This is a genomic window from Colwellia sp. MB3u-41, from assembly GCF_014076845.1.
Taxonomy (GTDB): Bacteria; Pseudomonadota; Gammaproteobacteria; order Enterobacterales; family Alteromonadaceae; genus Colwellia_A.
Map to the genome: position 1 here is coordinate 230,687 of NZ_JACGUT010000047.1, position 115,343 is coordinate 346,029.

The following is a 115,343-nucleotide window of genomic DNA, read 5'->3' on the forward strand; positions in this document are numbered from 1 at the left end:
CGGCTATCTTATAATCAAGCGAGTCAGCATTACCTGAAATAGCAAAAGGTAACTCAATAGGATAATAAGGTGCTTCGCCTGATAGAATAACATCTACTCTAGCTGTTGCACCTTCACCTAATATTTGTGTCGCACTAAAATTCACTAATGGATAAACATTAAGGATTTGTCGTATGGTTGAAACATTTCCTGCATCGTCAACCGCGCGCCAGGTAATATTGTATACCCCCGAGGTAATATGCTTTTGCCCCTGTTCAAAGCCAACGGGCGTTAATGAGCAACAATTAGCGCCGTCACGTCCATCTTCAACATAAACTTCCGTTAGCTTAACCAACTGCTCGCGTGTTAGTGCGGTAAAGGTATGGTTAGCATCAAGGTGCACAGCTTCAGGTACCGTGATCACCGGCGCATAATCATCAATTAATGGATTTGTGTTATTACGTTCTTCATCTACGTTTATGGTGCCGTCAGAGTCCGTGTCCATTAAAGCATCAGCAACATTAAATGGGTTAAAGCCATATTTAAGCTCAAACACATCACTCATGCCGTCATTATCGTCATCAGGGTCAGCATTATTACCAACACCGTCAACGTCAAAATCAAGTGATTCTGTCGGATCTAAAGGAAGTGCATCAATATAATCAAGTACGCCATCATTATCGTCATCTATATCGTTAACGTTACCAATACCATCACCGTCAGTATCAACACTTTCTATGGGGTCAAGGGGAAATGCATCATCGACATCACGCACACCATCATTATCATCGTCACTATCACTATTATTACCAATACCATCGTTATCGCTATCAAGTGACTCTAAAGGGTCAAGGGGAAATAAATCAACATTATCTAGAACACCGTCACCGTCATCGTCGGTATCGAGTACATCACCAATACCGTCACCATCAGTATCAGTGATTTCTCCTGGATTAAAGGGAAATGCATCATCAACATCAAGAATATTATCATTATCATCATCAGCGTCTGCATTATCTCCAATACCATCACCATCAGAGTCTTTCCACTCATTAGCATCTAAAGGGTATAAATCATTACTGTCGACATAGGTGTCATTATCATCATCAGTGTCGGTATTATTACCGATACCGTCACTATCTGTATCGAGTCTTTCGTTAAAATCTAATGGAAAAGCATCGAGACTATCAACAAAGCCATCATTGTCATCATCACTGTCAGTATTGTTACCTATAAGGTCTCCATCAGTGTCAACAGATTCTAGAGGATTTAGCGGGAAAGCATCTATTGAATCTTTAATGCCATCACCATCATCATCATCATCGGTATTATTACCTGTGCCGTCACTGTCAGTGTCTAAATACTCATTTACATCGAGTGAAAAAGCATCTGCACTATCGGCAAAGCCGTCATTATCATCATCTGGATCGCTGTTATTACCTATACCGTCTCCGTCGGTATCTATGCTTTCAGCAGCATTTAACGGAAATAAATCAAGGTTGTCTGCAACACCATCATTGTCGTCATCGTTATCATTAGTTTCGTTAGCAAGGCCGTCACCATCAGTATCTGTTCTTGCTGCAGGATCAGTTGGACCAGGGTCAACCCCATTGGCAATACCGTCACCATCTATATCTGGATCGCTATTATCGCCTATAAAATCACCATCGGTGTCTTCCCACTCTGTTGGATCAAATGGAAAAAGATCTGCAGTATTAACGATGCCATCACCAACCCCCGTAAAATCGTGCGTGTCAATATCAAGATCGCTATTATCAGCAACACCATCACCGTCAGTATCTGTGGTTGCTAGGGGTAAAAGTGAGTTTGCCAGTGTCTCATTTATATCTAATATGCCATCATTATCATCATCGATATCTGCATTATTACCAATGCCATCACCGTCAGTATCTACTGACTCAGTTCCGTCTAAAGGAAATCTATCAATGCCGTCAGCTACGCCATCACCATCATCATCTGTATCGGTATTATTACCGATTCCGTCACCATCAGTATCAATATATTCAGTAGGGTCTAATGGAAATACATCATCTAAACCATCAATAATACCGTTACCATTAATGTCATCTAAAACACCGTCATTATCATCATCGCCATCAGCGTTATTACCTATACCGTCAAAATCACTGTCTATCGACTCACTTGCATCAAGCGGAAAAGGGTCACTGCTGTCTAAAACACCATCACCATCGTCGTCTGTATCGGCATTGTTGCCTGTACCATCGGCATCTGTATCAATAAATTCGGCATTATCTAACGGAAAAGCATCGTTAACATTTAAATGACCATCACCATCTGCATCGGTATCGCCATTATCGCCAACACCATCATTATCAGTGTCTAACCATTCACTGGCATCTAGAGGAAAGTCATCACTGATATCAGGAATACCATCGCCAACTCCAGTAACGTCATGGGTGTCGTCATCGGTGTCAGTATTATCACCAACATTGTCACCATCGGTATCAAACCACTCAGATGGGTTATTTGGATAAATATCAATAGCGTTTGCAAAACCGTCACCATCGGTATCGTTATCAGCATTATCACCAAGACCATCATTATCGGTATCAAGTGTCTCCGAGCTATCTAAGGGGAAAGCATCATTAACATCTAAAATGCCGTCGCCGTCATCATCGGTATCGGTATTATTACCGATACCGTCATTATCTGTATCAAGTTGTTCTGAATTATCGAGAGGAAAGGCATCATATAAATCAATAATACCGTCACCATCATCATCGGTATCAGCGTTATTACCGATAGTATCGCTATCAGTATCATCCCACTCTGCAGGGTTAAGTGGGTATACATCAACGACATCAACAACCCCGTCACCGTCATCATCAAGATCAACGGTATTACAAAGCGTATCTCCGTCGGTGTTTAACCATTCAAAGGAGTTTTCGATAGCGGGATCATAAATATCAATAACCGAGTCTCCATCACGGTTATTGTCAGAAATATCAGGTACCCCATCACCGTCATCATCAGGGTCAGCGTTATTACCGACACCATTTAAATCAGTGTCATACCATTCTGTAGCATCACTTGGGAATAAGTCATAAGCACCACCAGTGATAACCGTATCATCGTAGCCATCGCCGTCGGCGTCAAGAAGAGGCGTAGGCAAAAGACATTGTACGGCTGCATGAGCAGAGAAGTTGATCATAATCACTGATATAAGTAACACAGCTTTTAAACGAATTTTTAATGACATAAATATTCCCACCAATAACTGATATTTATAACTTGTCACGACAAGTTATTACGTCTTGAAATTAAAAAAGTGCCAATGTGGCAGCGAATATTCTTAACCTCATACTTCACATAGTAAACTTTACCAAAAAAAAAGGTTGGGCTTTTGTTAAAATAATTTATTAATCAAACTTAATAATCTAAGCCACGACCAAAACGATAACTCACCCCTATATAACCCGAGGTTACAGCACCGAATTCAGAAAAACTAGGTTGATATTTTACCCCAAAGTTTATTGATGTATTACGATCAAGTTTATAATAAGCGCCAACACCTATAATGGCATTAATATCACTTTTTTCAGAAAAGTATCGAACTTCTTCCTCTAAGCCAGGTGTTTCAGGCCAAGTAAATTTATTTTCGGTTAGGGCTGCTGATGCTCCAACTTGATATTCAATAGTGAGGTTTTTAAAAAAAGAGTTATAGCTTTGTATTTTATGACGATAACTAAGCAGCGCATCAATAGTATCTATTTTGAAAAACAACTCATCGTTATTCCATTCAACTTTTACGTCATCTAAACTACTATAAGCAACAGTCCAATATAAATTACTCCCTTTGGTAAACGTGTCTGCTAATGCAAAACTGTAACCTTTACTCGTAGACTCTTGCCCTTTGTGAAAGTTACCGGCTATTTCTAGCGCGTTTACATGGGAAGCAAGAAAACTTGTCGCCATAAAGACACCGCCAACGGCAAAAACATTCCGCAGCTTACTTAAATTTTTAGACATTATAGTTTTTGGAACATGAGTTGTTTGCAACGCTAAATTTTCTTGTTCGTTGTTACTTATATTATTTATCACTATTTATACCACCATCAAAAATTTGACTGTTTACTGCATTCACATTAAATGCGTAATCGATTTTAGAAATATGCAATTTTTAAACCATAAAATTTTAAAAAATATAAACAAAGGTATGTTACTGTTATTTTTTGCTCATCTTTATTTAATCGATAAATTTCTATGTTTAGAATTATTAATAATATTATTGATCGCTGTTTTTTTACCATAACATTTATTTTAGGTGTGCAACTACCTGGATTAATTATTCAATATAAGCTCCGGCTTTCTGGACATTTATCTGAAGCAGAATTGCATTTAGTACAATTTCAAACCCTTGCTGATCGACATTATCAAGGTGATTTATCTGCCATGATAATAAAATACCAAGCTAATTCAGAGCCCTCTATTGTTAACACCGCTGAAATCATTAAGCAATTAATGTTAAGAGTTGACTATTTACAATCACAACTTAGCGGTGTAACAAACAACGCTTATATCGAACAAGTTTATAACTTTATTATTTATGCTGATAGAACCATTGTTAAAGATACCTTAACTGATTTTTCAATCACTATTCCATTGGCGCTAAATGCACTCGTTACCGGTGCTGTAATCGCTATTGTTGGTTTATTAATTAAAGAAATAGTTAGCTCTTTGATCAAAGTGATAAGTAAGAAAATGTCGTCAGAAAAGCAACTTAAAAAACGATAACATCACCTCAATAAACGCGGTTTAATCATAGGCCTTAATTGGTGCCCTCCTAATTACGCCTACGATACCCTATTGTAATGACACAGCAAGGTTATACCTGATGAACACAAGGTATGGATTCACGACTCTGATTGTTCTTGAGCGTGTTACCTACTTAAAAGGATGGTGCACTTAAGAGAGAATTTTGCAAAAGCTTTAAAATAAAAAAGGCTGCCGAAGCAACCTTTAATAAACATATTCTCATGTATCGTAAAATACAAAAAAGAAATACGCTAACTATTATTTTTAACGTTATGGTTTAATTAGCCGTTACCGTTTTCAACGCGACTCTTTAATTTTTGTCCTGGACGGAAAGTAACAACTTTACGAGCAGAAATTGGAATATCTTCACCCGTTTTGGGGTTACGGCCTGGGCGTTCGCTTTTTACACGAAGGTCAAAGTTACCAAAACCAGAAAGCTTTACTTGCTCGCCACTTTCTAAAGTTTCGCGTATTTCTTCAAAAAACACCTCAACCATATCCTTTGCGTCGCGTTTGCTCAGCCCAACTTTCTCAAATAAATGTTCTGCTACTTCTGCTTTCGTAAGCGCCATTACCTAATTCCTCAGTGATGCATTTAGCTCAGTTTCTAATGTGTCTACGACACGTTCAACGACTTCATTAATGTCTTTTTCTTCAAGGGTTTTATCACAATCCTGTAAAGTCATCGCTATCGCTAAGCTCTTAAACCCTTCATCGATACCATTTCCTCGGTATACGTCAAACAAGTTTAGATCAACTAAATAATTTCCGCCAACCTTTTCAATAAGTTGTAAGACATTTTTTGCATTAATTTTCTCTTCAACGATCACTGCAATGTCACGTCTATTCGCAGGAAAGCGAGATATATCACCAGCTTCAGGGATTTTTTGTGTTGAAATTTCAGACAATAAAAGCTCAAAAATAAATGTCCGACCATTTAAGCCTAATTTTCTTTCTAATTCAGGATGTAAGGTACCAACATGGCCTACTAACACGCCATTCTTATGAATAGCGGCTGTTTGACCCGGATGAAGTGCGGCTATTTCATCTTGTGAAAACTCATATGACGAAGCGTCTGCCGTTAATGCAAGGAGTGCTTCAACGTCTGATTTCACATCAAAAAAATCAATGGCTGACTTTTCCATATCCCAATGTTCTTCATTACGCTGTCCGGTGACTACCCCTGCAAACATTTGTTCTTGGCGAACACCATTTTCTGCAGTGTCGTCCGGCACAAAACGTAAACCTGTTTCAAATAAACGTAGTCGTGATTGCTGACGGTTTTGATTATAAATAACTGATTGCAATAATCCGGTCCACATACTTAAACGCATAACTGACATTTCAGAAGAAATAGGATGCGGTAAAGTCATTACTTCTTGTTCAGGATGAATTAACGATTGAACTTTTGGATCGACAAAACTATAGGTTATCGCTTCTTGGTAACCACGATTAACCATTACGTTGCGTAGGCGTTTTAATGGCAGAGACTTTTCTTTTTGTTCTCGCATCGCCAACGTTGCTTTTGGCGAAACATTTGGAATATTGTTATAACCAAAAATACGCGCAACTTCTTCGATTAAATCAACTTCTACTTTAATATCAAAGCGGTATGCCGGAACAACAACTGTCCAAATATTGCTTTCAAAAGTAACATTAAAGCCTAAACGTGTTAGGATTTCAGTGACTTTAGTATCATCAATATGATGACCAATACGGCCATCAAGTTTTTCTCTACGCAAAGTAACTATTTTTTCTTTAGGTAAATGTTCATCACTGAGTGCTTCAACGATAGGACCCGCTTTACCACCAACGATTTCCAATAATAAGGTCGTTGCACGTTCCATAGCATTTCGTTGTAATTCAGGGTCGATACCACGTTCATAACGATGCGATGAATCAGTATGTAATCCGTATTGACGTGCTTTACCCAAAATAGCTAACGGAGCAAAAAAAGCACTCTCTAAGAAGATGTCAGTTGACTTGTTTTCTTCATCCGATTTAACACCCGATTCTTTTCCGCCAAAAATACCCGCCATGGCTAATGCTTTATTGTCATCAGCGATCACTAAAGTTTCAGTTGAAAGTGTGACTTCATTACCGTCAAGTAAAACCAGTTTTTCACCTGGTGTTGCATAACGAACGTTAATTCCACCGTCGAGTGCAGACAAATCAAAAGCATGCATTGGATGCCCTTGTTCAAGCAACACATAGTTCGTTACATCGACAACAGGGTCGATTGAGCGTGTACCGCAACGACGTAATTTTTCCACCATCCATAACGGTGTTTTCGCCGTTACATCAATATCTTTAATGACTCGGCCTAAATAGCGTGGACAAGCTTTAGCTGCTGATAACGTAATTTCTCGAACATCATCTATTGTAGAAGCTACAGCAACAATTTCTGGTTCAGTAATGTTTAAACTATTTAATACCCCTACTTCGCGTGCTAAGCCTTTAAGGCCAAGACAGTCACCACGGTTAGCGGTTAAATCAACGTCGATAGTAACATCGTTCAAATCTAAGTATTCACGAACACACCTGCCTATAGGAGCATCTTGTGCTAGTTCCATAATACCATCTGAACTGTCAGACAAACCAATCTCTGATTCACTACACAACATGCCGTGAGAAGGTACGCCACGTAATTTTGCTTTTTTAATTTTAAAGTCGCCAGGTAAAACTGCGCCAACAGTAGCAACCGCTACTTTGAGACCTAAACGACAATTTTTAGCGCCACAAACAATATCGACTAATTCGCCATCATTAAATTCGCTACCTAGATTTATTTTTGTCACTTGCAATTTATCAGCATCAGGATGTGGCCCACATTCAACCACTTCACCAATTAATACACCCGTAAATTGACCGGCAACAGCTTCTACAGCATCAACTTCTAAGCCAGCCATAGTAATTTGATGAGCTAATTCACTCGATGAAATAGCAGGATTAACCCACTCACGTAACCACGATTCACTAAATTTCATTATTGGCTTTCCTACTTGAACTGTTTTAAGAAGCGAAGATCATTTTCGAAAAATGAACGTAAGTCATTTACGCCGTAGCGCAACATTGTTAAACGTTCAACGCCCATACCAAAAGCAAAACCGGTATAAACTTCAGGGTCAATACCCACTGACTTCAATACGTTAGGGTGCACCATGCCACAACCTAATACTTCTAACCATTTTCCATTTTTACCCATAATATCAACTTCCGCAGAAGGTTCTGTAAACGGGAAATATGAAGGGCGGAAACGAATTTCAACTTCTTCTTCAAAAAAGTGATGTAAGAAGTCGTGTAAAATACCTTTAAGATGCGTAAAACTAACATCTTTGTCGACCATCAAACCTTCAACTTGGTGGAACATTGGCGTATGTGTTTGATCATAGTCATTACGATAAACCTTACCCGGAGAAATAATACGCAGTGGTGGCTGTTCTTTTTCCATGGTGCGAATTTGTACACCTGAGGTTTGCGTGCGTAACACTAATTTTGGATTAAAGTAAAAAGTATCATGGTCTTGACGTGCTGGATGATGTTCAGGAATATTCAAAGCATCAAAATTATGAAAGTCATCTTCCACTTCTGGACCTTCTTTGACTTCAAAGCCCAAATCACCAAAAAAACTTTCAATACGTTCAATTGTGCGTGTTACAGGATGAAGTCCACCTAAATCATTACTACGTCCAGGTAGCGTCACATCAATAGATTCAGCAGATAATTGTTTAGCAATAACTTCTGCACGTAACAATTCACCACGTTCAGTCAATAATTTTTGTACTTGCTGTTTAGCAATATTGATCACTTGCCCTGCTTTAGGCTTCTCTTCTTTAGGTAATTGACTTAACCCTTTCATTTGCTCAGTGAACAAACCTTTTTTACCTAAAAAGTTAACACGAACTTGGTCAAGTTCGGTAGGATCTGTTGCTGCAGAAATAGCTTCTTCTGCTTGCAATATAATATCGTCTAAATTCATGAGTTCCTCTAAGCGGCTCTAAAACCTTGCTGTAAATTTCAAAGTTTTGGCTAGACTGATTGTATTAATAAAAATTATTGCTAATACTACACAATATCTAAGCATAAATGTAGCGGAATAACGTGATTTAAAAGGGTTTTTAAAACTTTATGACCTTCTATTACTTTTAAGTAGATAAAAGCCTTAAGCGGCTCATTAATTTAAGCCTTTTATCGATATTAACTCGACAGAAATATTTTCAGCGATAACAAAAATTGACTTGTGCTTTGAACACTTCTTTTTTAATGGAAGCGATGAGCCTTTTGTATCAAAACGCCAAAGCATATTATCGTTGCATTTAAAAAATTAGGCTATCGTTTAGAGATCAAGGCATTGCCTAACAAAAAAAGTTTATCATGGGCAAGTCATGGAGTAATTAATAGCAAATTATTTAGAACCAAAGCATTTAACTTAGACAACGCCCCGAGTTTACAACAAGTTAAAGAGCCACTTTTTACTATTGCTTAGCGGGTATTAAGTAAACAAAAAACAAACATAAACGGTTGGAGAAACTCGCCAATAAATTGTCATTGGTGTTAAAAGAAATGAAAGCGTCAGGACAGTTTCAAGATTTACTTAAACCTATTATTAATAAAGCGGCTAAAACAATAAACCCCACTCAAGAGTAGGGTTTATAAAAATCATCAACGATTTACACTCAACTAAAAGTTTTAGTCAATTAACTGGTACTGCTCACGTAAAATATCGATAATTTCAGCTTTAGGATTAGCAGACAAGACAATTTTTTGCCCGGTAATTTTTTCTGCAATTGCTGTATATGTGTTTGACACATCCATTAATACTGATATCGGTAATTCATTGTCGCGAGCTAAGGCTTCACGTTCAGGCATACGGGCTTTATTTAATAAAATGTCTGCATCAGGAAAGTGTGCTAATAATAATTGGCGGAAACCTTCTTTTGAGTTTTCAACGACTTTGCCACCACGGTATTGCTCGCCATCCCAAATACGTGAAGAGTCAGGAGTGCCCACTTCATCCATATAAATTAACTTGTCGTTACCAGCCCTGTCTTTTACATAGCCAAACTCAAACTTAGTATCAACAAAAATTTGGTCAAGCTTTGCGAGCGAATCAGAAATAACGTCAAAACCTTCCGTTAACAACTTTTCGTATAACGTTATATCGTCAAGTGATTTGAAATTGAATGCTTCAAAATTATCTTCAATGTTCTTGCGCGTAATATTTACATCGTCAACAGCGGGTACGCCAGGGATCCCTTCTAAAATACCTTTCGTTGATGGTGTTTGTAATAACTCAGGTAACTTTGAATCTTTAGTTAACCCTTCAGCTAATTCAATACCACAAAATTCACGCTCGCCTTTTACATATGAACGCCACATTGACCCCGTTATATACTGACGACAAATAGCTTCAATCATGACCGGTTTTGCTTTTTGAACGATCCACACAAACGGATGTGGAATATCAAGAATGTGACTGTCGGCTAAGCCTTGATCTTTAAAAAGCTTAAACCAATGATTTGAAATAGCATTAAGTGATGCGCCTTTGCCTGGTACACCTTTCATGCCGCCTTCGCCTTGCCAAATGCAATCAAAGGCAGAGATACGGTCGCTGATCACCATAATAGCTAATGGCGTATCATCGGCAACATCATAACCTTTTTCTTGAATTAACCGTTTACTATCTGCATCAGTTAACCAGTAGACACTACGAACTTTGCCGCTGTGAACAGGTGCATCGGTGCGAATAGGTAAATCATTGTTTACCGCTAAAATTTGATCTGCAAGACTCATCGGATTAAACCTTAATTATCAAGTTAAAATTAATTGTAGCGAATAGTATTTTTAGATATTAACGTCACTCATTGACATCCTGTACATAAAATAATATTCGGTATAATTAATAAAACAATTTTAATACATTTTAACGAAGATATTTAGTTTATTTTCAAGGTTAAAGCACGGAGCTAATGACTATTAGTAAGTACTTTAAAACGCAGAAAGTGAGCTAAAGAACAAGTTAGAATGATTAAAAAAGAAAAGGACGCCTACTGGCGTCCTTGTCTCAAAGATTTTTCAAATTCTATGCAGCTAAAGCAGCTTTCGCTTTTTCAACTAAGAATGTGAATGTCACTTTGTCGTATACTGCAATATCAGCTAGGATCTTACGATCGATCTCAATAGCAGCCTTTTTAAGACCATTAATGAAAACACTGTAAGATAAACCATTTATGCGAGCTGCTGCATTTATACGAGTTATCCAAAGCTGACGGAATTGACGTTTACGTTGACGACGATCGCGGTAAGCGTATTGACCTGCTTTAGTTACTGCTTGATAAGCAACACGGTAAACACGGCTACGTGCTCCGTAATAACCTTTAGCTTGCTTTAGAACCTTCTTGTGACGTGCACGAGCTTGTACACCACGTTTTACTCTAGCCATTCTATATCTCTCCTATTAACCGTGACGTAAAAGTTTTTTAACTGACTTAATGTCAGCTGCCGAAATCATGCACTTAGCACGAAGATGACGTTTAACTTTAGTACGACGCTTAGTCAAGATATGACGAAGGCCAGCTTGTTTGAACTTGTAGCCAGAGGCTGTTTTTTTAAAGCGCTTCGCAGCACCTTTGTTAGTTTTCATTTTAGGCATGAATATTACTCCGCATTCATGTTTGTGTTATTACACAGAAACATTGCCATTGAAATTTAGCAACTTAGGCGAAAAACTTAACTTGCTTATTTAAGGTTAAACAAAAATAAACGTTAGTTTCTACTTTCAGGCCTAAAATTACCCGTTAAAAACAATAAGGGTGAACTTAATTTTAATTTTCATAAAAATAAGTTACTTGAAATACCGGTTATTGATTATTTTTTTGGTGCTAGTACCATCACCATTTGTCTTCCTTCCGCACGACGCGGGAAGAATTCAACTACAGTTAACTCTTCTAAATCTTGCTTAACGCGAGTTAGAAGTTGTAAACCAAGTTCTTGGTGAGCCATTTCACGACCACGGAAACGTAAAGTTACTTTAACTTTATCGCCCCCTTCTAAAAAGCGCTTCAGGTTGCGTAGTTTTACCTGATAGTCGCCTTCATCTGTTCCAGGACGGAATTTAATTTCCTTAACCTGTATCTGTTTCTGGTTTTTGCGCTGTTCTTTTTGTTCTTTAGCTTTTTCATAGATAAACTTACCGTAATCCATAACGCGGAGTACAGGAGGTTTAGCCGTAGGGCTTATTTCAACAAGATCAACACCAGCTTCATCAGCTTGATCCATTGCTTCATCTAATGTGACGATGCCACCAGGCTCTCCGTCAAATCTAATCAAACGAACTTCATTATCAGCAATACCTGTAATTAACTCATTTAAACGATGTGCTGGCTCTTTTTGCCCGCCTCGTTGTCCACCTTTAATAGCCATGTTCCTCCAAAGAACTTTGTTCCAAGTCGCTGGTGTTATTTTTAACTTAACAACTACTCAGATTAATAAAATATTTTTATGCTTGTTTAAACGTTATTATAAGTAATTTATTCGTTAACTACGAGCGTTAACTTCTTCACTTAATTTTGAAATAAAGTCATCAACAGACATTTTTCCTAAATCTTCACCACTTCGCGTTCTAATGGCAATTTCGCCAGCTTCCATTTCTTTGTCACCAACAACTAACAAATAGGGAACACGCTTCAAAGTGTGCTCGCGGATTTTAAAGCCTATCTTCTCATTTCTCAAGTCTAGTTTTACTCTAAATCCACTTTCTTTTAGTTTTTTTACAACTTTTTCACAATATTCGTCTTGTTTGCCCGTAATATTCATCACAGTTGCATGAATTGGCGATAACCACGTTGGAAATTTCCCCGTGAACTCTTCAATTAAAATTCCGATAAAACGTTCAAGTGAACCTAAAATAGCGCGATGAATCATGACAGGAATATATCTTTCGTTGTCTTCACCCACATAAGTTGCGCCTAAACGCTCTGGTAAAGCAAAATCGAGCTGCACTGTACCACATTGCCAAGCACGACCTAAACAGTCCATTAAAGTAAATTCAATCTTAGGACCGTAAAATGCTCCTTCACCCGGTAAATACTCAAATTTGATGTTGCTGTCGGTTAATGCTTGTGCAAGACCCGCTTCAGCTTTATCCCAAATCTCATCACTACCGATACGATTCACAGGGCGAGTAGACAATTTAACAACGACATCTTCAAAACCAAATGAACCGTATACGTCGTATACCATTTCGATACACTTTTTAACTTCTGCTTGAACTTGCGATTCCATACAGAAAATATGGGCGTCATCTTGCGTAAAGCCACGTACACGCATCAAACCATGTAAAGAGCCTGAAGGTTCGTTACGGTGACAACAGCCAAATTCAGCAATACGTAAAGGTAAATCGCGGTATGACTTTAAACCCTGGTTAAATATTTGTACATGACCAGGGCAATTCATTGGTTTTATTGCGTATTCACGCTTTTCAGATTCAGTGGTAAACATGCCATCGGCATATTTTTCCCAGTGACCTGACTTTTCCCAAAGACTTCTGTCCATCATCATTGGCGCTTTAACTTCGTCGTAATCATATTCGTGTAGTTTTTCACGAATAAATTTTTCTAACTCCGTGTAAATCGTCCAACCATCGTTATGCCAGAATACCATTCCTGGTGCTTCTTCTTGCCAATGAAATAAATCTAATGTTTTACCAATTTTACGGTGATCGCGTTTTTCAGCTTCAGCTAAACGAACGATATATGCTTTTAATTGCTTTTTGTCAGCCCATGCTGTGCCGTAAATACGTTGCAACATTTTGTTGTCTGAATTACCGCGCCAGTATGCACCAGCTACTTTCATTAATTTGAACTGATGACAATGACGCATGCTAGGTACGTGTGGACCACGACACATATCAATGTATTCTTGATGATGATATAAAGCCGGTGTATCAGTTTTCTCGATGTTTTCATCAAGAATTTGTAATTTGTAAGTTTCACCACGTTCAGTAAACGCATCGTAAGCGTCTTGCCACGTACCTGTTTTCTTAACAACTTCATATCCCGTACGAGCAAGTTCTGTCATACGCTTTTCAATTTTTGTTAAATCATCTTCTGTAATTGATTCTTCAAGGTCAATATCGTAATAAAAGCCATTCTCAATCGTAGGGCCAATTGCCATTTTCACATCTGGGTATAACTGCTTAATAGCATGCCCTAATAAATGTGCACAAGAATGACGAATTATTTCAAGACCTTCGCTATCTTTATTGGTGATAAGTTGCAAAGCAGCATCTTGGGTAATTAATTCACAAGCATCAACAAGGTTTCCGTCGATACGACCAGCGATGGTTGCTTTAGCAAGACCAGGACCAATATCTAAGGCAACATCCATTACAGATACGGCATTGTCGAATGAGCGTTCTGAACCGTCAGGGAGAGTAATTACAGGCATTAATTTTCCTTTATTTCAGTGGCGGCGCATACGAAGCGTCGCTTGAATTTATTTTTAATGTTTAAAGCTATTTCTTTTGAGAAATATTTGAGGTCGCAAATATAGGGGAAATATCCTTTATTTGCAATATAAAGGCAGACTTATCTTTCTGCTACCATTGTCATTGCCAATGCCATAGCTTCTGCCACTTTAATACCGTCAATACCTGCAGATAATATTCCGCCCGCATAACCCGCACCTTCTCCTGCAGGGTAAAGCCCCTCAACATTCAGGCTTTGCATTGTTTCTCTATCACGCGTTATTTGAATCGGTGAAGATGTTCTTGTTTCAACAGCCGTTAATGTTGCATCAGCCATTGAAAAACCTTTAATCTTGCGTTCAAACGCAGGTAAAGCTTCGCGAATAGCTTCAATGGCGAAAGCAGGTAAGGTTTCACTCAAATCGCAATATTTAACACCCGGCTTATATGAAGGGCTAACTTCGCCATGCTCACCACTTTTACGCCCAGCGAGAAAATCGCCAACTAATTGAACCGGAGCGTCATAATTTTCTCCACCAAGTTTAAACGCTTTTTCTTCTAAACGGCGTTGAAACTCAATACCGGATAATACATCTGAAGCATCATCTTCGTTGGCAAAGTCGCTAGGTTCTATGCCAACAACAATCGCGCTATTTGCATTACGTTCGTGACGTGAATACTGACTCATGCCATTGGTGACTAGGCGCCCTGCTTCTGAAGCTGCTGCAACCACGGTTCCGCCTGGGCACATACAAAAGCTATAAACACTACGACCACTTTTACAATGATGAACAAGTTTATAGTCAGCGGCCCCTAATATCGGATTGCCCGCGTTGTTACCAAAACGAGCATCGTCGATAACTGACTGTTCATGTTCGATGCGAAAGCCAACAGAAAAAGGTTTAGCTTTAACGGATACTTTGTTTTTAATCAACATTTCAAAGGTATCGCGTGCACTATGACCAATAGCTAAGGCAACATAGTTAGTGTCGATACGTTCACCGCTAGCGAGTGTTAAACCCGTGATGCGTTTACTTCCCTCTCCACCTTGGTTTTCATCAAAGTGAAACTCATCAACACGTTGTTCAAAACGAATTTCGCCACCCAACTCAGTAATTTTAGCGCGCATTTGTTCGATCATGGTTACCAATTTGAAGGTACCAATATGCGGTTTACTGACAAATAAAATTTCTTCTGGTGCGCCAGCATCAACAAACTCATGTAATACTTTACGACTGTAATGCTTTTTATCATTAACTTGGCTATATAATTTACCGTCAGAAAAAGTACCTGCCCCACCTTCCCCAAATTGCACATTAGATTCGGTGTTAAGTATTTTCTTTCGCCAAAAACCAAAGGTGTCTTTAGTGCGTTGACGTACTTCTTTGCCACGCTCTAAAATAATGGGATTAAATCCCATTTGCGCCAGCACTAAGCCGATAAATAAGCCACACGGACCAAAACCAATAACAACTGGGCGCTGTGTTGGTTTTTCAGGCGCTTGAGCAACAAAATTGTAGCGCATATCAGGGCTAGCTTTTACTTGATTGTCTTTAACAAACCGTTCAAGTAATTCGTCATTAAGGCAAGTGTTTACATCAAGGGTGTAAATCAAGATTATTTTTGCTTTTTTACGGGCGTCATATCCGCGTTTAAATACGGTAAAGTCAATGAGCTGATCTTCAGAAATGGATAATTTATCAAGAATAGCCTTCTTAATATCGGCTTCTTGGTGATCAAGCGGCAATTGAATATTTGTTAAACGCAACATATTATGGCGGTTCCAAAAAAGGAGAAAGAAAATTTTGGGCATTTTACCTGAACATACCGCTCAGTTAAATCAACAATTGAAATTATTACTAAGCTAGGTATGATCAGCTCAAAATATTTTCTATCAACGAAATTCAAAAAGTAGAGTACCTATGGCGTTTGTAGTCACCGACAATTGTATAAAATGTAAATACACCGATTGTGTCGCAGTATGTCCTGTTGATGCTTTTTATGAAGGCCCTAATTTTTTAGTCATAAGCCCTGATGACTGTATAGATTGTGATTTGTGTCCGGTTGAATGCCCAGCGGGTGCTATTTTTCAAGAAGATGAAGTCCCTGAAAATCAAAAGGAGTTTATTGAACTCAATGCTGAACTCGCTAAAGTGTGGCCAAGAATAACAGAAGTAATTCCAGCCCCTGCCGATGCAAAAGAATGGGATGGTATACCCAATAAAATTGATCACTTAATTATTGAGAATTAAAACGCGCTCTTCAAAATAAACACATTATTCAATTATTAACTATACTCGTACTAGAAGGGTTAATAAATAATTGGTGCATTATGTGGCAATGTATTGAGCAAGCAATCACAGCTAAAACGGGCGAAAAGTTTACTGTTAAAAATAAGCGCCTTATATCAACGAGTGAAAGCAACTTAGCTTTCCAATTAAGTGATGAACATCATAACTACTTCGTCAAAATTAAAGACAAAAATCACTTTAATTATTTTGAATCAGAAGCTTACGCCCTTAATCAAATAGATTCTCTAAAACAAGTTACCTGCCCTAAAGTCATAACGTTAGGAAACACACGCAATAAAAGCTTTATAGTGCTTAATTACATTCCGTTTGCAAAAGCGACTGAAAAACACTGGCATCATTTTGGTGCTAAATTAGCGATGATGCACAAATGTTCGTCTCATGGAAAGTTTGGCTGGCAACACGACAATTATATTGGCGACACCTTACAACCTAATAACTGGAGAAGTAATTGGAAAACATTCTTTGCTGAGCAACGTGTCGCGTGGCAGTTGCAATTACTGAGTGAAAAATCAATAAAACTAGGGGATATTGATCACATTGCTAACATCTGTCATGACAGATTAAATCACCACGATGTTAAACCTTGTCTTGTTCATGGTGATTTGTGGCTAGGAAACCTAGGATTTACTGACTCTGCTTCAGTGATATATGATCCCGCCTGTTATTACGGTGACCGCGAAGTAGACATCGCTATGACTGAGCTTTTTGGCCAACTACCTTACGATTTTTATCAAGGTTACCAAGATGTTTTCCCCCTTGATAAAGGCTACGAACAACGCAAACTTATTTATAACTTTTATCATATTCTCAATCACGCTAATTTATACGGTGGCATATATATTGACCAATCAAGGGCATTATTGTCGCGTATTTTATCATTACATTGATTTAAAAATAATAGTTAAAGAACACAACACGTTAAATAATTTATACCCGTTTATTCTTAATTTAGTTAGCGGTTTTTACGAATGTAAGCATACTTAAGCATTAGTAACAAAACCGTCTAGGAGGCAACATGTCCCAGGAATCAAACTTAAAAGTAACAAAAGACAAACGTATTAGCTGCCCTCATTGTGGTCATCATATGCACTTAACTTTAGATGCCTCAGCCGGCGATCAAGATTATTACGAAGAATGCCCGTCTTGTTGTCGAGATATTCATTTAAATATGCACATTGATGAATACCGCCAAAAAATTCAATTGGTCATTGATAGTGACGACGAACAAGTGTTCTAGTTAGACCATAGATGTCGGTATCCTTTTTCTTTGTTTTACTTGTAAATTAACAAGACAAGCATTGCACAACTGCTTTAAACCTATATCATTCTTATACTGCTCATTTTTACGCTTAAAATGATGATTTTATAAGTATCCTTTCCCAATGAATATTACTGATTTTAGAAAAAACACCAAAAGCCTAATGAAACTGGCTTATCCTATTTTGATCGCTCAACTCGTACAAACACTCATGGGATTTGCAGATACTGTGATGGCCGGTAGAGTGAGTGCGACAGACATGGCGGCCGTAGCTGTTGCCAGCAGTATTTGGCTCCCTTTAATATTAACTATATATGGTTTGGTCATGGCACTTGCTGCCATAGTATCGCAACTTGCTGGAGCAAAAAAATTCCATTACGTTGCCAGGGCGACATATCAAACCGCATGGATAGCATTAACCTTAGGTATTTTATTAATCGCTTTATATTATGTGATCACCCCTTTAGTTATTGAACAAATACCATTAGAGGCACATTTAAAACAATTAATGTTTGATTACTTAGGTTACATCGTTTGGGGTGGACCAGGTTTTTGTTTATATCTTGTATTAAGAAATTATTCTGAAGGCTTATCGCATACCAAGCCAACAATGATTATCAGTATCATTGGCTTATTAATTAATATTCCTGCCAACTATATTTTTATCTATGGTGAATTTGGTATGCCTGCTTTAGGAGGTGCTGGTTGCGGTATTGCCACTGCAATTGTTTACTGGGTTATGTTTATCTCAATGTTTATATATTGTTATGTATCGAAAAAATTAAAGCATGCCTCCTTGTTTGAACGTTTTTACTGGCCGAATTGGCAAGAAATTAAAGAAATATTGGCAATCGGTTTTCCTATTGCAATGTCATTACTCTTTGAGGTCAGTTTATTTGCTGCGGTGGCTATTATTCTAGTACCCTTTGGCGCAGAGGTTGTGGCTAGCCATCAAATAGCCATTAACTTCTCTGGCTTAGTCTTTATGGTGCCATTGAGTTTAGCCATCGCCGTGACCATACAAGTAGGATTTGCTGTTGGTAAGAATGAGTTAGCTAAAGCCAAAGAAATATGTCATTACTCACTGATATTGTCACTTATTATTGCCGTTGGTACAGCGCTACTAACGATTACTTTACGTTATCCCATCGCAGAAATTTATACACTTGACAAAAAAGTGATTGAGTTAGCTGCGAGCTTAATGTTCTTGGCTTCTTTATTTCAGTTCTCTGATGCAATACAAGTTATTTCTGCTGGTGCATTACGTGGATATAAAGATACCAAGTCTATCCTGTATATTACTTTCTTCTCCTATTGGATTATTGGCTTAACTTTAGGTCTGATCTTAGGATTAACCAACTGGATAATTGACCCTATTGGCCCTTATGGTTTTTGGATAGGTATTATTTTTGGGTTAACCACCGCTGCCGTTTTATTAGCATGGCGATTAACTATCATTCAAAAAAGACTCGAAGTGGCGTATTAATAAGCAAAAAGTGAATTATTTAAATTGAAAAGAACAAAACTACTTGCAACTAAGATTTCATATCGATAATATGACGCCCGTTGGTTAAAGCAGCTAACGATTGCTCGCTTAGCTCAGTTGGTTAGAGTACTTGCATGACATGCAAGGTGTCACTGGTTCGAGTCCAGTAGCGAGCACCAAATTAGGGTTTAATAACCCACTAAAAGAACCCGTAAAGCCGATAACCAAAGGTTTTACGGGTTTTTTTATGTTTCAAGCTATTTCATAGCGTTCTTTGAAATCCACGCTTTTTAGTAGTACTTTTAGGAGTACCAGACAAATCTATCAAGTTGCGGTACTCCAAAATGGCAAAATTAACAAAACCACTAACCAACACAGAAGTTAAACAAGCTAAACCAAAAGAAAAACTATATAAGCTTAGTGATGGCGGTGGTTTATTATTAAGAGTAAAACCCAACGGCTTTAAGACTTGGATATTTGATGACTATAAACCCCACACAAAATCCCGTACCAGCATTGGTTTTGGTTCATATCCTGAAACGTAATTATCTGAAGCAAGAAAAAAGCGCGTAGCCGCACGTGAGCTTTTAGCCAAAGGTATTGCTCCTAAAGAATACAAAGATGACCAGCACAGAGAGCAATTGCTTTTAGCTAGCCATACGTTAAAGAGTGTTGCGACAGATTGGTTTGACATCAAGAAGACTACATTGCAGAAAATACCGCTAAAAGCCTATGGCGTAAGTTTGAAAATCATGTTTTTCCTAAGCTAGGCCACAGACCAATTGATAAAATTTTAGCGCCTGAAGCTATTGAAGTATTAAAGCCATTAGCGGAAAAAGGTAACTTAGAAACTACAGGGAAGATCATCGGTCATTTAAACAATGTAATGACTCATGCGGTTAATACGGGGATATTACACCATAACCCTTTATCATGTATTCGTAGCGCGTTTCAAACGGCTAAAGCTACTAATATGGCAACCATTCGCCCACATGAATTAGGTAAGCTAATGAAGGACATCAGTTACGCCAGCATTAAGCTAGTCACCCGATGTTTAATTGAGTGGCAACTTCACACAATGACTCGCCCCAGCGAAAGCGCTAAGGCCGAGTGGTCAGAAATAGATTTAGAGAATAAATTGTGGGTCATTCCTGCCGAACGTATGAAAATGCGCTTAGAGCACAAAGTACCGTTATCACCACAAGCCATTAAAATATTAGCGTGCTTAAAACCGTTCAGCGGTGACAGAACACACCTATTCCCTTCTTATATTAACCATCACAAGCATTGTAACGTTGAATCAGCTAATAAAGCATTGAGTCGTATGGGTTATAAAAATAGGCTCGTTGCCCATGGCTTACGGGCATTAGCGAGTACAACCTTAAACGAACAAGGCCATGATCCAGACGTTATAGAAGCCGCCCTTGCTCATGTTGATAAAAATGAAGTGCGCCGCGCATATAGCCGCGCGGAATATCTTGAACGTAGGCGGGTGTTAATGTGTTGGTAGTCGCAGCATATTGAAAATTCGGCAACGGGTAAGTTATCAATAGTAAGTAATATCAAACAAATAAATACGATGTAAAGTCATCAGTTTTGAAACTTTTTATGATCATGTATAGACTCTAAATGCCCAAACACGACATTTAGCAGTGAAATAAAAGCACAGATTTGGATTACTTTTTGTATTGGTAACGCCTAACTAATGAGTGAGTCGAATACCAGCTGGCGATTTTCTCAGCAAATTTTATAACAGCTTTGTGAATCCCAATTTAGTTACATGTTAAGAAGACTGTTCTAATTTATTTAGCATAAATTCATATAACTTCTTTTCTGGTCGACCCGTTTCTATTCGATAAATCGCTATGGACTCAACATGCATATAGGATTCGAAATCTAGATCAGACAATAAACCGAGTGACACATTTAGGCTTTCATAGCTAGAATCTTTATATGCTAACGAGGATTTTGCAACCCAGTTTTGATCCACCTCATTACATAATTGACATAAGATATCTTGTTGAAGCGATGTTATGTTTGGACAAATATTCCATCTTATATGTATAACAGGTGTGTCCCTTACAAATATCCCTATGCCATTTCCTTTAATTTGACATCGTGGGTGTTCTGAAGCTAGCTCATTCAGTATATTCCTTAATTGGCTTAACCGATCAAATGAAACACCACTGAGTAACATGAAATGGGGGCATGGAGAGTTGTCCGAAATAAATGAAATACTCTGTTTATCCTTTAGCCTTTTCCATGCCTCTAATGCATTTGTTTTCATAGTGCTATTGAATTCAACAATTACAGCAAGAAGTTTCATGAAAGTATCCTAACAATTATGGAACTTCTCACTAATGTCCGTCCCATAAGTTTTATTTAATTAGTATCAATTAACCTATAAAATTTTAGCCATATATTTTCTAATACATTATTTCTATCGTTTAATTAGTAACAGGCAAACTTAACTTTTTTACTTGTTTAGCAACTGTAAAAAAAGAAAGCCGATTTTCATCATGTTACTGCCAAACAAAGTTTTTGATAAGACTTATGAGGATTAAGAAGAAAACCCTCTCCCACTAAAGAAATCATTCGTTCTACTGAAACTTGTGTGTTATCAATTTTCAACAGCATTCTTTCAGGCATATTTGCTTTTAATATATCTGAACAATACTTTTTAAAGAAAAATTGATCAAACTCACCATTGTTTATCAGTCGTAGTAACCCTACTCTAATACGGTCTGCTATCTCGGGGAATAATGGTGAAACATAAAAATAAGTAGCTAACGGAATTTCTAATAAAATATGGTCATCAACTACGAAATCAGGATATAAAGCTAAATGGCTTTCAACCTCTTGGTAGGCTTCGTTAATGCCTCTGCCAAAAGTAATAAAACGCTGCATTGATAACATACTAAATAACGACTCATAACGATTTGCCGTCACAACAAAAAAATCAGCCTGCTCCATCACAAGTCTAGTTGACCATTCACTTCCAGACCCTGTAGACAAAGCAGTTAATGATTGTAAACTATCAACATGGGCAAGCTTTTCACGGTTTTTATCTTTAATAATAAAAACTCTAAAGCCTTGAATACCTTTTCTAATTGGAATAGGTACAGCAATTAAATTACTATCCCACTCCTGTTGAGGAGCTTCAGCAACAACATTAAGTAACTTACCCTTTTTCAATTCATGAAAAATTCGGCTTCTAGTCATATTCATTTCTGTTGTTTTAATTTGGGCATTAGCATATTCAGGAGTTGCTTTAAAAATCAATTCCATTAGTTCATACGTATATGTATATCGTGGGTCAAAAGCTGAAAGAGGCTTGTTAAAAACAACATCTTGACTGGCATGAGTAAGGGTTGGTAAACATAACAAAATCAACAATAAGCCCAATTTATTAACCATATTCATTCCTTTATTTCGTAAAATTTATTATTGAATTTAAGTAACATGCATGTTTTTTCTTAATATCTAAAGTATATCTTACTTCATAATTTAGGTGTTTACTCCTATTCATCAAAACTCGCCTTAATCTTTTGTCTAAGGCATAGGCGGGTGCTTTACTGCCATTTATGTATGCAAGCGTTTTCTATTCATTCTCTGGATTAGTCAATAGTTTTTGACGGAATTCAATAACAGTAACTACGGTACTTACGGCTTAATATCCGGAGCTAGGCCTTTGGGTGTCAATAAATGACTCTATTTACACTGAACATAATTTTTACGATAATAATGGTCGCGCAAATACTGTCAGTACATATATGCTGGTAAGAGATACAGTGCATGTAGTGTCAGAACCATCAACACTTGCCATTTTTGCATTATAAATTATGGGTTTAGCATCACATTGATTTAAGAAAACCCTAAATCTCTTTTTTATTCAATTAGTGGTAGTTTGTTGTTGGGGCAGAGAAGGAATACTGTTAAGTTGTTTGTTGGTTAATGACTTTACAACAAAGCAGTAAAACAAAAATAAAATATTTTTAATTAAAAAATGGTTTAAAACATTAATAGAGTCTAGTGGCAGCAACAAACTCAGCTTCATGAAAGATCTATAAAGCCTGAATAAACAAGCTTTATGAATCTTTATGTCCACGCCTTCAATAACGTAACATCGACACTTTTTAGTCGCACCAGACACATCCACTAAGTTGCGGTACTCCAAAATAGCCAAATTAACAAAACGACTAACCAACACATAGGTTGGAGAAGCTTTATAAGCTTGCAGACGGTAACGGCCAGATAAGGCCCAATTAAGACCTGTGAGACTATATCAAGGATAGTTTTACGGAGTTATTATGAGATAACATTTTTAATACTACCTTTTGAAATTCACAGTAAATTGAAATTTTTACCATTAAATATCACCATTTATTTTAAATTACCGTAAAGTATTAACGAAAAACTAACGTGAAATAGGCTTTCTTTTCGATCGCTTTAACGATGGTTCAGTAACCGTTTCTGATGATATAACCCGTGCTTTACTTTTAGCTCTTTTTTTCTTTTTTGAATTTTTACTCGCTGACACTACGGTACTAATAAATTCTGCTGATTTTTTGGTTGGGTTATAAGCGACCTCAATAATTTTACCGTTACATTCGATAATATCGCCAGGGCTAATTTTCTTACGCTTTTGAATGGTAACTTCATTATTGACTAAAACATGACCTTCACTGATCATGGTTTTAGCTTCGCCACCAACAACCATCTTGGCAATTTTGAGTAATTTACAAAGTTCTATAGGTTTAACACAAATGTCGATAATTGTGTGTTCTGACATGATATACGCCTAATAATGTTAAATAATAAGATTATTTGAATTCTAACATATATAACGGTTATTGAATGAAACTTATATTAAGGATAATTCATAATGCTGGGCTAACCTGTACGTTAAATACGTGATGTAGGAATACCTAAAATGTAAGCTAACTACCTTTATTCTAAATTTTCTAAGAAATGCAATGATAAATTGTGGATATTCATTAACAGCAATCATCTTAAAGTTTCTGACAAGCTCTGATGCTCGATCTAAATTACTAGCACCTTTACAGCAATACCAATGGGGTATTAATTTCGTAAGCAGTAACGCCAACTATGTTAGCCAATGCAGTCAGTTCCTCAAATTCAACCGGTTGGTCTTGTTTCACGTTAAAGACTCAAATACTACAACTAATTTTTTGTTTATTTGGGTTAACTCTAGAGTACGCTATTCTCTTTTTTTTCTAATTCATCTTGAATTTTATTCAGGACGTTCAGAAGTGCGTAACTATACCGTTTTTCATTAGCATTAGTGTGAGTGTGGTAGTTAAGTAGAATAATTTTTCAGTGTCTGCTAAAAGGGAGATTTAAATATATGGCTAACTTTTGACTAACTAAGATAAAAGCCGGTTTCTATTTGTTTAATTATCACACCAGCGATTCTGATCTATTGTAGTAAATAACAGCCATCACTAAAACTCAAAATAGTTATGAATTAATTATTCGTTTTCAACCATTGAATAATTTTTTCTTGTAACAAATTAGGGATAATAGGTTTAGAAATGTAGTCGTTCATACCTGAAGCTAAACATTTTTCTTTATCGCCTTTCATAGTGTTTGCTGTCATGGCAATAATAGGGATAGCCGAGAATAAGGCACTGTCCATATTTTTTCTAATATGTTCTGTTGCTTGATAACCGTCCATTTCTGGCATTTGACAATCCATCAGAATTAGCTGGTAAGGTTGCTCAAAATTTTGTTTCTCTAGAACTTCTATCGCATTTACACCATTGAAAGCAATATCAACAGAGTAACCAAGTTTTTTCAATATACCTACTGCAACTTGTTGATTGATTCTATTATCTTCAACTAACAATATCTTCGAAACAACGACCTGTTCTGCACTTTCCACCTTTACAATGCTATGTCTAGTTACCTGAGTAATTGCATTGTTTAATGTGGGTTCATTGCTAAGAATACTATTTATTGTCTTAAGTAATCCATTAACGACTACGGGTTTTACTAGGTAAGTTGAAAAACCTGATTTTGAAAAAAAATTAGCATCTCCAACCTGTCCCATTGAAGTAAGCATCACTAATTTAAGGTTATCAAGAGCCTTAATTTTTCTGATTTCAGCGCATAGCATGTCACCTGACATTATAGGCATTTGCATATCAATAATAACCATAGAAAAATAATCACTATCGTATTTTTTTAGTATTTTTAAAGCCTTACTGCCACTATTAGCTTGTACCACTGCAATATTAAAAAGATTTAGCTGTTTGCTAAGCATATCTAGGCTAGTCTGATTATCATCAGTGATTAAAATTTTTATTCCATTTAAATTAATATTTGGTTTATTACGTGGTTTTTCCGCGCTTGGTTTTAATTGAATTTTAACACTAAATTCACTCCCCTGACCAAGGACACTGCTAACGGTAATTCCCCCTCCCATTAATTGACACAATTGTTTTACGATAGATAATCCTAATCCTGTGCCACCATACTCTCGTGTTGTCGATACATCAACTTGAGTAAATGCATCAAAGAGTATTGAACACTTATCAGTAGGTATGCCTATACCCGTATCTATAACATTGATATTTAGGGTAATATCACCTGTTTCATTCAAAGTTGTTAGTGCTTTAACAATGATCTCACCGGCTGAGGTAAACTTAATTGCATTACCCACTAAGTTAGTAATGATTTGTCTTAACCTGCCAGGATCGCCAATAACCATTTGATGAGTAACACCGGTGACATCAAGAATAATTTCTAATTTTTTCTTTTTACTACTCATCGATAAAGACTGAATTAAATCGCCTAAATTTATTAAAAGGTCAAAGGTAATTAATTCAACTTCAAGTTTACCCGCTTCTATCTTTGAAAAATCTAAAATATCATTAAGAATATGAAGTAAAGTATCCGCACTTGATTGTGCTAAACGAGTAAAGTGAACCTGTTCTGGGGTTTGATGAGTTGTTGATAATAAATTCAACATACCCAAAACACCGTTCATGGGCGTTCTAATTTCATGACTCATGTTAGCCAAAAACTGTGACTTTGTTCTATTGGCTAATTCAGCCTTTAATTGTTGTTTCTTATTTTCATCGGCTAAACTTTTCAGCATCAATTCTTTTTTAACCGAACTAGAAACATCCTGGATAAGAATTTCACATAAGCGTTCATTGGGGAAAGTGTTGATGCTTTTAATCGATATTTGCTGTTGCACACGATAATCATTATCACCGACATGACTTTTGTGGAATAAAGCTAAAGGTTTAGGATTAAATGTATTAGAGAGTTTAGTGGGCAGCCCTAACGTTAACGCTTCACTACATGCATCACTTAAGCGAGAATCGTTATACCCCTCTAAAATATTACCAAGTTTACAACCAAAACCTTTATTATCAACTATAGCAGAATGATCTTTTATCCACCGATTATAAAAAACAATCTGATGATTTTCATCAATAATGATAATACCAAGAGAAAGATCATTGACGGAACTAAACAAAATATCTTTTGTTAAATTATTCATAACAGAGCTAAGCTTTATTATTTTTAGTAATGCCAAAGACAAATTTTCGCACCGATTCTTGAAAAATCTCTAACGAAGTAATATCCATAATGAAAGAGATAAAACCTTCGATATTATCATCGGGCAAAGTGAACTTAACTTTTATATATAAAGACCAATCATTTTCGCTGCTATAAACATAAACTTTGTTGATGTCTCCTTGTATAAACTCAGGCATTTCGATTTTAATTGAAGATTTAAGAAAATTTATTACTGTTCCAAAACAGGCGTTTAAAATAACATTACCTATTTCTACTAAAGAATCTTGCTCAAGATCAGACAAAGCCTCAGGTGGAAATTTATTACCAAGTAAAGTACTGACCAATTGCAAACCACTTTCTTTACTAAACATGAGTAAAGCTTGGCCTTTAAAATCACCTTCAAAACGTTGAATTACTGCACTAATTTCTGTATCACTAGTAAATTTTAATTTAGATTTTGCTATTTTGTTAGAGACAATTTCGACTTTTGGGATAGTTAAATCAACCGGTTGAGATACCATTTTATTAAGGGCGTTGGCCGCTCGACCAATACCGATATTAAATATCTCGGTGAGAGCATCGATTTCAAGTGGAGATAAATTATCCTTCATATTACTTCCTAACTCATTAAAAAATTGCTAATCAGTTCTTCGGTAATGGGTTTATTTAAAAAAACAACACCCACTTGTTCAGCCTGCTGCTTTATTTCATCTTGGATATTTGCGGTTAGCAAAGCTCGCTTAGGGATTGAAATTAGCTTCTCTAAAGCAGAAATCAATTCAAATCCTGTCATACCAGGCATATTATAATCAAAAATCGCAATATCAATTTTACTTTTTGCTGTTATTTGGCTCAAGCACTGCTCTCCGCCTCCAGCTTCAATGATATTGACCTCAGGTATATAAGACTTAACAATTTCTTTAAGCATCATTCGAGAAACAATACTGTCATCTACAATTAATACAATTTTACTCATTTAAATACCCAATTATTTTTAATCATGTTTCTCATAAAAGCATATAAACGAATGGGTTTATTAGCAAACTAATGTGTTGAAATATAATTAGTAATTTGAGACAGTCAAAATATCATATTTTAACTGTCTACATCCCTTCCTTTCAATTGAGTTCTTTTACGTTAGCGGCAAGATTTAAAGTGATATGTTTTTAAAGCGAAACGCGACAAATGACTGATGCTGATTTCTACTTATACCGCTACTCTTATGGCTATTAACTAATTGATTTCAGATTAAAACCTAAATATATACAACCAATAATCAATTAATAGCTTTGTTTTGCACTTTAATTAGCATCCGTAATAGTTAACTCGACAGCTCTTTATTCAAAATATTAACTATTTTTTCTCTAGAAGAGTCGCCATAGCCGACACTTTGATAGATGAGTTCACCGTTTTTACCAACAATGAATAAATGAGGTATTCCTTCAACACCAAATTTATTCCCCAAATTACCACGTTTATCATGTGTTAACGTTAATGCTAGTGCTGATAATTGCTTTTTGATACTTCGATATTGTTTCCTGCTTTCTTTGAAATTAACGGCGACCACTTGTATTTTATCTTTACCTAATGTTGTTTGAATTTCTTCTAAAATAGGCAGTTCTTTCAAACAAGGAGCACACCACGATGCCCAAAATGAGATAATAACAATTTTCCCTTTATTGTCGGCTAAATTAACTTTTACACCTTCTCTATTTTCACCGAGGTAATTAGGGGGAATATCCCCTATATTTAATTTTGACATCGCATGAGCATTAACTGCCACTAGAGCAAGTAGGAATATAAATAACCTTTTTCGATTGTTCAATATTATTGACTCCATTGAAGTTCCCTCTTTAAGGGCTAAATTACTGACTGTAAACAGGCTAGATAAAGCTACCTAACCGCTATATGTACTTCTATTTGCTCACCATTAGGATAAAACTCAAAGTCTGTTGAGTATTTTCTTTTATATTCAATTTGTTCTAATAGATAAACCATTAATGATTATTTCTGAAAAAAAGCTCAATTCCATTTTGTTACTCTTCACGTTATATTTCTTTTAAGTCACGGCCAATATCTATTGGCTTAAATTTAAACAGGGTATTAAGCGACATAATATTTAAAAACCACTTGCTTCTCATTAACATTAATATTACATAAAAAGTAACAATGATAAACGCAAAATTTTAATTATTTATCAAATTTTAGATTTTTAAAATGGCCTTTTAAAAGCCATAGAAAAAAATAACCCGTTATCAAGTCAAAAACTCAACCTTAATGGTGTATCATCTACAAATGATTCCGTACTCTCTCAAATAACCCTAGTGACTTCATGAATTATATTCCTTTAGATGACCTTAAAAATGCTTGGATCTTTAGACATAAGAGCTTGCCAATAAATGATAAAGATAAAGCAAAAATAAAACCGATGGCACAGGCTCGGGCACAAATTGTTTGGGATACCTTTATTAGCCGCCAAGTTGACCATCCTGACTTCTTTAAAAAAGGTGATTGGCCTTTTGAAGAAACCACATGGCAAAAAGCATTGGCGTGGGAAAGTATTTGGGACAGCGAACAGGCAGAATTACCAGAAGAAGTGATTGCTCATTTAGCATGGGACAACAACACTGTTGTTTATTTTTGTAGTGCTAGAAATAATGTTATTGAAACAACGTGGGCTGTTTTTCAACGTTGTTGGAAAAACTTTCTGTTCATGGATGATGGACCACTTCTCATCGGTAAAAAACGTAAAGAAGCGGTACAATTTTTATCTAACGGTCAATGTAAGCTGGGCCTAAAAAAGTAAATATACTATAAATTTAGGCTTAGCTCTTAACATCAATATGTTCAAGTTCGTTAATATCATCGTCACCTGATAATAAAATAGCAAACCAACGACCTTCTTCTGCGTTTTCTAAGCCAATTTTAATAATCATCGTTAATGGTACTGAAAGTAACATACCTACTGATCCGAGCAACCATCCCCAAAAAATGAGTGAAAGAAAGATAACCAAAGTTGACAAACCTAGTCCTTTTCCTAAGTAACGTGGTTCGACAATATTCCCCATGACCATATTAATGACGACATACCCAAGACCTATAAGACCTGCTTCAGGTAAGCTCAATTGCAACACTGCAAGCGACATAGCAGGAACTGCTGCGATAATAGAACCAATATTAGGAATGTAATTAAGCAGAAAAGCGAGCACTCCCCAAAGTAAGAAAAAGTCTAAACCAAAGGCCCATAGCATCAGCGAGACAATAATGCCCGTTGCAATACTGACTAAGGTTTTTATCGCTAAATAGTTATTGACGGAGGTAAGAAAACGGTCAATTTGTTTTAAACGCATTTCGGGATCAGCTAAAGCAAAATGTAATTTTTTAGGAATAGATGATGCTTCAAAAAGCATAAAAATAACGGTAATGATGATAAGAAATAAATTGGCCATCACGCTGCCTAATCCACTCAGCATATCTGCTGCTAGTCCCATGGCCGCTGCAGGGTCAAAATACTCCATGAGTAATGCCGGTGATATAATAATATTTTTATCGGCTAATTGTGCGGTTAACCAAACAAATTGCACATTTAATTGTTCGCGATATTCAGGTAGCTTTAAAGAAAGTTCCGTGAGCGACTTACCTACTAGCCCAGCGAGTGACAAAGCAATAATAACAAACAAGGCGATCACTAAAAGTACAGCAACAACTTTCGGTATTTTATAGCGACTTGCCCGCGCAATAAGCGGGTTACAAATAATAGCGATAAAAACAGAGAGTAAAAATGGTACTAAAATATTAGCGGCGGTTTTTATACCCGCAAAAACAACAAACAGTGCTGCTGTTACCACCAGCATTTTTACTGCGCCACCTGATTTTTCTATTAATCCCATAGTGTTAACTTTATCTTTTAAAAAACGTTACTGTGGTAACAACTATACCCGAAACTTAAATCTAGTGCTAATAAACTTAAGTTTCGGTCGAGACAAAACGAGTGTGTTTACATAGTACGGCGGATCAATGTCAAACTGGACAGGTTCAATAGTCGCCAACAACTTAGCATTCCCATGACACCAACAAACCCAGCGCCTGCCCCTATACCTATTAACCAGTAACTGAAGTGGAAACTCGGTGACATTTCAAATACTTGAGTTTGTAAGAAAAACACCGCTATTTCCATAGCGATACTTGCCATTAAACCGGCCACAGCACCAAGTGCAACAAACTCGAACAAAACACTATTACGCAGTAATGAACCTTTTGCACCTAATGTACGTAAAATTGCCAATTCTCGTTCTCGCTCTTCCATACTCGCTTGTACTTGTGCGATTAACACTAAGCTTCCCGCTAAAATAACTAACACTAAAATAAGCTCAATAGCGATAGAGACTTGTTCGATCATGCTCGTTAGCTGTTTCATAATCGCACCAAAGTCCATAATTGAAATGGTGGGGTATTCACTGAGAAAACGATAAACTTCATTTTTTTGTGGTTCTGCAATCATCCACGCCGAAATATAGGTGGTGTCGATATCAATAACAGCGGCTTCGTTAAAAATCATAATGAAATTTAACTGTCGACTTTTCCAATTAACATCACGAATACTGGTAACAGGCACAGAAAACTCGTCAGTGCCTATCGTAAAAGTCAGCTCATCACCGAGCTTAACATCTAAGCGCTCTGCCATCCCTTTTTCCATAGAAACTTGTGGCAAGGTATCAGCTTTTTGCCACCACTGCCCTTCCACAACTTCATTGGTCATCGGTAACTCTGCTTGCCATGTTAAGCTTAATTCTCGACCAGCACCTTTGCGTTCTTTCGGCTTTTCTTCATCACTTTCTTTCGCTTTACTTTCTTTTACTGTTGATGAATCCTTACTGCCTTCATCGTCAACACTCACTGTTTTCTCACCATTAATAGCTGACAAACGCCCTCTAAAAATAGGATAAAAACCTTGATTATCAAGACTTAATTCTTCAGAAAAGGCTTTAAGTGGAGCAACTTCTTCGTTCGCAATATTGAGTAAATAGTGATTAGGCGTGTTTTTAGGGAACTGTGCTTGCCATTCATCAATAATTGAACTTTTCATGACCGTAATTAACAGTAATAATTGAATAGCGATAGTAAAACTGACTAATTGCACACTGTTTTCATTGGCTCGACGCTTTAAGTTGGCTAAGGCTAAATGCCAAGCTTTACCCGCTTTAGCGCCTGCACTTCGCCCAGCGCCCATAATTAATCGCCCTAGGAGCAATAAAACACCTGAAACAAGTATGCCTCCAAGTAACAGTGACAGGCTCATTATTAGGTCTTGACTAAACAACATCAGTAACGCGAAAAGTGCCACTAGTGGAATAACTTGATGCCAACCAAAACGCGGTAAAACACTTTGACTAAAACCACGGATAACATCGAGTGGTTTTGTCGAAATTAATTCTGTGATCGGATGGATAGCAAAAGCAACTGCGCAAAGTAGCCCGGTAATAATTGCGGTTATAAAAGGTTTAAAGGTTAACTGACTCTCCTCTAATGACAGATAGCTCTCAATAGCGCTAACACCCGCCATCATCAGCACATAACCAACAATAAGTCCGACTATGATACTAACTAAGCTCAGTATCCCCCAATTAAGCATATATAATTTTTTAACATGTGACGTTGAAGCGCCTAACGCTTTAAAAACAGCAACCATAGGTTGATGGCGTTGTCCGTATCGTCTACTGGCGACTGCAACGGCGACTGCAGCGAGTACAATACCTAACATACTAGCGAGCGATAAAAATTTCTCTGAACTGTCTAAAACTTTTGATAAGCGATTCTTCGCTGATTTAGCATCATACCAATTTTGAGTTTCGTTAAGCTTTGGCTTTACCCAGGTTTCAAATGCTTCAACATCATCTCGTTCACCCGCAAACAGATATTGATAATAAACGCGACTTCCTGGTTTTATTAACTGGGTTTTTTCGATATCTTTAATATTAAAAAATATTGCAGGCCCAGCCACAAACATACGGTATGACCGATCGGGGATCTCAACAATAACCCCCGCAATAGTCAGTGGTAAAACACCCACTTCTATTGTGCCACCAATTTTAACGTCTAATCGACTGAGAATACTTTCTTCGACATAAGCCGTACCTTGCTTTGGCGCGCCAACAGACGTCGGTATGGCTTGATCTAACGACATTTTAACCAGAAATTGCCCCCGCAAAGGATACTTCTCAGAAATGACATCAAGTTCAGATAACAGCATGTTATCGCCTGAAAACACCATAGAGTCGAGTAATATCTTAGATGCCACATTGAGTGATAGACTGTCACTTTTATCTAAATATTCAGTGGGAATTTCTCTACTGGAGCCCAACACACGATCTGCCGCTATGGTATTAGCGCTGTTGGTGATAATGGCTTGTTTAATTTGTTCTGAAAAGCCCGTTAATGAAAACACCGTTCCTACAGCAAGTACAATCGCTAAAAATATAATGGTTAATTCGCCACGTCTAAATTCATGATGTAACAAGCGTAACGATTGTTTAACCCAAGTCTTTGATGGCTTTACGATTAATTCACTCATAGTTAGCCTACTTTCATGTTAGCTGAACGTTCATCTTCAGTGATGTTATTCAAATTAACTTCTTGTAAAACACCACTGTCCATTTCAACTTGACGTTGACAACGTTGCGCTAATTTTCGATCGTGGGTAACTAGCACTAAAGTGGTGCCGTGTTTCTCATTTAATTGAAATAATAGATCAGCAATGTGAATACCGGTTTTAGTATCTAAATTACCCGTGGGTTCATCAGCAAATAGTACATCTGGCTTAGTAATAAAAGCGCGAGCTATAGCGACTCTCTGCTGTTCACCACCTGATAATTGTGACGGGTAGTGCTCTGCACGTTCCCCTAATCCAACAGATGCCAGTAATTCAAGCCCAAGCTCTTTCGCATCAGGTAAATTGGCAAGCTCTGCAGGTAACATGACATTTTCAAGTGCAGTTAAACTGCTAATTAATAAGAATTGTTGAAAGATAAATCCAACATGATCCGCGCGCACTTGGCTACGTTGCTCTTCATTAAACTGGTGTAATGGGTGGTTTTTAAGATAAACTTCACCTGATGTAGGTAAATCTAAGCCCGCTAAGATAGATAACAACGTTGTTTTACCGGAGCCTGATGAACCTACTATCGCTAAAGTTTCGCCTGTATTCACTGTTAAATGAACAGGTTGAAGTAGCTCAAGGGTTTTCTCTTCTAACTGCACAGATTTAGTTAACGCACTTACTTTTAATATGGCTTCGGAATTTGACTTCATGAATAAACATCCCATTTATATTTTATTTTTTAGCTTAATAGCTTTAGCTTCAACATCTTTTTTGGCATTGGCTAACCTTCCAGCCAAGCATTCTATTTTACTACTAGGTGATAGTGTTAGTGCAAGCTATGGAATGAAACAAAACCAAGGCTGGGTTCACCTGTTAAATGAACAATTAACTACGCAAAAAAGCGCTTATAAGATCACAAACGCTAGCATTAGTGGTGAGACTACAACAGGCGGTTTAGCAAGGTTACCGGGGATATTGGCCAAAGAAAAGGTTGACCATTTAGTGATAGAGCTTGGTGGCAATGATGGTCTTAGAGGGTATTCGCCAAAGAAAATAAAAAATAATTTGTTACAAATGATAAAGCTCGCTCAAGATAAAAATATTCCAATAACCCTATATCAAATAAAAATCACTCCAAATTATGGACCCCGATATAACAAAATGTTTGAACAAGTTTTTATGGATGTGGCCGCTGAAACTAACAGTAACTTATTACCTTTTTTTGTTGAGCCTCTAATAACTGACCCAAGCTTAATGCAAGAAGATGGCATTCACCCTAGTATTAAAGCTCAGCCTATTATTGCTGAGTTTGTCGCTAATCAGTTTCAACAAATCATGGCAAAATAAAATGGACTTTATTTGGATTTTATTTGCCTTTGGTTGTGGTATCACAGCAAAGTCATTTTCTCTTCCCCCTTCAATTGGCTATTTATTTGCTGGGTTTTTATTGAATTTCTTAGGCTTCCAAGCAGACGAAAGTATAAATACCCTAGCAAACCTAGGCATAACATTAATGTTATTTACTATTGGTTTAAAACTTAATGTTAAAGATTTATTAAAAAAAGAAGTTTGGTTAGGGAGTTTGTCTCATAGTGTTACTTGGATATTGTTAGGCGCCCTCATACTAAAGTTATTCGCGCTTGCCGCCATTGGTTATTTTACAGATTTATCCTTTTACACCATTGGCTTAATTATTTTTGCCTTAAGTTTTAGTAGTACAGTTTGTGTGGTTAAACTGATGGAAGATCATGGTGAAATGCGAACTCGCCATGGCAAATTAGCAGTAGGGATTTTAGTAATACAAGATATTGTTGCTGTAATTTTCTTAGTCGTAGCTACGGGTAAATCACCCACCTTATGGGCTTTATTACTGTTGAGTGCTTTTTTCATAAAACCGCTCATAAATAAACTTATTGACCAAGTAGGTCATGGTGAGCTTATACCGCTTACTGGCTTCTTTTTAGCTTTTGGTGCTTATGAACTTTTTGAATTAGTGAGTATTAAAGGCGATTTAGGTGCGCTTCTCGTTGGTATGTATTTAGCTTCGCACAGTAAAGCGAGCGAAATTAATAAGTCATTGATGGGCTTTAAAGACCTCTTTTTGATTGGTTTTTTCTTATCTATTGGCTTTACCGCATTACCCACTTTGGAAATGCTTGCTATGGCGAGTCTACTCACCCTTCTTATTCCAATAAAGTTTTGTTTGTTCTTTTTTCTCTTCACACAGTTCAAATTACGTGGCAGAACCTCTTATTTAACCGCGCTAGCGTTAAGTAACTTTAGTGAATTTGGTTTGATCATCGCTTCGCTATCAACAAAGAATAACTGGTTAAGTAATGATTGGCTGGTTATTTTATCATTAGCAGTGTCTTTATCGTTCATTATCACTAATATCATTTACAATTTTGCTCATCAAATTTTTACGCGACATAAATCACTTATTTGTAAATACGAAAGAAAAAGTAAACTTAGTGAAGATAATTTCATACAACCTTGTGACGCCCCCATTGTTGTTATTGGTATGGGGCGTGTCGGTATGGGCGCGTATAAAGCTTTAGATAACCAGGCCAATGGTCAAGTATGGGGATTAGATGCAGACCAAGGTAAAATAGCTTGGTTAAATAACAACGACATACAAGCTTTTTGTGGTGACGCTGAAAACATTGATTTTTGGGAGAACATAAAGATAGATAAATTGGAATTGATCTTACTCGCTCTCCCAAAAATTCAAGACATAAAAAATATAACCCTACAACTAAGGTACGCAAATTATCAAGGAAAAATAGCGGCTATCGCTCGTTTTGACGATGAGCGACAAGAAATTGAAACCTATGGCGTAGATAAAGTGTTTAACTTCTATACCGAAGCCGGTGTTGGTTTTGCTGAAGAAAGTTTAGCGATGATGAAACCCTCTATTAACGATGATAATGATTTATATCAAGTGAAGTAATTAATAGTTACATATTCCAGTAGCTCGATATTAATGGGCGTGGCATTAGACTTTCGTTTGGTACTATTTTGGAAAGCTTATGGGTAAACGGATAATATTAAAAAATTAAAGGTGTATACATCTGCATGCACGCAGAAGCTCAAACGACTCAGAAGGCAAAGCAAAAGATCAACGATGCATTGAGTCACTTTAGTTGTTTTAAGCTCGCTAATCCATGACTAAGTTGCTAATAGCTTATTTCAATGGCAAGAATCTAACAAACAACTCAAGTAACTTAGCATCAGTCGTGATTTATTCTTATATAAGAACCAGCCCCTACAACAAGAAAACGCCCATTAAACACCAGGGGTTATGCTGACTTTTTATCAAATTTTAGGCATAAAAAAACCGACAATAAGTCGGTTTCTCTATTACTTATATCACTGATTATTGAGTAAATATATCAGATAACAAATAAGTGGCATCCCTAAGGGGATTCGAACCCCTGTTACCGCCGTGAAAGGGCGGTGTCCTAGGCCTCTAGACGATAGGGACACTAAAACTATTAAGTAAAAAACATTAAATAACAATGTCTAGTTACTTTAGAAAAGCATCAAACAAGATTTCCATCTTGCTTTTATGATTGAATTAACTCTTCAACCAAAGGAAACAACAAGACCTAGTTTGTTATACCCTTTTACTTACTTTTTAACATTTCATTAATGAAATGTTATGAATAAGTGGCATCCCTAAGGGGATTCGAACCCCTGTTACCGCCGTGAAAGGGCGGTGTCCTAGGCCTCTAGACGATAGGGACACTAAAACTATTAAATAGGCAAACATTGAACTAACAATGTGCAGCTACTTTAGAAAAGTATCAGACAAGATTCACATCTTGTTTTTATGGTCGAATACAAATATTCATCCAAAGGAGATAACAAGACCTAGTTTGTTATACCCTATTTACTTATTTTAGCGACTTTCAATAAAGAAGACAAAAAAATAAGTGGCATCCCTAAGGGGATTCGAACCCCTGTTACCGCCGTGAAAGGGCGGTGTCCTAGGCCTCTAGACGATAGGGACACAAATACTATCGTGAAAAGTAAACTTTTCTATTTTAAGTGATTAAAACTTAAAACCAATATTGCTCAAATAAAAACATCTTATCTAATCAACTTTAAACTTGGTGGAGCTATGCGGGATCGAACCGCAGACCTCTTCGCTGCCAGCGAAGCGCTCTCCCAGCTGAGCTATAGCCCCGCTATAAATATATAACATGGCCTAATATGCTATAAATTCATTGCCAAACAAATGATTAATCACTCGTTGAAAGCGAGGCGCATTCTAAGCACCCGCCCCAAAACTGTCAACTCTTATTTTAGATAAAAAGGTATTTTTTTCAAAGTTTCTTGCCAAGTGTTTACTTAAGCGCCAAGTTGATTATTTTTTGTTTAAATCAGTCGTTTATCCATGTCTACTTTTTAATAACGCTTTTATTTATTCTCTCTTCCCCGATGTTACTAATGTTAAAGGGTATTTATTTACAATGGTGAGTTTCTCATACTCTTTTTGAATAAACAGGTTAGGCAAGATCAAGGTTTATGGTTTATTTATGACAAAATAGGAGGTAAAGTTGTACTAAGATCTGATAATAAGAATTATTCATGCAATTCGAAAAGCTAAATGTTGTAGCAATAGGTGGAGGGCACGGCTTAGGTCGTGTGTTATCTACCCTCTCTTTTTTAAAAAAACAGTTAACCGGTATCGTTACTACAACAGATAATGGAGGCTCTACAGGTCGATTGCGCAAGCGAACGAGTTCTATTGCTTGGGGTGATTTAAGAAATTGCTTAACATTACTCGTTGATGAGGATTCTATTGGCAGTCAGTTATTTAATTTTAGATTTGATGGCCAAGATGAACTTGGTGGCCATAACTTAGGTAACCTTATCTTATATGCGCTTGTTCAATTGCAGTCTCGACCACTTGATTCAATAAAGCTTGTTAGACGTTTATTGGGCGTTAGAACTCCCTTATATCCAATGTCTGAGACACCAACCGACTTAATGGCTTTTTACCCAAAGGGTCGCTGTAAAGTGGGTGAGTTATCTGTTGATAAAATGCCGATAATGCCCGAAAAATTATTATTAGCCCCTTTAGTTAAAACGTTACCCTTGTGTATTGAATCAATCAGATCTGCTGATTTAATTATATTAGGTCCAGGAAGCTTTCTTACCAGCGTTATTCCGCCGTTATTAGTGAGAGATATCACTAAAGCAATTCAAGCGAGTTCTGCTCATTGTGTGTTTATTGATAATTTAGGCCCCGAAGATAGCCCCGCAGCGGCGCTTTCTTTAGATGAAAAACTTAACTGGATAAAAGAAAATATTGGATGTTTGCCCATTGATAGCGTTATTAGTCACGATGAAACCGTCACATCAGAAATTCTACCTATCATTCACTGTGACCTATCAAATAGTTCAGGGAGTCTCTACCATGATAAAGAGAAACTGTTGAATGCATTGAAACTTTGTGTAAGTCATATTGATAAGCAACAAATTATCTCCGCATAACTTTTATAGCAAATAAAAAAACCGTAAAATGATTCGCTCATTTTACAGTTTTTAGTTTTTAGTTTTTAGTTTTTAGACGAATCGTCTTGACTAATACGGCTAGCAACAGCGCCGGTTTGATTTTTATATTTTGCATCTTCACGTTTATTATAGGGACGTAAGGCCCTCGAAGACATCGTTTCAAAATTAAGTGCTGCTATTTTCATTTTAGGACGAAGTGCTAAAGGAAGCTTACCACTGTTATAAAATTCTAAAACAATCTGCCCTGACCAACCTGGATCGATTCGATGCGCAGTTACATGCACCATTAAGCCCAAACGTGCTAATGATGAACGACCATCCAACCAACCGACAATATTGTCTGGTAAAGTGACCGATTCATAAGTAACCGCTAATGCTAATTCACCTGGGTGTAAAAAGAAAGCCTCACCATCAGCGATAACAATTTCATCACTCATCACTGAGTCCATCGCTTTTTGCATTTCAGCTTTTGGACCACTTAAATCAATATAAGGTGCGGTATGATCTTGAAAAACGCGAAATTCATTACCTAAACGAATATCAACACTTACCCCTGAAATCATACTGCTATCGGGTGCAGGTGAGATAATAATTTCACCTCTTTCAAGCGATGTTTCTATGTCTTTGTCGGACAATCTCATGTTAGTTCTTCTTACGTTAATGCTTTAAGGTTAGGGGATTAGCGATAAACGCTAATCTTCAATCAATATACTCGCAGTATTAGGACTGCGTGAGTCCAGCTGCAAATATAACTGAGCGGCAATATTTCGCGCTATCTTACGGTATTGCTGACTAATGTTACTAGTACTATCTGCTAATATCGGCGAAACACCATTATCTGCATCAGAGCGAATACTCACATCAAGCGGTAACTGTCCTAGTAATTGTGTGCCATATTTATCAGCAACACGTTTTCCGCCTCCCTCACCAAATAAGTGTGAATGATGGCCACAGTTTTCGCATTGGTGATAACTCATATTTTCAATAATACCTAAAACAGGTACTTTTACTTGCTCAAACATTGCAATGCCCTTTATTGCATCAGCCAGTGCTATATCTTGTGGTGTTGTTACAACAACTGAAGCCGCAACAGGCACCTGTTGTGATAACGTTAATTGAATATCACCGGTCCCTGGTGGCATATCAACAATTAAATAATCAATGCCTTGCCAATCGGTTTCATTAAGTAGTTGGCTAAAAGCTCGACTTGCCATAGGCCCACGCCAAACTGTTGCATCATTTTCATCGACTAAAAAGCCAAGAGACATTGCACTTAAGCCATTAGCATCTATGGGTGTTAATAACTTACCATCGACGGAACTGGGTTTTTTACCTTTCATACCTAATAATGTAGGGACTGAAGGTCCATATATATCTGCATCTAAAATAGCAACTGAACTTCCTTCAGCTATTAAAGCGTAGGCAACATTTACAGCTGTCGTTGACTTGCCTACCCCCCCTTTACCAGAAGCGATAGCAATAATATTTTTAATACCGGTAATTTCATGAATACGTACTGCATGCACATCAAAACTAATATCAAATCTCACGGTTTGTTGGAGTTGCTTTGTTAGCAGTTCACTTAATAATTCAATCTCACCCATACATGGAAAGGGTAATGTTAATTTAATAACGACATTTTTTTTCTCTAAGGTGATTTCAGGACAAATATCTGGAAATAAAATCCCTTTGGGGAAATTTTCACTACGATAACTATGTAAAGTATCAAGAAGCGCTTGTTTCGTATCACTTGAGAGTGTTTTTGAGGAAAATATCTTTGAGAACATTTTAAAAGGCACTTTATCGCGTTTAGGCAATAATTATTAATGAAAAGTAGTGACAAATTCTGTACCATTCCCAACATAATTACCACCAATAAATGTAAACTTTATATGTCGTTAACTCAGTCATCATCACTCGTTAAAAATAAACGTAAGATTCTCGTAACCTGCGCTCTTCCTTATGCCAATGGGTCTATTCATTTAGGTCATTTACTTGAACATATTCAGACCGATATTTGGGTACGTTTTCAACGTATGCGTGGTCATGAAACTTATTTTGTTTGTGCCGATGATGCCCACGGAACACCTATTATGCTTAAAGCACAAGAATTAGGTGTAACACCAGAAGATATGATCAACGGTGTGCGTGATGAACATATGGCTGACTTTGCTGATTTCCATATCAGTTTCGACAATTATCATTCAACTCATAGTCCTGAGAATGAAGCCTTTGCACACGAAATTTATAATCGTTTACATGCTAAAGGGCATATCAAAACCAGAGTTATTTCTCAGCTTTACGATCCAGAAAAAGGCATGTTTTTACCTGATCGTTTCGTAAAAGGAACATGCCCGAAGTGTAAAGCAGAAGATCAAAATGGTGACAGCTGTGATGAATGTGGTGCAACATACTCTACAACAGAAGTATTGAACCCACGTTCTGTCGTGTCTGGTGCCACGCCTGTTTTCAAAGATTCTGAACATTACTTTTTTGATTTGCCTGCTTTTGGTGAAATGTTAGAAGACTGGACACGCAGTGGCGCATTGCAAGATGAAATGGCTAACAAGTTAGCTGAATGGTTTGAGTCAGGTTTACAACAATGGGATATCAGCCGCGACGCCCCTTATTTTGGCTTTGAAATACCTAACGCGCCGGGCAAATACTTTTATGTGTGGTTAGACGCTCCTATTGGTTACATGGGCAGTTTCAAAAATTTATGTGATAAAAAAGGTATTAACTTTGATGATTTTTGGCAGTTAGATTCAGACGCTGAGCTTTATCATTTTATTGGTAAAGACATTATTTATTTCCACAGTTTATTCTGGCCAGCTATGCTTGAAGGTGCAGGTTTTAGAAAGCCTACCGCGATTCATGCGCACGGTTTTGTTACCGTTAATGGCGCAAAAATGTCTAAATCTAAAGGTACTTTTATCAAAGGCCGTACCTACTTAGAACATTTGAATCCTGAATACTTACGATATTACTATGCCGCTAAGTTGACACATAAAATTGATGATTTAGATTTAAATCTTGAAGATTTTGCGCAACGAGTAAATTCAGATTTAGTCGGTAAAGTGGTTAACATTGCTTCTCGTTGTGCAAGTTTCATCACTAAACGTTTTGACGGTATGCTATCTATTAATATCGACAACCCTGAACTTGCTGATGAAGTCATGGCTGCAGGCGACTCTATTGCCGCTCACTATGAAGCACGTGATTTTGCTCGTGGTATGCGTGAAATAATGGCTTTAGCAGACAACGTTAATGAATATATTGCCATAAAAGAACCATGGCAATTAGTAAAAGACGAAACTAAACAACAAGAAGTACAAGATATTTGTTCACTCGGTATCAACATGTTCCGCACATTAATGATTTATTTAAAACCTGTGTTACCGGTATTAGCAGACAGTACAGCAACATTTTTAAATGATGAGCTAACCTGGGAAGGCCATAAAACCTTATTAACAGGTCATAAAATAAATAAATTTAAAGCCTTGCTACAGCGTGTTGATATGGACAAAGTTAACGCGGTAACAAATGCCTCCAAAGAAAACTTACTCGTGAAAGAGGAGGCTGAGAAACCAGCTAAAAAAGTTAAAGCAGCAAAAGTGGTTGATAACACTGCAGCTCTTAATGACCCTTTAGGTTGTGATCCGATCAGTGAAGAGATTCAATTTGACGATTTTGCTAAAATTGATTTACGTATCGTAAAAATAATTAACGCTGAGCATGTAGAAAAAGCGGATAAATTATTACGCTTGACCCTAGCACTTGATTCAAAAGAAGAAGGTGGTGAAACACGTCAGGTATTTGCCGGTATAAAATCAGCATACCAACCAGAAGATTTAATTGGTAAGCATACCGTTATGGTGGCTAATTTAGCGCCAAGAAAAATGCGCTTTGGTATGTCTGAGGGCATGGTACTCGCCGCAGGACCTGGTGGCAAAGACTTGTGGATATTAAGCCCTGATGACGGCGCACAACCAGGTATGCGGGTAAAATAAAAATAAGTTTACTTTTCGTTAATTAAAGGCAGTGAAAATTCACTGCCTTTTTTATAAAATCATTGCCATTATTTCTAACATTATTCGATAACATGACACCATAATATAATTGCATCACTTTGTTATTTTTATAAATAATTTATAAATAGTTCGTTATAATCGATATTATGGTAAAAAATAGGATTTCAATATTTTATATGTTGTTTGGTAAACCGCCTTTATTAGTACAGATAATCTTAGCGATGGTTTTGGGCTTGCTGTTAGGTTATTTCTTTTCAGTAGAATATTCAGTCATTAATAATACTGCCAATGCATTTGTCACTTCCCTGCAAATGACAGTGCTTCCTTATATTGTGCTTTCACTTATTGTTGGCATCGGAGGACTTTCTCCAAGCAGAGCTAAAAAAGTCTCTAAACAAAGTTTATTCATTATTTTGATGATGATAGTTGTTGTGCTATTTTTTATCTTTGGCACACCATTATCTTTTCCTCAATGGCAGCAGGCTGAGTTCTACTCTATTAATACTGTAAAAACGATACCTGAATTTAGCTTGGTTGATTTATTCATTTCAGCAAACCCTTTTAATGCCCTTGCGAATACGTTAATTCCTGCGGTAGTTTTCTTTAGTATTTGTATGGGCCTTGGCTTAATGCAAATAAAGTCTAAAAGACAAACCTTATTACTACTGACCAACTTACAACAAGCCACTGCGAATATTAATAGCTTTATAATGAAATTTGCACCACTGGGTATTTTTTGTATCGGTTGGCGTGCGACGGTTACCCTTGATGCGAGTCAACTCGATGGCTTAGTTGTCTACATGCTGAGTGCTATTGTCTTGGTTATACTGCTTTGTTTTGTGGTTTTTCCTGCCATTGTTGCAACAATCACACCCTTTGGCTATCGAGAGATAATTCTGGTATCGCGAGAGCCTATGATCACTGCTTTTGCTACAGGCAGTTTCTTTTCAGTACTGCCTATTATCGTTGAGAATACGAAAAAATTACTCAAACAGAAGTATCCCCATGAAAACGAACTTGAGAAAATATCTGAAATAATAGTCCCTATCTCTTTTAGTTTACCGGTGGGTGGCAAACTACTCGCTTTACTTTTCGTGCTATTTGCCGCTTGGTTCTCTGGTGCCTATATTTCTTTTTCTGATCATATCAATTTGATTATCGCTGGTTTGCCGCAGTTGTTTGGTAGCACCACCTTGGCTATGCATAACTTGCTGGAATTATTTAATGTATCGGGCGCCATGTTCGATTTTTACTTAGTCTCCGAAAACCTCATTGGAGCTCGATTAAGTGCTGTTTTCTCAGTAGTATTTTCTAGCTGTTTACCTTTATTAATCGCCACAGCCATGGTGAAACGCTTTACAATAAAGTGGCGTGTCCTCTTGCGTAATTTAGCGATAATCCCACTTATTTCAGTGATTGCTTTTATCTCATTACGTTTCAGTTTTGACTCAATTACCCACCAATATGAAGGTTATACAAAGTTTATTGAACGCGATTTTTTATTTGGTCATGTTGAAAGTACTTACCTTGAAAAAAGCCCAGAACGGTTAAAAAGCGATGCTTCGTTTTCTTCGGTGTTAAAAAGAATTCAACAACGTGGATTTATCCGTGTAGGCTATTTTAGGGATGACTTACCTTACGCTTTTCATAACAATAACGGTAAATTAGTTGGTTTTGATATTGAAATAATGAACCAACTCGCTATTGATCTAGGGGTGAATGTAGAATTTGTTAAGATTTTTCATCACCAAGCTGAAGCACTCCTACAATCAGGCTATTTAGATATAACGACAGGTATACCTGTGATCCCTGACAATATGACTAAATTTACGCTTACGGTACCTTATTCTCAGCAGTCGTTAGCCTTTATTGTTAAAGACAAACGGCGCGTAGAATTCAAACAATGGTCAAATATCATTGCAAATGAAGACTTGATTATCGGCATCCCTGAAACTTTCTTTTATCAAACCGCCGTAGAGCGTAATTTTATTCACAATAAGGCGTGGAAAATTTCGACGCCAAGGTTATTCTTTAAAGAAAAGTATCAACATATTGACGGTATGTTATTTGGTGCTGCTGCCGCCTCTGCTTGGACATTATTACACCCTGAATATACCGTTATTGTGCCTAAACCTTTGCTAGCACCTATATCAATGGCATTTCCAATTAATCATAATGATCAAGCTTTTGAGCTATTTATGCGTAATTGGATCAACATGAAGCAGCAAAGTAATATTATCAATAAATTATTTGATTATTGGATAAGCAATAAAGCCCCTATAAAAGTAATTATAAAGAAGTAGTCCCTAGATATGAATACAGATAATAAGTACAAAAAAAACACAAATATGTTAAGGCTAATGCTTATTGCAGCCTCAATAACATTATCGGCATGCTCTTCTCAATATACGGTTTCAACCAATTTGGATAAAGAAAACTTTCAAACTTACTTTAGTCACACACAAGTCAACGTTATTAAAGATGAGAGCGAGTTACTCGGTAAGTATAAACTTATAGGCATGGTTGAAGGTCAAGACTGTCAAACAAAAATTCATCATGCAGCACCAGACAAAGTAATGGCAAAAACTCAGGCACGCAGACAAGCCTTTAAACAACATGCCAATGCAATAATCTTTACGGGTTGTGCATTAATAAATGACAACCAAGCAGATAAGCAATGTATTGAAACAGTTGTTTGCTATGGTAAGGCTTATCAAATTGAGCAGGCGAGCAGTATTCAATAATGCAAGAGCAGCCAAGTAGCCAGATTACTTTTAATTATATTGGTCGAGTTAACTCTCCTTACAAAGAAAAATTCGCCATTCCTCGCCAACCAGGGTTAGTGAGTGCAGCGAAGGGATCAATTTCTTTAATTGATAATGCCAACAACGAAGAATTGGTACGTGGCATTGAACAATTTAGTCACCTGTGGGTATTATTTATCTTTCATGCTACAGCGCAACAAGGTTGGAAACCGCTCGTTAGACCTCCACGTTTAGGGGGAAATAAAAAATTGGGAGTATTAGCAACTCGCTCTACTTTTAGACCAAACCCCATTGGTATGTCGGTCGTAAAATTAGAGAATATTGAACAAAAAAATAAACAATTAATCATCAATATTGCGGGTTTGGACTTTCTTGACCAAACACCCGTTATTGATATTAAACCTTATATTCCCTACTCTGACAGCATCAGTGGTGCGCAAGCAGGCTTTGCACAGCAGCAACCTTTTCAAGCGTTATCAATAAAATTTTCTAAGCAAGCACAAGAAGAGGCTAGAAAGTATCAGCAAGTGTATGCTGATTTATCACTTTTTATAGAACAAGTGTTAGCTCAAGATCCCCGGCCTGCGTATAAGAAACAACAAGAAGACACTAAAATCTATGGGATGATACTCTATGATTTAAATATTTTATGGCAAGCTCAATCAAGCCTTGAAATAACCGTACTTTCAATCAGTAAAATTGGTAGCTAACTTTACTGCCTGACGCAATATTGTGAAACAGTCAGTGACATAAAAAAGATCAGCAAAACTGACCCTTTTAATGTTCAAATAAATAATAGTGCAACGAAAAAATTAGTGGTGATGACCACCAGCGCCGTGTGCGTGACCATGTTCAATTTCTTCATCAGTCGCAACGCGAACATCAACAACGTCTAAATCAAAGGTTAATACCATACCCGCAAGTGGTGGATTAATATCAACAGTCACCATAAATTTACCGGTTTTAACAACAGTCACTTGACGTTGACCTTGCTCAGTTTCAACAGTTGCAGTCATGCCTGCTTTCCATTTAGTTGTGCCTTGTCCATCTTGTAAGTGCTTTGAAGGTACACGTTGAATCATATCTTCTTTGCGCTCTCCGTAAGTATCTGCAGGTTGTAACGTTACTGAAAATTTATCACCCATTTCTTTATCAGCTAAGGCATTTTCAACACCCACTAACATATTGTTATAACCATGAAGATAGGCTAAAGGATCACTAGCGTATGATGACTCTATTTGATTACCCGCTTCATCTTTTAACGTGTAGTGAAACTGAACAACCGTTTTGTTTGCAATTTTCATTTTAAATCCACTTTATTTAATACAATAATAATTTTCAGCGAGTGTAGCAAAAACTGTGTCTAGCCACTACGCCCAAAGTAATATAATAACCACACTGGCAACAATTAAAAACATGCCTAGACATTAATACGTTATTTAAAAATTCAATAGGTTAAGAATAAAGTCATAAAGAACTCTATTTGCCCTAAGGCTTTAACATAGACTGCATTTTTAAAATTTGTTGTGGTAAACCAGCCAATTGAGCCAATAACACTGGTTATACTAAAAAAACATAAAAACCAAGGTTAAGCATTAGGAAGAGTTACGCTTTATTATCACAACGAACATAAACAATTGAGATAAATGTAATAAAAATAATTCGTTATGCTTTATGTTATTAATTAATATTGGTAATGTTTAAATATTAATATTTAAACTAACCCTAATACTATGACAGAAAAGCTACCTATCGCTATTATGCCCAGCAACGATTTAATGGCAAAATTTAAGCAAATAAAATCAGTCTCTAATAAGCTTGAAGCACAGTTTAATTTTCAAACACTAACAGCAAATTGGTATGGTGATGAGAATAATATTTTGTTGATCAATCTTTATTTAGAAACTAACGAGGTTTTTCAGTGTGAAATAAAAAAAGATCATCAAGGCGACATTAACCACTTCGCTGATGATGTTTTTAGTGTCTATCAAAAAGAAACACCAAAAATAAATTGTTTTATCGCGATAACACCTGCCGAGTTAATATTACTCGAACAACAAAATAAATTATTGCCTCGTTATATTGAAACTAAACTGCATAAAGTTATCAATTTAATTGCCAAGCAGCTTACGCTATTTCCAATTTAATCAAGTCTAAGAAATAGCGTTATAACCTCTAAGAAAATAAGTTGAAGTTACTCTTAAAGTGTATCTACAATATCTTTAATAAGTTCAGGGCCTTGATAAATAAAACCCGTATAAACTTGTACTAATTTAGCTCCGGCAGTCATTTTTTCTTGAGCATCACGGCCACTTGATATACCGCCAACACCAATAATAGGTAAGTTATTGTCTAACGCTATTGCCAATAAACGAATAACTTCGGTACTTTTGTCTTTTACCGGTTTACCACTTAAGCCGCCCTGCTCTTCACCATGCTCAAGACCTTCAACACCTTCACGAGAAAGTGTGGTGTTTGTGGCAATAACACCGTCTATATTATTTCGAATCAAACAGTCAGCAATCGATTCAATTTCTTCTTGAGTTAAATCAGGCGCTATTTTAACAGCTAATGGTACATATTTGCTGTGTTGGTCTGCCAGTACTTTCTGTTCAGCTTTAAGCGCAGCTAGTAATTCATTCAATGCATCACCGTATTGTAATGAACGTAAGCCGGGGGTGTTGGGGGATGAAATATTAATCGTAATGTAGGTGGCGTAGTTATAAACCTTACGCATACAAATAAGATAATCGTCTTTTGCATGCTCATCAGGCGTATCTTTATTTTTACCAATATTAATACCAAGCACACCGGTAAAGTTTGCTTTTCGCACTTGGTCAATTAAGTAGTCAACACCTTTATTGTTAAAGCCCATACGATTTATTACCGCGTTAGCCGATGGTAAACGGAAAATACGAGGCTTTGGATTACCCGGTTGCGGTTTAGGCGTAACAGTGCCAATTTCTACAAAACCAAACCCCATAGCGGCAAAAGCGTTAATACATTCACCATTTTTATCTAAACCTGCTGCTAAGCCTACTGGATTAGGAAAAACAATGCCCATCGCTTCTACGGGTTTATCAGTAATATTTTGTTTATACAAGAGGTTTAGCGGCGAAGAACCTGTCGCTTTAAAACCTTTAATAGTCATCTCGTGAATAGTTTCAGGATCAAACTTGAATAATACTTTGCGTATTGCGGAATAAAACATATTGCCTCTTAAAAAAATCCCCACTTAATAGTAGGGATTTTATCAGTTAAATCAATCTCGTTAAAGTTCGATTATTACACTTCATTTATTTTGTTGGATCACAGTTTAAACTTAAAAGCATAAGCTCTCTTAACGCAACAGAGAATTTAGCGAACTCGTGAGTTCGACCGATTCTAAAGTCAGCTAAAATTTGGTGCCAACGTTCAAGAGGCTGAGCATTTGTCTCGATCCATTGGTCAAGTAATACTTCAATCTCAGGCTCTTCAGCACTACAGTTACATCGTAATACCACTTGAGCTAATGAGCGCTGCTGCCAATCGAGTTCTTCTCTGAATGAAGCCCGAGCAAGTGCTTGCCAATTATTCGCTACCGGCTGACCCGTGATCTGGTCTAAGAACCAATGTAAATGTAAACGCACACCTAATTTGAAGTACAAATGAGCAACAAGTTCGATAGAGCGCCCATCGGCTACTGAAATATCAGCAATGTCCATCACAGGGAATAATGAGCTTAGCTGTGATATGCGTCTCGCAATATTTTCAGGAACGCCTGTTGTAACAAGATCTGTTTCAACACGCTTTAATTGCTCGACTTCAGCCTTAACAAGTAATTGATCTAAATTACTGGCTAAATTTATAAAGGTAGGTCGGTAAAACTCAATCGTTTCAGCAATACCTAATGCTTTATTACGATGACGTAAGAACCAACGAGTAGCGCGTCTTATTGTGCGGCGCATTTGGAATAGCATTTCAGTTTGAATAGACGTTGAAATTTTATTATCTAATTTCGTTATTTCGTTCCAAATCGTAGATAATTCAAAAACCTCACTCGCCATAACATAACAGTTAGCTATTTCAGCGATTGTTGCACCTGTTTCTTCATGCATACGATTAACAAAGTTAAAGCCCATGTCGTTGCCAATATTATTAGCCAACTTAGTCGCAATAATTTCAGCACGCAGAGGATGTAGCTGCATTTGGTCTTGATATTTAACTTGTAACTGAGGAGGAAAAGCTTCAAGTAATAAACGGTCGTGGTATGGATTATCAGTAATTCCAGGACAAACCAAATCTTCTTTTAAGACCATTTTACCATAGGCAAGTAGTACAGAAAGTTCAGGACGGGTGAAACCTTGACCTTTAGATAGACGTTCAGAAATTTCGTCATCAGTTGGAATAAACTCTAAAGCACGATCTAATTTCCCTGCTTTTTCTAAACCATGAATGAAGCGTTCTTGTTCTTTTAATTGTTTAACACCACGCATTGCCGTAATTGACAATGAATGTGTTTGACGGTAACAATCTTCAATAACAATTTCACCAACATCATCGGTCATATCATAAAGTAGCTTATTACGTTGTTTAACGGTTAAATCACCGTTTTGAACTAAACTGTTTAAGAGTATCTTAATGTTTACTTCATTATCAGAACAATCGACACCACCTGCATTATCAACCGCATCGGTATTAATTCTTCCGCCACGTAGACCAAACTCAACACGCCCTAGTTGTGTAAAGCCTAAGTTACCGCCTTCACCGACAACTTTTGCTTGTAATTCGTTGCCATTAATACGCAATGAATCATTCGCTCTATCGCCAACATCAAGATGCGACTCTTTAGAGCTTTTAACGTACGTACCGATACCACCATTCCATAATAAATCGACTTTCATTTTTAAAATGGCTTGCATTAAATCAAGCGGCGACATACTTTGCTTTTGCGTACCCAGCATTTTCTTGATTTGCGGTGTTAGTTTAATAGATTTAACATGGCGGCTGAAAATCGCACCACCTTCAGAAATTAAGGCTTTGTTATAGTCTTCCCAAGTACAACCTGGAGTGTTAAATAAACGTTCACGCTCTACATAAGAGCTTGCTGCATCTGGATTTGGGTCAATGAAGATATTCATGTGGTTAAAGGCAGCTTGTAGACGAATATGCTTTGACAATAACATGCCATTACCAAATACATCACCCGCCATATCACCAATAGCGATACAGGTAAAATCAGTAGACTGACAATCAATGTCCATCTCACGGAAATGACGTTTAACAGATTCCCAAGCGCCTTTCGCCGTAATCCCCATCGCTTTATGATCGTAACCAACGCTACCACCAGAAGCAAACGCATCACCCATCCAGAAGTTGTATTCGTCAGAAATTGCGTTAGCGGTATCTGAGAACGTTGCCGTTCCTTTATCTGCTGCAACCACTAGGTAAGGGTCATCTTCATCGAGACGAACAACATTAAGAGGTGGAACAACGATGCCATCAATAATGTTGTCAGTTATATCTAACAAACCACGAATAAAAGTACGGTAACATTCTTTACCCGCTTCAAATATTTCTTGACGACTACCATTTACTGGCAATTGCTTACAAACAAAACCACCTTTAGCACCAACAGGCACAATGACAGTATTTTTAACTTGTTGTGCTTTTACTAAGCCTAAAACCTCTGTACGGAAATCTTCTTGTCTGTCTGACCAACGCAAACCACCACGAGCGACTTTACCACCACGTAAATGAACACCTTCAAGTTGTGGTGAATAAACAAAGATTTCAAATTCAGGTATTGGTAGCGGAACATCACTAATTTGGCGGGGTAAAATCTTAAATGAGATATAAGATTTTTCACCGGTGACCGCATGAGGTTGAAAATAATTCGTACGAATAGTCGCACTGATCATTTCAACAAAACGGCGGATAATACGGTCATCATCTAAATTCGCCACATTATCGAGAGATTTTTCAATATCAGCACTGACTTTGTTTAACGCTTTCTCTGAAATTTTTGTGGTGGGATCAAAACGGAAATTAAAGAATTTTATCAGTAATTCAGCAATATTGGGGTAGCGAGCAAAGGTATCTTCAATATAACTTTGACTAAAAGTACCACCAATTTGGCGCTCGTATCGAGCATAAGCACGTATAATTGAGACTTCACGACCACCGAGTTCGGCGCCCAAAATTAAACGGTTAAAACCATCATCTTCTAAATCACCCGCCCAAACTTTAGCAAAGGCGTCTTGGAAGAGGTTTTGTACTATTTCAAGAGTGAACTTACCTTGACCGGTAAGCAACATCGAGAAGTCTAAAATCCAACAAGCTTCGCCACTTGAGGTTTTTACTAAATAAGGGCTTTCACCAATAACACGCAAACCAAAGTTTTCGAGAATAGGTAAAATATCGGATAAGTGGATTGGGTCGCCAGTATGAAATAATTTTAATTTTACGTGACGGCTATCTGCACTTTCCTCTTGGGGTTGATAAAATAGCATTTCAAGTGGGTTTTCAGCAGATATTGACTCAAGCTTTTCAATATCAACGATGGCTGTGCCTGGTAAAACTTCGTCTTTGTATGATTGCGGAAAACTGCAATATTTACGACTTAATGTTTTCCCTTTTGCCTCTCCTTTGTGAGAGTTAAGCGATGCTGCGAGTTTGTCATCCCAGCTTCTTGCCGCTTCATTTAAATTCTTTTCAATTTGTTTCACGTTGATATCTGCTTTAGTTGATTTAACACGTACAATATAATGAGTACGTGCTTGTGCTGATTCAGAAAAGTAAGTGGTAAACTCTACTTCTTGATCGCTACCAAATGCTTCTTTCAATAATTTTTGAGTATTAACACGAAGTTCCGTGTTGTAACGCTCTCTTGGCACATAAACCATACAAGAATAAAAACGATCAAAGGCATCACGACGCACAAATAACCCAGAGTAATCTCGTTCTTGCATTTGAAAAATGCCTAAAACATTTTTCAATAACTCGACAGTGCTACTTTGTAATATTTCATCACGTGGATACGTTTCTAAAATATTAATTAAGGCTTTGTAAGCATGTGTACCACGAGCAAAACCAGAGCTTTCACAAACGTTAGTCACTTTTGATTTTATTAACGGTAAATCCAAAGCACTATTAGTGTAATACGCAGAACCAAATAAGCCGACAAAGCGCTCTTCACCAATAACATTACCTTTATCATCAAAACGCTTTACCCCAATATAATCAAGGTGAGCAGGACGATGAACGCGCGAACGAGAGTTGGTCTTGGTTAAAATTAAAGGGTTAACACCTAATGCGAGTTCACGAGCTGAGCTTGATAAAGTTGAAATTAGACGTTCAACGGTTCCATCAGAGCGCTTCATTAGTCCTAAACTTGATTCAACATTGGCAGATAATGCTTTGTCACCCGTTAAGGTTTTTACATCATATGAACGGTAGCCTAACAAGGTGAAGTTATCGTTTAGCATCCATTTTAAAAATTCTAGTGCGTCATCATGTTCATTAATTGAACAAGGTAATTTTGCTTCAGTGGTTTCAGTGATCAATTCGCCTAAACGTGTTCGCATCGCTTGCCAATCATCAACGGTTATCGCGATATCATCAACAACTGAATGAATTTCTTTGGCAATTTTATCTAGTACTTTTTGATCCGTTTGGCGATCGACTTCAATAAAAAAGACAGATTCAACAGATGATGATTTTAATGACTTATTAGCAGCGGCAGCAAACTGGGTAATTTGGTTATTCTTGTCACGTATAATATTTATTGGACTGTTTAACATTAAATGTGGGGATAAACCTAAACGGTTGAGCGCAATTCGTAAAGAATCGACGAGAAAAGGCATATCTTTAATAATAACTTCAATGATTGTATGACTTGATTTCCAACCATGCTTTGAAACTTGAGGATTAAAAACGTTAACCACTGGGTTATTGTCTTGGTGGTCATTTAACGAATTCCATAAACTTAACGTTGCGCCATACATATCACTATCGTTGCGATATTCTAAGTCAAGCGTGGAAATATTACTATAAAGGAGGTCTGCAAACTGCTCGACAAGCGGAGCCGTTTTAGCGGGTACTTTTTGCTGAATTAACTGTGCTACGTTCGAAAGTATCACTGAGGGTAAACCGTCTACTAACGTCATGCCGTTTTCCTTTTTGGATAAAACGCTGTTGTACTAATTGCTTCAAAATCTGATATCAACAACAATTAATGTGTAATTTGTATTATTTATTTTATAAATTTTTATTATTGTCTAAAAGAATAGACTATATGTACGATTTTATTAAGAATTTTAGGCTATTGCGAGGAATATTTTACTATTTTTTGAGAATGATTGTTTCGAAGGAAGGATCTAAATTACTGAGAGTAAGTGTTTATTCACTTGTTATAAATAGAAAATGACCTTACGGCCATTTTCTTGTTTATTTATTCAAGAATAACGATTTAAATTTATTTTTTATTAGGCCATAAAAAAGCGGCTATAGCTGGTAAGACCAGCACTGCAGCAATCATATTCACCAAAAACATGAACGTTAATAATATTCCCATATCAACTTGAAATTTCAAATCAGACCAAAACCACGTTGACACACCAATAGCTAATGTAACGCCCGTGATCAAAACTGCACTGCCTCGTTCTTTTAACGCTAATAAATAAGCTTCTTGAACTTGATAGCCTTCACGTAACTTTATACTCATTGTTGACAGAATATAAATACCATAATCAACACCAATACCTACACCTAAAGCAATAACCGGTAAAGTAGAAACCGTTAAGCCAATATCAAGTGCGGTCATTAACCATTGCGCTAACGTTGACACGACGTAAAGTGGCACGATAACAACAATCGTGGCACGAATACTTCTAAAACTAATAAAACACAGTAAAGTAACCGCTCCATAAACATAGAGCATCATTGGTGTTTGTGCTTCGGCAACCGCTTCATTTGTCGCGGCCATCACACCTACAGGTCCGGATGCGAGTTTAAACTTGACTTCATCTGTAGACAATGACTTGGCCACAACTTTAACTTTATCAACGACGCGATTAATGGTTTCAGCTTTGTGGTCTTCTAAAAACAAGATAACGGGCATAACACTGCAGTCGTTATTTAATAAACCACTTGATGACGGTATCCGCGCGATAGATTGCACTAAGGTTTGTTGGTTACGTGATAAAACACGCCACTTAGCATTACCTTCATTATAACCAGCATTAACAATTTTAGCGACTGACGCTAAGCTAATTGCCGATTGAACACCAACCGTGTTTTCCATCTGCCACTGAAAATCATCAATTAAATTCATTGTCTCATGATACGTACACGAATCGGCAGGGCTTTCTACGATGACTGACATATAATCAACACTAATAGCATAACGGTCAGTAATTAAGAAAGTATCTTGGTTGTAGCGCGAATTTTCGTGTAATGATGGCGCTCCCGCATGCAATTCTCCAATTTTCATGTCTTGAGAATAATAATAGCCAGCCACATATAAAATAGCGGTAATAACAAGGATTATTGTTGCAATACGTTTAGTGGCAAATGAAGACATTACATCCCAAATGGTGACTTTATTCTTGTCTTGCGTTATTGGCTCGACTTTAGGTACATGAATAAAAGAGACAAGTAACGGCAATAAAATTAGATTAGTCAAAATAATCATCGCCACACCTAAAGATGCAGTAATGGCCAGTTCGCGAATAATACCAATATCAATTGAAAGCAGCGTTAAGAAACCTACTGTGTCAGAAAGCAAAGCAACGCCGCCTGGGATCAATAATAAACGAAAACTCATTTGAGCAGCTTCTTTAGAGGTTGCCCCTTTTGTGACCTGTTTTGAAACCGAGTTAATCATTTGTACACCATGGCTAACACCAATGGCAAACACTAAGAATGGCACCAGAATAGACATTGGATCTAAGCCAAAACCCAGTGTTGATAACATACCTAACTGCCATACAACGGCAACAAGAGAACATGCAATAGGTAAAAGAGTCAGTTTAATAGAGCGACAGAACCAGAAAACCATCAAAGTGGTGATGACAATAGCAATAGCAAAAAAAGCAACAACTCCTTTTGCGCCTTCTGCAACATCGCCCACCATTTTACTAAAACCAATGATATGAATGCTGATATTATCTTTTTCAAATTGTCCTCTAATTTGCTGTTCAAGTTGCTCAGCAATAACGAGTGTATCCAATCGTTCACCCGTTTGTGGGTCAGTGTCCATTAATGAAGCTTTTACCATGGCACAACTGTAATCGTCAGCAACAATACTGCCAACAATGCCTGCTTTTTCGATATTTGACTTAACAATGGCTAAACCTTGCGAGTCAGGCTGAAAATTAGCGGGGATCACTGGACCTCCGGCAAATCCATCTTCAACTATTTCAACAAAACGTGTACTCGGTGAATACAGTGATTTTACTTGAATACGATCAACACCAGGGATAAAAAATAATTGATCATGAACACCTTTTAAAGCACCAAAAAAAGGTTCATTAAATATATCTCCTTCTTTATCACAGACAGAGATTAGAACATTATTGGCACCTCCAAAGTTTTCACGGTATTTTAAATAGGTTTTCATGTAAGTATGATTAAGGGGAATATGCTTTTCAAAAGCTGCATCAAGCTTTATTTGACTTGCTTGAAAAACAAGAAAAATACTCGCGAGTACGAAAGCCAGAAGCACAAGAACTCTTTTGCGGAACATCGTGGCTTCAATAACATTAATAAGGGATTCAATTTTCATTTAATTTACTTCATTTGGATTGACGGTAATAACAACAATTTTTTTACTTTACTTTAACTTCATCAGCGGAATGACTTTAATACCCACTTCAGAAACTATCACAAGCTGGTTATTAAACCAAATACCACTAATAAGGGCTTTGCCGTCAGCTTGAATATTTAAAGAAAAACTCATTCCGTCATCATCGCTCTTTAAAATAACGCCATTATTACCTAAAACATAAATGCTACCGTTATCACCAAGAAGGATTGAGTTTAGTAAAGCATTCGTTCCCGTAGGGATCTGCTGCCAGGGTGAGCCACTTTCCAAACGGCGAAAAACGTTACCACGCAAACCAACCACTAATAAATTACCCTGTTGAGTACGAGCAATATCATTAAATGACCCTTGATAAATTTTATCCTGTGGTTGCCATATTTGTGCAAAATCATCACTTTTGGCAATCAGCCCGACTTCGCCAACCATATAAAGGATAAGGCCATCTTTAAAAATACTGTTGAAATGCGCAAGAATACTGCCTTGCTCATCTAAATAAGCTTCTTTATCGTGTTCCTTAAGATCTTCTAGATACTCTAAATCTTCAGGAAATAAAAATTCGCCGTGAAATTCAAAATTCCAAGTTAGACCGCCATCAGTAGTACGGTATAATTGCCCGTATGCACCTATAGCAATCCCCTGATTTTTATCTTTAAATATTATATCAAGTAATGGTTTTTCTTTCTCTGGGAGGTGTTGCTGTATTTCCCAATTCTCTCCGCCATCACTGGAAAATAATATTGTCGCATCATGTCCAACAGCCCAACCGTGCTTTTCATCAACAAAATAGACAGCGGTTAATGTGGTGCGAACAGGTACGTTAGCTTGATGCCAAGTTACTGCATCATCTGAAAGTAGAATATGGCCACGTTCACCTACAGCAACAATCTGCTTATCATTGATTTTGAAAATATCAAGCATAAGTGATTTACTGGCTAGAGGTGCTTGCATAGCAGGTAATTGCTGTGAAGAAGCGCTAAGGAAAAATAAGGTGCTAAAAAGGAAAGCCAACAAACGTTGCATAAGAGAAGGTACTCATTGGTTAAAAATTAAGGTTTTTCTGTTGTTTCATCGTCGATGAAATTGTGAAATCATCATATTTCATAATGTATAACGGCTGACATTCGCCAGCCGTTATAAGTTTTAGGCGCTAAATGCTATCTGCGCCCCTCACGTCGTAATGCAGAAGAAGTAAATGAAATATCTTCTAACTCTGCAGAAAAGTCATACATTTTAGCTTCATTATCTAAGCCCATTGCTATATAGCGACGAGACTGTAAATCATGAAATACTTCAAGTGTAGACCATTGCGTCGGAACCTCGTAATAATTCAAACCATGTGCAACACCAACACGGTACAGCTCATCACGGTTGTCGTAAATATCGGTAACCGCTATTTGCCAGCTATCTTCGTCAATAAAGAAAACACGTTTTTTGTAAGTATGACGTGTATCTGATTTTAAGTTAGCTTCGACAACCCACACACGATGTTTTTCATAACGAACATGCTCGGGGTTAATATGACCTGGCTGTAAAATATCAGCATATTTTAATTTGTCACTATGTAAACGATAGTCATTGTAAGGGATCAACAACTCTTGTTTCCCTTTTAGTGTCCAGTTATAGCGATTTGGCGCACCATTAAACATATCGAAATCATCAGTGGTACGCAAACCATCAGACGCTGTACCTGGCGTGTCATAGGCAACATTAGGTGCACGGCGAACACGACGTTGACCCGTGTTATATGTCCAAGCTTGGCGAGGTGTTTGTATTTGGTTCATTGTTTCATGAACTAATAATGCGGTACCCGCTAAACGTGCAGGCTCAGTAACTTTTTGCTTAAACTTAAACAAAATATTAGTTTCTTTAAGTTTCTCAGCTGAAGCTCCTTTAACACCGTAAGGGATTATTAACTGGTCATCAAAACCTAAATAAGTGTAATCACCTGAAGCTGTTGGTGCGGCTTGACCGCCTTCACGTGAAAGAGATTCACCACGGTAACGTAAAATATGGTTCCAAATAGCTTCAAGACCATCTTTTGGTACAGGAAATGGAATACCAACAGCTGCATTCTCAATGCCGTTACCACCCTCAACTAATTCTGTACGCCCGGCGTTATCAATACTTGCTTGATAGACATGTTCAGGATAAGAAGCTGAACGCCTTGATTGATAGACATTCATTTTATAAGTATCAGGGTAAGTTTCAAAAAGCTTTACCTGGCCCGGTGTTAACATTGCTTTGTGTTCTGCAACATTAGCCGCAGTAATCGTATATTTTACTTTATCTGTGGAAAATGGATCGATGTGATGGTCACCCACGGTATATCCAGCAGGAACCGAAGTAATACCACCGCTCCATGAAGGAATAGAACCGTCTTTATTGCCAGCACGAACCGCGCCAATTGGCGTTAATTCTTTACTTAACTTAGCGACTTCTGTCGGTGAAACTTTAGCGAGAGTTGCCGTTGACACAATAGCCAAACTTACTGCAACTGAGGCTAATGTTAATTTTTTAAGTGAATTTTTTATAATATTGCTCATTAACTTAGCCTTATATTGAATATTTAATACTGAATGAAATGTAATCGCGGTCTTCCATTTTATTGGTTGTTCCTACGCCATCCCAAAAGCCGTTATAGCTTATATCTGCTGACCAGCGGCTTTGATAATTAAAGTTGATGCCTAAAGCTACTGACTTTCGTTCTTCAACGAAGAGGAATAATGGATCTGGTGTCGTCCCTTTCACATCATGTGAAAAAACCATACGTGGTGAAACGTTAATACCTGCAACCACGTTATTAAAGTCTAACTTGACAATTGCGCGGTACCCCCAAGCAAATGCATCTGGAAATGGGTTAGTTTCGACACCGTCTTGCACAGCCAACTCTAAGCCTTCTTTACCTGCAATACCACCATTACGTGCAGTACCAGGACCATTCAGTCGTAATACATCTTGGTCAGGCATATCTTGAATATTAATGCCGCCCACTTCAAGTAATGTTGTTAATTGACTTGCACCAAATGAAGGACCCCAAAGGTGAGTTAGCGTTGTTTGTGCTTGAAGTGTATCAGATAAGACAAAACCATCTGCGTGCTCTCCCCCTTGGAATACTGGCATTTGAGAAATGCCATCAAGTTCGCTACGACCTTGGTCATTCGCTAATTGTTGTGGCATAGCTGCAAACAACAACTCAACATCATCGATTTGTAATGGTTCGTCTTGACGGAAAGTTACTTCACCCGCTACTGAGGTAGTACCTAACACCGTATTAAAACTCATTGCGTAAACTTTAATATCTTCAACGTAGTCAAGCTCAACTCGTGAGAAAGCTTTTAAATTAGTGTAGTTGTCTTCAGTAATAGGACCTGAAAGTAACATACCAATATCGTCACCAATTGCCGCGTCACTGAAGTCTGCAGTAACACCTGCAAATATTGGACGACGGCTGTGGTAATTCATGTGGTAGAGGCTAATTTCGGTATCATTGAAATCGGGTAAAAACCACGATAAACGTAAACCGTATTGACCGCCATCTTCAGGCTCATTCTCAGCATCATCTTGACGTAGTGTCACTTTGGTTGGAAAGGCGCCTAAATAAGCACCACCAATACTTGCAGGAGGAACAGCACCTGCAGCAATTGCTCCACTGAGGGTATTAAGACCTGAAATAAGGTAATCTAAATCGAGATCTGGGTTACTAGCGAAGCCTAATTGAACATTATTATATTGACCGCCATCACCAGCAAAGTCATTGGTTGAGAAGTAACTACCAGGCGCTGGTAATACCGTTTTTTCCCAGTTGTACTGATAAAAAGCTTCAATATTGAAATTTTCAGATATACCTAATGATGCCCAAACAGCGCCAAAAGGAATAAAAGCTTCTTTTAATTCTGAACCAGGCGCACGAAGACGTGCAATATCAACAGGGTTTAGCTCACTGATACCATGAGAAATTAAAGTACTTTCTCCCCAGCTAATAACTTGCTGACCTACGCGAATTGAAAGCGGCATATCGCCAACATAAAAATCACCATAAACGAAGGCATCAAGCAACCTTACGTCACTACATAATTGATCACTCGCTTCACCGTCACGACAAGGATCGTTAGTTACCCCTGACAAAGGATTAGCCCATGCTCGGTCACTGTCACTCATTTCTAAGTCATAGAAGTACATACCACGAACAAACAATCCAAAATTTTCATAACGAACTTCAAGGTCATGTGAACCCTTGATTATCTGAGAAAAGCTTTCGCCTGAATTATAATTGAGGTTAGCGTTATCACCATTTGTTGAGTAACCACCCTGTCCGTTCCATACAGTCCCAGTATCAGGCGTTGGATTTAATGATGGATGGTAACTACTGAAATCAAAACCATTATTAGGATTATTTGATTTTCCGACGTTATCGTTCCAATTGCGGTCTTCTACACGCCAACTTTGGCCGTAACTAAATGTTGAATCAAAACTTACATCAAAGTTACCTAATGTAAAATTCTCTGCCTGTACGTGGTTTACTGTCGCTAAACAAACAAGTGCAGCGGTTATACTTGCAGCCAAAGGCTTCTTGTAAAACCTGTTGCGAGGGCTATATTTCATTTATTCTCTCCCCAGAGCGTGTAAATTATATTTTATTTTTATCATCGCTACTTACTATTTGAAATAAGTGGTCTAAAACAATAATTGCATCATTTTATCAATGGCGCAAGAGCTAAAAAAAATTGATAAGACCCTATGTTTTAATGACTTCTAATCAATAAAAGCCTAATCACACACTCTTGTTTAAAACAACCGTTTAAAACAAAAAATTCTTCATATAGTTTTCAACAAGTAGTGACTTGTATTAAGTGTTACAGCGAAACTGACTAGATAGCTTCAAACACACTAGATGGTCCGACCACTGTTTAAAGCTAATACTCTAACTATGTGATTTTAGTTAAAGACAAAAATTTATTATTTTTAGTTTCCATACAAAAACAGCCTTTAATTCCATTAGATAATAAATATTTTCTCATGTGCATTGCTGGAAATTGCACTCGCAGACCTTCAGTTGTTGTAACAACCATGTGCTGAGCTTTACCTTCATAATAGGGATAAAACTCAGCAGAAGTCATATTGATTAAAAAGTAATATTTCATAAAGCAATTAGCCAGCTAAGGCAGCATCAAGCTTTTCTTTTAAGTCTTTTGATAATTTTTTAAGCTTAGTCAATTTTTCTAGTTCTGCTCGCATTAATTGCTGTCTCGGTAAATCAAAAGCTTTAAATTGAATAAGTGGCGTTATTAACCTTGAGGCAACTTGTGGATTTATTTCATTCATCAACGCGACTTGTTTCGCCAGAAACTGATAACCTTGTCCTGTTCTACAATGAAAGTAACGAGGATTATTTGCGCTAAAGTTACCGAGTAATGAACGTGCTCGGTTTGGATTTTTTAAACTGAATAAGGGGTGAACGAGTAAAGTATCAAGTGAACTAAAAATATCAGTATCACATTGCTGGGCAGCAATACTGAACCACTTATCCATAACTAATGGTGTATTGTGCCACTTTTTCTCAAAATTTTGTAATTGCTCATCAAAGTCGACTAAGTTATTTTTAGCTGAACATACCAAAGCAGCCAAAGTATCTGTCATATTATCTGATGAGTTAAATTGTAACCCCACATTTTTTTGTGGTTCATTGAGTAGCGATAAATAAGACAAGCAAACATTTTTTAATGCTCTTTTACCCACTTCATTGCCACCATATACATACTGTGAGCTTTTGTTATCAGTGAATGCTTTTTCAAAACTTGCCGTTAAGCCTTTAACTAAAAATAATTTCACGGCTGAAATTGCATTGACTACTTTTATGGGATCTACCTGTGTAATTTCAGCAACAACTTCATCAAAACTAGGTAAGGACAACTGCTCAGCTTTAAATGCATTGTCAGTGCTTGCATCAAAAATAGCTTGATAGGTAATTAATAAGCTCTTAGGTAAAACAAAAGTATCGTCATTCACTAATGCTTTAATGTAATTCAACATTAATTGCTGACCCGCGTCCCAACGACAAAACTCGTCATCAGCAAAAGCCATAATGGTTGCCAGCTCTTTATCTGTTTGGTTAAAACTCAATTTCACTGGCGCAGAAAAATCAGCTAAGATCGCTACTACAGGTTTTTCAGAAAAATGGTCAAAAGTCCACGTTTGCTGCTCAGAAGTTAACTCAAGTAGCTGGCGCTTTGTTACTTTATTATTTTCAATAAGTTCAATCGCAACAGGAATATGTAACGACTTACCTGCACTGCCATCTTTTTGTGCAGGGCTTCTCTGCGTAATACTTAACTGGTACTTTCCATTTAAAAAGCTTTCTTTGACCGTTAAAGTAGGTGTGCCCGACTGATGGTACCAAGCTTTAAATAAAGCGAGATCTACCTCTGAAGCATCAGACATTGCATTAATAAAGTCTGCACAAGTAACGGCCATACCATCATAACGAGCAAAATATAAATCTATGCCTTTTCTGAAGTTATCTTTTCCTAATAAGGTATGGATCATTCGGATCACTTCAGCACCTTTTTCATAAACAGTTAAGGTATAAAAGTTATTCATTTCCAACACTTTTTCTGGACGAATAGGATGTGCCATAGGCCCAGCATCTTCAGCGAACTGTTGAGAGCGTAACAATCTAACATTTTTAATACGGTTTACCGCTGCACTATGCATGTCTGCGCTAAACTGTTGATCGCGAAATACCGTTAAACCTTCTTTTAAGCTTAACTGAAACCAATCACGACAAGTAACACGGTTGCCTGTCCAGTTATGAAAGTATTCATGGCCAATAACAGCTTCAATATTAAAAAAATCAGTGTCGGTAGCACTTTCATCATCAGCTAAAACAAATTTGGAATTAAAAACGTTTAAGCCTTTATTTTCCATTGCACCCATATTAAAAAAGTCGACTGCAACAATCATGTAAATATCAAGATCATAAACTAAACCGAACGTTTCTTCGTCCCAACGCATTGACTTTTTAAGTGATGACATCGCATGATGAGCTTTATGTAAGTTACCTTTATCAACGAATATTTCTAGAGCAACATCTCGTTTATCGTTTGTCGTAAACGTATCTGATAATAAATCAAAATCCCCTGCAACAACGGCAAATAAGTAACAAGGCTTTGGATGAGGGTCTTGCCAACACGTAAAATGTTTGCCTTGTGGTAAATTCCCTTCACCAGTTTTATTACCGTTTGATAATAAGTAAGGGTATAGTTTTTTATCAGCAATAATTTTAGTGGAGAATGTTGCCATAACATCAGGGCGATCTAAATAATAAGTGATCCGTCTGAAACCTTCGGCTTCACACTGTGTACAAAAAGCGCCTCCCGATTTAAACAGGCCTTCAAGTGACGTATTATTGAGTGGGTCAATTTCAGTAACAATCGTCAACATAAACTCTTCTGCATTAACATCAACAGTTAACTGTGTTGAACTCACTTGATAAAAGCTTGTAGGTAAAGCTTGTTGATTGATTTGCAGCGAAACAAGTTTGAGTTGTTCACCATCAAGTACTAATTGCTTAGCCTTTTTATTTTCACGCTTTATTGTCATTGTGTTCGTAACTATGGTCGCCGTATCGGCAAGCTCAAATGTTAGATCAACCGTGGAAATTGAGAAATCTGACACTTGGTAGTCAGATAAATAGCGTGCTGTAAAATCAGTCATGAGATATTCCTTTTGAAAAAAATATAAAGCCTGCATAAACAGGCTTCATATTAAGTCGGGATTAAGAGCAAATAAAAGAATGTATTATTCTCCGGCAATACTCTTTGTATTTAATGCTAGCTCTTTATAAGTTCATCACTACTTGTTGCTAACATTTTAATTTTAAAGCCGGTATAGCCATAAATTATGGCAAGTACTGGATTAATTAAATTGAAAAAACAATAAAAAATATAATCATATGAAGTTAATGCTAATGCAGCAAACATAAAAGCACCACAAGTATTCCAAGGAATTAAAGGTGAAGTGATGGTCCCTGAATCTTCTAAAGTACGGCTTAATAGGGTTGGATGAAAACCACGACGTTTAAATTCAGCTTTAAACATTCTACCTGGCATAACAATCGCCATGTATTGATCCGCTGTTATTAAGTTAGTGCCAATACATGTTGCAACGGTACTCGCAATTAAACTACCGGTAGATTTAGCTGTTGATAAAATAGCCTTAACAAACTTATTTAGCATGCCTAAATGCTCTAACACCGCGCCAAAGCTCAGTGCACACATCACTAACCAAATGGTGTTTAGCATGCTAGACATACCACCACGGCTGAGCAGCTCATCAATTTGTTTATTGCCGGAGTTAACCACAACACCATCAAAGAAGGCTGTCCAAACGACAGTAATATAAGCTTTAACACCACTTACTCCTTCCGCGGCCATGCTCAAGATAAGGTCTTGTTGAAAAATTAACGCCCAAACAGCACCAATTAAAGCGCCAATAGCAACGGCGGGAAACGCAGGCACTTTTTTAAAGGCTAAATAAAGTAGTATAAAGAGCGGGATAAGGTTAAGAACAGATATATTATAAGTAGTATCAAGTGTATTTAATAGTGCATCAATACTTGCCGTATCACCTGTGACAGTTGAAGAGTGGTCAAAACCAATAAGTAAAAACAAAATAAGAGCAATGCTAATCGAAGGTATAGTAGTCCATAACATATAGCGAATATGTTCAAATAACTCACTTCCAGCTACGGCAGGTGCAAGATTTGTTGTTTCAGACAATGGCGATAATTTATCACCAAAATATGCACCCGAAATGACCGCACCAGCAGTAACCGCAGTAGACATTTCAAAGCCATTAGCAATACCAATAAAGGCAACACCTACGGTCGCAGCTGTCGTCCAAGAGCTACCAATACTCATAGCAACAATACCACAAACTAAACAAGCAGCCGCGTAGAACCAACTTGGGTCAATAATTTTCAGACCGTAATAAACCATTGTAGGCACGGTGCCTGAAAGTAACCAAGTACCTATTAATGAGCCAACAGCCAATAAGATTAAGATAGCTCCCAGAGAAATAGAGATACCACCAACAATAGACTTTTCAATAGATTGCCATGTATAACCATTTTTAATGCCAATAACAATTGCAATTCCCATGGCGAGTAATAAAGCAATTTGATTTGGTCCATAAGATGAGTTATCAGCGAAATACAATACAGCCGTTGTTAACATAACAACCAATGCAAAAATAGGAATTAACGCATCAAGCATACTGGGTTCTTTTGGCAAGTGCATTGAAGGGGTCTGGTTATTATTTTCTGGCTCTGTCATGTGCGATGCTGACCTTAAGTTTTATTATAGTTATAATTTTTAATGTTTTAATCACAAAACCCTGAAAGTCAGGATAACGTTTATTGACTAATCTGTTGAAAAATTAGTTTGGCCTTTTGTCTTACATAAAAGCCGCAATAAAGCGGCTTTTGTTGAATTGTTTTTTGATTACTTTTTAGCCATCTTACCTAGGGAAATTAAATCAAAAGTAATTTTAGCGGTTTCGTCTAAAAACGGATCTAATGCCTCCAGCTCGTCAGGTAAATCTTCTAATGATTTTACTTTTTCTTTACCCATAACAACTAAACGCTCATTGACACGGATAAGTTGTTTTTCTTTACTCTCTTCACGCTTCTGCTTACGCTCGATAAGTTTTAAAGAAATAGTTTTATCATCTTTTTCTTTTTGATAAGTAATAATATCATCAAGTAGATAGTTAAATTCACGATTAGATTTAACACGTTCAATATGTAATGAATTCAAATAAGATAAATCTGTCGATAAGTTTCCTATACGTTTATAACTTGCTTTAGGAATTTGATCCCATGGTAACGCATTTTTCTCACGGCTTTCACCCCAGTCTTCAGGGTTAACCGCTGTAGGAAAAGAAATATCAGGAAGTACCCCTCTATGCTGAGTACTGCCGCCATTTATACGGTAAAACTTAGCGATAGTAAATTGAATACTGCCTAATGGATTATCATAAAGATCATAAACCCGCCCTAATCCTCGATGCTGCTGAACAGTGCCTTTACCAAACGTATGCTCGCCAACAATAACGCCACGGCCATAGTCTTGGATTGCTGCAGCAAAAATTTCAGAGGCAGAAGCGCTGTAGCGATCAACCATGACCGTTAATGAGCCATCATAAGAGCTTACGCCGTCATCATCACTGTTAACTTGTACTCTATTTGCGCCATCACGTACTTGAACGACGGGGCCTTTATCAATAAATAAACCCGTTAGTAGTGTTGCTTCGCGTAACGAACCGCCACCATTGCCACGTAAATCAATAATAATACCAGAAACTTTTTCTGCTTTTAATTTATCGAGCTCTTTTTTAACGTCACGGGACAAATTATTGTAAAAACTAGGTATAGTAATAACGCCTAGTTTTTTCGATTTTTCATCACCATTGGTTTCAAAATAAACTTCAGACTTTGCTGCTCTATCTTCAAGTACTATCTTATCGCGAACGATAGTAACAACTTTAATGACCGCATCATTTTCAGCTTTTGCTGGTAAGATTTGTAAGCGGACTTTTGTCCCTTTAGGCCCTTTAATTAGATCAACAACATCATCTAAACGCCAACCGATGATATCTTCAAATTTATCATCATCTTGAGCAACGCCGACAATTCGGTCTTTAGGCTTAACATCTTTTGATTTGTCTGCGGGGCCACCCGGAACAACACTATTAATAACCGTATAGTCTTCTTCCGCTCGAAGTACCGCGCCAATGCCCTCAAGAGACAAATTCATGTCCATTTGAAACTTTTCAGCATTCCTCGGTGACAAATACGACGTATGAGGTTCAACAACACGAGCAAAGCTATTCATGACAACTTGAAAAACATCTTCACTTTCACTTTGTTTTAATCTTTTAATCGCATAGCGGTAACGTTTACCCAAAACTTCTTGAACTTTAGGCCACTCTTTTCCCGCTAACGTTAAATTAAGAGCGTCATATTTAACTTTTAAACGCCATAATTCATTTAATTCTTTTATACCTTGTGGCCAATCGGATTCTTCTCGATCAAAGTTATAGACTTCATCTGTGGTGTAATCGAAAGGCTTTTTTTCTAGGAGACTTAGCGCATATTCATAGCGTTCTAAACGTCTTTGAAGGTTTAAATTAAATATTTCATAGGCAATATCTAATTTACCCCGAGAAATAACAAGGTCAAATTCAAAGCGATATTTTTGAAAATCATCAATATCTGTTCCTAAAAAAACATTACGAGCATAATCAAGTTGTTTTATATAACGATCAAATATTTTTTCAGAGAGTGCATTATCCATTTTAACTTGGGTGTAATGAGCACGAGTAAACTGCGCGGTAATGCGTTTACTCGATATGGCATGCTGGCTTTCAGGCGCCAATATAGGAAGGTTATCCACATTAGCAAGACTTTCAAAACCAAATACGTTCATTGCTGATATCGATAAAGAAACGGCAATTGCGATACGACAAATTTTTAGCATGCCCAAGTACTCCAATTTATTCAGTAAATATATTTTTAATTTGCGTCTTAACAACCATTCCTGAATTTAATTGAACACTCACATCTTTACCAGCAACTTCTGTAATAATAGCGGTCATAGGTGAATTACCTAATTTAACTTTAACGCTTTTACCAACAACAACGGCACTGTCTTCAACAGGAACAAGTTTAACTTCTTCCTTTATAGGAGTACGTTTAGTTGACTTTACTGATTTAAACTTAGCTTGTTTGTCTTGCTTTGTTTCTTGGCTGTGAGTAGACGGTTTTACTTCAGATGAATTATCAGACTTATTAAGCTTAGATCCCTTATAAGGCTTTTTGCTTGCTTTGTCGTGTTTATTTTTGTTACCAAATTTGTCTTGGCTCTCTTTAAGCGTCTTAATCGCATAATCTGCTTGCTCTTGATCAATCTCAGCAGAGTCGTTACCGTCAATGTCAACGCGAAAACTTCCTAACTTAACGGCTTTCAAGTAACGCCAGCTGCTTGTGTAATGTCTTAACGCTTGACGTAAACGAGTTTTACTCACCGTTTCGTCTTCAGCTAATTTTGCAGACAAATCTTGGAATATACCAATTTTAAGGGCTTTAGCTGGGCCATCAATTGAGAAACATTTCGGAAATTTATTAGCTAAATAAGCGATAATTTCTTTTGTGCTTAAACGCTTAACTTCAGTGTTTTGCTCAGCGGTTACCGGTGTTAGTTCTGCAACTTCAGTACTAATTTCAATACTAGCTTCAGTGTCAGTCATTTCTGTTTTGCTCACTTCGTTTTCTATTTTAGTGTCCATAAATACAACTTTTTAAAAATTCTTAAATTTTAAGAGGTTAAATCCTGAAGGTACTGTTCACGGTTATCCAACAAATGTTGGCACCAGTCATAAATATCTTCACTATCTATATCAGGTAGTGATTCTTGGCAAATCCAAGTGTCCCAAACCAAAGATAATAATTGCGCTAATATCTCTGGTTCAATATCTTCTTCGGCTAAATCATAAATCAGGTGATAAATTTCATTTATTCGTTCGGCAACGAATTCTTCTTGACCATCCCAGTCACCGACAATACTTTCGCTGACGAGGTAATCATGAATAACAATAATTTCTTTCATTAGTTTATCACGCTGTGCTTGATGATCATATTTTCAAATAAATTAATTATTGCTTCCAGTCCTTGTTGATCACCTTCATCAAAATGATCGTAAGAGGTGCTGTCTATATCAAGTACCGCAATGATCTTACCATCTACTTTTACAGGGATAACAATTTCTGAATTACTGGTTGCATCGCAAGCGATATGACCATCAAATGAATGAACATCTGCAATTCGTTGTGTGAGACTTTCGCTAACGGCTGTACCACAAACGCCCGTGCCAACAGGAATGCGAATACAAGCTACTTTCCCTTGAAAAGGACCCAATACCAGTTCATTATTAATTAAACGATAAAATCCAACCCAGTTAACTTCTGATAAATGCTCAAAAAGTAAGGCGCTAATATTTGCCATATTAGCAATAAGATCAGGTTCGTCGTTGATTAAGGCATCAACTTGTTGGTAAAGTTCTTGATATAATTCATTTTTGTTCATAAATAACAGTATTCTTAGTTTATCAAAGATAAGTGATGGTCAAAAAGCGCATAACATAACCCGATAACCCGTGAAGTTAAAGTACTTATTATAGATTTTATGTGGTTTTAACTTATATTTCACCTGTTTTAGTAAACTTAGCGTCATTATTTACCTATTTAATAGCAAAAGTAACACTTACCTGTGCTGAAACATGCTTTTTGCCAACTTGCGAACTAAAGCCATCGTTACTTCTACTTGCCATAGCATAAGCATTTGGTGTGTGGTAAGAAGATTCTTCAAAACTGGAGACTTTACCAAGTTGAACACCTATTTTATTTGCGATAGCTCTTGCTTTTAGCTGCGCATTTTCTAAAGCCTTAAGTAGGGCTTGTTGATACAAAATTTCATTGTTTGTTGTTTCTGTTTGCAGAGCAGAGATCCGACTAACACCTATTCTTACCACATTATCAAGTAGCTGGTCGTAAAGAGAGAAGTCAGTAAAGGTCACCGTAATTGTTCGAGATACCTCAAAGTAAATTTTTTCTTGCTCATGCAACGTATTGTTCGCTAATTCACGACTACTGATCACTACTTTTGTATTACTTCTTTCTTTATTTAGCTTATTTTCATTTGGGGTAGGCAATCTTTGATGTATTTCATACTCAGGGAGCACCGTACGCTTTTCATAGCGAGGCATTAATTCTAAGCGAGAAGACTCGATAGCCGTTTTTGCAATCCCCATTGATAAATACAGGTTGGTAACTAAACCACTTTTTTGGTCAACCCATGCTTTAGCTTTACTGGCAATATTACCGCGTTTGTTAATTGAAACGGTAAAAGTAAATTGGTCGGGCTCAGCGCTTACAGAGCCTTTGCCAATGACTTCAATACCCTTTTTAACAAACTGTTCAGCGGTAATAAGCGTAGAAAATAAACTGATAATAATAATGAATATATATTTCATGGTTTTCCTAAGTGTTAGTCCTTGTCATGAATGACGGTAGCCACGGATATTCTCATCGAGGCGTCGTGACTTTATTATTGCACTTAAATAAATATATGGACAAAAAATCACGAGGTAACATTAACGAATAGCCCAGTGCTTAATTTCTTGTTCCTCTAAAAACGTTTCAGCATGCTCACCCTGCATTTGTGACAATGTGGCTAATATTCCGGCTTGAATACACTGTGGCGCAGAAACTGTCACTGAACGAGGTGCATTCTCGATTGGCCACCCCGTTTTAGCATTAAGAATATGGCTATATCTATGATCATTTTTTAATAAAAAACGTTTAGCATCACCGCTTGTTGCTAGTGCCCCTTTAAATAACGACACCACCATTTTTTTCTTATTAACAAATCCTGGATGCTCTACACCTACCTGCCAAGGTTGACCATTTTTTCTGGGTGAATTTGTGGCTAAATCTCCCCCTAAATTTACAAGTACTGGTTGCTGCGTTAAGGAGGTAATTAACAAAATAGCGCGATCTACCGCATACTCTTTGCCAATTCCTCCTAAATCAATTTCCATATCAGCAGGTAATATTATTTGTGTCTGGTTGTATTTGACCTTATGCCAACCAACATTTTTCATGACATTAGCAACTGCCAGCGGGCTAGGAAGATTACTCGAGCAATCAAAAGTCCAGACCTTTCTTAACACCCCTGACGTTATATCAAAAACCCCATCACTGAGTTGATAGCAGGTGTCTGCGAAATTTAATAAAGCAAACGTTTCATCATCAATAGCGAGAGGGTTGCCTTGGCTTTGGTTTATTTGGCTACAAAGGCTTTGGCGATTATAACGGCTATACTTGTCCTCTATACGCCACACCTCTGTACTAATTGCTTTACCAACAAAGTTGGCAAGTGCTCTATCCGACGTTTCAATAATGACCTCACACGGACTTGCCATTGCATCAAACTCAATACAATAACCGTCTTCACGTTCAGTCGTTATTATTTTTCTTCGCTTACTCAAATTTTAACCTGCTATATTTATTACCGATCACGATATGTTTTTCAAAACCTATTAGAGTGTTAGGCGCTAAATAAAAAAGCCCTTATTAATGAAATAAGAGCTTACAACATAACTTATAAAAAAATAAAGACTCTTGGCTAAAGTTTACCGCTTAAAACGAGTAGCTGACCTGCGCAATAATAGCATCGATACGTTCATATATTTCCATATTTGCTAAAACGCCAGGAGACTTTTGCCCAGCACTCTTTGGGTCTTGGCGATAATACTCAAGTCTAAAAGATAAATCGTTGCCATCAGCTAATTTCATACCATATTTTAGACCCACCGTATAAGCTGTCATTTCACCAATACGGTAATCAGCACTAGCAAACTCAGGTAGTGCATCACCTTGCATCAAGAAAGGTTGATAAAATTCTGCAGCAGCTTGTTGATAAAAACGTAGATGTGGCTCTAAATAACTACCGTTTCCTAATGGAATATAAAAGCGTGTATCAACCGTATGAGAATCTATTTCCCAATCGTCCCACATATAACGATAAGACACATCTAAAATAGTTTCATCAAAATGATATTTTGTTTGTGCAAAAACACTTTGCTTAGTGCGTTTATCAGGGCGATTTTCATATAAATAGTCTTGCGCAATACCGTTTGAATCAAGCAAACTTAATATTTTAAATGGATCCGTTAAATAACCATCAACGACTGAATATGAATAGTTAAGTTGCGTCACCATATTGCGATTAATCACTTGCGTAAAACCGACCATAATATCGGTGGTGGTTTTATCGTCATCACTTCCCATTCGAGTTGCATCGTGGCTACTTTCATCGCCATCATCATGATAGGCAGCGGTCATCGACGCAAAAGGTTTAGGTAAACCACCTTCTGGCGTAAAGGTATCTTGAAAATGACTTAAGCCAAACGAAGCGATGGAGTTTTTCTTATTGAAATCATAAGCAATATTACCGTTCACCCCTAAAGATAGGTAATCATATTCTTTTGAAATATGTCCCCCTGCGCTGCCAGTATAATTTTGAGCTAATGCTTGAGTCCATTGTCCGTTCAACTGCACACGAGTATCATGAAAGGTATCATCGAGTGGTGTATCACCCGGTTTGATATCGTAATCGCCTTTACCTGAAGGTCGGGTAAATGTTTGTACCTTTGGCTGTGCCACCGCGCCATTGGCTGAAGCGCCCGTTAATGCATCGATGGTTAACTTTACATTTAAAATACTGTCGTCACTGTAGATTTTATTCGCATTAAAAACGGCTTCTGCCGCTGAGACACGATTAGCCTCGCTGTAGTATAAAAAGGCTGAATCAAAAGACCAGCTATCTTCAGTAGGCTCAACCGAAGTTGTCGCAGCCGCAACCTGAACACTGCCTAACAAAGCTGTTGTTGCTAAAGTTAACGCCGCTTTAAGGTTAGCTTTATTCACCGTTTTTTTCATTTCATTATCATCATTAATTAATTGCATCCACAACCTCCTCCACCAAAGCTTTTACCGCCACTTGATGCTTCTTTACTGAAATAAATATGGTCATCAAGTGCTGAATCAATTGGCGAAGATGTTAAGGCCATTTGCTCTTTTGCTAACAGATCGCGTTCCCAAGGTTCGACACCTAAACTAGAACAACCAGATGCTAAAGTTACCGTAGCCAAGATGAATGAGTACTTAAATTTATTTTTCATTAAAAACCTCGTTATTTTCTTTGTATTATCGGTTAGAGAGCAAGTAACTGTTGAATTTCTTGTTCGTATTGTGAAACTTTTGCGGTAAAAAAACCACTGTGTGCGTATTTAATCTCGCCTTCCTTGTTTATGATCAAACTACTTGGCATACCTTGAATTTTAAAAAAGCGCGCTAAGTCTCCTTTAGGATCATAAACAACTGCAAAGTTGGCAGAATTATCCTGTAAAAATTCTTTTGCCAAGGCTTGTTCCGCATCAAGATTAATACTAACCACTGTAAAGCCTTTTGATTGATGCTCACGTTGCATTTTATTCATCCACGGGAATGATTTACGACAAGGTCCACACCAAGACGCCCAAAAATCAACATAAATCACTTCACCACGGTGCTGAGCGATTAAGCGGTCTAATTGCGTTTTAGCTGAAATTTTTGCGACACTTTGTGCTTGGGCAGCACTTAAAAACAGAAAAAAAGTTAGCGTTAATAAAGAAACGAATTGAAGTTTTTGAGCCACCGAAGGAGCGGTTTTACAGGGATGTTCGATAAGGTGTATATTCACTAAAATACCATCAAAAAATATAAGTAATTCAATGATAATTCAGTTTTCTTAAGGAAAACTTAAGAAAGTATTTTTTAAGTTTCGCCACCAAAAATAACGAGCTCTCTTTTTTCTAGCCATAATGGATATTGGGTCATCACTTTACTGAACATTCGGCTTTGCAAATAGTTATTTAACCATGCTCGTAGTCTGGGGTATGGTGAATGTAGATACCATTGGCGCTCGACTTTTGAAAATTTACGAATAAAAGGCAACAAGGCGATATCAGCTACACTGGCTTTGTTTGACATCAAAAAATCATTGAACTGTAAACGTTGCTCTAAATCTGCGATGTACTTTTCACATGCTTTTCTGTCATTTTCAAGTGAATCTTCATGATAACGTTTTGCACATTGATATTTATCAAAACAGGCTTTAAATTCATTATCGAACTGTGAAATTAGCAATAACATTTCAGATAATAAGTGAGGCGTTTCGCTATGCAACAAGTTATCAGGGTCACTTTCATGTAAAGCCCATAACATAACGTCTAAACTTTCTTCAATAACGACTATTTTATCTGGGACCTGTTCAGTGACTAAAACGGGCACAGTTCCTTTAGGTGATGCCTTGAGCATTTCATCAGGTTTGTCAGTTAACACTAAATCTCGCAGTGCAACTTTTTGTTTTGCATAATATATTGCGATTCTTGCACGCATAGCATACGGACAGTTTCGAAGAGAATATAATATAGGTAAGGGTAAATTTGACGTCATGGTGATTTTATTTATAAAAAATATACAAGAATAAGTTACTTTAACGGTATTCATTAAGGAAATATATCGGTAAAATCGCCACCTTTAAATTTAAGTGAAGAATAAGTGACCTCATGGATCCAAAAATAGAATTATTAGCACCCGGCGGTGATGTCGAAGCAATTAAAGCAGCTATTATTGCTGGCGCCAATGCCGTTTACTGTGGCCTAGATACTTTTAACGCCAGAAATCGTGCTACTAATATCTCATTTGATCAGCTTGTGGGTGTTATTCGCTTAGCTCATCAGTATCAATGCGAAATTTTTTTAACCTTGAATGTTGTTATTTTAGAACGCGAATTTGCTTCACTGGCTAAATTATTAACCAAACTTGCTAACACCACACTCGATGGCGTTATTGTGCAAGATATTGGTATGTTCTACATTCTTAAAAAGTATTTCCCAACACTTGATATTCACGCATCAACACAATTAACAACACATAATGTTGGTCAAATACCTTTCTTGAAAAAACTTGGCGCGTCACGCGTGAATTTATCAAGAGAGTTAGATTTACGTGAAATAACGGCTATGGCAGCAGCAGGTAAAGCGCATGATACGTTAACTGAAGTTTTCGTGCATGGTTCATTATGTGTCGCATTTTCTGGGCTGTGTTATTCAACTTCTGCCAGTGTCGGTAATTCAGGTAATCGTGGTCGTTGTAGCCAAGCTTGTCGTGAAGAATATGAGCCAACGGCAACAGGTAATAAATTCCCGTTAAATATTAAAGATAACTCTGCATTTTTTGATTTACCTGCACTTATTGAAGCGGGTGTTCATTCATTTAAAATTGAAGGCCGAATTAAAGGCGCGAGCTATGTACACACGGTTGTTGACAGCTTTCGTAAGCAAATTGATGGTTTTCTTAAAACGGGTGAGCTACTTGAAGACGGTGAAAGACTATACAAAGTATTTAACCGCGATTTTTCTAACGCCTTTTTACGTGGCGATTTAAACCAATCAATGTTTACAGAAAACCCGCGTGATAATTCTAAATATTATGCCGTAGATAAAAGTAATGCGATTTCTGTTGTACAAATTCAAGAAGTTGAGCAAAAGCTTAATGATGAGAAGCAAGTTATAAACGCTTCTGTTGACGATAAAATAAAACACTTAACGATTGATAAAATACCGTTAACGTTAACTTTTTCAGGGCAGAGTGATCAACCACTCACCTTAACAGTAACCACAAAAGAACTTTCTCAACAACAACCTTTTGTTGATGCTGACAACAGCGATAAAGGCATAGAAACAAAAAGTTTTGAACTAAAGTCACAAAGTGTTTTAGTAAAAAGTGGCAAAATCAGTATTGATAGGGAGACCGTTGAAAAGCGCTTTAAGAGTTTCAATAATGCACATTTCAACCTTGTAGAAATACTCACACAAGGCTTAGAAGACGGTTTAAGTATTCCTTTTAAAGAATTAACGGTGTTAAAAAATCAAGCCGCATTCCTTTTAAACAATTCAAAACCCGTAATAGCTGAAGTGCAATTACCTAAGTTAACTAGGCATCCGAAAGTAACAACCACGGTTGATGCAAAAGCAGAGCTATCCATTCTTATTTGTGATGAAAGTGATGTAGAATTAGCCAGTTTAACTGATGCTGACATTTACTTTAAACTGCCTGAAGCTTATAAACGCGGTTGCACTAAATATGTTGGTTTTCTAAAAGACAACCCTCGTCTTATCCCTTGGTTTTCTTCGGTATTAATTGGTAAAGATTACGACGTCGCAGTTAACATATTAGAACAAGTAAGACCTGAGCTTATTGTGACTAATAATACCGGTATCGCTTATGAAGCCAACCGGTTAGGTATTCAATGGATAGCAGGTCCATTTCTAAACACCACGAACTCTTACGCTTTACTTGCGATGCAAGAAGGGTTTGATTGTAAAGGAGCGTTTATTTCTAACGAAATAAACCGTCAGCAAATCAGAAATATTGCTCGCCCTGAAAATTTCAAACTGTTTTATAGTATTTACCACCCCATTTTATTAATGGCCAGCAGACAGTGTTTCTTTCAACAAAGTGTTGGCTGTGAAAAACCACGTATTGATAATGGCTGTATGCTGTCATGTGATAAATCAACCAGCATTACTAATTTGAAAGGTGTTTCGTTTGCTATCGACAAACAAAAAGCAGGTTACCCAAGTATTTATAATCAAGATCAGTTTTTAAATACTGAGATTATTGAAGACCTAAGTGATTTATTTGACGGCTTTATGGTTGATTTAACGAACATTGGTTCTGGTGATAAAGAAATGCCTGAAAAAGCGTTGTTAATTACTCAGTTTGAGGCGTTACTTAAAGGTAATTCAAACGTTTCTGAAACACTGAATGTTATGGTGCCAGAGTCAACTGACAGCCAGTATCACACGGGATTGTAACTAGCCCTTATAATTCATAACGTTGCAGCGTCTATTATCATAGTAAATAATAAAACGCTGCAGCTTATCGTGAATATTCACCCCTTCTCTGTAGCGTCTAATTATTGGTATAACACACTTTTGTTTTCGCTACATAGTCATGTAAGCAACGCTTTTCTTTACCAAAAATAAAGAGTGGGTTAACAATACCTGCAATAAATTGACCACCAAAAGGCACTATTGAAAGTATTTGCATCGGTATCATACGCTTAAAGTAAATTGTCGTTAAATTTGCCTTGGTATTATCTAAATTCTCAATACGAATTGACATAAAATTCTTACCAATCGTTTGGCCATAATGGTAAAGAAGATAACCATGTAAAATAAAACCTACCATAATGCCATAAGCAAGTAACATCACCGATAAAGAAAACGTGGGGTCAGTAAGTATTTCAAAATCAACATAAATAAAAATAGGTATGACAGAAATTATGCCAATAACACCGTCGATTAAGGCGGCAATGAAGCGATCACCTCTTGTTGCTTTTTCGCCAACTCTTTTTGTATTGTCAACTTCCTCAGGATGAATAACAGGCCTTTCTTGAATCAACCGGTTAATTTCCTCTGCTCTTTCAGGGTACTTCTCACTATCGATAGTGTCTGCTGCTGAATGTAGTTCTTCTAATGTATATGACGTAAAGTCAATTTTTGAATCCATGTAGATCACTGCTCCTTCATTAAAAAGAAGAATTAGTTTGTGTTAAAAACTCAATTTCTTCATTGCTTGATACTCTGTTTAGTATTTTATTGCGGTGCGGATAACGCCCAAATCTTTCTATTATTATTTTATGCTGTTGTTCAAAATCTATACTTGAATCAACGCCATTGTCAAAATACAACTTAATAGCAACTTCATGTATTGCTAGAGATTCACTGTGCATAAACGGCATATAGAGAAAGTTTCTTTCAAGTGCATTTAAATATTTATCAGCACCAACATTAATCGCTTCTTGGGCAAGCGCTAAAGCAAGCTTATCAGCAGCAAAAGAACGTGGCGTATTACGGTACATATTTCTAGAGAATTGGTCTAATAAAATAATTTCAGCAAGCCGACCTTTAGGTGTTGATCGCCATAGAAATAACTCACAGTTGTTGGCCAACTGATGGACCGTTGAAAACCTGTTGATAATAAGTTCATCAAGCGCTAAATCTTTCACCCACCATTGTGACGGTTCTATTTCTTTAAACCAGAAATTTAAAATATCGTCTTCGGTCATTTACAACACCTTAGTCCGCTTGCTAATGAAACAAGATTTATTTAAAAGTAACTTTGCCGCCAATCATTTTAAATGCAGGCATGCCACGAATTAACATCTCACGTGAAAAGATACTTTCGCAGTTTGGACAAACGCAAGGGATAACAGTAAAGTCTTTAACTATACGTACTTTAAAACATTTAACTAAAGCCCCTTTACCGCCTTTTTTATACTTATACAAAGGTGCTCTGCACTTACTGCAATAAATATCGACAGACTTTTCCGGGACTTTCTTATTAGGCTTAGCCATCAGTTAAAAATGTCAGCCGTTATTGATTTTCTTTTAGTTTAGCTTTAGCCGCTTCAACCTTAGCAAAATCTAAACCTAATTCTTCAACCGCTTCTTTAATGAGATCAGGGCTAGTCATCACCATCATCATAATTGATTGCAGCTTCTCAGGTGGTAAACCTAATGATTGAATATTCATCATCGCCATCATTGGATTTTCAGTTAGCACTTGAAAAAGTTCTTTAATTTTTTCTTCACTTACATTTAATTCTTTTAACGCCTGAATAATTGGGTTCATTATTTTTCCTAAAACTATAAAAATTATATAATTGCTATTGTCGCTATTTCAACAGACATTTACCAATATATTTTCTTGATTCACTCACTCTATTTAATGTGAGTAAAGTTTACTCCGCATATTTTATTTTAGAGCGAATACAAAATAATAGAGATATTTACATCGTGTAACTAAGCGGTTTATCGAACAGGGATTTTTTTCTGCTCATCAAGTTTAATTAAATAGGCATTCCTACCAATGCCCATAAACTCTTCGTCAGTATAAACAACGGTATTATCATCATAAAAAGTCACCGATTCTTTTTGCGTAATGGTGCCTAGATCTATTTCATAAGCATCACCTGAACAGAAGTCATCATCTTGCCAATTTTCAAATAACCCTAGTCTTTGTGAGTCGAGTAATACCAATTTCTTTTTGTTTGGACTTAGTGCCGCCAAAGTTATCCAACAAAGTTTCTCATGATGGGTACAAGTGCTAGATGCACTGAGTTTCTTGGCTTGGTGATTAGCTGCATAAGCCCCTATTCGATATAAGTTAGTTTCTCCATCAAACGGCACCGTTCTATTGTTTGTCAATAAATACAATTTCTTTTTGTAAAAAACAAACGCTTTTAAATCATATTTTTTCTGATTTTCTTTTGGCGGATAACTTATTTGCTCTGGATACATAAATTTAATTATTTCAGCGCTGGTAGTCTCTCCTTTAATATCAATAGGGTTTTCTATTTTATATATCGTTAACCATTTTCGCTTATTCTCGTTATTACCAAAGTCTCCTAAAAAGAAATGTCCAAAATCATCTTGAGTCATGTCTTCCCAGTAAATATTCTTAGCGTTAGTGATAAAAACCGTTTTACTTATTGTCCCATCAGGTTCAACTCTGTATAAATTAGGTTGATCTCCTCCATCATTTATTGACCAAAGCTTACCTTTTTTATCAAATTCAATACCTGAAACTTCAGTGAGCTTTCATCCATGGAGACAAGCTTATTATTAAAATGATGCTTAATTGATGAGCCGACAACAATATAAATCAACGTACTAAAATAAAGGGTTATTTTAAGGCTATTATAAACTGTTTAGGGCGTTTAAGAGGGCATGTTTTTTTTCCAAAAACGTTTTACCATTTTTTAGTTGGTTGTAAAACGCTTCTACCCAGTATTTAGCGATGGAGTGGTGTGCCATAGATTTTCATATAATGTAGCTTGGTTAACACTGGATTATAAAATGAAATAAATGAGGTAATCGTAGACTTTAATAGGTGGGCAAGTTTACAAAGTATATACCAGCATCTCTATGATAAATGTATCTAAAGAGATGCTAAAATCAATCTGCATCTCTTGGTTTGGCTTATGGCTTAAAATACCACTAAAAAGCTCAAAATTAACGTTAACCGCTAGATACCTGTATAGCCTTTTATACGCGCCAATCCCTTGCACACTTATCTGGGCCACGAGGACCCACGATATAATGAATCTAATAAATCAATGAACCCACAAAAGACTGGAGACTATATCAGTATTTGCCGTTTATTCTGGATCAGCATACCCAGACCAGATATCGGCGTTGATGGTATTGACTGGCGTTTTCTTTTTACGTTTTTTCTTACCTGTACCTTCAGGTTTTGCCATTGGCTTCTCTGCGGCAGTTATTGAATCACTACTCACTTCATCCGCTTCAAACCCCTTTACTTGCTCACGTTCAAGACGAATTTTATTCTTTTTTTCAATGACACTAAAGTGGTGGAAGTCTTCATGATCTATTAATGACAATGCTAAGCCTACTTCGCCCGCGCGGCCACTTCGGCCAATACGATGCATGTAGTCTGATGGACTTCTCGGTAAATTGAAATTGATCACCACAGGCAGTTTTTCAATGTCTATACCGCGTGCAGCAATATCAGTAGCAATTAGCACGTCAATCTCACCGGCTTTAAAGCCGTCAAGTACTCTACTGCGTTCACCTTGGCCTTTATCACCATGAAACACCTCGGCGGTAATACCACGTTTAGCTAATTTTTCAGCTAAATGCTCACAATGGTGTTTAGCATTAACAAAAATCAGCGCTTGTCGCCATTCATTTTCTTTAATTAAATGTGCTAACACAGCGGTTTTATCACCCTTGTTAACGGTAAAAACACGCTGTACCAAAGTACTCGCATCGCTGCTTTGCACTTGTATTTCAATCGGATTGTGCAGTAACGCTTGAGTTAACGCTTTTACTTGATCAGGAAAAGTTGCTGAAAATAATAATATTTGTTTTTTCTTAGGTAATAGAGCTAACAGCGCAGTTAGCTCTTCAGTAAAGCCTAAACTTAACATTCTGTCGGCTTCATCAAGCACTAAGGTTTTCACCAAATCAAGCTTGACGGCATTACTTGAGATCAAATCGAGTAGTCGACCCGGCGTTGCAACCAAAATATCAGCACCACCACGTAATGCCAGCATTTGTGTATTCGCTGATACCCCACCAAAAACAGCAAGCGTTTTAATCGCGCCGTTAAAATGTGCCGAATAAGACTTAATACTGTCAGCAACTTGTTTAGCCAGTTCACGGGTCGGCACTAATATCAGTCCAGATACATAGTTACCTTTGTTACTTAATGATTTATCCACGCTTTTTTGCTGAAAAAGGTGCTGCAAAAGTGGTAATGCAAAAGTGGCTGTTTTACCCGAGCCTGTATTTGCCCCTGCAATTAAGTCATGCCCCGCTAATACACTGGGTATAGCTTGTGCTTGAATAGGCGTAGGTTGCTGATATTCCAGTTCAGTTAATCGAGCTAACAAAGGGGGAATAAGGCCAAGTTCGTTAAAATTTGCTGGGGTTGCGACAGAAGTCATTAATTAAAGGGCTCAAAGCTTAGATAAGTGCCGCTATTTTAGCTTATTTATGGCGGGTAAGTTAGTGAATTCGATCAGACAATACTTTAATGTTGTTCAGCACGACGTTATCAAACCATCATATTCGTTTTATTTTATGTTAACCCAATATTTAACTTGGTTTTACCCTAACACTCAAATACAGAAATAGAGAAATACTGACCTTTATGTATTGCCTCTCAAAGTAATGAGTGTAATTAGTATCAGATATGCATAACTGACTCAACTCCCCGTAGTTACATAATCAATCATTATCTTTAGACGTTACACTGCTATTACTTCTAATCCGTTAAAAATTTGCCAAAAAATTAAGACCCATAACAACTGGCGATTCAGAATCAACCTAACATCAGTAAACATAAAGCTATTCTTTAATAATGTGTTATCAAAAAAATTGAGGTTATGGGATATAAATTCAATAACAAAGCAAAAGAGTGTGAATTCCTATTTTTTAAGTGATAATGCGCCATCGAACTTCCGTAGTTTATGATATTAACGATATAACGTTGATTGTATTGATAAATTGCTAATAAACAGAGATATGATGAAAACAGTCACTAAACTAATAACATTATGTGCGTTAACCCTAAGCCTATTTGTAAATATCAACACAAGCGCCGCGACGTTTACTTTTACTGCGATCCCTGATGAAGACGAATCTCAACTTAGAACCCGTTTCGAGAAGGTTGCTCTTTATTTAGAGCAAAAACTTGGCGTTAAAGTAGAGTATGTACCGGTAAAGTCTTACTCTGCAGCGGTAACAGCCTTTAGAAATAACCAAGTGCAACTTGCCTGGTTTGGCGGTTTATCTGGTGTACAAGCCAGACGATTAGTACCAGATTCGCAAGCGATCGCCCAAGGTTATGAAGACCAGTTTTTTAAAAGCTATTTTATTGCTCACTATAGTACGGGCTTAGAGCGCAGCGAAAGTTTTCCTGCTATTAGCCAGAAAACCTTCACCTTTGGTTCAAAAGGCTCTACATCAGGTCGATTGATGCCACAATATTATATCGAAAAGCATTTAGAGAAAAAGCCACAGCAAGCGTTTAAACGTGTTGGTTTTTCCGGTGACCATAGCCGTACTATTGCCCAAGTGCAAGCGGGGGCTTATGAAATTGGTGCCGTTAATTATAAAGTCTGGGAAACAGCCCTTGTCTCAGGAAAAATAGACTCGAATAAAGTCAGCGTGATTTGGGAAACACCTGCTTACCCTGACTACCAATGGACAATACGCGCAGGTGTTGATGCTAAGTTTGGCAAAGGGTTCAAAGATAAAGTACAGGCGGCATTGCTTAACATGAATAATCTTGAGCTACTAAAAAGTTTTCCTCGTTCTTCATTTGTTAACGCGACAAATAAAGATTTTGAACCGGTATTAACCGTCGCTAAAAAGATAGGACTTATCGATTAATGATAATAATCGACAACCTAAACCTTCATTATAATAAAACAGCCAAGTATAGCTCTGGTAAAACTACCGATAAGAACACAGGTAAAAGCACCGGTAAGCATAAGGCATCTACACAGGTTATTTTTGATCTGAGCCTAACCATCAATGAAGGTGAAAAAGTTGCGATTATTGGTCCATCAGGTGCAGGAAAATCTAGCTTACTGCACCATTTGTATCAAACCTTACAAAGCCGTGCAGCTCTTTGTTCTCAACGACAAGGCTTAGTTGATAATTTAAGTATTTATCACAATGTATTTATGGGCACTTTAGCCCGCCATCACTGGTTATATAACTTAATAAATTTAATTAAGCCGTTCAAAAAAAACCTCAACGAGATCACCGCACTTTGTCAGCAGTTAGAGTTAGACCAACCCTTGGCTAAAAAAGTAAATCAGCTTTCTGGAGGGCAAAGACAACGAGTTGCATTAGCAAGAGCCTTGTATCAGCAACAAGGAATTTTTATTGGTGACGAGCCTTTTTCTGCGCTTGACCCATTAATGACGGCAAGATTACTCGACATCGTATTCGCACAGCACAACAGCGTCATTATGGTGATGCATGACCGAGAACTTGCAATGAACGCCTTCGACCGTGTTATCGCCTTAGATAAAGGTCGACTGGTACTCGACAGCAAACAGCAGAGTATTAACCAACAACAAATTACCAAGCTCTTTCAAACGAGCGCTGTCGCGTAGGTTTATTTTATGGCGCCGCTTAAAAATAGACAATATCCTTTGGGCTATTGGCAAAAAGTCACTTTATCAATTTGGCTTATCGCCTTGGTTATTCTTCCTTTCGCCGATATAGAAATTGTAAACTTCGACCCTTTTCTTGAATTAACGCTGATGGCACAAGGGTTAATGTCCCCCAATTTTTTTGCCACCGAATACCTCTTTCAAGCGGTAATTCAAACCATTAATTTTGCCATTATCGGTGTATTTTTAGGGTTAATAGTTGGTGCACCCCTTGCCCTAATATATCAAAACCCCATAGTCTCTGGCTGCTGCTCTTTTTTTCGGGCTATTCATGAAATCTTTTGGGCACTGTTATTCTTACAGGTTTTTGGTCTTTCTCCCATCACCGGGATTTTAGCGATAGCGATCCCATTTGCCGCAACTTTTGCCCGAGTATTTCACGATATTGTCAACCAATCATCAGACAGCCCTTTAGAAATTATCGATAGCCGCGCAGATATTATTAGCCGTTATATTTATGGAAAAATAGCTCAGGTGCTGCCGCAACTTATGGCCTACACTCGTTACCGCTTTGAATGTGCCCTACGCAGTAGCGCCGTCCTCGGTTTTATTGGTATGCCAACGCTAGGTTTTTATATGGAAACAGCTTTTAAACAAGGGAATTATAACGAAGGCGCCGCATTATTGATGCTATTCGTTGCTCTTATTGGCACCATTCGTTATTGGTGCCCACCTAAATTACTCGGGGTTTACCTCGTTATTGCTTGCGTCACATTGGTAGAGATTCCTGCGGTAGACAGCAGCTTATTAGTCCGGTTTATTAGCCAAGATATATTGCCACCGATGTTGGTAAACACGGCGACGTTTGCAGAAGTGCAATGGCTTTCACTCTATGTTTGGCTTAGCGATATTATAACACTGCAAGCGATTCCAGGCGTAATAGCGACCATGACTTTAGCCTTACTTGCCTTGTCAGCTACCCACTTTGTTACTTTAAATGCTCATGCTTTAGCAAGTAAACAATTATCGCCAGTGCCATTAACTTGGTTGGGACAGTTAATGTTATTAATAGGCCGCTGCGTACCAGAATATATTTTAGCATTTATCTTTTTAATGCTGCTTGGCCCTTCAATGTTACCGGCAATAATCGCATTAGCCATACACAATGGCTGCGTTATCGCCTACTTGGCTGTTCGACAAAGTAACACCATTGCACCACAGCAAATGCAGATAAGTAAGCTAAACCAATTTAACTACCACATAATGCCGAGTATCTATCCTAATATAATGGCCTTAATGTTCTATCGTTTTGAGATAATCGTACGAGAAACTGCCGTGTTTGGCATTTTAGGTATTATGACCTTAGGATTTTATATCGACAGTAGCTTCAGCGAAATACGCTACAGCAATGCACTGGTACTGATCACCTGTACCGCCCTGCTCAATGTCGTTATTGATATCCTATCAAGACGACTGCTTAAGTTACCAAAAGCGAGTCAAGTGAGTTGTTAAACTTTATTTATTTAGCTAAAGACCATTGCCAAAACACCTAAAAGTAAGCAAATAGATACCTTAGCCCTTGTTGTAAGACCAGTTTCTTGGGCAGTGCAGACGTTAGCATCGAAAATTTACTTATGACTTTTAATCGCTAAAAGCAGAAAATTGCTACGTTAATTTTAATTGCTCACTTTTGGCAGTAATAGAGACAAACTTTCTGTCATTTATTTAAAAAGTAACCTGACATAGACCGTATATGACTTTACTTCTCCCCCCTTGCAGCGAAATACAGTGAATTGGTTTCTCTCACCACCCACTGTATATTTTGTAAAAGCATTTAAAAAAATGGTAACTTATCTTTTTATATAGGTCCTTTACCGATTATTTTTAGGCTTTATAAACTATTCCCCCGACTAATGTTGTGTATTACTGAATTAACCCTAGCGGCATTATTTTGTTTAAATAGCTGGAACTTCCAGGATGAATAGGGTATTTGGGGTTAGAAAAAATAACGTTCTGATTATTCTTCATTGCCTCATTAATAGCCGTTTGCAATTGCGGATCTATGTTTTTAATATAGTCTTTTGGCCAAATCTGTTTTTCAATCATTACCGGTACTCCTTGATTTTCAATCCCCCAATCACCATCGGGGAGATAAGCTCCTCGATTTGGAATTTGAACTTTTGCGTTATCTATCGTTTGCATTTTAAAACCCCACGGACCTATACCTGCACCAAACGTTTGTCTACCAACGCTAATGCCAAGCTCTGCCTTTTGAAACATAGTTGCAAATGTTTCTGCTGCCGAAGCGTTCCATTCATTGGTCAATAAAACCTTTTTGCCTTCAAAACTATTGACGGGAACCTTAAGGTCTTGGCCATATCTAAATTTATACGCGTAAAGAGGCTTGCGCTGTAGCATTGAGATCAGAAGATCAGAAGTGATACCGCCACCATTAAAACGTTGGTCGATAATTAACCCTCGTTTAGCTTTCGCGCCGTAATAACCGCGCAAAAAGTTTTCAATACCTTGAGCGTTATAACCGTCAATATGTAAATAACTTACTTGTCCAGCGCTTTGCTTTTCCACTTTACGTCGGTTATTTTCAGCCCAATCAGCGATTCGTAGTTGATCGTCTCTCATCAAAGGAATTACTTTTACTGTTCGACTGTTATCACCATTCGCGCTGGTAGAGACTTCCAAAGATATGACTCTCCCTGCCATATTCATTAGCGGACGATAAAGATTTTGCTCAGCGGTTAATGCTTGACCATTAATTGAAATTAGGTATTCTCCGTTTTTCACTCTGCTGCCTGGCTGATCTAAAGGTCCATAAACTCCATCTCTGCGATCGTAATGCCCTTGCTGATATATTTTAGATACCCGATAACGGCCATTAGCCACTATAAAATCGGCACCTAATAATCCCGGCTGACTATTTTTTTGTATTTTAATGCCATTGTCACCAGTTCCTAACCCTAAATGACTAACGGAGGTATGAGAGAAAATACGATCATTAAAACGCTTCAACCCTCTACGGCTGGTAATGTTAGGTATAAACTGTTGATAGTGTTGCTCTAACTCAATCGTGTCATAACCATGAACGTTGGCATCGTAAAACTGTTCTCTAAGGTATCGCCAAGAAGACTGATAGATCTGTTGCCATTCCTTAATCACATCAATTTTTGCCCCCAGTGACGGTATGCTAACTTCAATTACTTGAGGTTTTTCTTCACCAAAATCTTGGCGAGTAAAGTTAGCGCCCTTTTTATAAAGAACATATCGGCGCGAAGCGTCAACAGTGAACTGCTGGGTTGAATAGCTTAGCTGGGTAAGTTTCGCAGGTTTTTTAAGATCATAAAGATATAACGCCAATCTGGGTTCTGACACTTGCGCAGGGTTAACTGGCCATTCCATGGTTTGTAGCAGCATTTTCCCCGGCGATAATGCAGTAATACTTTCTAGGCCTTTATGAGGTAATGCTAACGGCATGATCCGTTCACCTATCTCATTAAAATCAATCTCGCCCCCTTGTTGAGTAACAGACCAATTTACATTCATATTAGGTTGATTAATAACAGGTAACACCGGAGGGGGAGTATTTTTTTGCAGTAAAATCACATTCAAATGACCACTAAGATGACTACTTTGATCATAAGCACTCAAGACACTCCATTTAAAGTCTGATGCAGCACGATTATAGCTCGACATAAAATAAAGATACTGACCGTTTTGATCAAAAGCGGGTGATGCCACATAGATATCGCCCTTAGTCATTTGATGACTTTTTCCTGTTGTTAAATCACGTACAAACAATGTTGGTAAATAATTATCAAGCTTTTTTATATAGGCAAAATAACGACCATCTCCAGACCAGACCCCAGACCAAGAGTCTTGACCGGGATCGTTGGAGTTATCGATTATCCTTGCCTTACCTGTGACTCTATCAAACAACCATAAATTCAACCGGTGATCAGCAAACGTTAAATATTGACCATTAGGCGACCAACTTAACTCATAATAAACCGACGGATGCTCTTCGATAATAAATGCTTCTGTTGTCTTTGATTTAAGGTTCATTAATGCCAGACGATTATCGCCATGGACATCACTGAAGTAAGCGATATGCTTACTATTGTGAGCAATGGCGACGCCAAATTCACTTACCCCTGGAGTTTGTGTCAAATTAATTGATTTTTTACTATTGAGATCAAAACTAAATAAATCACCTCTCGCTGATAAAATTGCCTTTTCACCTTCGGGCATTAGCTGATAATCAGTTAACCAACGTGAAACATCGACTCGACGATCTCTCATCAAAGAACGATCTAATGTGACGCTTACATTCAGTTTGATTACCCGGTTACTCGCTAAGTTTAAGGTATACAAAGCGCCATCACGGGCAAACGCTATATTCCCTTGCTCGCTATCAATGCTCGCAAAGCGCACGCCATATTTATCAAAATCGGTTAGTTGCTTAATATTAGCGCCAGACACATCACAAACAAAAAGATTATGAGTACCGGTTTGATCAGATATATAACTGATGCTGGTGTTATAAAGCATTGGAGAAAACGCATTGTATTTTTCGCCGACAATCAGCTGAGTGTCAAACGTTTTAGGTGTTAGCTTATAGATACCCGCACGCATGCCACCTCGGTAATAGCGAAATTCACTTAAGCCCGGAAAAATGCCCATGGGCACATAAAAATCACCCGCATCGCTATCACCAAAGGCATACTGTACGCCAAAAGGAAGGGATAATTCAGTTGGCCATTGTTCATTGACCGCAATTTGATATAAGCGATGGGCACGACCATTTTCACGTGCTGAGCGAAAAATTACCTTAGTATCATCTATGCTCCAAGCAACGGGCACATCAGCTAACGGATGGTAGCTTAGACGTTTGGTCAGACGGCTTGTTAAATCAAGTACATACACATCGCCTCGCCCTGTACTACGGCGAGTGAAAGCAACCTTAGAGCCATCTTTTGAAATAACAGGAAAAGCATCATCCCCTTTAGCAGGAGTCAGTACTGTGGCCTCTCCTCCTGTAACAGCCACCATCCAGAGTTGTCCATTACTGGCAAATACAATGGTATCACGGTGAATTGCAACACCTTCAATATTTAATGGCCCGCTCGTCGCCATCGATTGAGCATCAGCACTTACCAAGAGAGTAAGAAAGAGCAGCTTAAAAATAAGCGCCTTAGTAAAATTAACAATTGTCATATTAGTGTTCCTATTTCGCCAAATCTACAGCTATTGCTAGCCTAAGCCTTGCCGATATTAGATTACAAATGGGGGTTATTCGTAGCGAAGTGCCAGCATGGGATCCACTCGACTGGTCTTTCTCGCAGGAAAATATATCGCCAAACAAGAGAGACTCAACATGAATAATGGTACCAGTATAAATACCAGGGGATCTCGCGGGCCAACACCCGACAACATTGGACTTAACAATTCGCCAGCAACAAACGATAGTCCTAATCCTAAGACGCAACCAATGATGATCAGTTTTAGGCCAGAAGACATTAGCATAAAGACCAACGCTCGGGGTTGGGCGCCCAACGACAACCTAACGCCTATTTCGTGCTGACGTAATTTAACGCTATAAGAAACCACACCATAAGTACCAATAGTAGCGAGTAACAGTGCCAGTAAACCTAGACCACTGGTAGCAATTGCCAGCGCACGTAACGAGAACAACGAGCGAGAGACGGTATCTGTCATTGTTTCTATCATATTTAGTGCGATATCAGGGTTAAGCTCAGCAATTTTAGCTTTTACGTTATCGATCAGTAACGCTGGGTCTTGCTCGGTACGAACCACATAAACCAAACCATGGTCAAAGCGTTGCCCTAGCGGAATATACATATAAGGCTCATCCATACTGCCAATGCTACTATTAGCAATATTTTCAGCAATGGCTATGATTTCAAAAGCATCGTCACTGCTCGGTACAGAAAGATATTTACCCATGGCATCTGTTCCAACAAATAACGTCTTGGCCATTGCCTGATTAATGATCACCTTAGGCGATAAGTAACTTTGATCATCAAGGGTAAATTCACGTCCTCGCAGAAGTTTTGCGCCAATAGTCGCAAAATAGCCAGGGGTAATAATCGAATAAAAGGTTCTAGTCTCCTCTCCGGCTTCCATAGCCTCATTAAAAGATGAAACTAACGTTGCGGTTTTGTCGCCGCTCATTGGCGGGGTCCGCGAGATAACCACCGACTCAACGCCAGCAAGGCTTGCTAACTCATGATTTAACCGCTGAGAGTACGCTGTTTTTTCATCATCTAGGTAGCCATACAAAGACAAGTCGGTCTTAAATGTCAACAGATTAGTGGCATCAAAACCTGGATTAATATTGACAGAATTGTGCAGTCCTTTAATGGTTAAACCCGCAATAACCAAGAGAAAAACACTGAGCGAAAATTGAGTGATCAAAAAGAAACTACGTAACTTTGAACTTTGTACCTGCGTACCGCCAGCCTGAGGCTGCTCTTTAAGCGCGCTGAACAAGTCAGTTTTAGTTGCCTGCAGTGCGGGCACTAAACCAAATAACAGGCTAGATAAAAAAGCGGCGCCTAAGGTATAAAGCAACATGTTGGCATCAAGACTTGGATCTAAACTGAGCTGAAAGGGAATTTCTGCTGGCAAACTTTGTTTAAATACCACCACAGCCCAAAGCGAAAAGATAAAGCCAACCACACTCGCGACCAATGCCAGCATTAAATTTTCAATCATCAACTGACGTACAACCCGGTAACGTGGCGCACCTAGCGCAAGCCTTACCGATATTTCCTGACGCCTTTCTGTAGCGCGCGATAACAATAACGCAGCCACACTTGAACAAGCCACCAGTAAGATTAACCCCACAACCAATGAGGCACCGAAGACCACCATAGAACGAGCCGTTTCAGGTATAAACGGAATGTTCGAATAAGGCACTGCTCTATGCGTGTTGCCTTCGTTAGTTTCTGGATATTGTGCCTGAAGTTTACTATCGATAGTGGCCATTTCCTGATTAACCGACTCCAATGTGGCGTTTTTCGCTAAACGCGCAACCGGTATGATCCAGTTATCATTACGTGATATTAAGCGAGCAGGTGAATCGGGATCAATAATATTCATCATCACCATCGGCAACCACATTTTTGAGCCAAAAGCGCCAAGCGCACCGGTAAAATCTGCTGGCATCACACCAATAATGGTCATGTCACTGCCATTTAATTTTATCTTGCGGCCAACAACGCTTTTATCTTCAGCAAATCGTTGTTGCCAGAAGCTATATGACAAAACAACAACCGGCATAGAACCCGGCGCTTGGCTGGTCTGGCGGTGAAATGTTTCGCCATACAAGGGTTGAACACCTAAAAGATCAAAAAAGTTCGATGTTGCCATCTCAACAGGTAACATTTCAGGGCCTTCGGGCATTGAGACACTTGCACTTTGATAGCTGAAGCCCAAAATGCCCTCAAGCTGAGACACTTGATCGTTAAAATCAACTAAATCAGGGTAAGTAAATGTAGGAAGCCCCTCTTTTCCTGGGCGGTACTTATGAATTGAAACCAACTGTTCGGGTGCCATAACGGCAGGTTCATTTAACAACAAGCTGTTGAACATGCTAAATAGTGTGGTGTTAGGCCCTATGCCCAGCGCAATACAAAAAATGATCGCTAGGCTGAGCTTAAAACGCCTTGTTATTTGAACAAAGCCGTATTGAATGTCTTGCCATAAAGAGTCAATCATCATCATCTCCTTATGCGCTTTTTTTGTTTAGACGAACGCTACTATCAGTAATATTTTCACTGATTATTTTTCCATCGAGTAAATTGATCTGACGCTCAGCATAATTATTATATCGGGGGTCGTGGGTCACCAAACAAATAGTCGCACCTTCACCATGCAGTTTGTCGAGCAAAGACATAATCGCATTACCCTGCTCTGAATCTAGATTTCCAGTAGGCTCATCAGCAAGAATAATCGCCGGATCAGTCACTAATGCTCTAGCAACAGCGGTGCGCTGCTGTTGACCACCAGAGAGCTGCGTGGGAAAGTGTGCCATTCGCTCAGACATACCCACTCGAGCCAATACCGCTTCAACCCGTTCTTTACGCTCTTTGGCAGGTACACTTTGATAGACCAAAGGCAACTCGACATTTTTAAAAACGTTAAGATCGCCAATAAGATTAAAGTTTTGAAAGATGAAACCTATTTCACGGTTACGAATTGCCGAACGTTGATTGAGGTTTAGCGAGGAAACATCTGCACCGTTAAGCTGGTAACTTCCCTGACTCGCACCATCGAGCAGGCCGATCAAAGATAATAATGTTGATTTACCGCAACCTGACGGGCCACAAATCGCCGTATATTCACCTGGATATATTTCAAGATTAATACCACTAAGAGCAAGAGTTTCAACACCATTACCGCTGAAGTGCTTTTGAATATTTTGCATATTAATCACTGGAGACAGCTGCTGCTTTTTATTTTTCATGTTATTTATTCCTTGGTTAACTATGACTATAAGACAGCAGAGACCATGCCAAGTGATACTAATTCAATTTATTCAAACACTTAGATTAATTAGACGGTGTAAGATTTGTGATTAATGTCCGTAATGAGACAGAGTACTGTCCCGATACGGGACACTTTAATGATGAGCACTTAATGGCAGTGGTAATTGTATTCTGGCAATACACCCTTGACCATACGCTTTATTCATCAAGTTAAAATGACCGCCATGGACTTCAATTATGCCGCGGCAAACTAATAAACCAATACCTGACCCCTTAGCTTTGGTGGTAAAAAATGGCACAAACAAATTATCTTCATTGGCAACACCCTCTCCAAAGTCGGTAATATCTAACGTTAACCAAGTGTGATTATTACCTGGCCGAGTAAGCACTTGCCAACTAATTATTGGTGGTTGTGCATTGGTGCTCGCCTCAATCGCATTATTGATAATATTGACCAAAGCTTGGCTTAATAATTCACGGTCGCCATAAAGCTCTAACGGTTCACCTGAAAAAATTTGCACTGGAAGGCGTAACTCTTGCTTCACTATTTCAGCAAGCCAAGGCTGTAAATCAAAATAATGAGGCACAGGTGTAGGTAACTGATTGAGGTTCTTATAAGATTGCATCATATAATTGAGTGCCGTTGTCTGACGTTCGATAACAGCCAACCCTTCAATACAATCTTGTTCCCAACCTTCATGACGTTCTGTTTGTCTGAGCGTCCAGCCTAATGTCTGACTATAAGATTTTATCGGCGCGAGAGCATTACTTATTTCATGACGCAATACAGCGACTAACCTTTGCCAAGCTTCTAGCTCTTTTTCTCTTAATGGTGCGGTAAGGTCTGACATAATTACCAATTCTCTTGGTGCACCAAACTCTCTATATTGTGCTTTTTTAATCAACCAATTACTGGCACTACCTGCAAGATTTAAGCGCAACACCTTGTTATCTGCACTAGCCAAGCAAGCAGCCAACCCCAACATTTGCGCACTTTTTTCTAATACCTCTTTGCGTGATCGGTTAAGCAGTAACAAACCTCGTTCATTGACCATACAAAGATTGCCGTGGGGATCAAAAGCAAAAAGCGCTACATCAACTTTTTCAACCACCCTTGCAAACAAGGCACCCGTTTCGGCAGCTCCGGTGCGTTCAGCATGTAATAAATCCCTGAGTCGATTAACTGAACGCACGACTTCATCAAGTATTTGACCACGCTCACAAAGCCCAAGTCGAATAGAATAGTCCGACTCTGCTAGAGACATCAATGCATTTGAGATACTTCGCAAGGCAAACAATATTCGCCTTTGTAAATAGACCAATGACCAAATAAACGAGCCAACGACCATAAATAGCAATGTCCAAAAAAGGTGTTCTGGCAATTCAGCCATAGAAAGTAAAATTAAACTGACAAAGCAAAGTGGTAATATCGCAATTAAGGAAGCGATAAGTACCCAAAGTTCGGGTTTATGTTCTGATTTACGTTCGCCTTTGGTTTTAGACTTATTTGGTGAACTCATCGATTCACTTCCAGTCCATATTTCTCAATACGTCGATATAATGAACTTCGGGCGATACCAAGTTTTTCGGCGGTTTTTTTCATATTGCCATGATATTGATTTATTGCCTTTTCAATCAGCAGTTGCTCGACTTGTTCTAGAGTCATGTTCTCATAATCATCAATCGCACTGCTCGATTTAGCAGTTAAACCCAGTTCTTTGGAGGTAATTTGTAAACCTTGAGCCATTAATACCGCCCGTTGTATACAATGATCCATTTCTCTGACGTTACCTGGCCAAGGATATACACGCATTAATTCAAGACAATCACGCGAAAAGGTTAACGCTGCTCGATTATATTTTTGACTATAGGTTTGCAGAAAATTATCCGCCAGCGCTTGAATATCTTCCTCACGCTCACGCAGTGGTGGCAGTTTTATCTCTATGGTATTAAGACGAAACAACAAGTCTTCGCGAAACTGTCCCGAGCCACATAAATCACTTAGCACGGCATTAGTCGCTGAAATTAATCTAGCATTAGTGTGCTCAGTTAACGATGAACCCACAGCTTCATATTCACCCGTTTCAATTACCCGAAGGAGCTTGGCTTGCATACCCATAGATAAATTGCCAATTTCATCAAGAAAAATCGTTCCATTATTGGCCAATTTAAAGCGACCGTCGCGATTAGACTTTGCATCGGTAAAAGCGCCTCTGACATGGCCAAAAAGCTCACTCTCAAATAAGTTATCAGGAATTGCGCCGATATTAACACTGACCATTGTATTATTAGAAAAGTCAGACTGGTCATGAATCAATCGAGCGATAACGCCTTTGCCCGTTCCATGTTCGCCAGTGATCATTACATTAGTATCAGTTTTTGAAATACGCGCGATCAAATTAAGCACAGGTTGCATGGTTTTTGAGGTAGCAACAAAGTCTATTTTATCTGCGCCGGATAGACGTTTGTTTTCAGTTTTAAGATTATCTACCTGATCAAGGGCATGACCCAGAGCAACCTGATTTTGCAAAATAGCCAGTAAACGTTCGTTATCCCATGGTTTTTCGATGAAATCTCGTGCCCCTTTGCGCATTGCATCAAGGGCAATGTCCATATTGGCAAAAGCGGTCATAACAACGACCGGTAAATGTGGCGCTATATCTTGTATTTCAGACAACAGGCTCAAGCCTTCCTGACCTGAAGTGGTATCTCTCGAATAATTAAGATCGAGTAACACGGCATCAAATGCTTTGCACTGCACTAAACGTATAACATCAGCAGGTGTTTGAGCTGAACTCGTCGTAAAACCTCTGCTACGTAACAACGCTTCAAGCGCCATGATCACATCACGCTTATCATCAGCGATTAGAATTAAACCCTTTGACATATATTACTTTTATTTTAATATTTTCTTAAATCATATAGATTTTGTAGCAAGTGTAAACCAATAGGCGAAGCTAACTTCAATGGTAGTGACCATAAATAACGTTACTATGTGATTAAAAACTTAGAGTAACTAAGTTAAGTGATCAAAAAATGATCAGTAAGCGAGTTCATGCTATAAAAAACAATTTGTTTTCGTTTTATAATTTATTGATATTGTGTAATATTAAGAAAAATTTAATTTTATGGAAGAAATTTAAGGGTCGTCCCATAATAAGCGGTGAGACATTTAGCGCTATTAAAAACGTTAAACAGCCCTGCCCCTTTATTAGCGCTTTAGAATATTCCCTTTGATTTAATTTAAAAACACCACTAACACCACCAAGCCAAGTTTTTCATGGGGAGGTAATGTGTAAAATAGTATTATAAGAATTACCTCTATATTTAATATTAAATTTGGAATGTAAAATGAAAATTATAAATAAAATATCGTTATTGTTCATGACGTTAATAATGTCTACGTCAGTATTTTCTGAAGAAATTTTATTTGGCAAAGCCGTCAATGAAGAGGCAAAAGTCAGTATTTCTACATTACTTGCAAGCCCAACTGAATTTTTAGATAAAGAAGTGACTATTTCAGGCACTATTGTTGGTGTTTGTAGTAGTCGTGGATGTTGGGTGGATATAGCCTCAGATGCAAAGTTCGAAAAATTACGTATTAAAGTACGTGATGGCGATATGGTTTTTCCCATTCACTCGAAAGGCCGTCAGGCATTGGCAACCGGCACGCTTCAGGCGATTGAATTAAGTTTAGAAGAAACAAAAAAGTACAAAGTAAATTTAGCTAAACGTCGTGGCGACACAATAGATACCGAAAATATAACGGTGGCAATGTCAATTTATCAACTTTCACCAATTGGGGTAAAAATTCTTGATTAAAGTAGGTTCAATTGACTGGTTTAAACTCAATAGCACCTTACACCGAGATATTGGTTATCTTTGTATCGGCTTTACCATTGTTTTCGCTATCTCTGGCATCGCTTTAAACCATGTAGGAGATTGGGATCCAAATTATATTGTTGAGCGCACTGAAAAAGTATTTCTTGCTAAGAGTGACTTACCAGACAAACAATTAAACGTTGAGCTATTAATGTTATTTCCAAACAGTGAGCCGATTAAGGCAACTTATTGGGAATCAGTTACACAATACAAATTGTTTTTTAAAAATGGTGGTGCAATAACGGTCAATTTTGCTAAAGAAACTGCCGTTTACGAATATTTTCAGGAACGTGTTATTTTTAAACAATTTAATACTTTACATCTCAATGAAGCAAAAAAGGGTTGGATTGTTTTTTCTGATATTTATGCGGGTTTACTGCTATTCTTGGCTTTGTCGGCACTTTTTATGGTGAAGGGAAAATATAGTGCTTGGCGTTTAAAGCGTGGCTGGTTAATTATTGTGGGAGGTAGCATTCCACTGATTTATATATTCTGGTAATAAAAATAGTTTGTGATTAATTTACAATAATAGGCTTAAGATCACTATCAATAAAAAACCGAAGGTGATTTTAATAAAATGAGTAAAAATCACCCGTATTATGTGCGAGCTCTGTCAAGTTCAAATGCTCTGTTGAGTGCTTTCTCGCTTAGTTTTCTTAGTAAATTTTTATTAAATTGGATGGATTGATCAGCAACCGCATTATTAATATATTTTGAGGTTAATTTGATTGAATTTACGTCTAATTTAGTTTCCATTTGAATACCTAATTAATTACTACTGACTATTGTATCGGCAGGTTTTCAATTTTATTAACTTTATAATGTTAAAAAAGTGAATGAATTACCCTCTATAGGTAAAGTTAGTAACTCTACTCAAACTTAAAACAGCACCTTTGGGGGTTAAAATACCTAAATATTTATATGCTAGAAAATATCCCCTATCAGCTGTTCAATGATAAAGAACTTGGCCAAACGACTATATTTTTACTCCAAAAACTCGAGTGCTAGCTAAAGTAAACGTAATGCTTCATCCTGCCCTGCTAAAATTTATTGTTTCGAAAATCACTAAATGCTTGCATAACTTCGGCCTCGGTATTCATTACAAAGGGCCCGCCTCTAGCAACAGCTTCATTAAGTGGCTTGCCTGATATCAGTAAAAACTGACTCATTTCCGATGATGCAGTAATTGACACCAAATCACCTTTAGATAATAATCCAAGATGATTTTGAGGAAGGTTTTTACCCGTACTACCTACCGAGATGCTCCCTTTAATAACAAAAATAAAGGCATTGTCATCAATAGGCAGGGTTTGTTCAAATATCGTTCCTGCGGGTAAATGCACATCCATATAGGTAGGTTTAACATGGTTATTAATAACTGGACCAACAGTTCCTTTATTCGTTACCCCAGCAATAATCCTTATTTCACTACCATCGTCACCGTATTCCATTGCTAATTTATCCGCGGGAAACTCCTGATATACCGGCTCGGTCATTTTATGTGTTTTAGGTAAATTGACCCAAAGCTGAAACCCTTTAAGCAAGCCAGATTCTTGTTCAGGCATTTCAGAGTGTACAATGCCTTTTCCTGCCGTCATCCATTGCACACCATTCGCAGAGATAACCCCTTCATTACCTGCACTGTCTTTATGGCGCATTCTCCCCGCCAACATATAAGTAACGGTCTCAAAACCTCTGTGTGGATGTTCTGGAAAACCACCAATATAATCATTGGGTTGGTCAGATTCAAAAAGATCGAGTAGCAAAAATGGGTCAAGCATATTCAGCACGTTGTTGCCAATAAAGCGCGTAAGCTTTACGCCATCGCCATCTGAGCCAAGTTGTCCTTGAGAGAGAGATGACAGCTCTCGCATAGTGATATTTACAGTCGCTTGAGTCATATTAATGTACCTTGTTAATTTTGCTGTAAGTATAAGTATATCGCTAAGATAGTTCTTAACTCTCAGTAGATAATTCAAACTTGATAGACACATAATAATTGTTTACATTACGAGAATAAACACCCGTTAACTAAAAACATAGTTTACCAAAAAGAAACAATCGTTCTTGAACATAAGTGGAGATGATATGGGACAACTTGAAGATATGTATATATTTTTGCGTGTTGTTGAAACAGGCAGCATCACCAAAGCAGCTGAGCAAATGAATATTGCTAAATCAGCAGTCAGTAAGCGACTCTCTTTGTTAGAGCAAAAACTTGGCATTAAGCTGATCAATCGCACCACTCGAAAATCGAGTATTACAGAAGCGGGACAGCGTTATTACCATCGAAGTAAATTAATCGTAGATGAAGTAGATGAATTAAATAGTCAAACAACAAGCAGTAATAGCGCATTAGAAGGAACATTAAATATTGCCGTCCCGTTATCGTTTGGACTCACTCATCTTGCTCCAGCACTTGATTTATTTTTACAACAGCATAGCGATTTAAAATTAAATATTAATTTTTCAGATCAAAAAATAGATATCGTTGAACAGGGAGTTGATTTGGCCTTTCGCATTGGTCAATTAGATAATTCTACTTTGCAAGCGCGAAAAATTGCCCCGATAAAACATGTGTTATGTGCGAGTCCTGATTACTTAGTGTTACATGGAAAGCCAATAACACCAGACGATTTAAAACAACACAGCGTTATTAGATATGGTAGTTCTGAACAAAGTGGTATCAAACTTCTCAGTAAAGAGGGGCAAGAACATATTGTGCATCTTGAACCCAATATTATCGCAAATAATGGCGACTTTCTAAAATCACTCGCTGAATCGGGTCACGGGATCACCTATTTACCCACGTTCATTGTGTGGCAATCACTAGCCACTCAAACATTAGTCCCCGTGTTAGAGGCATATAAACTCCCTACCATGCATGCTTATGCCGTTTATCCTCCCAACAGGCACCTGCCATTTAAAGTGCGTAGCTTGATTGATTTTTTGGTTGAGCGATTTGGTGATAATCCCTATTGGGATCAATAGGGGTGAAGTTGAGGTGTTTTGTTTAAACACAGACAAAACACTACCTTTTGAAAGTCAGCTAAACTAGCTTTACGCCATCAAAATAACCTTTTTATCACTATAAACACCACCACCCTCTTTATATTTATGACTGTCTCTATATACGTGATCAAGTAACTATCAGTTTTACCCATCTAATTATTGTCAAAATAAGAACAAATACTTATTTTTTTATGTTTGTTCACTTTTTAATTACGAATAAGATAGCCTCATCAACAAAGTAAGTCACTTTACAAAACGCCTAACGTTGATAAATAACATGAACTTTCACTCAAATATATGAGGAGATTTACAATGAATACCTTACAAATTTTTGCAGCCCCAACGGGACGTTTCTTGTTAGCTGTCATGTTTTTTATGTCTGGAATAACAAAAATATCACAATATGTCGGAACACAAGGTTATATGGAAGCAATGGGCGTGTTGGGGGCTTTATTACCTTTAGTTACTTTGTTCGAAGTGTTGGGTGGTTTAGCGATTATTTTAGGATGGAAAACAAAATATGCTGCCATTGCTTTAGCCAGTTTTAGCATACTTTCAGCAATACTCTTTCATGCCGATTTTAGTAACCAAGCAGAAATGACTAACTTCATGAAAAATATTGCTATTGCGGGTGGCTTTTAACCTTATTTGTTTATGATCCAGGAGTTTTTTCTCTAGATAATCCACGTTTAAAAACACACTTAATTAATATTAAATAAAGACGTTATGCTATTAATGAGCAACTAAGCTAAGGGATGATGGCTTCATTCCTCTTCACTTGGCTAACGTTTTAATCGAATAATTAAGGAGAGCACTATGAGACTATTAGTTGAAGGAAAATCGCAAAACCAATGGTACGACACAAAATCGAGTGGTGGCTGTTTTGAACGAAAAGCCCCCAGCTTTCGTCACTGGAACACCAAAGATGGTCGTGCTGGAAAATGAGGTATTGCCGGCTTTAAAGCAGAGGCTAATCGTTACCATTTATATGTATCGCTGGCCTGCCCTTGGGCGTATCGCACCATTATTTATCGCAAACTTAAAGGTTTGGAAAACATCATATCCATGTCGATAGTGAATGCGTTTATGGGTGACGAAGGCTGGACATTCGCACCAGGTGACGGTGTGGTAGCTGATCCCATTTTGAACGCAATTAACGTGCATGAAATCTATACCAGAGCGTAAGTTGATTATACGGGGCAAGTAACCGTGCCTATTTTATGGGATAAAAAACCAATACCATCGTTAGCAAGGAATCTCCTGAAATTATACGCATGTTTAATTCAGCATTTGACGACATAGGGGCCTTGCTGGGTGACTTTTCACCACCAGAGTTATTAGCTGAAATAGATGAGCTAAATGCGTTTATTTATCCAACCATTAATAATGGTGTATATCGCGCTGGCTTTGCTACAACACAAACCGCTTATGACGAAGCGGTGGTCGAAGTCTTTGATGCACTAGATACCTTAGAAGTACATTGAGAAAATCGTCGTTACTTAACGGGTAATACGATAACAGAGGCTAACTGGCGATTATGTACAACCTTAGTGCGTTTCGACAGCGTTTATGTCAGGCATTTTAAGTGTAATTTACGTCGAATCGTCGACTACCCAAATATTTAGGGTTACTTACGCGACTTGTATCAAGTGCACGGTATTGAAGAAACTGTCGCAATGGATTAGATCAAGGCACATTACTATGACAGCCACGAAACGATTAATTCAACCCGTATTTTACCGGTAGGTCCTCATATAGACTTTAATATGACCCATAATCGAGAATTGCTATCAACATTGATTAAGTAAAATTGCCGTACTTGATGGAATATAATCAACCATGTTCTGGGTGACTCACCAATGTTTTGAGGTTGTGTAAAGTAAAATAAGAGTCATTGTTAATAAGGTTGGGTAAATCGGTTACCTGATAGACCGAGCAAATAGCGCAGAGCACAACAATATCAATAATCAACACAGGGATTTTTTCTGAATTGAATAACTTTTACTTAATAGTATGAACAATAGTCCTTTTTATATATTTGAATATCTATCGGCAAATGATTAAAGAACTCATTAGGAAACCTTACTAACATTTTAATGCCTATTAATTTATACGTTATTTGCTTCAACATTGTAATAAAATTTATCATTTGTTCTAAAAAGGAGTGACTATACTTTTTATTATTAATTTAGCTTTAAAGGTAGGAGGGGGACTTTATAAACATACAATGACAAGCAATAAAAAGCCCACTAAACCCAGTAAGCCTAAACACAAAATTGCGAATATTGTAGGCTCTGGAACGTCTGTTGGAGGAGCAATTTGACCATTTCTAACTTCAAAACGATATAAATCAGCAACACCTACATTTAAAGTACCGGTTAAACCTAACATTGCTGCTTGATTTTCTGAGGCATTTAATTCATTGAAATCGCTACCATTACCAGAACTAAAGCCCAAGCAAACAACGGTTCCGCCTAAACCATTTGAACCACCACTTGAATTACCTGTTGTCCAGTTAAGATCTTTCTTCATCTTCTGAGAAGTTAATTAACGCTGGTTTTGAAGAAGGGAATAATTTAGCCTTTGTGACGAGGGAAAACCAAAACATCAATAAGATAATCAAGGGCAGAATTGACTTTGTTACCTTTAGTCCTGTCGAATTGGAATGGCGATTAAAATTGCTTACACCGGAGATAAACGTAAATATTTTTGACCCCGTCTACCTACTTTCAGGCGAGCTTGAATATTATTTTGCACATAAGTAAAAAAACATCAAATAAAACAATAGTCCAATTACAGGAAGCATTAGATAAAATCAAAAAAGATAGCCGTTATCAAACACTTTAGAAAAAATATATGGAATGATTTTTAACGAGATTCTCTAATTTTTTTCTCCTGCGCATCTCATTTCAATGGGATAATACCAAGACAACAATTTATTCAGCACTGACTTACCACGGTAAGTAAAACATTATTGTTGGTGTATTAAACCAGTGTCTTCTCTTTCAAAACCATGGCATAGATAACCACTTACTGGCCGTTTTTTCTTTGCTATTTGATAGTAATGTTCATAACCAACAGAGAAGGCAAATGGGTTTGCATTGTAGTCTGCGTAAGACTGATCACTCCCATTTTTAGCCTCTCTAGCGCCAGCAGCAAAAGAGCTTAAAAAATCATCTCTGTTATTGATCAAGATGGTTGTTGAGCTGCTTACTCCTTCAACAAGTACCAGCGCGCCTAATTCAGCATATTTATCAACAACTGCGGCATTGAAGTTGCCACTGTATTGTTCAGTTTCAATATCATAAGAAACGGCAGAAGCATCTGTGGCTTCCATTAAAGAGACGAACAACTCTCTTACTTTTTTTGAAATCATAAACTATTCCTTTTCAGAGAATTCGTTATCTACTTATGTACTGCATTATACTCACCACTAGCAATATCGCTACTAATATTGTAGCATTGTTATATTGGTTATTAAGGAGAAATTATGTCATTACCGATACCCGGAGAGCAAGTTAGAGGCTCTAAAACCGGTAAACCTATTATGGCGTTACTCGATTTACTGGGTCGAACATGGGCATTGGGTATTGTTTGGCAGTTAAGCCAAGGAAGTGCAACATTTAGACAATTACAGCAACGTTGTGAGCAAATTTCACCAAGCCTTTTAAACACCCGTTTAAAAGAATTAAAAGTTTTACAACTCGTTGAGTCAACGCCAAATGGTTATCAATTAACGCTAACAGGGCAAGGATTGTTTTCAGTGATTTCTCCACTCGGAGAATGGTCCCTGCAATGGGCTAGCCAAATAAAAAAGGACGATGTATGAGTTTAACATACGCAAATATGCCGCTCGACCGGTGTAGTAATCAACGTAAAGACAAACGCTGGCTAACATCAGAATTTAATCATCAAAAAACCTTGTTTTGCGTTATTAACGACGGCATGGGCCTTTTTTCTCATGATGATACTTTTACCCCGATTTATTTAAATCAATCTCAGCTTGATAATTTAACGATTGAAAGTTGCATTTATTTAGGTAAAGGGACTCTGGGGAAAGAGTCTACGTCAGACGAACCTACCAGAAGTATCTCATTGTTCACCGTAGATTTTGAAAAATTACGTTTTTCAACCCAAGCGCAATTACTTAATCTAGGTAAGTGGCAAAAACTTCGTGAAGCGACACCAAATTTAACTGTTATAGATGTGTCAATTCAAGCGTTAGCTAAAGCTTTAGTTTATTGGCATACAACACATCTTTACTGTGGTAAATGTGGCAACGCCAATCGATCTGTTTATGCAGGACACGCTAGGCGCTGCACTGAGTGTCGTAACATGTCATTTCCCCGTACAGATCCCGCGGTAATAATGCTTGTTGAGCATATGTTTCCTGATGGTATCGCTCGCTGTTTATTAGGCCGACAAGCCAGCTGGAAAGCTGGGATTTATTCAACATTAGCCGGTTTTGTAGACCCGGGTGAAACACTAGAAGAAGCCGTAATAAGGGAAGTTTTAGAAGAAACAGCTGTAGATGTTGAAAATCCTCAGTATATAACGTCTCAGCCTTGGCCATTTCCCGCTTCAGTGATGTTAGGCTTTACTGCAGTTGCGACCTCTACCTCTATTGATATTAGTGAAGACGACTTAGAGGATTGCCAATGGTTTTCTAGAGAACAATTAGCCGAATTTTATGTCGGTGCTCATGCTCCCAATAAAACGGGTAATATTACCGAGACTACTCTAGATAATAATGAAGAAAAGCATGAATATAGAACAAGCAGTGGTGATTCTATTTCATCTTATTTAATCACCGCATGGAAAAATAGAGAGATAGGTCAATATTAATGTTGGCTATTGATGAACTTTACTTAAAAATATTGTTATTAATGACAAGTATTAAGACAAATTGAAGGTTTTAATTCTCAGTGATACTATTGAGATGATATAATAAATGATCAGCTCTTAGCAATAAGTCCTGAAAATGCTATTGCAGTAATGTATATTTATCATCCTCTTGATATTTTTATTCTATCAAGAGGAGATAAAACCTAATTTATCCATTTACACTCTATTTGAATTCTGAATAATTAAAAACTTATGGCTACAAACACTTTTACACCTGAATTACTTGAAAAACACTTTACCAAAAATGAATGGAAAAAAGGAACACGCATTTTTCAGGATAAAGGTATTAAAACCTGCGCCCTTGATGGTGAAATAATTCGGGGAGTCGTATTTAGTGAGCGCTCTCGCCAAAGCAGTTATTTAACGCGCTTAGTGTTAAATGTTAAGTATGATGGTATGGCCAGTTATTGTGATTGTTACATAGGACGTGACTGTAAACATGGCGCTGCCCTCGCGCAGTACTTTATTCATGAACACTTTGACCAAAATAGTATTGCCACCTCTGAAAAAGTAATTGATAAATGGCTTAGCCGCTTTCAAGCTCAGCCAAGTAGATACCAGCCCAACAGTCAGCAAAAATCATTATTATACTTTTTAAAACCCAACAGCTATAACGAAGACGACTATTTTACTTTAGGTATAAAATCAGCACGCCCAAAAAATAGTGGTGGCTGGAGTAGCTCGCTTGGCAGTGAATTTTCTGCAAGCTCGTTAATAAATAGCGCTTATGCCAATAACGACGATGTTGCTGTACTTACTGAACTTATCCGTACCAATCAGTATGGCGATAACATTAAGTATTTTGATTTATTCGAGCGCATTATCAAAACTAATCGCTGTTTTTGGCAAACAAGTTATGATCTTAACGAGGCAATAACTTTAGGTGAGCCATTAGAGGCTCAGTGGCAATGGTTAGCGCTTGATAATAAATTACACACTTTGCAGCTTGTCTTTATGCAACCTTCAGAAAGTATTCTTATTATAAAAGCACAACCTCTTTGTTATTATGATGAACAAAAAAATTGCTTTGGAAAGATTAATACCAATACTCAGTGTAATTTTGAAGCAGACCTACTTAATTCACCTATTTTTGAAGAAGACAAATTACCCTGGGTCATGAATAAGCTGTCTATGTCTTTAGGTGATGCTGTGCAGCGCTTGCCTAAACCCAAAACAGAATTTTCTCAAGAATTAACAAAACCTGAAGTGTATTTACACTTTTCTACTCCACGAGAAAAAGATCCGCAGTCAGGCTTTGTCAAAGTTAATTTTTCTTATCAAGGCAACTTAGTTAATCCGCATAATGAAAATGTTACGGTTACACCTTCTAAGACAAGCGACATCGACACTAAGGTTAAATTGTATCGAGATTTAACCTTTGAACAGGCTGTTGTTGATAAATTAACCGGTTTAAAATTTACCCCTCAGCCCAAAGCTAAGCGTTACACGTTTACCAATGAAGACTACTTAAATAAAGATAAAACGCCTAAGTTCTCAATGCTCATGCAAGGTCGCTACCTTTGGCATCATTTTTTACACCAAGAAGTACAATTACTTAAAGATCTTGGCTGGAATATTAGCTTTGCTGATGATTTTTATTATAAAGCCCTCGCTACCGACAGCATCTTTGATGCCGAGGTCATTCAAACGGATGACCACGACTTTTTCTCATTGGGGTTAAACTTAACCATCGATGGTAAAAAAATGCCCGCGTTTCCTATTTTGCTTGGTGCTATTGAACAACTCCCAAAGTCGGCATTACTTGACCGAGAAAAAGAAAAGCTTATCGCGCCTAACTCCCCTATATATGTTGATCTCGAAAATGGCGATTTTGTTGCCTTACGCTATCAAAGTGTCCAGCCGATATTAAAACAGTTTATTGAATTGTTTATGCCTAATGCTTTAAATGAAAATGGCACAATGGAGCTATCGCGTTTTCAAGGGCATCAAACGTTATCCATGTTAGATGACCAAGGAATGATAGCAACTGGCACCACTAAATTAAGAGTATTGGCTGATAAACTAAGAGATTTCCAACAAGTTACCACAGTTCCGGTACCAACAGGCTTGAATGCAACGTTGCGAACTTATCAGCATCAAGGGCTAAACTGGTTACAGTTTTTACGAGAGTATCAATTAAACGGTATTTTGGCTGACGATATGGGTTTAGGCAAAACGATTCAAACCTTAGCGCATTTATTAATTGAAAAACAGCAAGGCCGACTTAACAAACCCGTCTTAATTGTTGCGCCTACCAGTGTTATTTTTAACTGGGCAAATGAAATAGAAAAATTTACCCCAGAGCTATCTTATCAAGTATTGCACGGTAGTAAACGCCAGCAACACTTTGGTTGCCTTGAAGGTGCTGAAGGTATTGAAAATCCGGTTGATATAATTATTACTAGCTATGCGTTAATTACTAAAGATTTAGCGCTCTATAATGCGCAAAGTTTTTATTACCTTATTCTTGATGAAGCTCATTATATAAAAAATACTAAAACTAAATTATACCAAGCTTTTTTAACCCTTAAAGCGCAGCATAAGTTGTGTTTAACGGGTACGCCTATGGAGAATCATTTAGGCGAATTCTGGGCTCAATTTAATTTTTTACTGCCGGGTTTTTTAGGTGGACAAAGACAATTTACTAAACTCTTTCGAACACCGATAGAAAAACACGGTGAACTTGAGCGTAAGCAGTTATTAAATCAACGTATTAAACCGTTTATTTTACGCCGAACTAAAGACAAAATAGCCACTGAATTACCACCAAAAACTGAAATAATTCAAAAGTTACGTATTGAAGGCCAGCAAGCTGAACTCTATGAATCAGTGCGCTTGGCGATGGACAGTCGCTTAAAAGATATCATTGCAGACAAAGGTTTAAAACGTAGCCAGATAGAAGTTTTAGACGCGTTATTGAAGTTAAGACAAGTCTGTAATCATCCTAAGTTACTGTCACTTGAAGGCGCTAAAAAAGTAAATCAATCAGCTAAGCTTGACCATTTAATGGAAACGCTACCGGAGCAAATTGCTGAAGGACGTAAAATATTAATTTTTTCACAGTTTACCAGTATGCTTGCTTTGATAGAAGAAGAGCTGGTAACCGCTAAAATCGACTTTGTTAAATTGACAGGCGCAACCACGAAAAGACAAGAAGTTGTTGATAAGTTTCAAGAAGGTGAAGTACCCGTATTTTTAATTAGCTTACGCGCCGGTGGCGTGGGCTTAAACTTAACAGCAGCAGACACGGTTATTCATTTTGACCCCTGGTGGAACCCTGCAGTTGAAAACCAAGCCACCGATAGAGCTTATCGTATTGGCCAAGACAAACCTGTTTTTGTGTACAAATATATTATTGAAAACTCAATAGAAGAAAAAATTCAAAAAATACAGCAAAATAAAGCTGCGCTTGCAAAAGCACTGTTATCTGAAGAAGTGAGTGATAATAAGTTAAGCTTAACTGATGATATTTTAAGCTCACTGCTTGCACCGCTTAGCTAGCCTCAAAGGTTAAAATAAAAAACCCTTATCAAAAAGATAAGGGTTTTAGTTAGTTCGCTGACTTATCGACAACCTAATGCCGATAAGTAAAACAAAGTGGTTAACTCATTATCTTTTTACGAACCAAGAAGATGAATCCCATTAGCATTAACACCATTGACGAAGGCTCTGGCACATCAATAGGGGTTGATGATGTCACTGAATACTCTTTGTTTCTGCTATTAATGTCAGAAAAGTCAATATTGAAATCATCCCATAATACGACATTTGATAAATCTAAAGATCCCAAACCATTACCGGCACCTACCACGTTAAAATCAACACTCGCTAATAGAAAACGGCTTAAACCATTTTGTACTGCAAAGAGTTCATCAGACCATGAGTAACTGGTTTCTGACAGCGTTAAACTGTTTGCCATCAGGTTAATAGGTGATTGAACACTAAATCCTGGGGCTGCATCAAGTTTATCGCCAAAACGCACGGCTGAATATTCAATCATCATATTATTCCATGAGACATCAAAACCAAAGCCACTCAGCATTCTTTGTAACGCTGAGGCGTCATCTTCAATCTCAGAAATAATAAAGTTTGCTGTTAGCACATCGCCAACTTGGTAGGTATTTTGGTTTAGCTCAACAGTAATTAATGTTGCCTGACTACTTAGCGAAACAAAAAGTGTTGTTAATAGTATGATTATTTTTTTCATGATTACGTCCTTTTTAATTATGTATTGAGTAACTTAAAATTATTTTTATTGTGTTGCACAGCGCGAACGCGTACACAAAGACATTAATGCTCTTCCATCACGACCATTTACTACGTTGTCTTGATTAAAGTCGTATTTAATATCGTTAAGCTCGCCGCTGCGGATCAGCATCGAGAACTCTCTAACATCATTTATATCAATATCACCATCTGCATCAAAATCACCTACCAGCTCAACTTGACTATTTAAGTTAAGTAAAACGATAACGGGATCATGGTCTGATGCTCGATAAGCATCTTCAGCAAAATATTTTGATAATTGCTCTGATGATTTAAATTCGGTGTTGTAATCGAAAATACGAGGTTCATCAGCGTTGATATGCCAAACCGTTGTATCAACGACTTGCCTAGCCAAATCATTACTGGCTAGTGCATGATCTAAGTAACCTATTTCACCACCAAAACTATAAGAATAACCTGCACTGCCCATATGCTCAGCGACCAAGTTATGGTAATTACTGGCTGTTATCGCATTGATTGGATCTTCTTTACCGTAAGCATTTAAGTCACCAATAATAAGAAAATCAGTATCTGCAGATCCCGTAGGGTTAGTATTTAACCAGGCTGCTAATGCGCTGCCTGCTTGAGTTCTCAGTTCATTCCAGCATCCTTGTCCATCACCTTGATCAAGGTTATTACCCGAAGCACTGCCACAACTGCCTTTTGACTTAAAGTGATTAACGGCAATCGTTAATGTTTCATCAGTCGCAATTTCTTTAAACGTTTGTACAAGCGGTTGACGATTACCAAAATCAAATGGACTCTGACTTGTCGTGACCGCATTACCGATTAAGGCAACGGTCGCTGGCTTATAAAGTAAACCCACAGTAATTGCATCACCACCGACACCAGCTTGATTAAGGCTAACGTAGTTATATGCTCCTTCACCTAACTTGAAATTTAACTGCGAAACAAGTTCAGCAATAGCACTAGTACTGGCAAAACCATCGTTTTCTAGTTCCATTAAGCCAACAATATCGGCATTAATTTCAACAAGAGCAGAAACAATTTTACTACTTTGACGGGTAAACTCTTCAAAAGTATCAGCCCCTCGAGCGGTTGGAAAACCTTGACCCTCACCGTCTCCATTAAAGTAATTGAGTACATTAAAGCTAGCGACTTTTAAAGAACCACCGCCGCTAATATTGGGTTGTGACGTTCTCGCATTACTCGCGCTAAATTGTGGTGTTACGGTTGGTAAAACACGGAAGGTACTGTAGCTATAGTCAATAACTCCGGTTAAGTTAGCAACGGAATCGCCTAAACGTAGCGTATTCTGATAACTTAACCCTGGCGCAGGAAATGCCACGTTATCAGGGTTTTGCGTATTATTCATATCGTCGAGGGTGATACGATTTCGGCTATTTTTATCCGCTAAAGCAATAGCTTGTTCACTGCCTGCGTTATAAATATTGGTAGGAAGTATCAAGCGTCCATTTGATAAGGTTAACTGACCAAAGCGTGCTAAGTTATATGTATCACTGACTTTTAATGTCTCAGAAAAACTAACCGCCATACCTTCTATTGTTTCCCAATAGTCGTTACTAATAACAGGTAAAGACACCATTGTCGCTTCAATAGATTCACCCACACCACAATCAACAAAAGGCGTGGTCGCGGTCAATTGTGTACGACCAAAATTTTCTTTAACGGTACCGTTTATTCTGACTTTATTACCTTGGGTAGGAAAGTTTGTAATATTACTAAAATAAACAAAAATGGCTTCAGAGGTTGTGGTATCAGCATCAGTGTCAACGGTTTCTTCTTGCACAAAGTAACCATTTAAACTTGGCACAGCAAAAGTAACGGTACCTTCAATAACCTTAACCTCGCCAATAACCGTTGAATCACTGCCGCTGCCTTGAATGGTATGAATAAAATCAGCTTCATCACCACACATACCTATGACAGGCGAGTCACCGGGCTCTGTAGTTGGTGGCGCTGATAGATGTACGCCTAAATTCTCAAAAGTATCTTTTGGATTTGACTGCCATTGGTCAGCTTTAATAAATTCATCTGTTCGGTCGCTGTCACCCGAGTTTACTGAAGCTAAACGAACTAATGAAGTATCTTTACCCCAATTTTGTCTAACGCCGTAAGTGCCAACATTATCAATAATGATATCGCCATGAACAAGTTCGATATAATCATCACCGTTGAAATTAATAGCACTGACAAAATGGTCAATATAAGGGATTAAGGTAGAGTCATCTGCGATTTGAGTTGAACCAAGTACTACAACATCATTGGCAAGTAACTGCCCTGTTAATGTATAGCTACTGGTGACAGACGGACTGCCATTAGCATAAAAGTTGAATTGGTAATCGCCTAAAGCAATCGTTTCATTGGTAGGGTTATAAATCTCTACCGCTTTATTATAGCCTGACCCTTCAACATATTCAGAGAAAAACAAATCAACGCCGGGTTCTACTGGATCAACCGGGTCTACCGGATCTACCGGATCTACCGGATCTACTGGGTCAACATTAGAACATGATGAACTATAAAGTGTTGAAATCCACTCAGGGTGGTCAATAAACGGGTTACGATTTCCTTGAAACTCATAAATTTTGTTATTTCGGTTAATTTCAAATTCATCAACAGGGTCTGCTTCGCTCCACGCTAAAAGCGTACATAATTTACCTAACTTTGGCTCACCACCAGAAGTTAGCATATCAACAACGTGTAAATCAGGTGTCACCGAGTCTAATCCGGCATAGCGCGTATCCATATATAGCACTATACGTGCAACATCACCTTTTACTGCCCCTCTTGGCTCAAAAGAATTACCGTCGACACGATTTTCTGGTGACTCTGGTAAAGGTGCGTCACTGTTATCAAAGTCTAAATTACCTCTTGATGAGTTAACCGAAATATCAGTAGGTCGTAAGTGATGAATATCTGAATAAGCACGTGCACTAGAACTTGGGAAACCATGGCTTTTTGCCCATACATGTTCGCGATTCCAGTTATCTGGGTTGGTTGATTGTGGACCGCTACCGTTTGAGAATTTTGCTTTAGAAATGCCACGGTAAAATAATATAACATTATCGGCGTTAAGGGGATCTTCATCGGTAACCGTTAAAGCGGTCCAGGCTTCTGAATAAGTTAATTGCTTATGATTGGCAGAAATAACATCATTGATGTTAATGCGTATCACCTCTGCACTTTGTTCAGAATTGATCGCATTAATAACGGGTGCATAATAAGTAGCATCATCAAATTCAGCTGCACTTGCTATCCGGCCCAAGTCCGGGCAGTTAAAGCAAGCATCAGTGACGAGGTTACTATCATCATTGCCTCCTCCATCGACAATACCCGAAGTAATAAAAACATCATCTAAACGGATGTATTCACTGCCTGAATTATTAGCCATCGACACTTTAACTTGCAAAGTGCTTCCTTCAGGAATGACTTGGGTGATGGTAACCGAAGTAAAGTCATCAATTAACGTATGACTATCATTTCCCTTACCTTGCCAGTTCTCTACCCTGACAAAGGGACCGTTATCTATAGCGTATGAAAGATCAAAAAAGTCTGATGATTCGTGATTTCCATTTTCCTCAGCTAAAACAGATAGCTGAATGTTAGTCTTTCCTTCAATGCGAATAGGCTCTGACAGCCAATCAACACGACCATCGACATCTCTTGCCTCAAGGTTGCTATTGGTTACTTTAAACCAATCACTGTTCGCCGTTAATTGAGCATTACTAATATCAATAGACCAACGCGTAACACCGCTCATATCAAGGGTATCAAACACGGCACCTTTATTATTTAACGGTGTGTCATTAAAATCTTCTGACCATAGTGTTTCGCCACTAAATGCACTATGAGTAACGAAGGTTGAAGCAACACAAAGTGCGATCAAACTTAAATTTAATTTACCATAGCCGAAAAATCGACTTGGCCTTGCCTGACTATTATTCATTCTATCTCTCCAGATTTATAATTACTATTAGCTAAAAAAGACGCCTGTTGGTTAAAGTTCCAACTTTATACTGAACGTCTAATGTTACAATTTTGTTATTTTCATATAATATTTTTGAAAATATTGACCAAATAGTCAACCATTAATTGCATAAAAAACAGTCACTCCTGCAAAAGTTATCCAAGTGGTCAGGTAGAACAAGGGATGTAGACTAATTTTATTTTGCAAAATATCAAAGAGTAAGTGAATAGCGTGTTATTAAAGAAGACAAAGGAAGTGAAAAAATATGAATAAATAAAATAGAGCACGATATGTCATTTCTCATCGTTAAACTGACGATAAATACGCATGATAAATTAAGGAGTAAAGTCGTTAACTGCCCCCCTCCATGTTAATCAACTATAAAATAGTGACGCGCGACTATGGTCACAAGAGCATATGCAAATAGTGATGGTTAGCCCCACTTAAAAAAATAATTGAATCAATCTTTATTTTATGCACGAGTTTTTGTATGGGTATTTAAAATGCCAAACAGCTTACTATGTATCAATCTACTATTCACAAACATTTAGTACAGAGCCCATTTTAACCTAGTACAACCTGTACGGTAACGCACAGAGCTAGAGATAATGAGACGATACAATTTGGTTGTAATGTAATTAGTATTCAATTATTTAATCGGTATCCCCTTTGACCGTGATCGTCTTAGTGATTGTTTTCGCTTAAGAGTGGGCCATTAATGTTGTTTGGTTAAAGTCAGTTGTGAAATCTAATTCATCAGTCAGGAGAAGGTAATGTTAATCAATTTAAAAACATTAAGCGGTAGCAGTATTCATGCTTTAGATTTAGATGATAAAAAAGACTTAATGTGGGATACCTACAATTGGTCACTGCGTTGTCTTGTCGTTGATACACGGGATTGATTTCCTGGTGGTAAAAAGGTGCTTATTATGCCTGGGCATCTTGAAACTTTAAATTGCCAAGATTAAACAGTCACCTGTAATCTTGATTTGGCAAAGATAAAATTTTGCCATGAATATAAAGTTGATAAATTGAAGGATGCAGATTATCTCAAAGCGTTTTAAAACACACTAATGTCTAATTAATAGCCCTATTGAATTTACTCTTCTTAACCTTACTCTATTATGATGAGTAAGTGATTTCTAAAAATAGAAGCTACTATAAATATTAATATGGCTCACAAACGTAACATGTAGTTGGCGAGTGGCTTTATTCCATTGACCAAAAAAACAAGGACAAAGAAATGCAAAAAAAAGACGACAATACAACGTCCAATAACAAGCATGTAACCGAGTGTTTATATGGTAGTGAAACAGCCAAAGCATTGACTAATTTCACCATTAGCGATCTAAAAATGCCGCGCGCATTTCTTTGGGCGTTGGGAACGATAAAAGGCAGCTGTGCACAGGCTAATCAAGAGCTGGGACTGCTCGATACAGATAAATCTACTGCGATTCAATTAGCGGCTAAGGAAGTGGCTGATGGCTTTCACGATAATCAATTTCCCATTGACGTATTTCAAACAGGCTCTGGTACCAGCACGAATATGAATGCTAATGAAGTCATTGCTTCATTAGTCAAGTTAGCTAGTCACAATACAATCAACGTTCATCCAAATGATGATGTAAATATGGGGCAAAGTTCTAACGATATCATCCCTTCTTGTATTCATTTAAGTGCTGCAAAACTTGTCGCGGAACAGTTACTGCCCTCGTTAGATCATTTGCGTAACACCTTAGATGAAAAAGCCAATGAACATCATGACACCATAAAAACAGGCCGTACGCATTTAATGGATGCGATGCCGCTGAGTTTTGCCCAAGAGATAAGTGGTTGGAGTGCTCAAGTTAGCTATGCATACGAACAGCTTAAAAATAGCTTATTCAGTTTATGCAAGCTTGCTATTGGTGGCACTGCCGTTGGCACAGGCGTTAACACACATCCGGATTTTTCCGCTATTGTTACTCGCCTATTAACAGCAAAAACAGGGTTAACATTTATACCCGCTGAAAATCACTTTAGAGCAATAAGTGCTCAAGACACTGCCGTACATATAAGTGGCTTACTTAAAACTACCGCGGTTAGTCTGAGTAAAATTAGCAATGATATTCGTTGGCTTAGCAGTGGACCATTAAATGGTTTAAATGAAATACAGCTATCCGAACATCAAAAAGGCAGTAGTATTATGCCAGGTAAAGTCAACCCTGTGATACCCGAGTCTGTATTAATGGCCTGCACGCAGGTAATAGGAAATGACACAACCATTACCTTAGCAGGACAATCGGGTAATTTTCAGCTCAACACCATGTTACCTTTAATTGCTCATACTTTAGTGCAAAGTATTCAACTGCTCAGTTCAAGCAGCACTGCACTTGCTGATAAAGTTATACAAGACATGAGTGTAAATCATTTGATGATTAATCAAAATTTAGTCAAAAACCCTATATTAGCCACCGCATTAACAAACTTGATCGGCTATGAAAAAAGCGCGGAAATAGCCCAAAAAGCCTATGCACAGAAAAGAAGCGTCTTAGATGTTGCCAAAGAGCTAACCGATATCAGCGAAGTAGAACTTATTGCCCGATTAGACCCCAAAAGACTCATAGGTAACGATGGTGCGATTAAATAGTCAGCATTTGTAGTCAATTTAATTGATACAGATTCATTATAATTTAATGAAAAATGTTTCCTAACCACTCCCATAATAGTTAGCATTTTTACGCTGTAGTGTCGGTTCAATGTACTTTGTTAACCAGAGGAGCCAAGCATTTTTCCGACACAATTTTTACCACTACTTTTGACCTTATACATTACATCGTCAGCCTGGCGAATTAATTCAGACG

The 115,343-nt window shown here is 37.6% G+C and carries 87 protein-coding genes, 5 tRNA genes and 3 pseudogenes (2 of these 95 running past the window's edge); 30 read left to right on the forward strand and 65 right to left on the reverse strand.

The window, feature by feature from the left end; translation table 11 throughout:
* Together H4J73_RS03440 and H4J73_RS03445 are read right to left on the reverse strand one after the other, a co-directional pair.
* A protein-coding gene (locus H4J73_RS03440; RefSeq protein ID WP_182223717.1) for a thrombospondin type 3 repeat-containing protein crosses the window boundary here: on the reverse strand, window positions 1-3,220 show its 5' portion. The gene continues 1,229 nt to the left of window position 1, outside the view; 3,220 of the gene's 4,449 nt are visible here — the first part of the coding sequence; it begins with the start codon at window positions 3,218-3,220; its stop codon lies off the left edge, out of view.
* A 170-nt stretch (window positions 3,221-3,390) separates the two neighbouring features.
* Window positions 3,391-4,062 carry a hypothetical protein gene (locus tag H4J73_RS03445; RefSeq protein WP_182179931.1) on the reverse strand — a complete coding sequence of 224 codons (672 nt, stop codon included), beginning with the start codon at window positions 4,060-4,062 and terminating at the stop codon, window positions 3,391-3,393.
* A 162-nt stretch (window positions 4,063-4,224) separates the two neighbouring features.
* Here H4J73_RS03445 and H4J73_RS03450 point away from each other — a divergent pair, with 162 nt between their 5' ends.
* Window positions 4,225-4,755: a DUF2937 family protein gene (locus H4J73_RS03450; RefSeq protein WP_182179929.1), complete on the forward strand. Its 531-nt coding sequence runs from the start codon at window positions 4,225-4,227 to the stop codon at window positions 4,753-4,755.
* A gap of 302 nt (window positions 4,756-5,057) precedes the next feature.
* Here the strand turns inward: H4J73_RS03450 and H4J73_RS03455 are convergent, their stop codons facing one another.
* The 9 genes from H4J73_RS03455 to H4J73_RS03495 form a co-directional block, all read right to left on the reverse strand.
* Complete coding sequence (locus H4J73_RS03455; protein ID WP_070373739.1) at window positions 5,058-5,348, reverse strand: integration host factor subunit alpha; 291 nt, start codon at window positions 5,346-5,348, stop codon at window positions 5,058-5,060.
* A 3-nt stretch (window positions 5,349-5,351) separates the two neighbouring features.
* Window positions 5,352-7,763: a phenylalanine--tRNA ligase subunit beta gene (pheT, locus tag H4J73_RS03460; RefSeq protein ID WP_182179927.1), complete on the reverse strand. Its 2,412-nt coding sequence runs from the start codon at window positions 7,761-7,763 to the stop codon at window positions 5,352-5,354.
* A gap of 11 nt (window positions 7,764-7,774) precedes the next feature.
* Entirely contained in the window at window positions 7,775-8,755 is a 981-nt protein-coding gene (gene pheS / locus H4J73_RS03465) for a phenylalanine--tRNA ligase subunit alpha (protein WP_182179926.1), read from the reverse strand.
* Between the two features lie 710 nt (window positions 8,756-9,465).
* On the reverse strand, window positions 9,466-10,569 hold the full coding sequence (locus H4J73_RS03470) for a phosphoribosylaminoimidazolesuccinocarboxamide synthase (RefSeq protein ID WP_182179925.1): 1,104 nt from the start codon (window positions 10,567-10,569) through the stop codon (window positions 9,466-9,468).
* A gap of 289 nt (window positions 10,570-10,858) precedes the next feature.
* Window positions 10,859-11,218 (reverse strand): 50S ribosomal protein L20, encoded by a 360-nt coding sequence (gene rplT, locus H4J73_RS03475; protein ID WP_182179924.1) that lies wholly within the window; start codon window positions 11,216-11,218, stop codon window positions 10,859-10,861.
* Window positions 11,219-11,233: 15 nt separating this feature from the next.
* Window positions 11,234-11,428 (reverse strand): 50S ribosomal protein L35, encoded by a 195-nt coding sequence (gene rpmI, locus H4J73_RS03480; RefSeq protein ID WP_070373745.1) that lies wholly within the window; start codon window positions 11,426-11,428, stop codon window positions 11,234-11,236.
* A 215-nt stretch (window positions 11,429-11,643) separates the two neighbouring features.
* Entirely contained in the window at window positions 11,644-12,198 is a 555-nt protein-coding gene (gene infC, locus H4J73_RS03485; protein ID WP_182179923.1) for a translation initiation factor IF-3, read from the reverse strand.
* Between the two features lie 114 nt (window positions 12,199-12,312).
* Entirely contained in the window at window positions 12,313-14,223 is a 1,911-nt protein-coding gene (thrS, locus tag H4J73_RS03490) for a threonine--tRNA ligase (RefSeq protein WP_182179922.1), read from the reverse strand.
* Between the two features lie 140 nt (window positions 14,224-14,363).
* Window positions 14,364-16,013, reverse strand: a complete 1,650-nt coding sequence (locus H4J73_RS03495; RefSeq protein ID WP_182179921.1) for an NAD(P)/FAD-dependent oxidoreductase — start codon at window positions 16,011-16,013, stop codon at window positions 14,364-14,366.
* Between the two features lie 151 nt (window positions 16,014-16,164).
* Here H4J73_RS03495 and fdxA point away from each other — a divergent pair, with 151 nt between their 5' ends.
* From fdxA to H4J73_RS03525, 6 genes and pseudogenes are all read left to right on the forward strand, one after another.
* Window positions 16,165-16,494 carry a ferredoxin FdxA gene (gene fdxA / locus H4J73_RS03500; RefSeq protein ID WP_182179920.1) on the forward strand — a complete coding sequence of 110 codons (330 nt, stop codon included), beginning with the start codon at window positions 16,165-16,167 and terminating at the stop codon, window positions 16,492-16,494.
* 80 nt (window positions 16,495-16,574) lie between these two features.
* Complete coding sequence (locus H4J73_RS03505) at window positions 16,575-17,441, forward strand: fructosamine kinase family protein (protein WP_182179918.1); 867 nt, start codon at window positions 16,575-16,577, stop codon at window positions 17,439-17,441.
* Window positions 17,442-17,569: 128 nt separating this feature from the next.
* Window positions 17,570-17,791: a CPXCG motif-containing cysteine-rich protein gene (locus H4J73_RS03510; RefSeq protein ID WP_182179916.1), complete on the forward strand. Its 222-nt coding sequence runs from the start codon at window positions 17,570-17,572 to the stop codon at window positions 17,789-17,791.
* A gap of 145 nt (window positions 17,792-17,936) precedes the next feature.
* Window positions 17,937-19,298 carry an MATE family efflux transporter gene (locus tag H4J73_RS03515; protein WP_182179914.1) on the forward strand — a complete coding sequence of 454 codons (1,362 nt, stop codon included), beginning with the start codon at window positions 17,937-17,939 and terminating at the stop codon, window positions 19,296-19,298.
* Window positions 19,299-19,400: 102 nt separating this feature from the next.
* Window positions 19,401-19,477: transfer RNA gene (locus H4J73_RS03520), tRNA-Val, on the forward strand.
* A 165-nt stretch (window positions 19,478-19,642) separates the two neighbouring features.
* Window positions 19,643-20,883: pseudogene (locus H4J73_RS03525) on the forward strand (tyrosine-type recombinase/integrase).
* A gap of 198 nt (window positions 20,884-21,081) precedes the next feature.
* Here H4J73_RS03525 and H4J73_RS03530 read toward each other — a convergent pair.
* From H4J73_RS03530 to H4J73_RS03560, 7 genes are all read right to left on the reverse strand, one after another.
* Window positions 21,082-21,624, reverse strand: coding sequence for a hypothetical protein (locus tag H4J73_RS03530; protein ID WP_182179912.1), 543 nt, complete (start codon window positions 21,622-21,624; stop codon window positions 21,082-21,084).
* Window positions 21,625-21,815: 191 nt separating this feature from the next.
* The gene (locus H4J73_RS03535; protein WP_182179910.1) at window positions 21,816-22,715 is read right to left on the reverse strand and encodes a hypothetical protein; all 900 of its coding nucleotides are present in this window, start codon (window positions 22,713-22,715) and stop codon (window positions 21,816-21,818) included.
* 1,000 nt (window positions 22,716-23,715) lie between these two features.
* Window positions 23,716-24,090: an RNA-binding S4 domain-containing protein gene (locus H4J73_RS03540; RefSeq protein ID WP_182179908.1), complete on the reverse strand. Its 375-nt coding sequence runs from the start codon at window positions 24,088-24,090 to the stop codon at window positions 23,716-23,718.
* Window positions 24,091-24,786: 696 nt separating this feature from the next.
* Window positions 24,787-26,832, reverse strand: coding sequence for a response regulator (locus H4J73_RS03545; RefSeq protein WP_182179906.1), 2,046 nt, complete (start codon window positions 26,830-26,832; stop codon window positions 24,787-24,789).
* A 7-nt stretch (window positions 26,833-26,839) separates the two neighbouring features.
* Window positions 26,840-27,463 (reverse strand): chemotaxis protein CheX, encoded by a 624-nt coding sequence (locus H4J73_RS03550; RefSeq protein WP_182179904.1) that lies wholly within the window; start codon window positions 27,461-27,463, stop codon window positions 26,840-26,842.
* Between the two features lie 8 nt (window positions 27,464-27,471).
* Window positions 27,472-27,828: a response regulator gene (locus H4J73_RS03555; RefSeq protein ID WP_182179902.1), complete on the reverse strand. Its 357-nt coding sequence runs from the start codon at window positions 27,826-27,828 to the stop codon at window positions 27,472-27,474.
* Between the two features lie 345 nt (window positions 27,829-28,173).
* The gene (locus H4J73_RS03560) at window positions 28,174-28,692 is read right to left on the reverse strand and encodes a TlpA disulfide reductase family protein (RefSeq protein ID WP_182179900.1); all 519 of its coding nucleotides are present in this window, start codon (window positions 28,690-28,692) and stop codon (window positions 28,174-28,176) included.
* A gap of 492 nt (window positions 28,693-29,184) precedes the next feature.
* Between H4J73_RS03560 and H4J73_RS03565 the strand changes: the two genes are divergently transcribed.
* Window positions 29,185-29,658, forward strand: coding sequence for a DUF2947 domain-containing protein (locus H4J73_RS03565; protein ID WP_182179898.1), 474 nt, complete (start codon window positions 29,185-29,187; stop codon window positions 29,656-29,658).
* Between the two features lie 19 nt (window positions 29,659-29,677).
* Here H4J73_RS03565 and H4J73_RS03570 read toward each other — a convergent pair whose 3' ends face one another.
* The 3 genes from H4J73_RS03570 to H4J73_RS03580 all read right to left on the reverse strand — a co-directional run bounded on the left by H4J73_RS03570 (window position 29,678) and on the right by H4J73_RS03580 (window position 34,160).
* Window positions 29,678-30,742 carry an AI-2E family transporter gene (locus H4J73_RS03570; RefSeq protein ID WP_182179896.1) on the reverse strand — a complete coding sequence of 355 codons (1,065 nt, stop codon included), beginning with the start codon at window positions 30,740-30,742 and terminating at the stop codon, window positions 29,678-29,680.
* 107 nt (window positions 30,743-30,849) lie between these two features.
* The gene (locus tag H4J73_RS03575; protein ID WP_182179894.1) at window positions 30,850-33,423 is read right to left on the reverse strand and encodes an ABC transporter permease; all 2,574 of its coding nucleotides are present in this window, start codon (window positions 33,421-33,423) and stop codon (window positions 30,850-30,852) included.
* A 2-nt stretch (window positions 33,424-33,425) separates the two neighbouring features.
* Window positions 33,426-34,160, reverse strand: a complete 735-nt coding sequence (locus H4J73_RS03580; protein ID WP_182179892.1) for an ABC transporter ATP-binding protein — start codon at window positions 34,158-34,160, stop codon at window positions 33,426-33,428.
* Here H4J73_RS03580 and H4J73_RS03585 point away from each other — a divergent pair.
* Together H4J73_RS03585 and H4J73_RS03590 are read left to right on the forward strand one after the other, a co-directional pair.
* Entirely contained in the window at window positions 34,159-34,797 is a 639-nt protein-coding gene (locus tag H4J73_RS03585) for an arylesterase (protein WP_182179890.1), read from the forward strand. The two genes, H4J73_RS03580 and H4J73_RS03585, sit on opposite strands and share 2 nt — an antisense overlap.
* Before the next feature lies 1 nt (window position 34,798).
* Window positions 34,799-36,400, forward strand: a complete 1,602-nt coding sequence (locus H4J73_RS03590) for a cation:proton antiporter family protein (RefSeq protein WP_182179888.1) — start codon at window positions 34,799-34,801, stop codon at window positions 36,398-36,400.
* A 458-nt stretch (window positions 36,401-36,858) separates the two neighbouring features.
* Here H4J73_RS03590 and H4J73_RS03595 read toward each other — a convergent pair.
* From H4J73_RS03595 to H4J73_RS03610, 4 genes are all read right to left on the reverse strand, one after another.
* Window positions 36,859-36,934, reverse strand: a tRNA-Glu gene (locus tag H4J73_RS03595).
* A 186-nt stretch (window positions 36,935-37,120) separates the two neighbouring features.
* Window positions 37,121-37,196, reverse strand: a tRNA-Glu gene (locus H4J73_RS03600).
* Window positions 37,197-37,386: 190 nt separating this feature from the next.
* Window positions 37,387-37,462, reverse strand: a tRNA-Glu gene (locus H4J73_RS03605).
* A gap of 101 nt (window positions 37,463-37,563) precedes the next feature.
* Window positions 37,564-37,639 (reverse strand) — tRNA-Ala (locus H4J73_RS03610).
* 404 nt (window positions 37,640-38,043) lie between these two features.
* On the opposite strand from H4J73_RS03610, the gene yvcK reads away from it, so the two are divergent.
* Window positions 38,044-38,952: a uridine diphosphate-N-acetylglucosamine-binding protein YvcK gene (yvcK, locus tag H4J73_RS03615; RefSeq protein WP_182179886.1), complete on the forward strand. Its 909-nt coding sequence runs from the start codon at window positions 38,044-38,046 to the stop codon at window positions 38,950-38,952.
* A 65-nt stretch (window positions 38,953-39,017) separates the two neighbouring features.
* Here the strand turns inward: yvcK and dcd are convergent, their stop codons facing one another.
* Window positions 39,018-39,614, reverse strand: a complete 597-nt coding sequence (dcd, locus tag H4J73_RS03620; protein ID WP_182179884.1) for a dCTP deaminase — start codon at window positions 39,612-39,614, stop codon at window positions 39,018-39,020.
* A gap of 51 nt (window positions 39,615-39,665) precedes the next feature.
* A complete protein-coding gene (gene apbC, locus H4J73_RS03625; RefSeq protein WP_182179882.1) occupies window positions 39,666-40,760 on the reverse strand; it encodes an iron-sulfur cluster carrier protein ApbC in 1,095 nt (364 codons plus the stop codon).
* Window positions 40,761-40,865: 105 nt separating this feature from the next.
* Here apbC and metG point away from each other — a divergent pair, with 105 nt between their 5' ends.
* The 4 genes from metG (at window position 40,866) to tsaA (ending at window position 46,479) form a co-directional block, all read left to right on the forward strand.
* On the forward strand, window positions 40,866-42,983 hold the full coding sequence (metG, locus tag H4J73_RS03630) for a methionine--tRNA ligase (RefSeq protein ID WP_182180022.1): 2,118 nt from the start codon (window positions 40,866-40,868) through the stop codon (window positions 42,981-42,983).
* 197 nt (window positions 42,984-43,180) lie between these two features.
* The gene (locus tag H4J73_RS03635; protein ID WP_182223243.1) at window positions 43,181-45,307 is read left to right on the forward strand and encodes a cation:dicarboxylate symporter family transporter; all 2,127 of its coding nucleotides are present in this window, start codon (window positions 43,181-43,183) and stop codon (window positions 45,305-45,307) included.
* 9 nt (window positions 45,308-45,316) lie between these two features.
* Window positions 45,317-45,748 (forward strand): Rcs stress response system protein RcsF, encoded by a 432-nt coding sequence (gene rcsF / locus H4J73_RS03640; RefSeq protein ID WP_182179878.1) that lies wholly within the window; start codon window positions 45,317-45,319, stop codon window positions 45,746-45,748.
* Window positions 45,748-46,479: a tRNA (N6-threonylcarbamoyladenosine(37)-N6)-methyltransferase TrmO gene (gene tsaA / locus H4J73_RS03645; protein WP_182179876.1), complete on the forward strand. Its 732-nt coding sequence runs from the start codon at window positions 45,748-45,750 to the stop codon at window positions 46,477-46,479. The genes rcsF and tsaA overlap by 1 nt, the downstream gene beginning before the upstream one ends.
* 102 nt (window positions 46,480-46,581) lie before the next feature.
* Here the strand turns inward: tsaA and H4J73_RS03650 are convergent, their stop codons facing one another.
* Entirely contained in the window at window positions 46,582-47,073 is a 492-nt protein-coding gene (locus H4J73_RS03650; RefSeq protein ID WP_182179874.1) for a peptidylprolyl isomerase, read from the reverse strand.
* A 429-nt stretch (window positions 47,074-47,502) separates the two neighbouring features.
* On the opposite strand from H4J73_RS03650, the gene H4J73_RS03655 reads away from it, so the two are divergent.
* On the forward strand, window positions 47,503-47,916 hold the full coding sequence (locus tag H4J73_RS03655) for a hypothetical protein (RefSeq protein WP_182179872.1): 414 nt from the start codon (window positions 47,503-47,505) through the stop codon (window positions 47,914-47,916).
* A 53-nt stretch (window positions 47,917-47,969) separates the two neighbouring features.
* Here H4J73_RS03655 and pyrD read toward each other — a convergent pair whose 3' ends face one another.
* The 19 genes from pyrD to H4J73_RS03750 form a co-directional block, all read right to left on the reverse strand.
* On the reverse strand, window positions 47,970-48,980 hold the full coding sequence (gene pyrD, locus H4J73_RS03660) for a quinone-dependent dihydroorotate dehydrogenase (protein ID WP_182179870.1): 1,011 nt from the start codon (window positions 48,978-48,980) through the stop codon (window positions 47,970-47,972).
* An 85-nt stretch (window positions 48,981-49,065) separates the two neighbouring features.
* Complete coding sequence (locus tag H4J73_RS03665; protein ID WP_182179868.1) at window positions 49,066-53,916, reverse strand: NAD-glutamate dehydrogenase; 4,851 nt, start codon at window positions 53,914-53,916, stop codon at window positions 49,066-49,068.
* Between the two features lie 308 nt (window positions 53,917-54,224).
* Window positions 54,225-56,534 (reverse strand): RND family transporter, encoded by a 2,310-nt coding sequence (locus H4J73_RS03670; protein WP_182223242.1) that lies wholly within the window; start codon window positions 56,532-56,534, stop codon window positions 54,225-54,227.
* Between the two features lie 48 nt (window positions 56,535-56,582).
* Window positions 56,583-57,593, reverse strand: coding sequence for a YCF48-related protein (locus H4J73_RS03675; protein ID WP_182223241.1), 1,011 nt, complete (start codon window positions 57,591-57,593; stop codon window positions 56,583-56,585).
* A 134-nt stretch (window positions 57,594-57,727) separates the two neighbouring features.
* Window positions 57,728-59,116, reverse strand: a complete 1,389-nt coding sequence (locus H4J73_RS03680) for a DUF1329 domain-containing protein (protein WP_182179862.1) — start codon at window positions 59,114-59,116, stop codon at window positions 57,728-57,730.
* 10 nt (window positions 59,117-59,126) lie between these two features.
* Window positions 59,127-61,175, reverse strand: coding sequence for a DUF1302 domain-containing protein (locus H4J73_RS03685; protein WP_182179860.1), 2,049 nt, complete (start codon window positions 61,173-61,175; stop codon window positions 59,127-59,129).
* Between the two features lie 323 nt (window positions 61,176-61,498).
* Window positions 61,499-61,714, reverse strand: a complete 216-nt coding sequence (locus tag H4J73_RS03690; protein ID WP_182179858.1) for a DUF2835 family protein — start codon at window positions 61,712-61,714, stop codon at window positions 61,499-61,501.
* Between the two features lie 7 nt (window positions 61,715-61,721).
* A complete protein-coding gene (pepN, locus tag H4J73_RS03695) occupies window positions 61,722-64,286 on the reverse strand; it encodes an aminopeptidase N (protein ID WP_182179856.1) in 2,565 nt (854 codons plus the stop codon).
* Between the two features lie 116 nt (window positions 64,287-64,402).
* Entirely contained in the window at window positions 64,403-65,905 is a 1,503-nt protein-coding gene (gene nhaC, locus H4J73_RS03700; RefSeq protein WP_259366739.1) for a Na+/H+ antiporter NhaC, read from the reverse strand.
* A gap of 168 nt (window positions 65,906-66,073) precedes the next feature.
* Window positions 66,074-68,110 carry a carboxy terminal-processing peptidase gene (prc, locus tag H4J73_RS03705; protein ID WP_182179854.1) on the reverse strand — a complete coding sequence of 679 codons (2,037 nt, stop codon included), beginning with the start codon at window positions 68,108-68,110 and terminating at the stop codon, window positions 66,074-66,076.
* Between the two features lie 16 nt (window positions 68,111-68,126).
* A complete protein-coding gene (gene proQ, locus H4J73_RS03710) occupies window positions 68,127-68,918 on the reverse strand; it encodes an RNA chaperone ProQ (protein WP_259366740.1) in 792 nt (263 codons plus the stop codon).
* Window positions 68,919-68,947: 29 nt separating this feature from the next.
* Window positions 68,948-69,238: a hypothetical protein gene (locus tag H4J73_RS03715; RefSeq protein ID WP_070376584.1), complete on the reverse strand. Its 291-nt coding sequence runs from the start codon at window positions 69,236-69,238 to the stop codon at window positions 68,948-68,950.
* Window positions 69,238-69,714 carry a GAF domain-containing protein gene (locus H4J73_RS03720; RefSeq protein ID WP_182179852.1) on the reverse strand — a complete coding sequence of 159 codons (477 nt, stop codon included), beginning with the start codon at window positions 69,712-69,714 and terminating at the stop codon, window positions 69,238-69,240. Before H4J73_RS03720 ends, H4J73_RS03715 begins: the two co-directional genes overlap by 1 nt.
* A gap of 154 nt (window positions 69,715-69,868) precedes the next feature.
* Window positions 69,869-70,660, reverse strand: a complete 792-nt coding sequence (locus H4J73_RS03725; RefSeq protein WP_182223240.1) for an SIMPL domain-containing protein — start codon at window positions 70,658-70,660, stop codon at window positions 69,869-69,871.
* 120 nt (window positions 70,661-70,780) lie between these two features.
* Window positions 70,781-71,677 carry an FAD:protein FMN transferase gene (locus H4J73_RS03730; protein WP_259366741.1) on the reverse strand — a complete coding sequence of 299 codons (897 nt, stop codon included), beginning with the start codon at window positions 71,675-71,677 and terminating at the stop codon, window positions 70,781-70,783.
* 151 nt (window positions 71,678-71,828) lie between these two features.
* The gene (locus H4J73_RS03735; protein WP_182223239.1) at window positions 71,829-73,157 is read right to left on the reverse strand and encodes a DUF3570 domain-containing protein; all 1,329 of its coding nucleotides are present in this window, start codon (window positions 73,155-73,157) and stop codon (window positions 71,829-71,831) included.
* Entirely contained in the window at window positions 73,148-73,372 is a 225-nt protein-coding gene (locus H4J73_RS03740) for a DUF4266 domain-containing protein (protein WP_182179846.1), read from the reverse strand. Before H4J73_RS03740 ends, H4J73_RS03735 begins: the two co-directional genes overlap by 10 nt.
* Window positions 73,373-73,404: 32 nt before the next feature.
* On the reverse strand, window positions 73,405-73,932 hold the full coding sequence (locus tag H4J73_RS03745; protein ID WP_182179844.1) for a TlpA disulfide reductase family protein: 528 nt from the start codon (window positions 73,930-73,932) through the stop codon (window positions 73,405-73,407).
* 74 nt (window positions 73,933-74,006) lie between these two features.
* A complete protein-coding gene (locus H4J73_RS03750; protein ID WP_182179842.1) occupies window positions 74,007-74,687 on the reverse strand; it encodes a glutathione S-transferase in 681 nt (226 codons plus the stop codon).
* A 113-nt stretch (window positions 74,688-74,800) separates the two neighbouring features.
* Here H4J73_RS03750 and H4J73_RS03755 point away from each other — a divergent pair, with 113 nt between their 5' ends.
* Window positions 74,801-77,113 (forward strand): DUF3656 domain-containing protein, encoded by a 2,313-nt coding sequence (locus H4J73_RS03755; RefSeq protein WP_182179840.1) that lies wholly within the window; start codon window positions 74,801-74,803, stop codon window positions 77,111-77,113.
* A gap of 97 nt (window positions 77,114-77,210) precedes the next feature.
* On the opposite strand, the gene H4J73_RS03760 is transcribed toward H4J73_RS03755, so the two are convergent.
* The 6 genes and pseudogenes from H4J73_RS03760 to H4J73_RS03785 form a co-directional block, all read right to left on the reverse strand.
* On the reverse strand, window positions 77,211-77,810 hold the full coding sequence (locus H4J73_RS03760) for an RDD family protein (protein ID WP_182179838.1): 600 nt from the start codon (window positions 77,808-77,810) through the stop codon (window positions 77,211-77,213).
* A 19-nt stretch (window positions 77,811-77,829) separates the two neighbouring features.
* Window positions 77,830-78,369, reverse strand: a complete 540-nt coding sequence (locus H4J73_RS03765) for a DUF924 family protein (RefSeq protein WP_182179836.1) — start codon at window positions 78,367-78,369, stop codon at window positions 77,830-77,832.
* A gap of 37 nt (window positions 78,370-78,406) precedes the next feature.
* Complete coding sequence (locus H4J73_RS20340) at window positions 78,407-78,658, reverse strand: hypothetical protein (protein WP_182179835.1); 252 nt, start codon at window positions 78,656-78,658, stop codon at window positions 78,407-78,409.
* 19 nt (window positions 78,659-78,677) lie between these two features.
* Window positions 78,678-78,935, reverse strand: a complete 258-nt coding sequence (locus tag H4J73_RS03775; RefSeq protein ID WP_182179833.1) for a DUF2999 family protein — start codon at window positions 78,933-78,935, stop codon at window positions 78,678-78,680.
* Window positions 78,936-79,114: 179 nt separating this feature from the next.
* Window positions 79,115-79,992: pseudogene (locus tag H4J73_RS03780) on the reverse strand (hypothetical protein).
* A 471-nt stretch (window positions 79,993-80,463) separates the two neighbouring features.
* Window positions 80,464-81,774 carry a DEAD/DEAH box helicase gene (locus H4J73_RS03785; RefSeq protein WP_182179831.1) on the reverse strand — a complete coding sequence of 437 codons (1,311 nt, stop codon included), beginning with the start codon at window positions 81,772-81,774 and terminating at the stop codon, window positions 80,464-80,466.
* 583 nt (window positions 81,775-82,357) lie between these two features.
* On the opposite strand from H4J73_RS03785, the gene H4J73_RS03790 reads away from it, so the two are divergent.
* The 3 genes from H4J73_RS03790 to H4J73_RS03800 are packed head-to-tail and all read left to right on the forward strand — an operon-like array spanning window position 82,358 to window position 85,470.
* Window positions 82,358-83,224, forward strand: a complete 867-nt coding sequence (locus H4J73_RS03790; RefSeq protein WP_182180014.1) for a putative selenate ABC transporter substrate-binding protein — start codon at window positions 82,358-82,360, stop codon at window positions 83,222-83,224.
* A complete protein-coding gene (locus H4J73_RS03795; RefSeq protein WP_182179829.1) occupies window positions 83,224-83,958 on the forward strand; it encodes an ATP-binding cassette domain-containing protein in 735 nt (244 codons plus the stop codon). Before H4J73_RS03790 ends, H4J73_RS03795 begins: the two co-directional genes overlap by 1 nt.
* Window positions 83,959-83,967: 9 nt before the next feature.
* The gene (locus H4J73_RS03800; RefSeq protein WP_182179827.1) at window positions 83,968-85,470 is read left to right on the forward strand and encodes an ABC transporter permease; all 1,503 of its coding nucleotides are present in this window, start codon (window positions 83,968-83,970) and stop codon (window positions 85,468-85,470) included.
* Between the two features lie 411 nt (window positions 85,471-85,881).
* Here H4J73_RS03800 and H4J73_RS03805 read toward each other — a convergent pair whose 3' ends face one another.
* The 5 genes from H4J73_RS03805 to H4J73_RS03825 all read right to left on the reverse strand — a co-directional run bounded on the left by H4J73_RS03805 (window position 85,882) and on the right by H4J73_RS03825 (window position 95,370).
* Window positions 85,882-89,187, reverse strand: a complete 3,306-nt coding sequence (locus H4J73_RS03805; protein ID WP_182179825.1) for a S41 family peptidase — start codon at window positions 89,185-89,187, stop codon at window positions 85,882-85,884.
* Window positions 89,188-89,262: 75 nt separating this feature from the next.
* Entirely contained in the window at window positions 89,263-91,713 is a 2,451-nt protein-coding gene (locus tag H4J73_RS03810; protein ID WP_182179823.1) for an ABC transporter permease, read from the reverse strand.
* Between the two features lie 10 nt (window positions 91,714-91,723).
* Window positions 91,724-92,461, reverse strand: coding sequence for an ABC transporter ATP-binding protein (locus H4J73_RS03815; protein ID WP_182179821.1), 738 nt, complete (start codon window positions 92,459-92,461; stop codon window positions 91,724-91,726).
* A 156-nt stretch (window positions 92,462-92,617) separates the two neighbouring features.
* Entirely contained in the window at window positions 92,618-94,003 is a 1,386-nt protein-coding gene (locus H4J73_RS03820; RefSeq protein WP_182179819.1) for a PAS domain-containing sensor histidine kinase, read from the reverse strand.
* On the reverse strand, window positions 94,000-95,370 hold the full coding sequence (locus H4J73_RS03825; protein WP_182179817.1) for a sigma-54 dependent transcriptional regulator: 1,371 nt from the start codon (window positions 95,368-95,370) through the stop codon (window positions 94,000-94,002). The genes H4J73_RS03820 and H4J73_RS03825 overlap by 4 nt, the downstream gene beginning before the upstream one ends.
* 464 nt (window positions 95,371-95,834) lie before the next feature.
* On the opposite strand from H4J73_RS03825, the gene H4J73_RS03830 reads away from it, so the two are divergent.
* Together H4J73_RS03830 and H4J73_RS03835 are read left to right on the forward strand one after the other, a co-directional pair.
* Window positions 95,835-96,305 (forward strand): DUF4920 domain-containing protein, encoded by a 471-nt coding sequence (locus H4J73_RS03830; protein WP_259366742.1) that lies wholly within the window; start codon window positions 95,835-95,837, stop codon window positions 96,303-96,305.
* Complete coding sequence (locus H4J73_RS03835) at window positions 96,298-96,864, forward strand: hypothetical protein (RefSeq protein ID WP_220460043.1); 567 nt, start codon at window positions 96,298-96,300, stop codon at window positions 96,862-96,864. Before H4J73_RS03830 ends, H4J73_RS03835 begins: the two co-directional genes overlap by 8 nt.
* A gap of 98 nt (window positions 96,865-96,962) precedes the next feature.
* On the opposite strand, the gene H4J73_RS03840 is transcribed toward H4J73_RS03835, so the two are convergent.
* Entirely contained in the window at window positions 96,963-97,121 is a 159-nt protein-coding gene (locus H4J73_RS03840; RefSeq protein WP_182179815.1) for a hypothetical protein, read from the reverse strand.
* A 284-nt stretch (window positions 97,122-97,405) separates the two neighbouring features.
* Window positions 97,406-98,266, reverse strand: a complete 861-nt coding sequence (locus tag H4J73_RS03845; protein WP_259366743.1) for a pirin family protein — start codon at window positions 98,264-98,266, stop codon at window positions 97,406-97,408.
* A gap of 187 nt (window positions 98,267-98,453) precedes the next feature.
* On the opposite strand from H4J73_RS03845, the gene H4J73_RS03850 reads away from it, so the two are divergent.
* The 3 genes and pseudogenes from H4J73_RS03850 (at window position 98,454) to H4J73_RS03860 (ending at window position 101,185) form a co-directional block, all read left to right on the forward strand.
* The gene (locus tag H4J73_RS03850; protein WP_182179813.1) at window positions 98,454-99,356 is read left to right on the forward strand and encodes a LysR family transcriptional regulator; all 903 of its coding nucleotides are present in this window, start codon (window positions 98,454-98,456) and stop codon (window positions 99,354-99,356) included.
* A 333-nt stretch (window positions 99,357-99,689) separates the two neighbouring features.
* The gene (locus H4J73_RS03855) at window positions 99,690-100,019 is read left to right on the forward strand and encodes a DoxX family protein (protein WP_259366744.1); all 330 of its coding nucleotides are present in this window, start codon (window positions 99,690-99,692) and stop codon (window positions 100,017-100,019) included.
* A gap of 174 nt (window positions 100,020-100,193) precedes the next feature.
* Window positions 100,194-101,185, forward strand: a pseudogene (locus tag H4J73_RS03860) (glutathione S-transferase family protein).
* A gap of 406 nt (window positions 101,186-101,591) precedes the next feature.
* Here the strand turns inward: H4J73_RS03860 and H4J73_RS03865 are convergent.
* Together H4J73_RS03865 and H4J73_RS03870 are read right to left on the reverse strand one after the other, a co-directional pair.
* On the reverse strand, window positions 101,592-101,909 hold the full coding sequence (locus H4J73_RS03865) for a nidogen-like domain-containing protein (RefSeq protein WP_182179811.1): 318 nt from the start codon (window positions 101,907-101,909) through the stop codon (window positions 101,592-101,594).
* A 439-nt stretch (window positions 101,910-102,348) separates the two neighbouring features.
* Window positions 102,349-102,753, reverse strand: coding sequence for a hypothetical protein (locus tag H4J73_RS03870; protein WP_182179809.1), 405 nt, complete (start codon window positions 102,751-102,753; stop codon window positions 102,349-102,351).
* A 114-nt stretch (window positions 102,754-102,867) separates the two neighbouring features.
* Here H4J73_RS03870 and H4J73_RS03875 point away from each other — a divergent pair, with 114 nt between their 5' ends.
* From H4J73_RS03875 to H4J73_RS03885, 3 genes are all read left to right on the forward strand, one after another.
* Window positions 102,868-103,206 (forward strand): helix-turn-helix domain-containing protein, encoded by a 339-nt coding sequence (locus tag H4J73_RS03875; protein WP_182179807.1) that lies wholly within the window; start codon window positions 102,868-102,870, stop codon window positions 103,204-103,206.
* A complete protein-coding gene (gene nudC / locus H4J73_RS03880; RefSeq protein WP_182179805.1) occupies window positions 103,203-104,222 on the forward strand; it encodes an NAD(+) diphosphatase in 1,020 nt (339 codons plus the stop codon). Before H4J73_RS03875 ends, nudC begins: the two co-directional genes overlap by 4 nt.
* 252 nt (window positions 104,223-104,474) lie before the next feature.
* Window positions 104,475-107,783: a DEAD/DEAH box helicase gene (locus tag H4J73_RS03885; protein WP_182179803.1), complete on the forward strand. Its 3,309-nt coding sequence runs from the start codon at window positions 104,475-104,477 to the stop codon at window positions 107,781-107,783.
* A gap of 100 nt (window positions 107,784-107,883) precedes the next feature.
* Here H4J73_RS03885 and H4J73_RS03890 read toward each other — a convergent pair whose 3' ends face one another.
* Both H4J73_RS03890 and H4J73_RS03895 read right to left on the reverse strand, forming a co-directional pair.
* A complete protein-coding gene (locus tag H4J73_RS03890) occupies window positions 107,884-108,489 on the reverse strand; it encodes a PEP-CTERM sorting domain-containing protein (RefSeq protein WP_182179801.1) in 606 nt (201 codons plus the stop codon).
* Between the two features lie 45 nt (window positions 108,490-108,534).
* Entirely contained in the window at window positions 108,535-112,479 is a 3,945-nt protein-coding gene (locus tag H4J73_RS03895) for an ExeM/NucH family extracellular endonuclease (RefSeq protein WP_182179799.1), read from the reverse strand.
* A 794-nt stretch (window positions 112,480-113,273) separates the two neighbouring features.
* On the opposite strand from H4J73_RS03895, the gene H4J73_RS20345 reads away from it, so the two are divergent.
* Together H4J73_RS20345 and H4J73_RS03900 are read left to right on the forward strand one after the other, a co-directional pair.
* Complete coding sequence (locus H4J73_RS20345; RefSeq protein ID WP_259366745.1) at window positions 113,274-113,402, forward strand: hypothetical protein; 129 nt, start codon at window positions 113,274-113,276, stop codon at window positions 113,400-113,402.
* 341 nt (window positions 113,403-113,743) lie between these two features.
* Complete coding sequence (locus H4J73_RS03900; RefSeq protein ID WP_182179797.1) at window positions 113,744-115,129, forward strand: lyase family protein; 1,386 nt, start codon at window positions 113,744-113,746, stop codon at window positions 115,127-115,129.
* Between the two features lie 119 nt (window positions 115,130-115,248).
* Here H4J73_RS03900 and H4J73_RS03905 read toward each other — a convergent pair whose 3' ends face one another.
* Window positions 115,249-115,343, reverse strand: the 3' portion of a protein-coding gene (locus H4J73_RS03905) for a GGDEF domain-containing protein (protein ID WP_182179795.1). It continues 778 nt past the right edge of the window; only the last 95 of its 873 coding nucleotides appear in the window; the start codon falls outside the window, past its right edge — the gene reads right to left on this strand; the stop codon is at window positions 115,249-115,251.

Excerpts from the sequence above, each read along its gene's own strand:
- H4J73_RS03790 (WP_182180014.1), top strand. The coding sequence starts at position 82,358 with ATGAAAACAGTCACTAAACTAATAACATTATGTGCGTTAACCCTAAGC.
- H4J73_RS03580 (WP_182179892.1), bottom strand. The coding sequence starts at position 34,160 with ATGAAGTCAAATTCCGAAGCCATATTAAAAGTAAGTGCGTTAACTAAA.
- H4J73_RS03800 (WP_182179827.1), top strand. The coding sequence starts at position 83,968 with ATGGCGCCGCTTAAAAATAGACAATATCCTTTGGGCTATTGGCAAAAA.
- H4J73_RS03805 (WP_182179825.1), bottom strand. The coding sequence starts at position 89,187 with ATGACAATTGTTAATTTTACTAAGGCGCTTATTTTTAAGCTGCTCTTT.
- H4J73_RS03675 (WP_182223241.1), bottom strand. The coding sequence starts at position 57,593 with ATGCAACGTTTGTTGGCTTTCCTTTTTAGCACCTTATTTTTCCTTAGC.
- H4J73_RS03535 (WP_182179910.1), bottom strand. The coding sequence starts at position 22,715 with ATGGTTAATAAATTGGGCTTATTGTTGATTTTGTTATGTTTACCAACC.
- H4J73_RS03870 (WP_182179809.1), bottom strand. The coding sequence starts at position 102,753 with ATGATTTCAAAAAAAGTAAGAGAGTTGTTCGTCTCTTTAATGGAAGCC.
- prc (WP_182179854.1), bottom strand. The coding sequence starts at position 68,110 with ATGCTAAAAATTTGTCGTATCGCAATTGCCGTTTCTTTATCGATATCA.
- H4J73_RS03890 (WP_182179801.1), bottom strand. The coding sequence starts at position 108,489 with ATGAAAAAAATAATCATACTATTAACAACACTTTTTGTTTCGCTAAGT.
- H4J73_RS03885 (WP_182179803.1), top strand. The coding sequence starts at position 104,475 with ATGGCTACAAACACTTTTACACCTGAATTACTTGAAAAACACTTTACC.
- proQ (WP_259366740.1), bottom strand. The coding sequence starts at position 68,918 with ATGGACACTAAAATAGAAAACGAAGTGAGCAAAACAGAAATGACTGAC.
- H4J73_RS03550 (WP_182179904.1), bottom strand. The coding sequence starts at position 27,463 with ATGAAGGATAATTTATCTCCACTTGAAATCGATGCTCTCACCGAGATA.
- H4J73_RS03750 (WP_182179842.1), bottom strand. The coding sequence starts at position 74,687 with ATGACGTCAAATTTACCCTTACCTATATTATATTCTCTTCGAAACTGT.
- H4J73_RS03815 (WP_182179821.1), bottom strand. The coding sequence starts at position 92,461 with ATGAAAAATAAAAAGCAGCAGCTGTCTCCAGTGATTAATATGCAAAAT.
- H4J73_RS03635 (WP_182223243.1), top strand. The coding sequence starts at position 43,181 with ATGTTGTTTGGTAAACCGCCTTTATTAGTACAGATAATCTTAGCGATG.
- rcsF (WP_182179878.1), top strand. The coding sequence starts at position 45,317 with ATGAATACAGATAATAAGTACAAAAAAAACACAAATATGTTAAGGCTA.
- H4J73_RS03560 (WP_182179900.1), bottom strand. The coding sequence starts at position 28,692 with ATGGAGTCAATAATATTGAACAATCGAAAAAGGTTATTTATATTCCTA.
- nudC (WP_182179805.1), top strand. The coding sequence starts at position 103,203 with ATGAGTTTAACATACGCAAATATGCCGCTCGACCGGTGTAGTAATCAA.
- infC (WP_182179923.1), bottom strand. The coding sequence starts at position 12,198 with ATGGCTATTAAAGGTGGACAACGAGGCGGGCAAAAAGAGCCAGCACAT.
- fdxA (WP_182179920.1), top strand. The coding sequence starts at position 16,165 with ATGGCGTTTGTAGTCACCGACAATTGTATAAAATGTAAATACACCGAT.
- H4J73_RS03740 (WP_182179846.1), bottom strand. The coding sequence starts at position 73,372 with ATGAAAAATAAATTTAAGTACTCATTCATCTTGGCTACGGTAACTTTA.
- H4J73_RS03875 (WP_182179807.1), top strand. The coding sequence starts at position 102,868 with ATGTCATTACCGATACCCGGAGAGCAAGTTAGAGGCTCTAAAACCGGT.
- H4J73_RS03755 (WP_182179840.1), top strand. The coding sequence starts at position 74,801 with ATGGATCCAAAAATAGAATTATTAGCACCCGGCGGTGATGTCGAAGCA.
- H4J73_RS03690 (WP_182179858.1), bottom strand. The coding sequence starts at position 61,714 with ATGAAATATTACTTTTTAATCAATATGACTTCTGCTGAGTTTTATCCC.
- H4J73_RS03840 (WP_182179815.1), bottom strand. The coding sequence starts at position 97,121 with ATGGAAACTAAATTAGACGTAAATTCAATCAAATTAACCTCAAAATAT.
- H4J73_RS03845 (WP_259366743.1), bottom strand. The coding sequence starts at position 98,266 with ATGACTCAAGCGACTGTAAATATCACTATGCGAGAGCTGTCATCTCTC.
- H4J73_RS03455 (WP_070373739.1), bottom strand. The coding sequence starts at position 5,348 with ATGGCGCTTACGAAAGCAGAAGTAGCAGAACATTTATTTGAGAAAGTT.
- H4J73_RS20340 (WP_182179835.1), bottom strand. The coding sequence starts at position 78,658 with ATGGCTAAGCCTAATAAGAAAGTCCCGGAAAAGTCTGTCGATATTTAT.
- H4J73_RS03715 (WP_070376584.1), bottom strand. The coding sequence starts at position 69,238 with ATGAAAGAAATTATTGTTATTCATGATTACCTCGTCAGCGAAAGTATT.
- H4J73_RS03850 (WP_182179813.1), top strand. The coding sequence starts at position 98,454 with ATGGGACAACTTGAAGATATGTATATATTTTTGCGTGTTGTTGAAACA.
- H4J73_RS03900 (WP_182179797.1), top strand. The coding sequence starts at position 113,744 with ATGCAAAAAAAAGACGACAATACAACGTCCAATAACAAGCATGTAACC.
- H4J73_RS03470 (WP_182179925.1), bottom strand. The coding sequence starts at position 10,569 with ATGAGTCTTGCAGATCAAATTTTAGCGGTAAACAATGATTTACCTATT.
- pepN (WP_182179856.1), bottom strand. The coding sequence starts at position 64,286 with ATGACTGATTTTACAGCACGCTATTTATCTGACTACCAAGTGTCAGAT.
- H4J73_RS03855 (WP_259366744.1), top strand. The coding sequence starts at position 99,690 with ATGAATACCTTACAAATTTTTGCAGCCCCAACGGGACGTTTCTTGTTA.
- H4J73_RS03720 (WP_182179852.1), bottom strand. The coding sequence starts at position 69,714 with ATGAACAAAAATGAATTATATCAAGAACTTTACCAACAAGTTGATGCC.
- H4J73_RS03570 (WP_182179896.1), bottom strand. The coding sequence starts at position 30,742 with ATGGGATTAATAGAAAAATCAGGTGGCGCAGTAAAAATGCTGGTGGTA.
- H4J73_RS03540 (WP_182179908.1), bottom strand. The coding sequence starts at position 24,090 with ATGTCAGAACACACAATTATCGACATTTGTGTTAAACCTATAGAACTT.
- H4J73_RS03545 (WP_182179906.1), bottom strand. The coding sequence starts at position 26,832 with ATGAATAATTTAACAAAAGATATTTTGTTTAGTTCCGTCAATGATCTT.
- H4J73_RS03575 (WP_182179894.1), bottom strand. The coding sequence starts at position 33,423 with ATGAGTGAATTAATCGTAAAGCCATCAAAGACTTGGGTTAAACAATCG.
- H4J73_RS03820 (WP_182179819.1), bottom strand. The coding sequence starts at position 94,003 with ATGAGTTCACCAAATAAGTCTAAAACCAAAGGCGAACGTAAATCAGAA.
- dcd (WP_182179884.1), bottom strand. The coding sequence starts at position 39,614 with ATGAGATTGTCCGACAAAGACATAGAAACATCGCTTGAAAGAGGTGAA.
- rplT (WP_182179924.1), bottom strand. The coding sequence starts at position 11,218 with ATGGCTAGAGTAAAACGTGGTGTACAAGCTCGTGCACGTCACAAGAAG.
- H4J73_RS03665 (WP_182179868.1), bottom strand. The coding sequence starts at position 53,916 with ATGACGTTAGTAGACGGTTTACCCTCAGTGATACTTTCGAACGTAGCA.
- H4J73_RS03565 (WP_182179898.1), top strand. The coding sequence starts at position 29,185 with ATGAATTATATTCCTTTAGATGACCTTAAAAATGCTTGGATCTTTAGA.
- H4J73_RS03655 (WP_182179872.1), top strand. The coding sequence starts at position 47,503 with ATGACAGAAAAGCTACCTATCGCTATTATGCCCAGCAACGATTTAATG.
- H4J73_RS03510 (WP_182179916.1), top strand. The coding sequence starts at position 17,570 with ATGTCCCAGGAATCAAACTTAAAAGTAACAAAAGACAAACGTATTAGC.
- H4J73_RS03830 (WP_259366742.1), top strand. The coding sequence starts at position 95,835 with ATGAAAATTATAAATAAAATATCGTTATTGTTCATGACGTTAATAATG.
- H4J73_RS03505 (WP_182179918.1), top strand. The coding sequence starts at position 16,575 with ATGTGGCAATGTATTGAGCAAGCAATCACAGCTAAAACGGGCGAAAAG.
- H4J73_RS03765 (WP_182179836.1), bottom strand. The coding sequence starts at position 78,369 with ATGACCGAAGACGATATTTTAAATTTCTGGTTTAAAGAAATAGAACCG.
- H4J73_RS03760 (WP_182179838.1), bottom strand. The coding sequence starts at position 77,810 with ATGGATTCAAAAATTGACTTTACGTCATATACATTAGAAGAACTACAT.
- H4J73_RS03685 (WP_182179860.1), bottom strand. The coding sequence starts at position 61,175 with ATGAAATATAGCCCTCGCAACAGGTTTTACAAGAAGCCTTTGGCTGCA.
- thrS (WP_182179922.1), bottom strand. The coding sequence starts at position 14,223 with ATGCCTGTAATTACTCTCCCTGACGGTTCAGAACGCTCATTCGACAAT.
- apbC (WP_182179882.1), bottom strand. The coding sequence starts at position 40,760 with ATGTTCTCAAAGATATTTTCCTCAAAAACACTCTCAAGTGATACGAAA.
- H4J73_RS03795 (WP_182179829.1), top strand. The coding sequence starts at position 83,224 with ATGATAATAATCGACAACCTAAACCTTCATTATAATAAAACAGCCAAG.
- pheT (WP_182179927.1), bottom strand. The coding sequence starts at position 7,763 with ATGAAATTTAGTGAATCGTGGTTACGTGAGTGGGTTAATCCTGCTATT.
- H4J73_RS03895 (WP_182179799.1), bottom strand. The coding sequence starts at position 112,479 with ATGAATAATAGTCAGGCAAGGCCAAGTCGATTTTTCGGCTATGGTAAA.
- H4J73_RS03865 (WP_182179811.1), bottom strand. The coding sequence starts at position 101,909 with ATGAAGAAAGATCTTAACTGGACAACAGGTAATTCAAGTGGTGGTTCA.
- H4J73_RS03590 (WP_182179888.1), top strand. The coding sequence starts at position 34,799 with ATGGACTTTATTTGGATTTTATTTGCCTTTGGTTGTGGTATCACAGCA.
- tsaA (WP_182179876.1), top strand. The coding sequence starts at position 45,748 with ATGCAAGAGCAGCCAAGTAGCCAGATTACTTTTAATTATATTGGTCGA.
- H4J73_RS03450 (WP_182179929.1), top strand. The coding sequence starts at position 4,225 with ATGTTTAGAATTATTAATAATATTATTGATCGCTGTTTTTTTACCATA.
- yvcK (WP_182179886.1), top strand. The coding sequence starts at position 38,044 with ATGCAATTCGAAAAGCTAAATGTTGTAGCAATAGGTGGAGGGCACGGC.
- H4J73_RS03555 (WP_182179902.1), bottom strand. The coding sequence starts at position 27,828 with ATGAGTAAAATTGTATTAATTGTAGATGACAGTATTGTTTCTCGAATG.
- H4J73_RS03725 (WP_182223240.1), bottom strand. The coding sequence starts at position 70,660 with ATGAAATATATATTCATTATTATTATCAGTTTATTTTCTACGCTTATT.
- H4J73_RS03735 (WP_182223239.1), bottom strand. The coding sequence starts at position 73,157 with ATGCAATTAATTAATGATGATAATGAAATGAAAAAAACGGTGAATAAA.
- H4J73_RS03775 (WP_182179833.1), bottom strand. The coding sequence starts at position 78,935 with ATGAACCCAATTATTCAGGCGTTAAAAGAATTAAATGTAAGTGAAGAA.
- H4J73_RS03670 (WP_182223242.1), bottom strand. The coding sequence starts at position 56,534 with ATGAAAATTGAATCCCTTATTAATGTTATTGAAGCCACGATGTTCCGC.
- metG (WP_182180022.1), top strand. The coding sequence starts at position 40,866 with ATGTCGTTAACTCAGTCATCATCACTCGTTAAAAATAAACGTAAGATT.
- nhaC (WP_259366739.1), bottom strand. The coding sequence starts at position 65,905 with ATGACAGAGCCAGAAAATAATAACCAGACCCCTTCAATGCACTTGCCA.
- H4J73_RS03495 (WP_182179921.1), bottom strand. The coding sequence starts at position 16,013 with ATGTTGCGTTTAACAAATATTCAATTGCCGCTTGATCACCAAGAAGCC.
- H4J73_RS03810 (WP_182179823.1), bottom strand. The coding sequence starts at position 91,713 with ATGATTGACTCTTTATGGCAAGACATTCAATACGGCTTTGTTCAAATA.
- H4J73_RS03650 (WP_182179874.1), bottom strand. The coding sequence starts at position 47,073 with ATGAAAATTGCAAACAAAACGGTTGTTCAGTTTCACTACACGTTAAAA.
- pyrD (WP_182179870.1), bottom strand. The coding sequence starts at position 48,980 with ATGTTTTATTCCGCAATACGCAAAGTATTATTCAAGTTTGATCCTGAA.
- H4J73_RS03585 (WP_182179890.1), top strand. The coding sequence starts at position 34,159 with ATGAATAAACATCCCATTTATATTTTATTTTTTAGCTTAATAGCTTTA.
- H4J73_RS03785 (WP_182179831.1), bottom strand. The coding sequence starts at position 81,774 with ATGACTTCTGTCGCAACCCCAGCAAATTTTAACGAACTTGGCCTTATT.
- H4J73_RS03825 (WP_182179817.1), bottom strand. The coding sequence starts at position 95,370 with ATGTCAAAGGGTTTAATTCTAATCGCTGATGATAAGCGTGATGTGATC.
- pheS (WP_182179926.1), bottom strand. The coding sequence starts at position 8,755 with ATGAATTTAGACGATATTATATTGCAAGCAGAAGAAGCTATTTCTGCA.
- H4J73_RS03530 (WP_182179912.1), bottom strand. The coding sequence starts at position 21,624 with ATGAAACTTCTTGCTGTAATTGTTGAATTCAATAGCACTATGAAAACA.
- H4J73_RS20345 (WP_259366745.1), top strand. The coding sequence starts at position 113,274 with ATGTTAATCAATTTAAAAACATTAAGCGGTAGCAGTATTCATGCTTTA.
- H4J73_RS03680 (WP_182179862.1), bottom strand. The coding sequence starts at position 59,116 with ATGAGCAATATTATAAAAAATTCACTTAAAAAATTAACATTAGCCTCA.
- rpmI (WP_070373745.1), bottom strand. The coding sequence starts at position 11,428 with ATGCCTAAAATGAAAACTAACAAAGGTGCTGCGAAGCGCTTTAAAAAA.
- H4J73_RS03515 (WP_182179914.1), top strand. The coding sequence starts at position 17,937 with ATGAATATTACTGATTTTAGAAAAAACACCAAAAGCCTAATGAAACTG.